Origin of the sequence: Citreimonas salinaria, assembly GCF_900107235.1 — a bacterium.
In the GTDB taxonomy this organism is placed as follows: domain Bacteria; phylum Pseudomonadota; class Alphaproteobacteria; order Rhodobacterales; family Rhodobacteraceae; genus Citreimonas; species Citreimonas salinaria.
Genome location: NZ_FNPF01000010.1, coordinates 1 through 109,441 on the forward strand (window position 1 = coordinate 1; position 109,441 = coordinate 109,441).

Annotated in this window: 123 protein-coding genes, 4 tRNA genes and 1 pseudogene (1 of these 128 cut by a window edge); 86 read left to right on the top strand and 42 right to left on the bottom strand. The window is 66.7% G+C overall.

Features of this window, described 5'->3' with window-relative positions:
- The 3 genes from BLW27_RS12730 to BLW27_RS12740 form a co-directional block, all read left to right on the top strand.
- The coding region (locus BLW27_RS12730; protein ID WP_143042256.1) for a transposase at positions 1–344 on the top strand (344 nt) is incomplete at its 5' end.
- 106 nt (positions 345–450) lie between these two features.
- Positions 451–747 carry a hypothetical protein gene (locus BLW27_RS12735; RefSeq protein ID WP_089883778.1) on the top strand — a complete coding sequence of 99 codons (297 nt, stop codon included), beginning with the start codon at positions 451–453 and terminating at the stop codon, positions 745–747.
- A gap of 163 nt (positions 748–910) precedes the next feature.
- Positions 911–1,465 carry an iron transporter gene (locus BLW27_RS12740; RefSeq protein WP_177177894.1) on the top strand — a complete coding sequence of 185 codons (555 nt, stop codon included), beginning with the start codon at positions 911–913 and terminating at the stop codon, positions 1,463–1,465.
- 325 nt (positions 1,466–1,790) lie between these two features.
- Here BLW27_RS12740 and sciP read toward each other — a convergent pair whose 3' ends face one another.
- The 5 genes and pseudogenes from sciP to BLW27_RS12765 all read right to left on the bottom strand — a co-directional run bounded on the left by sciP (position 1,791) and on the right by BLW27_RS12765 (position 8,166).
- Positions 1,791–2,063: a CtrA inhibitor SciP gene (sciP, locus tag BLW27_RS12745; RefSeq protein WP_089883780.1), complete on the bottom strand. Its 273-nt coding sequence runs from the start codon at positions 2,061–2,063 to the stop codon at positions 1,791–1,793.
- 234 nt (positions 2,064–2,297) lie between these two features.
- Positions 2,298–3,536 carry an AI-2E family transporter gene (locus tag BLW27_RS12750; protein WP_089883781.1) on the bottom strand — a complete coding sequence of 413 codons (1,239 nt, stop codon included), beginning with the start codon at positions 3,534–3,536 and terminating at the stop codon, positions 2,298–2,300.
- Positions 3,537–4,013: 477 nt separating this feature from the next.
- Positions 4,014–4,835 (bottom strand): alpha/beta fold hydrolase, encoded by an 822-nt coding sequence (locus BLW27_RS12755; protein ID WP_089883782.1) that lies wholly within the window; start codon positions 4,833–4,835, stop codon positions 4,014–4,016.
- Positions 4,836–5,252: 417 nt separating this feature from the next.
- The gene (locus tag BLW27_RS12760; protein WP_089883783.1) at positions 5,253–6,719 is read right to left on the bottom strand and encodes a Do family serine endopeptidase; all 1,467 of its coding nucleotides are present in this window, start codon (positions 6,717–6,719) and stop codon (positions 5,253–5,255) included.
- A gap of 574 nt (positions 6,720–7,293) precedes the next feature.
- Positions 7,294–8,166, bottom strand: a pseudogene (locus BLW27_RS12765) (manganese catalase).
- A 14-nt stretch (positions 8,167–8,180) separates the two neighbouring features.
- Between BLW27_RS12765 and BLW27_RS12770 the strand changes: the two are divergent.
- A protein-coding gene (locus BLW27_RS12770) for an IS3 family transposase (RefSeq protein ID WP_089883784.1) occupies positions 8,181–9,406 on the top strand; the annotation gives its coding sequence in 2 pieces (ribosomal slippage) (positions 8,181–9,000 and positions 9,000–9,406; 1,227 coding nt in all).
- Between the two features lie 336 nt (positions 9,407–9,742).
- Entirely contained in the window at positions 9,743–11,293 is a 1,551-nt protein-coding gene (locus tag BLW27_RS12775) for a phospholipase D-like domain-containing protein (protein ID WP_089883785.1), read from the top strand.
- Between the two features lie 80 nt (positions 11,294–11,373).
- On the opposite strand, the gene BLW27_RS12780 is transcribed toward BLW27_RS12775, so the two are convergent.
- Positions 11,374–11,955: a DUF421 domain-containing protein gene (locus BLW27_RS12780; RefSeq protein WP_089883786.1), complete on the bottom strand. Its 582-nt coding sequence runs from the start codon at positions 11,953–11,955 to the stop codon at positions 11,374–11,376.
- Positions 11,956–12,670: 715 nt separating this feature from the next.
- On the opposite strand from BLW27_RS12780, the gene BLW27_RS12785 reads away from it, so the two are divergent.
- The 6 genes from BLW27_RS12785 (at position 12,671) to BLW27_RS12805 (ending at position 16,344) form a co-directional block, all read left to right on the top strand.
- On the top strand, positions 12,671–13,909 hold the full coding sequence (locus BLW27_RS12785; RefSeq protein ID WP_245710869.1) for a tyrosine-type recombinase/integrase: 1,239 nt from the start codon (positions 12,671–12,673) through the stop codon (positions 13,907–13,909).
- 198 nt (positions 13,910–14,107) lie between these two features.
- Positions 14,108–14,902 (top strand): hypothetical protein, encoded by a 795-nt coding sequence (locus BLW27_RS20735; RefSeq protein WP_143042257.1) that lies wholly within the window; start codon positions 14,108–14,110, stop codon positions 14,900–14,902.
- Positions 14,903–15,034: 132 nt separating this feature from the next.
- Positions 15,035–15,220, top strand: a complete 186-nt coding sequence (locus BLW27_RS12790; RefSeq protein ID WP_089883788.1) for a helix-turn-helix transcriptional regulator — start codon at positions 15,035–15,037, stop codon at positions 15,218–15,220.
- Between the two features lie 105 nt (positions 15,221–15,325).
- Positions 15,326–15,613, top strand: coding sequence for a hypothetical protein (locus BLW27_RS12795; RefSeq protein WP_089883789.1), 288 nt, complete (start codon positions 15,326–15,328; stop codon positions 15,611–15,613).
- A 90-nt stretch (positions 15,614–15,703) separates the two neighbouring features.
- Positions 15,704–15,877, top strand: a complete 174-nt coding sequence (locus BLW27_RS21195) for a hypothetical protein (protein WP_177177896.1) — start codon at positions 15,704–15,706, stop codon at positions 15,875–15,877.
- Positions 15,874–16,344, top strand: a complete 471-nt coding sequence (locus BLW27_RS12805) for a helix-turn-helix domain-containing protein (RefSeq protein ID WP_177177897.1) — start codon at positions 15,874–15,876, stop codon at positions 16,342–16,344. The genes BLW27_RS21195 and BLW27_RS12805 overlap by 4 nt, the downstream gene beginning before the upstream one ends.
- Positions 16,345–16,563: 219 nt before the next feature.
- Here BLW27_RS12805 and BLW27_RS20740 read toward each other — a convergent pair whose 3' ends face one another.
- The gene (locus BLW27_RS20740) at positions 16,564–17,166 is read right to left on the bottom strand and encodes a hypothetical protein (RefSeq protein WP_143042258.1); all 603 of its coding nucleotides are present in this window, start codon (positions 17,164–17,166) and stop codon (positions 16,564–16,566) included.
- Between the two features lie 273 nt (positions 17,167–17,439).
- Here BLW27_RS20740 and BLW27_RS12810 point away from each other — a divergent pair, with 273 nt between their 5' ends.
- Positions 17,440–17,865, top strand: coding sequence for a hypothetical protein (locus tag BLW27_RS12810; protein WP_218141115.1), 426 nt, complete (start codon positions 17,440–17,442; stop codon positions 17,863–17,865).
- 98 nt (positions 17,866–17,963) lie between these two features.
- On the opposite strand, the gene BLW27_RS12815 is transcribed toward BLW27_RS12810, so the two are convergent.
- Positions 17,964–18,053 (bottom strand) — tRNA-Ser (locus tag BLW27_RS12815).
- Between the two features lie 117 nt (positions 18,054–18,170).
- On the opposite strand from BLW27_RS12815, the gene BLW27_RS12820 reads away from it, so the two are divergent.
- Positions 18,171–18,244 (top strand) — tRNA-Gly (locus BLW27_RS12820).
- 51 nt (positions 18,245–18,295) lie between these two features.
- On the opposite strand, the gene BLW27_RS12825 is transcribed toward BLW27_RS12820, so the two are convergent.
- On the bottom strand, positions 18,296–19,402 hold the full coding sequence (locus BLW27_RS12825) for an acetoin utilization protein AcuC (RefSeq protein ID WP_089883791.1): 1,107 nt from the start codon (positions 19,400–19,402) through the stop codon (positions 18,296–18,298).
- 125 nt (positions 19,403–19,527) lie between these two features.
- Between BLW27_RS12825 and BLW27_RS12830 the strand changes: the two genes are divergently transcribed.
- Entirely contained in the window at positions 19,528–20,589 is a 1,062-nt protein-coding gene (locus BLW27_RS12830) for an AbrB family transcriptional regulator (RefSeq protein WP_089883792.1), read from the top strand.
- A 24-nt stretch (positions 20,590–20,613) separates the two neighbouring features.
- On the opposite strand, the gene BLW27_RS12835 is transcribed toward BLW27_RS12830, so the two are convergent.
- From BLW27_RS12835 to BLW27_RS12845, 3 genes are all read right to left on the bottom strand, one after another.
- On the bottom strand, positions 20,614–22,449 hold the full coding sequence (locus BLW27_RS12835; RefSeq protein ID WP_089883793.1) for an ABC-F family ATP-binding cassette domain-containing protein: 1,836 nt from the start codon (positions 22,447–22,449) through the stop codon (positions 20,614–20,616).
- 95 nt (positions 22,450–22,544) lie between these two features.
- Entirely contained in the window at positions 22,545–23,321 is a 777-nt protein-coding gene (locus BLW27_RS12840) for a GNAT family N-acetyltransferase (RefSeq protein WP_089883794.1), read from the bottom strand.
- 123 nt (positions 23,322–23,444) lie between these two features.
- The gene (locus BLW27_RS12845; protein ID WP_245710870.1) at positions 23,445–23,825 is read right to left on the bottom strand and encodes an outer membrane protein assembly factor BamE; all 381 of its coding nucleotides are present in this window, start codon (positions 23,823–23,825) and stop codon (positions 23,445–23,447) included.
- Between the two features lie 206 nt (positions 23,826–24,031).
- Here BLW27_RS12845 and BLW27_RS12850 point away from each other — a divergent pair, with 206 nt between their 5' ends.
- The 8 genes from BLW27_RS12850 to BLW27_RS12885 all read left to right on the top strand — a co-directional run bounded on the left by BLW27_RS12850 (position 24,032) and on the right by BLW27_RS12885 (position 29,904).
- Positions 24,032–24,652 carry a YceD family protein gene (locus BLW27_RS12850; protein ID WP_089883796.1) on the top strand — a complete coding sequence of 207 codons (621 nt, stop codon included), beginning with the start codon at positions 24,032–24,034 and terminating at the stop codon, positions 24,650–24,652.
- Positions 24,653–24,810: 158 nt separating this feature from the next.
- Complete coding sequence (rpmF, locus tag BLW27_RS12855; protein ID WP_089883797.1) at positions 24,811–25,017, top strand: 50S ribosomal protein L32; 207 nt, start codon at positions 24,811–24,813, stop codon at positions 25,015–25,017.
- Between the two features lie 22 nt (positions 25,018–25,039).
- The gene (gene plsX, locus BLW27_RS12860) at positions 25,040–26,149 is read left to right on the top strand and encodes a phosphate acyltransferase PlsX (protein ID WP_089883798.1); all 1,110 of its coding nucleotides are present in this window, start codon (positions 25,040–25,042) and stop codon (positions 26,147–26,149) included.
- Entirely contained in the window at positions 26,146–27,117 is a 972-nt protein-coding gene (locus BLW27_RS12865) for a beta-ketoacyl-ACP synthase III (RefSeq protein ID WP_089883799.1), read from the top strand. Before plsX ends, BLW27_RS12865 begins: the two co-directional genes overlap by 4 nt.
- A gap of 97 nt (positions 27,118–27,214) precedes the next feature.
- Complete coding sequence (gene ihfA / locus BLW27_RS12870) at positions 27,215–27,523, top strand: integration host factor subunit alpha (protein ID WP_089883800.1); 309 nt, start codon at positions 27,215–27,217, stop codon at positions 27,521–27,523.
- 2 nt (positions 27,524–27,525) lie between these two features.
- Positions 27,526–28,623 carry a MerR family transcriptional regulator gene (locus BLW27_RS21700; RefSeq protein WP_245710871.1) on the top strand — a complete coding sequence of 366 codons (1,098 nt, stop codon included), beginning with the start codon at positions 27,526–27,528 and terminating at the stop codon, positions 28,621–28,623.
- Positions 28,624–28,683: 60 nt separating this feature from the next.
- Positions 28,684–28,760 (top strand) — tRNA-Pro (locus tag BLW27_RS12880).
- Positions 28,761–28,812: 52 nt separating this feature from the next.
- Positions 28,813–29,904, top strand: a complete 1,092-nt coding sequence (locus BLW27_RS12885) for a 2'-deoxycytidine 5'-triphosphate deaminase (RefSeq protein WP_089883801.1) — start codon at positions 28,813–28,815, stop codon at positions 29,902–29,904.
- 8 nt (positions 29,905–29,912) lie between these two features.
- Here BLW27_RS12885 and scpB read toward each other — a convergent pair whose 3' ends face one another.
- The 6 genes from scpB to BLW27_RS12910 form a co-directional block, all read right to left on the bottom strand.
- Positions 29,913–30,572, bottom strand: coding sequence for an SMC-Scp complex subunit ScpB (scpB, locus tag BLW27_RS12890; protein WP_089883802.1), 660 nt, complete (start codon positions 30,570–30,572; stop codon positions 29,913–29,915).
- Complete coding sequence (locus tag BLW27_RS12895; protein WP_089883803.1) at positions 30,565–31,362, bottom strand: segregation and condensation protein A; 798 nt, start codon at positions 31,360–31,362, stop codon at positions 30,565–30,567. Before BLW27_RS12895 ends, scpB begins: the two co-directional genes overlap by 8 nt.
- Complete coding sequence (locus BLW27_RS12900) at positions 31,359–32,360, bottom strand: glycoside hydrolase family 3 N-terminal domain-containing protein (RefSeq protein WP_245710872.1); 1,002 nt, start codon at positions 32,358–32,360, stop codon at positions 31,359–31,361. Before BLW27_RS12900 ends, BLW27_RS12895 begins: the two co-directional genes overlap by 4 nt.
- On the bottom strand, positions 32,357–33,487 hold the full coding sequence (locus BLW27_RS21705; protein WP_245710873.1) for an SPOR domain-containing protein: 1,131 nt from the start codon (positions 33,485–33,487) through the stop codon (positions 32,357–32,359). Before BLW27_RS21705 ends, BLW27_RS12900 begins: the two co-directional genes overlap by 4 nt.
- A gap of 102 nt (positions 33,488–33,589) precedes the next feature.
- Complete coding sequence (gene argS, locus BLW27_RS12905; RefSeq protein WP_089883805.1) at positions 33,590–35,323, bottom strand: arginine--tRNA ligase; 1,734 nt, start codon at positions 35,321–35,323, stop codon at positions 33,590–33,592.
- An 81-nt stretch (positions 35,324–35,404) separates the two neighbouring features.
- Entirely contained in the window at positions 35,405–36,583 is a 1,179-nt protein-coding gene (locus BLW27_RS12910) for a deoxyguanosinetriphosphate triphosphohydrolase (RefSeq protein WP_089883806.1), read from the bottom strand.
- 77 nt (positions 36,584–36,660) lie between these two features.
- On the opposite strand from BLW27_RS12910, the gene BLW27_RS12915 reads away from it, so the two are divergent.
- Positions 36,661–36,984: a HesB/IscA family protein gene (locus BLW27_RS12915; RefSeq protein WP_089883807.1), complete on the top strand. Its 324-nt coding sequence runs from the start codon at positions 36,661–36,663 to the stop codon at positions 36,982–36,984.
- Positions 36,985–37,055: 71 nt separating this feature from the next.
- Here the strand turns inward: BLW27_RS12915 and BLW27_RS12920 are convergent, their stop codons facing one another.
- The 3 genes from BLW27_RS12920 to BLW27_RS12930 form a co-directional block, all read right to left on the bottom strand.
- Positions 37,056–37,955, bottom strand: a complete 900-nt coding sequence (locus BLW27_RS12920) for a DMT family transporter (protein WP_089883808.1) — start codon at positions 37,953–37,955, stop codon at positions 37,056–37,058.
- A complete protein-coding gene (locus BLW27_RS12925; protein WP_089883809.1) occupies positions 37,952–39,010 on the bottom strand; it encodes a DUF6902 family protein in 1,059 nt (352 codons plus the stop codon). The genes BLW27_RS12920 and BLW27_RS12925 overlap by 4 nt, the downstream gene beginning before the upstream one ends.
- Before the next feature lie 104 nt (positions 39,011–39,114).
- Positions 39,115–40,077 (bottom strand): DUF6749 family protein, encoded by a 963-nt coding sequence (locus tag BLW27_RS12930; RefSeq protein WP_089883810.1) that lies wholly within the window; start codon positions 40,075–40,077, stop codon positions 39,115–39,117.
- Between the two features lie 310 nt (positions 40,078–40,387).
- Here BLW27_RS12930 and xth point away from each other — a divergent pair, with 310 nt between their 5' ends.
- A complete protein-coding gene (gene xth, locus BLW27_RS12935) occupies positions 40,388–41,170 on the top strand; it encodes an exodeoxyribonuclease III (protein ID WP_089883811.1) in 783 nt (260 codons plus the stop codon).
- A 4-nt stretch (positions 41,171–41,174) separates the two neighbouring features.
- Here the strand turns inward: xth and rnd are convergent, their stop codons facing one another.
- The 3 genes from rnd to purM all read right to left on the bottom strand — a co-directional run bounded on the left by rnd (position 41,175) and on the right by purM (position 44,043).
- Positions 41,175–42,332: a ribonuclease D gene (rnd, locus tag BLW27_RS12940; protein ID WP_089883812.1), complete on the bottom strand. Its 1,158-nt coding sequence runs from the start codon at positions 42,330–42,332 to the stop codon at positions 41,175–41,177.
- Between the two features lie 77 nt (positions 42,333–42,409).
- Positions 42,410–43,000, bottom strand: a complete 591-nt coding sequence (gene purN, locus BLW27_RS12945; protein ID WP_089883813.1) for a phosphoribosylglycinamide formyltransferase — start codon at positions 42,998–43,000, stop codon at positions 42,410–42,412.
- A complete protein-coding gene (gene purM, locus BLW27_RS12950) occupies positions 42,997–44,043 on the bottom strand; it encodes a phosphoribosylformylglycinamidine cyclo-ligase (protein ID WP_089883814.1) in 1,047 nt (348 codons plus the stop codon). The genes purN and purM overlap by 4 nt, the downstream gene beginning before the upstream one ends.
- 101 nt (positions 44,044–44,144) lie before the next feature.
- Between purM and BLW27_RS12955 the strand changes: the two genes are divergently transcribed.
- Positions 44,145–44,221 (top strand) — tRNA-Ile (locus BLW27_RS12955).
- Between the two features lie 188 nt (positions 44,222–44,409).
- Here BLW27_RS12955 and BLW27_RS12960 read toward each other — a convergent pair.
- A complete protein-coding gene (locus BLW27_RS12960; protein ID WP_089883815.1) occupies positions 44,410–45,333 on the bottom strand; it encodes a lysozyme inhibitor LprI family protein in 924 nt (307 codons plus the stop codon).
- 410 nt (positions 45,334–45,743) lie between these two features.
- Between BLW27_RS12960 and BLW27_RS12965 the strand changes: the two genes are divergently transcribed.
- Positions 45,744–46,226: a hypothetical protein gene (locus BLW27_RS12965; protein ID WP_089883816.1), complete on the top strand. Its 483-nt coding sequence runs from the start codon at positions 45,744–45,746 to the stop codon at positions 46,224–46,226.
- Between the two features lie 646 nt (positions 46,227–46,872).
- Here BLW27_RS12965 and BLW27_RS12970 read toward each other — a convergent pair.
- From BLW27_RS12970 to BLW27_RS13000, 7 genes are all read right to left on the bottom strand, one after another.
- The gene (locus BLW27_RS12970) at positions 46,873–47,733 is read right to left on the bottom strand and encodes a DNA adenine methylase (protein WP_089883817.1); all 861 of its coding nucleotides are present in this window, start codon (positions 47,731–47,733) and stop codon (positions 46,873–46,875) included.
- Between the two features lie 41 nt (positions 47,734–47,774).
- Positions 47,775–48,521: a hypothetical protein gene (locus BLW27_RS12975; RefSeq protein WP_143042260.1), complete on the bottom strand. Its 747-nt coding sequence runs from the start codon at positions 48,519–48,521 to the stop codon at positions 47,775–47,777.
- An 18-nt stretch (positions 48,522–48,539) separates the two neighbouring features.
- On the bottom strand, positions 48,540–49,106 hold the full coding sequence (locus tag BLW27_RS12980; RefSeq protein WP_143042261.1) for a hypothetical protein: 567 nt from the start codon (positions 49,104–49,106) through the stop codon (positions 48,540–48,542).
- Positions 49,107–49,323: 217 nt separating this feature from the next.
- The gene (locus BLW27_RS12985; protein WP_143042262.1) at positions 49,324–50,166 is read right to left on the bottom strand and encodes a hypothetical protein; all 843 of its coding nucleotides are present in this window, start codon (positions 50,164–50,166) and stop codon (positions 49,324–49,326) included.
- Between the two features lie 47 nt (positions 50,167–50,213).
- On the bottom strand, positions 50,214–50,399 hold the full coding sequence (locus BLW27_RS12990) for a hypothetical protein (RefSeq protein WP_089883821.1): 186 nt from the start codon (positions 50,397–50,399) through the stop codon (positions 50,214–50,216).
- Positions 50,400–50,477: 78 nt separating this feature from the next.
- Positions 50,478–50,882, bottom strand: coding sequence for a hypothetical protein (locus BLW27_RS12995; RefSeq protein WP_089883822.1), 405 nt, complete (start codon positions 50,880–50,882; stop codon positions 50,478–50,480).
- 81 nt (positions 50,883–50,963) lie between these two features.
- Positions 50,964–51,761: an XRE family transcriptional regulator gene (locus BLW27_RS13000; RefSeq protein WP_089883823.1), complete on the bottom strand. Its 798-nt coding sequence runs from the start codon at positions 51,759–51,761 to the stop codon at positions 50,964–50,966.
- 96 nt (positions 51,762–51,857) lie between these two features.
- Between BLW27_RS13000 and BLW27_RS13005 the strand changes: the two genes are divergently transcribed.
- From BLW27_RS13005 to BLW27_RS13235, 51 genes are all read left to right on the top strand, one after another.
- Complete coding sequence (locus BLW27_RS13005; protein WP_089883824.1) at positions 51,858–52,115, top strand: hypothetical protein; 258 nt, start codon at positions 51,858–51,860, stop codon at positions 52,113–52,115.
- A 62-nt stretch (positions 52,116–52,177) separates the two neighbouring features.
- Positions 52,178–52,414, top strand: coding sequence for a hypothetical protein (locus BLW27_RS20745; RefSeq protein WP_143042263.1), 237 nt, complete (start codon positions 52,178–52,180; stop codon positions 52,412–52,414).
- A gap of 38 nt (positions 52,415–52,452) precedes the next feature.
- Positions 52,453–52,668 (top strand): hypothetical protein, encoded by a 216-nt coding sequence (locus BLW27_RS20750; RefSeq protein ID WP_143042264.1) that lies wholly within the window; start codon positions 52,453–52,455, stop codon positions 52,666–52,668.
- 274 nt (positions 52,669–52,942) lie between these two features.
- Positions 52,943–53,182: a helix-turn-helix domain-containing protein gene (locus BLW27_RS13015; RefSeq protein WP_089883826.1), complete on the top strand. Its 240-nt coding sequence runs from the start codon at positions 52,943–52,945 to the stop codon at positions 53,180–53,182.
- Positions 53,175–53,384: a hypothetical protein gene (locus BLW27_RS20755; protein ID WP_143042265.1), complete on the top strand. Its 210-nt coding sequence runs from the start codon at positions 53,175–53,177 to the stop codon at positions 53,382–53,384. The genes BLW27_RS13015 and BLW27_RS20755 overlap by 8 nt, the downstream gene beginning before the upstream one ends.
- Positions 53,377–53,634, top strand: a complete 258-nt coding sequence (locus BLW27_RS13020) for a hypothetical protein (protein WP_089883827.1) — start codon at positions 53,377–53,379, stop codon at positions 53,632–53,634. The genes BLW27_RS20755 and BLW27_RS13020 overlap by 8 nt, the downstream gene beginning before the upstream one ends.
- Entirely contained in the window at positions 53,627–54,463 is an 837-nt protein-coding gene (locus BLW27_RS13025) for a ParB/RepB/Spo0J family partition protein (RefSeq protein WP_089883828.1), read from the top strand. Before BLW27_RS13020 ends, BLW27_RS13025 begins: the two co-directional genes overlap by 8 nt.
- On the top strand, positions 54,460–56,565 hold the full coding sequence (locus BLW27_RS13030; protein ID WP_089883829.1) for a transposase domain-containing protein: 2,106 nt from the start codon (positions 54,460–54,462) through the stop codon (positions 56,563–56,565). The genes BLW27_RS13025 and BLW27_RS13030 overlap by 4 nt, the downstream gene beginning before the upstream one ends.
- A 19-nt stretch (positions 56,566–56,584) precedes the next feature.
- The gene (locus BLW27_RS13035) at positions 56,585–57,364 is read left to right on the top strand and encodes an AAA family ATPase (RefSeq protein ID WP_089883830.1); all 780 of its coding nucleotides are present in this window, start codon (positions 56,585–56,587) and stop codon (positions 57,362–57,364) included.
- On the top strand, positions 57,361–57,915 hold the full coding sequence (locus tag BLW27_RS13040) for a helix-turn-helix domain-containing protein (protein WP_089883831.1): 555 nt from the start codon (positions 57,361–57,363) through the stop codon (positions 57,913–57,915). Before BLW27_RS13035 ends, BLW27_RS13040 begins: the two co-directional genes overlap by 4 nt.
- Positions 57,912–58,274 (top strand): hypothetical protein, encoded by a 363-nt coding sequence (locus tag BLW27_RS13045; RefSeq protein WP_089883832.1) that lies wholly within the window; start codon positions 57,912–57,914, stop codon positions 58,272–58,274. The genes BLW27_RS13040 and BLW27_RS13045 overlap by 4 nt, the downstream gene beginning before the upstream one ends.
- A complete protein-coding gene (locus BLW27_RS13050) occupies positions 58,274–58,663 on the top strand; it encodes a hypothetical protein (RefSeq protein WP_089883833.1) in 390 nt (129 codons plus the stop codon). Before BLW27_RS13045 ends, BLW27_RS13050 begins: the two co-directional genes overlap by 1 nt.
- Entirely contained in the window at positions 58,663–58,902 is a 240-nt protein-coding gene (locus BLW27_RS13055) for a hypothetical protein (RefSeq protein WP_089883834.1), read from the top strand. The genes BLW27_RS13050 and BLW27_RS13055 overlap by 1 nt, the downstream gene beginning before the upstream one ends.
- Entirely contained in the window at positions 58,899–59,558 is a 660-nt protein-coding gene (locus BLW27_RS13060) for a DUF3164 family protein (RefSeq protein WP_089883835.1), read from the top strand. Before BLW27_RS13055 ends, BLW27_RS13060 begins: the two co-directional genes overlap by 4 nt.
- A 10-nt stretch (positions 59,559–59,568) precedes the next feature.
- Positions 59,569–59,823: a DUF2312 domain-containing protein gene (locus BLW27_RS13065; RefSeq protein WP_089883836.1), complete on the top strand. Its 255-nt coding sequence runs from the start codon at positions 59,569–59,571 to the stop codon at positions 59,821–59,823.
- Complete coding sequence (locus BLW27_RS13070) at positions 59,823–60,266, top strand: gp16 family protein (protein WP_089883837.1); 444 nt, start codon at positions 59,823–59,825, stop codon at positions 60,264–60,266. Before BLW27_RS13065 ends, BLW27_RS13070 begins: the two co-directional genes overlap by 1 nt.
- Positions 60,263–60,526, top strand: coding sequence for a hypothetical protein (locus tag BLW27_RS13075; protein WP_089883838.1), 264 nt, complete (start codon positions 60,263–60,265; stop codon positions 60,524–60,526). Before BLW27_RS13070 ends, BLW27_RS13075 begins: the two co-directional genes overlap by 4 nt.
- The gene (locus BLW27_RS13080; RefSeq protein WP_089883839.1) at positions 60,523–60,924 is read left to right on the top strand and encodes a hypothetical protein; all 402 of its coding nucleotides are present in this window, start codon (positions 60,523–60,525) and stop codon (positions 60,922–60,924) included. The genes BLW27_RS13075 and BLW27_RS13080 overlap by 4 nt, the downstream gene beginning before the upstream one ends.
- 73 nt (positions 60,925–60,997) lie before the next feature.
- A complete protein-coding gene (locus BLW27_RS13085; protein WP_089883840.1) occupies positions 60,998–61,618 on the top strand; it encodes a holin-associated N-acetylmuramidase in 621 nt (206 codons plus the stop codon).
- Positions 61,609–62,172, top strand: a complete 564-nt coding sequence (locus BLW27_RS13090; protein ID WP_089883841.1) for a holin family protein — start codon at positions 61,609–61,611, stop codon at positions 62,170–62,172. Before BLW27_RS13085 ends, BLW27_RS13090 begins: the two co-directional genes overlap by 10 nt.
- Positions 62,169–62,459: a hypothetical protein gene (locus BLW27_RS13095; protein ID WP_089883842.1), complete on the top strand. Its 291-nt coding sequence runs from the start codon at positions 62,169–62,171 to the stop codon at positions 62,457–62,459. Before BLW27_RS13090 ends, BLW27_RS13095 begins: the two co-directional genes overlap by 4 nt.
- Positions 62,456–62,800, top strand: a complete 345-nt coding sequence (locus BLW27_RS13100; protein WP_089883843.1) for a DUF2730 family protein — start codon at positions 62,456–62,458, stop codon at positions 62,798–62,800. The genes BLW27_RS13095 and BLW27_RS13100 overlap by 4 nt, the downstream gene beginning before the upstream one ends.
- Before the next feature lie 4 nt (positions 62,801–62,804).
- Positions 62,805–63,101, top strand: coding sequence for a VpaChn25_0724 family phage protein (locus BLW27_RS13105; protein WP_089883844.1), 297 nt, complete (start codon positions 62,805–62,807; stop codon positions 63,099–63,101).
- 2 nt (positions 63,102–63,103) lie between these two features.
- Positions 63,104–63,670: a phage protein Gp27 family protein gene (locus BLW27_RS13110; protein ID WP_089883845.1), complete on the top strand. Its 567-nt coding sequence runs from the start codon at positions 63,104–63,106 to the stop codon at positions 63,668–63,670.
- Between the two features lie 68 nt (positions 63,671–63,738).
- The gene (locus tag BLW27_RS13115; protein WP_218141117.1) at positions 63,739–64,116 is read left to right on the top strand and encodes a ubiquitination-like system serine protease family protein; all 378 of its coding nucleotides are present in this window, start codon (positions 63,739–63,741) and stop codon (positions 64,114–64,116) included.
- Positions 64,116–64,679 (top strand): MT-A70 family methyltransferase, encoded by a 564-nt coding sequence (locus BLW27_RS13120; RefSeq protein ID WP_089883846.1) that lies wholly within the window; start codon positions 64,116–64,118, stop codon positions 64,677–64,679. The genes BLW27_RS13115 and BLW27_RS13120 overlap by 1 nt, the downstream gene beginning before the upstream one ends.
- Positions 64,676–66,319: a hypothetical protein gene (locus BLW27_RS13125; RefSeq protein WP_089883847.1), complete on the top strand. Its 1,644-nt coding sequence runs from the start codon at positions 64,676–64,678 to the stop codon at positions 66,317–66,319. The genes BLW27_RS13120 and BLW27_RS13125 overlap by 4 nt, the downstream gene beginning before the upstream one ends.
- 12 nt (positions 66,320–66,331) lie before the next feature.
- Positions 66,332–66,640 (top strand): Acb2/Tad1 domain-containing protein, encoded by a 309-nt coding sequence (locus tag BLW27_RS13130; protein WP_143042266.1) that lies wholly within the window; start codon positions 66,332–66,334, stop codon positions 66,638–66,640.
- A 4-nt stretch (positions 66,641–66,644) separates the two neighbouring features.
- A complete protein-coding gene (locus BLW27_RS13135) occupies positions 66,645–68,282 on the top strand; it encodes a DUF935 domain-containing protein (RefSeq protein WP_089883849.1) in 1,638 nt (545 codons plus the stop codon).
- Entirely contained in the window at positions 68,275–69,078 is an 804-nt protein-coding gene (locus BLW27_RS13140; RefSeq protein WP_089883850.1) for a phage head morphogenesis protein, read from the top strand. Before BLW27_RS13135 ends, BLW27_RS13140 begins: the two co-directional genes overlap by 8 nt.
- Positions 69,075–69,566: a phage virion morphogenesis protein gene (locus tag BLW27_RS13145; RefSeq protein WP_089883851.1), complete on the top strand. Its 492-nt coding sequence runs from the start codon at positions 69,075–69,077 to the stop codon at positions 69,564–69,566. The genes BLW27_RS13140 and BLW27_RS13145 overlap by 4 nt, the downstream gene beginning before the upstream one ends.
- A gap of 56 nt (positions 69,567–69,622) precedes the next feature.
- Entirely contained in the window at positions 69,623–70,681 is a 1,059-nt protein-coding gene (locus tag BLW27_RS13150) for a phage protease (RefSeq protein WP_089883852.1), read from the top strand.
- Complete coding sequence (locus BLW27_RS13155) at positions 70,681–71,121, top strand: hypothetical protein (RefSeq protein ID WP_089883853.1); 441 nt, start codon at positions 70,681–70,683, stop codon at positions 71,119–71,121. The genes BLW27_RS13150 and BLW27_RS13155 overlap by 1 nt, the downstream gene beginning before the upstream one ends.
- Positions 71,122–71,136: 15 nt before the next feature.
- The gene (locus BLW27_RS13160) at positions 71,137–72,030 is read left to right on the top strand and encodes a Mu-like prophage major head subunit gpT family protein (protein WP_089883854.1); all 894 of its coding nucleotides are present in this window, start codon (positions 71,137–71,139) and stop codon (positions 72,028–72,030) included.
- 9 nt (positions 72,031–72,039) lie between these two features.
- Positions 72,040–72,534 carry a hypothetical protein gene (locus tag BLW27_RS13165; RefSeq protein ID WP_089883855.1) on the top strand — a complete coding sequence of 165 codons (495 nt, stop codon included), beginning with the start codon at positions 72,040–72,042 and terminating at the stop codon, positions 72,532–72,534.
- Positions 72,535–72,620: 86 nt separating this feature from the next.
- A complete protein-coding gene (locus tag BLW27_RS13170) occupies positions 72,621–73,052 on the top strand; it encodes a gp436 family protein (RefSeq protein ID WP_089883856.1) in 432 nt (143 codons plus the stop codon).
- Positions 73,052–73,498 (top strand): phage tail terminator protein, encoded by a 447-nt coding sequence (locus BLW27_RS13175; protein WP_089883857.1) that lies wholly within the window; start codon positions 73,052–73,054, stop codon positions 73,496–73,498. Before BLW27_RS13170 ends, BLW27_RS13175 begins: the two co-directional genes overlap by 1 nt.
- Positions 73,495–73,623, top strand: a complete 129-nt coding sequence (locus tag BLW27_RS21955) for a hypothetical protein (protein WP_281242757.1) — start codon at positions 73,495–73,497, stop codon at positions 73,621–73,623. Before BLW27_RS13175 ends, BLW27_RS21955 begins: the two co-directional genes overlap by 4 nt.
- Before the next feature lie 3 nt (positions 73,624–73,626).
- The gene (locus BLW27_RS13180) at positions 73,627–74,559 is read left to right on the top strand and encodes a phage tail tube protein (RefSeq protein WP_089883858.1); all 933 of its coding nucleotides are present in this window, start codon (positions 73,627–73,629) and stop codon (positions 74,557–74,559) included.
- A gap of 23 nt (positions 74,560–74,582) precedes the next feature.
- Positions 74,583–74,909 (top strand): hypothetical protein, encoded by a 327-nt coding sequence (locus BLW27_RS13185; protein ID WP_089883859.1) that lies wholly within the window; start codon positions 74,583–74,585, stop codon positions 74,907–74,909.
- Between the two features lie 104 nt (positions 74,910–75,013).
- Positions 75,014–75,265, top strand: a complete 252-nt coding sequence (locus tag BLW27_RS13190; protein WP_089883860.1) for a DUF1799 domain-containing protein — start codon at positions 75,014–75,016, stop codon at positions 75,263–75,265.
- A 1-nt stretch (position 75,266) separates the two neighbouring features.
- A complete protein-coding gene (locus BLW27_RS13195) occupies positions 75,267–77,630 on the top strand; it encodes a phage tail length tape measure family protein (protein ID WP_089883861.1) in 2,364 nt (787 codons plus the stop codon).
- Positions 77,627–78,049: a hypothetical protein gene (locus BLW27_RS13200; RefSeq protein WP_089883862.1), complete on the top strand. Its 423-nt coding sequence runs from the start codon at positions 77,627–77,629 to the stop codon at positions 78,047–78,049. The genes BLW27_RS13195 and BLW27_RS13200 overlap by 4 nt, the downstream gene beginning before the upstream one ends.
- Positions 78,046–78,570: a hypothetical protein gene (locus BLW27_RS21200; RefSeq protein WP_177177898.1), complete on the top strand. Its 525-nt coding sequence runs from the start codon at positions 78,046–78,048 to the stop codon at positions 78,568–78,570. The genes BLW27_RS13200 and BLW27_RS21200 overlap by 4 nt, the downstream gene beginning before the upstream one ends.
- Positions 78,567–78,974, top strand: coding sequence for a C40 family peptidase (locus BLW27_RS21205; RefSeq protein ID WP_177177899.1), 408 nt, complete (start codon positions 78,567–78,569; stop codon positions 78,972–78,974). The genes BLW27_RS21200 and BLW27_RS21205 overlap by 4 nt, the downstream gene beginning before the upstream one ends.
- Entirely contained in the window at positions 78,971–82,216 is a 3,246-nt protein-coding gene (gpJ, locus tag BLW27_RS13210; RefSeq protein WP_089883863.1) for a TipJ family phage tail tip protein, read from the top strand. Before BLW27_RS21205 ends, gpJ begins: the two co-directional genes overlap by 4 nt.
- Positions 82,217–82,227: 11 nt before the next feature.
- Positions 82,228–84,882, top strand: coding sequence for a hypothetical protein (locus BLW27_RS13215; RefSeq protein ID WP_089883864.1), 2,655 nt, complete (start codon positions 82,228–82,230; stop codon positions 84,880–84,882).
- 277 nt (positions 84,883–85,159) lie between these two features.
- Positions 85,160–86,500: an NAD(P)-dependent oxidoreductase gene (locus BLW27_RS13220; protein ID WP_089883865.1), complete on the top strand. Its 1,341-nt coding sequence runs from the start codon at positions 85,160–85,162 to the stop codon at positions 86,498–86,500.
- Positions 86,501–86,528: 28 nt separating this feature from the next.
- Positions 86,529–86,741, top strand: coding sequence for a hypothetical protein (locus BLW27_RS13225; protein WP_143042267.1), 213 nt, complete (start codon positions 86,529–86,531; stop codon positions 86,739–86,741).
- A 13-nt stretch (positions 86,742–86,754) separates the two neighbouring features.
- Positions 86,755–88,062 (top strand): NAD-dependent dihydropyrimidine dehydrogenase subunit PreA, encoded by a 1,308-nt coding sequence (gene preA / locus BLW27_RS13230; RefSeq protein ID WP_089883867.1) that lies wholly within the window; start codon positions 86,755–86,757, stop codon positions 88,060–88,062.
- Positions 88,063–88,197: 135 nt separating this feature from the next.
- Positions 88,198–88,635, top strand: coding sequence for an ion channel (locus BLW27_RS13235; RefSeq protein ID WP_089883868.1), 438 nt, complete (start codon positions 88,198–88,200; stop codon positions 88,633–88,635).
- A gap of 8 nt (positions 88,636–88,643) precedes the next feature.
- Here the strand turns inward: BLW27_RS13235 and BLW27_RS13240 are convergent, their stop codons facing one another.
- Complete coding sequence (locus BLW27_RS13240) at positions 88,644–89,285, bottom strand: TetR family transcriptional regulator C-terminal domain-containing protein (protein WP_089883869.1); 642 nt, start codon at positions 89,283–89,285, stop codon at positions 88,644–88,646.
- A 155-nt stretch (positions 89,286–89,440) separates the two neighbouring features.
- On the opposite strand from BLW27_RS13240, the gene BLW27_RS13245 reads away from it, so the two are divergent.
- The 7 genes from BLW27_RS13245 (at position 89,441) to BLW27_RS13275 (ending at position 96,181) form a co-directional block, all read left to right on the top strand.
- Entirely contained in the window at positions 89,441–90,691 is a 1,251-nt protein-coding gene (locus BLW27_RS13245; RefSeq protein ID WP_089883870.1) for a Zn-dependent hydrolase, read from the top strand.
- Positions 90,688–90,912: a hypothetical protein gene (locus BLW27_RS13250; RefSeq protein ID WP_089883871.1), complete on the top strand. Its 225-nt coding sequence runs from the start codon at positions 90,688–90,690 to the stop codon at positions 90,910–90,912. The genes BLW27_RS13245 and BLW27_RS13250 overlap by 4 nt, the downstream gene beginning before the upstream one ends.
- 97 nt (positions 90,913–91,009) lie before the next feature.
- A complete protein-coding gene (hydA, locus tag BLW27_RS13255; RefSeq protein WP_089883872.1) occupies positions 91,010–92,467 on the top strand; it encodes a dihydropyrimidinase in 1,458 nt (485 codons plus the stop codon).
- 7 nt (positions 92,468–92,474) lie between these two features.
- Entirely contained in the window at positions 92,475–93,281 is an 807-nt protein-coding gene (locus BLW27_RS13260; protein ID WP_245710874.1) for an ABC transporter ATP-binding protein, read from the top strand.
- A 29-nt stretch (positions 93,282–93,310) separates the two neighbouring features.
- Positions 93,311–94,276 carry an ABC transporter permease gene (locus tag BLW27_RS13265; RefSeq protein ID WP_089883902.1) on the top strand — a complete coding sequence of 322 codons (966 nt, stop codon included), beginning with the start codon at positions 93,311–93,313 and terminating at the stop codon, positions 94,274–94,276.
- On the top strand, positions 94,273–95,118 hold the full coding sequence (locus BLW27_RS13270) for an ABC transporter permease (RefSeq protein ID WP_089883874.1): 846 nt from the start codon (positions 94,273–94,275) through the stop codon (positions 95,116–95,118). Before BLW27_RS13265 ends, BLW27_RS13270 begins: the two co-directional genes overlap by 4 nt.
- 70 nt (positions 95,119–95,188) lie before the next feature.
- Positions 95,189–96,181 (top strand): ABC transporter substrate-binding protein, encoded by a 993-nt coding sequence (locus BLW27_RS13275; protein WP_089883875.1) that lies wholly within the window; start codon positions 95,189–95,191, stop codon positions 96,179–96,181.
- Between the two features lie 128 nt (positions 96,182–96,309).
- On the opposite strand, the gene BLW27_RS13280 is transcribed toward BLW27_RS13275, so the two are convergent.
- A complete protein-coding gene (locus BLW27_RS13280) occupies positions 96,310–96,882 on the bottom strand; it encodes a hypothetical protein (RefSeq protein ID WP_089883876.1) in 573 nt (190 codons plus the stop codon).
- Between the two features lie 286 nt (positions 96,883–97,168).
- Here BLW27_RS13280 and typA point away from each other — a divergent pair, with 286 nt between their 5' ends.
- Positions 97,169–98,986: a translational GTPase TypA gene (gene typA, locus BLW27_RS13285; RefSeq protein WP_089883877.1), complete on the top strand. Its 1,818-nt coding sequence runs from the start codon at positions 97,169–97,171 to the stop codon at positions 98,984–98,986.
- Between the two features lie 164 nt (positions 98,987–99,150).
- Here typA and BLW27_RS13290 read toward each other — a convergent pair whose 3' ends face one another.
- The 4 genes from BLW27_RS13290 to recA form a co-directional block, all read right to left on the bottom strand.
- The gene (locus tag BLW27_RS13290; protein ID WP_342708069.1) at positions 99,151–99,711 is read right to left on the bottom strand and encodes an MOSC domain-containing protein; all 561 of its coding nucleotides are present in this window, start codon (positions 99,709–99,711) and stop codon (positions 99,151–99,153) included.
- The gene (locus tag BLW27_RS13295; RefSeq protein ID WP_089883878.1) at positions 99,711–99,998 is read right to left on the bottom strand and encodes a DUF1330 domain-containing protein; all 288 of its coding nucleotides are present in this window, start codon (positions 99,996–99,998) and stop codon (positions 99,711–99,713) included. Before BLW27_RS13295 ends, BLW27_RS13290 begins: the two co-directional genes overlap by 1 nt.
- Before the next feature lie 3 nt (positions 99,999–100,001).
- A complete protein-coding gene (gene alaS / locus BLW27_RS13300) occupies positions 100,002–102,677 on the bottom strand; it encodes an alanine--tRNA ligase (RefSeq protein ID WP_089883879.1) in 2,676 nt (891 codons plus the stop codon).
- Between the two features lie 342 nt (positions 102,678–103,019).
- The gene (recA, locus tag BLW27_RS13305) at positions 103,020–104,093 is read right to left on the bottom strand and encodes a recombinase RecA (protein WP_089883880.1); all 1,074 of its coding nucleotides are present in this window, start codon (positions 104,091–104,093) and stop codon (positions 103,020–103,022) included.
- A 174-nt stretch (positions 104,094–104,267) separates the two neighbouring features.
- Here recA and BLW27_RS13310 point away from each other — a divergent pair, with 174 nt between their 5' ends.
- Complete coding sequence (locus BLW27_RS13310; RefSeq protein ID WP_089883881.1) at positions 104,268–104,867, top strand: gamma-glutamyl kinase; 600 nt, start codon at positions 104,268–104,270, stop codon at positions 104,865–104,867.
- A gap of 6 nt (positions 104,868–104,873) precedes the next feature.
- Here BLW27_RS13310 and BLW27_RS13315 read toward each other — a convergent pair whose 3' ends face one another.
- From BLW27_RS13315 to BLW27_RS13325, 4 genes are all read right to left on the bottom strand, one after another.
- Positions 104,874–107,141, bottom strand: coding sequence for a hybrid sensor histidine kinase/response regulator (locus BLW27_RS13315; protein WP_089883903.1), 2,268 nt, complete (start codon positions 107,139–107,141; stop codon positions 104,874–104,876).
- 116 nt (positions 107,142–107,257) lie between these two features.
- Complete coding sequence (locus BLW27_RS13320; RefSeq protein WP_089883882.1) at positions 107,258–108,415, bottom strand: RsmB/NOP family class I SAM-dependent RNA methyltransferase; 1,158 nt, start codon at positions 108,413–108,415, stop codon at positions 107,258–107,260.
- Positions 108,412–108,558: a hypothetical protein gene (locus tag BLW27_RS21210; RefSeq protein ID WP_177177900.1), complete on the bottom strand. Its 147-nt coding sequence runs from the start codon at positions 108,556–108,558 to the stop codon at positions 108,412–108,414. Before BLW27_RS21210 ends, BLW27_RS13320 begins: the two co-directional genes overlap by 4 nt.
- A gap of 142 nt (positions 108,559–108,700) precedes the next feature.
- Positions 108,701–109,441 carry the 3' portion of an ABC transporter substrate-binding protein gene (locus tag BLW27_RS13325; protein WP_089883883.1) on the bottom strand. 168 nt of this gene lie beyond the right edge of the window, so only the last 741 of its 909 coding nucleotides appear in the window; its start codon lies beyond the right edge, outside the window; its stop codon occupies positions 108,701–108,703.

Consider the following 109,441-nt stretch of genomic DNA (forward strand, 5'->3'; position numbering starts at 1 on the left):
CTTACGACACCCGCCGCTGCCATGCCTCCATCATCGACCGGCAAGCCACGCCGATCATTCCGATCCGGAAGAACGGGCGCCCCTGGAAGGAAGACAGCCCGGCAGCGAAGGCTCGGAACGAGACGCTACGCGCCACGAAACACTACGGCCGGGCGTTCTGGAAGCACTGGACCGGATACCACGCCAGGAGCCGCGTGGAGGCGAAGATGCGATGCCTCAAGGCATTCGGCGAGCGCATCGCCGCAAGAGATCCCGACCGCCAAACCGCCGAAATCCACATCCGCGTCGCACTCATGAACCGCTTCTCAGCCCTCGGCACCGCCGAGATCGTTCGCGTGGCATGACATCAGCGGGGAAAGGGGAAGTCACGCCTTAGGCGTGAGTTACGCAACAATACCCATCCACAGCGAAGACCTGGATTCCGCCAAAGCTGCGACGAACGAGGGGCCAATGGCGTCGGGCGACTACTTCGACGCCGGCAGCTTCGAAGATTTGCTGACACGCATCGAGATGCATGGGAACAATCAGGTTGAACCAAAGACAATCGAGCGCCTCACACTGACGGTGGTAGCCCAGACCGGGTATTCGGCCACGACCTCGGCCGGGTCGAAAGCCTACAGCGTGATACGCGAGGGCGACGAAGCGGTGTTTCAACCAGAGAAGATGTCGACCAAGCAGCTGCGCGGGTGGTTCGCACGCCGCAGGCTCCAGAAGCGCCTCGAGTCCGAGATGAAAGATGCCCTCTGATCCAGAGAAACCGTCCAGCGACAAGGCCACTACTGCGACGCGCCGGAACGTTCGGGTGAGGCCGCGCCACTGTACAGGCCAGGCTGCTGGAGTCCGCGTACCCCACTGACTGGAACTGCTGCTGAATCCCGCCGTTGTCCGGGAAATGGAAGGAGTTGCAGCTATGACTAAGCAAGACGGAACCAACCCTCTCGTGCCCAGCGACGAAGGTGACAAGAAGGGGCTCGAGCTTGGCCGAGCTCAGGGCGAGGCGCTGACACGCACGCTGCGCCACATGACCGACGAGATCGCCCATGACGGGCGCGAGGTGCAATCGGGAGAGTATCTTGTCGCGTACGCCGTCGAGGAAGCCGAAGGCATGTGGGTTCCCAAGGGCGGGGACTTGGAATGGACCGAGCCCGATGACGAGAACGCGCATATCGAGGTCGCCGTTCGGGATGCAGCCGACGGGCGCCTGATCCCCGGCCTCAAGGTCGAGGCGACGGTGATCGACGGCGACGGGAAGGAGATCGGCACGCATGAACTGCCGTTCCTGTGGCACCCCTACCTGTATCACTACGGCCGGAACTGGACGCTGCCGGCGGATGGATCCTACACCCTGAAGGTGCGCTTCGAGGCGCCAACGTTCTCGCGCCACGACGAGAAGAACGGACGGCGCTTCCTGAAGGGGGCAGAGGTCACCTTCGACAATGTCAAGGTCGAACGCGGGCAGGACTGAACGGTGCCCGCTTCGAGCAGCGCTTGGTCGGGGGCGGGGATCTACCGCCACCACCGCTTGGGCTTGCCTTGGTGCGGTTGATCCTTCAGGGGCCTGTGGCTGCCAGTCGAACAGTCGCGGGGAAAAGGCTACCCGGCTCGCGAATGGCAGCCATCCGCATCCATCGCCGCCGTCGGCCATACGGCTTAGTCACGGACTCACTGCGGTCGTGACAGGTGCGATCGCCGTGCAAGACCCCGGCGCCGACGTTCTGGAACGGGTGTAAGGCCGCGCCGAGCTTCACCGAACCGCCATTGGTCCGCGGCGCGACCTCGGCACGGCTCGTTCAGCGCCTGCGGAAATGCTGTATGCGCGTCGCCTTCAGAGCATTTTCACCATGGATTTCCCAGGCTTCCATCCAATGCGCCAGTTCTTCATCGCTGTAGCGTTCAGCCGCTTCCTCGGCGTGGATGAGCCCATGTCGAACCGCATTCACCACCGCTGCTTTACGCGACGCTACCCACCGCTGTGTATCCGTATCAGGCAGATCGTCTCTCGTCATCACGGAGCCGTCCAGCAACTTCACCAATCGAGGCCCTGCAGTCTTCTTCAGGCACATACCGATCCCACCACGGCAGACGCACCCAATTGGTCATGGTGACATTAAGGTAGGCCTAAGCGCGGGCTGGGATAAAACACGCACTTTCTGAAAATGCACCAGACGCAGTCCTCGGAGCGTAAGCGATCAGCCGGCGTCCTCTGCTACGGAGCTTGAGGCGGGAGAGATTTTGCGCGGCCGCACGGTCTTTCGTGCCGCATGCGCCAACCTGCCTCCGGGGCACCGAGCGGCGGATCATTGGCTGTCAGGAGTGGCCACGCGATCGATACCCTCGGGCTCGGTTTTGTTGCTGAGGATGAGCGCCAGGGGCCGGAGCGGCTCGAAGTGCGCCGATATGATCGCAATGGCGATCGTCATCGGTACGGCGAGTACGGCTCCGGCGATCCCCCACATCCAGCCCCATAGCAGAAGGGCGATCAGGACCACCAGTGGCGACAGCGAGACCTTTCGGCCCTGAACGCGCGGATCGACATAGTTGCCCATGATCTGCTCGATCACGAGCAGTCCTATTCCGACGAAGACCGCGGTGCCGAGATCCTTCTGCGCGAGGGCGTAGAGTACCGGCAGAATGCCCGCGATAAGAGACCCCAGCGTCGGGATGAAACTGAGGAAGAAGGTCAGCAACGCCCAGACGATCAGAAGGTCGATGCCGAAGATCCAGAGCCACACGACGTAGAGGAACGCGGTCATCACCCCCATGATGGTGCGCGCCCAGAGGAAGCCCCGGAGTCGTTGGGCGATCGTGCGAGCCGTCTCCACCACGCCCTGTTTGGAGGAGCCGTGGGATTCATAGGCGAACTTCTTGGGCCATCGCGGTCCTTCGATCAGCATCATGAGCGTCAGAAAGAAAACCAGGACAGCGGCACCCAACGTCGTGCCGGCGGCGCTCAAAACGGTCGTGGCGTAGCTGGAGGCCCATTCAGCAAGACGCGTGGAAAGCGAACCGCCCGCCACGCCGAAGAGTTCGCCGAAGCGCGAAAGGATTTCGTCAGAACCGGTACCTGTCGTATCGTCCGCCGGAGCGTCGGCAGCCGTGTCATCCTGGGGTGATGAACCGGTCTCAGGCTGCGGCGCACCGGCGGCCGGCGCCAACTCTGCGTCATCATCCTCTTCACCGAGTGACGGCAGCAGCTCAGTCGTTTCCCCGGAGCCCAAGGGAAACCGCTCGACGACCTGCTGAGACGCGAACCAGACGCTGCCCAGGAATACAAGCAGTGCCAAGAGAATCGTTCCCATCGCAGCGACATGCCCAAGCCAGGGAAATCTGTCCGGCGCCCGCTTGGTCCCCCAGCGATCTACGGGCGCGACGAGAAGCGCGAGAAAGATCGAGAAGACGACCGGCACGAAGAAGATTGCAGCCGCCCGCAGCATCCATCCGAGCAGAATGACGGTCATCACCGCCACGCATCCAAGCAGCATACTTCTCCAACGGGCCTTCTCATCGGGCTGAGAGGGAATGCCTGTCTTGTCCATGATACCTCACAAATGATGTCGGCTGCAGAGCGCAGCCGGTACAGCTGTCGCGCGAAGAGGCTTCGGCCGGTACCGGGTCAACAGCCGTTCCGTGTCCGATGTTCCGTCGAAACAATCGACCATGCGTGATGGCTCGCTCCGACTGCGGCTTTGCTGTCCCGCTCTTGGAAGGCGCCCAGCGTTCGGCAGATCGCAGAATTAGGACCTGAGGTTGATCAGCGTGAAGGCAGCAGCTCAATCCTGCCTCACAACGGAAGTTTGTCAGCCCGGGTAAGGTATCCGCTGCGAGTCGCACGAGTTCATTAAGCGCGTAGCTTAGGGATCCAAAGCAACCAGCAGGTCGTCGGACGCGATGTCGCGACAGCGATCCGGCAACGGGGGCAGATCGCAGCGCACATAGTCGCCTATCCGGTCGCCGTTGCGGGTACCGGCGCATCCGCCGATCCGGCAACGCATTTCGCCGCATTCCCGGAGAGGTCAGACTGCTGGCTGGCCCAAGCGTGGCTTGTCCGCCGCGCCTTCCTCCAGGAACGGACGGACGGCATCCGCCAGCTCGCGCGGCCAGAAATGACTCATGGTGTGGGCGATGCCGCTCAGGATCTTCAGCTGGCCTTTCGGCAGTAGATCCGCGACTGTCCGGGCCCACTCCTGCGATACCATCTGGTCATGCTCGCCACTGACAACCAGAGTGGGCATCCTGACCTCCTTGAGCTTCTGCGAGATGGGATAAAGCCGATAGGCGTTGAACGTGTCGTAGACGCGTCGAAACCCGGCCCTGCGATAGTCGTCGAGGAGAAGGAGCGCATCCGATTTGCTTGACGGCTCCATCCGCGAGTTCCGGATCCAGAGCTGCACCATTCGGCTTGCACCGCGATCGCCCGGTGCCGACGGGGGCCCCTGCAGCACGAGACGCTCGACGATATCCGGATGCCTGACGGCGCAGGCGACCGCCACCTGACACCCGTAGGATGTCGCTACCAGCGCGACCGGAGAGCTGCAGTAGGCCCTGACATAGGCGGCGGTGAAATCCCCCAACTCGTCGACACCGAGGGCTTGCGGGGGGCCTTCGCTGCGGCCGAAGCCTGGCTGGTCCGGCACGTGCACCTCGAAATCCTCGGCCAGTTCCCGGGCGCTCGGTGATTCAAAGCGACTGGACACACCTTGGCCGTGAATCATCACGACCGGCGTGCCGTCTCGCTTGTCTGAAGTCCGTGTGAAGGTCTTGAAGCCATTGACGTCGATGATGTGCTCGCTCAGCGGCGGGGCCGACCGGCGCGGCTCGCTCTTTGGTTTGATCATGAGTTTCCCTGATGGTGTCCGGTCTCGTTCTTTAACCGCCGTCGGCCCCACGAATGGTGTTCTGCCGTGCCGCGTCGGCGTCCGCGACTCTTCCGAGGTCGCTTGGTCCTCAAGACCTTGTGCATCCGTCGGTCCCGGCGACCTCCCTAACGGTGCTGTTGAGACGACGGATCGCTGTTCCGGCGGCAGGCTGGGCGGCGCCGGCACCGTCCGCCCGGAGCCGCGCCGGGTTGCCCGTACGGGCGGCGTGGTATCAGGGCCGAAGCTGCAGCTTATGCATGTTCATCTATCAGGTGGGCCGGCCGACGCGTCTCATCGGCGTAAGGGTGCTCTGCAGAAACGCAACGCGAACCGGCAGAAAAGTGGCGCCCCGGCCCGAATCCGGGGCGCCTCGGGGATGAACTCCGCCGGAGCGGATCAGTCCGCGGCGTTCTCCGGGAAGGTCACCGCCCGGAAGGCGTAGCCGCCATCGCGGTAGATGCGCAGCAGCAGGGGTTCGCCCTCTTCTTCCGCGGCCGCGGCCGCTTCGCGCAGCGCAGCGACGTCCGGCACCGGCTGGCCCGCGGCCTGCACGATCACGTCGCCCTGGCGCAGACCGGCCTCGGCGGCGGGGCTTTCGGGATCGACAGACGCCACCGCCAGACCTTCGAGGTCGGAGGGAAGCCCCATCTCGCTGCGCAACTGCGGCGTCACCGGCTGGATCGCCACGCCGATCGTCGGACCGTCGGGCAGTGCGTCCTGTTCGGGTGCGGCCGGATCGGTTGACATTCCCATGTCGGGACGCTCGCCCAGCGTGACCTCGGCCTCCTGCCGCTCACCGTCGCGCAGGTAGGTCACGGCCACCGGCTCGCCCACGGGCAGATCGGCCACCGCGAAGGTCAGCCCGCGCGGGTCCGAAACGTCCTCTCCGGCGACGGAAACGATGACGTCGCCCGCCTGCAGGCCGGCCTCGGCCGCCGGCCCGCCGGCGGTGGCGTCCGAGACAAGCACCCCGGTGGTGTCGGCCAGATCCAGCGCCTCGGCCAGTGCGTCGTCGATGCTCTGGATCTGGACGCCCAGCCAGCCGCGCTCGACGCTGCCGTCCTCGCGCAGGTCCTCGACGATACGCTGCGCGACCGCCGACGGCACGGCAAAGCCGATGCCCACGTTGCCGCCCGAGGGCGAGAAGATCGCGGTGTTCACGCCGACCACCTCGCCCGGCGCGTTGAACAGCGGCCCGCCCGAGTTGCCCGAGTTGATCGCCGCGTCGGTCTGGATGAAGTCGTCGTAGGGGCCCGAGTTGATGTCGCGCGACCGCGCCGACACGATGCCCGCGGTGACGGTGCCGCCCAGGCCGAACGGGTTGCCGATGGCGACCACCCACTGGCCGATTTTGAGATCGTCCGAGGACCCCCATTCGACCGTGGGCAGGTCCTCCTCGGCGTCGATCTTCAGCAGCGCAATGTCCGTCGCCGGGTCGGTGCCGATCACCTCGGCGTCGTATTCACGCTCGTCGTCGAGCACGACCTGGACCTGCTCGGCGTCGGCGACCACGTGGTTGTTGGTCACGACGTAGCCGTCGGCCGAGATGATGAAGCCCGACCCCTGGCTGCGCATGGGCCCCTGCGGCTGCCGGGGCATCTGGTCGCCGAAGAAGTCATCGAAGCCCGGCGGCATTCCGGGCATCCCCGGAGGCATCCCCGGCATGCCACCCGCGCTGGTCTGCGGCGACGGGCCGGTGGACCGGATGCCGACGACGGCGGGCAGCTTTTCCTCGACCATGGCGGTGAAATCGGCGGGCGCGGATCGCGTCGCCTCCTGCGCGGGCGCCTCGATCGCAGTCAGGGACAGGGCAAGCGCGACCGCGGCCGCGCTCATGCGGCCGGACTTGGGCATTGGCGACATCGGATGATCTCCGTTGGCTTGGGATGGTCGGTGCGTGGGGGTAACGCCGCGTCTCCTCTGCCGGTTCCTCGCGCCTGCGCCAGCCTGAACAAGGGACGACCGTGCCGGCGAAGGAAGGCGATCAACATCGGCAAAGACACCCCCGATTACCGCAGCCCAAGCCACAAACGGCGCGAGGAGATCACCAAAAACGAGTGGCGTGCTTTATCTCGCGGCACCGGTGCGGCCGGATGGCCGGCTCCACTGCCGGGGGACAAGGTGCGCCACCATTGAAGAAGCTGGAGGAAATTGACCGGAGGTTTGGCTCCGAGGTATCGCTGGTTGCAGCGCGGTCGAAGGGTAGAACGCCGCTGCACTCCGCCGCCGACCTGAGTGCTCTCGGCCGCCGGTTGTCATCATTTTGCCGGCGAAGCCGCCCTCGCCCTGCAGTAGCAGGCGAAGGATGCCGGTGATCTGGCATGCCGCTCTGATGGTAGGTAGGATCGGGTCGCCGGCGCGGCAGCTACAGCCTGTTGGCGGTGCTCTCGCACCGGCGGCTGCAAACGGGGGCGCTGACTGCGCCCCCGGCGCCGGATCAGCTCGACGACTCTGGCGGCAACGGCTTCTTCGGCGTGCTGTGGAGCCGCGGGTCGGTCTGGCCCAGCTCCGTGACGGTTTCGCCCAGCGGCTTCGGGTTGGCGAGGTATTCGAACTCACCTTTGCCGTCCGGCGCCGGACCTTTGGCCCAGCGGCCCTCGGCGCTTTCGGTTCCTTCAGAGCAGTTCCAGAACTGGTATGCGACCTCCGACATCTCGCGGTCCTGCGGGAACGTGTCCGACGCGGGGGTGGCGCCGAGGCCGTCCGCCTCGAGTTCCTCAATGGCAGCAAGCCACTGGTTCTGGTGCATCGTGTCCCGCGCGATCAGGAACGATAGCATGTCGCGCACGCCAGGGTCGTCGGTCATCTCATAGAGGCGAGTGACCTGCAGGCGGCCCTGGCTTTCGGCCGTTACGTTGAAGCGGAAGTCGGCGAGCAGATTGCCCGACGCGATCGTGTAGCGCGAGGTCTAAGGATAGCCGACGCTGTCGGTCGGCGTGGCGCCCGAACCCGAGACGATCGCGTGCTGCGGGTTCATGCCCGCGACCAGCACGTCTTCCAGCCGCGAACCACCCATGATCGCACCGACTGCCGAATTCTTGGCGGCCTCTTCGCGGGCCTCGACGGGCGAGCTTTCGAGAAGACGTGCGATCATTGTCGCAAGCATTTCGACGTGCGCGATCTCTTCGGTGCCGATGTCCAAGATCATGTCACGGTATTTCTGCGGCGCACGGAAGTTCCAGCCTTGGAAGAGATAGGTCATCATGACGCTGATCTCGCCCCACTGGCCGCCGAGCACCTCCTGCAGCTTTTTGGCATAGACCGGATCTGAACTGGCCCCCGTTTCGACCGGACACTTGGGCATAACCATGGAGGCTTAGGCATATGCCTAAGCACGTGCTTATGTCTGACTACGAGATCATCACCGATGGCGACCGTCGGCGCCGCTGGTCTGCTGCCGAGAAGCTGCGGATCGTCGAGGAGACCCTGGAGGACGGCGCCAGCATTTCGGTCGTCGCTCGCCGGAATGGCGTTGCTCCGAACCTGCTGTATCGTTGGCGTCGCCTGATGCTGGATGGGGGAGCCGTAGCCGTGTCCGAAGATGACGATGTGACCAGCAATCGGGCCGTTCGCCAGATGGAAGATCGCATCCGAGAACTGGAGCGGCAGCTCGGGCGGAAGACGCTCGAGGTCGAGATCCTCAAGGAGGCTCTGGACAAAACGCGCTCAAAAAAAACGCACGTGGCTTGCGAAGTCGCAGCCGAAGGACGGTTTCCGGTGAAGGTCGTGGCCGAGACTTTGGGCGTCTCCCGATCCAACCTCCATGCTCGCCTGACCGGGAGCGCAAAGCCGCGTCGGCGCTATCATAAAGCGCAAGACGCGGCCGTCCTGCCGCTGATCACAGCGCTGGTCGCGGCGCGCCCGACCTACGGCTACCGCCGCATCACGGCGCTCCTGAACCGCCAGCTCCGGGCGGAGGGCGGCGCGCCCATCAACCATAAGCGCGTCTACCGCATCATGCAGGCGCACAACCTTCTGCTGGCTCGCAGATATACCGAGCGGCCGGAACTGACCCATGAGGGCAAGGTCGTGACTATGCGCTCGAATATCCGCTGGTGCTCGGATGGGTTCGAGTTCACCTGCTGGAGCGGCGAGATCATCAGGGGCGCGTTCATCATCGACGCGCACGACAGGGAAATCATCTCTGGCGAGCCGTGGTGAATGCCGGCATCAGTGGCTCGGACATCCGCGACATGATGTTGGAGGCGGTCGAGCAGCGGTTCAGAGCCTACAGGACACATCATCCAGTCAAAATGCTGAGCGACAATGGCTCGCCTTACATCGCGAAGGAGACACGCATCTTCGCCCGCCAGATCGGCCTGAAGCCCTGCTTTACGCCCGTGAAGAGCCCGCAGAGCAACGGCATCTCGGAAGCTTTCGTGAAGACGCTGAAGCGGGACTACGTCCATGTGACGCCGCTACCGGATGCCGCCACAGTCCTCGAATTGATCGCCGGATGGTTCGAGGACTACAACGACAACCACCCGCACTCAGGGCTGAAGGTGCGCTCGCCACGCGACTTCATCGCAGCTCAAACCGCAACTGCCTGAGTGTCCGGCGAAACGGGGGCAAGACTAGGATCCGGCTTCTCCGGCTTCGCATTGTACTGGAACTGGTTGGCACGGAAAAACATGCTCTTTCTCCCTTGATGAACATGCGGATGAACGTGGTGCGAACGAGAGTGCAGAAGAGATTTTCCCCCAACCGCACCACGGAAATTGGGTGCGGACGCGGCCGGCCCGTCTAATGCGCGCCGCATAAGCTTATAGACCGGTTGCGTCCGCAAGGTCTTCGGCCCCCGCTGCCAATCCCATCGGAACAAGCCGCACTGGCTTTTCTTGTCTCCGCGAGAACCGATCCAGCAATGCAAAGGAAGCAGACCGATCATGACGACGGAGCAGATGCAGAACGACAGCGGTGGATACAGCGGCAACGGGTTCATCATGCAGCCGGGCCGCAACTGCTGGCGGATTGAAACGGCCGGTCGCGCCTCCTGCCTTGTCGATGGCGAAGCATATTTCACCGCCGCCAAACAGGCTCTGCTGAAGGCCCGGCACTCGATCCAGATCCTGGGCTGGAACTTCGCCGAGCAGGCGCGACTGCAGCCCGGGCAGTCCGACCCGCACTGGCCAGACGAGATCGGGGCCCTTCTCGAGACGCTGGCCGACGAGCGAGAGGGCCTGAGCGTCCACGTTCTGGCTTGGGACAAGACGCCGGCACTGGCGCTGGGTCGACGGGAACTGCCTGGCGCGCAGGCAGCTGACATGAATTCCGGCCGCGTGCGCTATAGGTTGGATGCGGCGCACCCTGCCCTTGCATCCCACCACCAGAAGGTCCTGGTGGTCGATGACGCGGTTGCTTTCTGTGGGGGCTTCGACCTTGCCGCGAACCGGTGGGATACGCGCGATCACCTTCCAGAGGAACCGCGCCGCCGGATGCCCACTGGACAACCGTACGAGGCACATCACGACGTGATGCTGGCCGTCGATGGCGATGCAGCACGCGCGCTCGGCGATCTTGCGCGGGAAAGGTGGCGGCTGGCGACCGGCGAGCCGCTCGCTCCGACCCCGCCTAACCCGGATGCATGGCCAGAGGACACCATTCCGGATTTCCACGATGTGCCGGTGGGAATTGTCAGGACTGCCCCTGCCTGGCGCGATCGTCCCGAAATCCGCGAGGCGGAAGCTTTGTTCCTTGACTCGATTGCCGCCGCCCGAGACAGCATCTACGTCGAAAGCCAATATTTTGCTGCGCCCCGGATTGCCGATGCGATGGCAGCACGCCTGAAAGAGGCGGATGGCCCCGACATCGTTGTCGTGAACCCCAAGCGCGCTCCCAGCGCCACCGAACAGGTCGCCATGGACACCGCACGCACCCGGATGCTGCACGATCTTCAGAAAGCGGACAAACATGGCCGTTTCAGGCTGTTCGCCGCCGTGAACGGCGATGAGGAGATCGTGGTGCATTCGAAGGTCATGGTGGTGGACGATGCCCTGCTGCGGATCGGGTCGGCGAACATGAACAACCGCTCGATGGGCGTGGACACGGAATGCGATCTTGCGATCGAGGCCGCCCGGGCGCCTGACGCGTCGCGGGTCCGCGGGCAGATCGTCGACGTCCGGAACGATCTGCTGGCAGAGCACCTTGGCGTTAGCGCGGACGTCTTCTCCGCGACGCTCACCGAGGAAGGATCGCTTGTCAGCGCCATCGACGCCTTGAATGGGACCAGCCGGCGCCGTCTGGCACATTTCGATGAGCCGCGCCCGAACCGTCTCGTGCCGGTGGAGCACAACGCGCTTCTGGACCCTTACAAGCCGCTCGGCCGGTGGTGGAAACCCAGTCGGCCTGGGATCTTCCTGGCGTCCGCTGCGATCGCGTCGCTTGCCGGACTGGCGTTGATAGCTCGCATCAGGAAGTCGTCACGCTACCGAACGTAGACCATTCCAGCGCCACGTGCCGCGCCGATCGTCGCCAGTAAAGTCGGCTCAGGCTCCCCGTTATGTCGTGTCGGAAGCGCTCATACACCAGGCCGGCGCGTGTAATCGGCGGGCATCGTCGACTGCGTCTTCTTCTGGTTTTCATTGTCGGCCTGAAAGATGCTGAACTTACCGTTCGGCTCGAAGAAGGCTTTCTCGACCTCTCCCACGTCGCCGATGCCTTGTTGACGAAGTTGCGACATCAACTCCCGTTTCGAGATCGTGCCGCGGCCGATGGCTTGATCGATCAAGTTCCCTTCCTCTATGACGAGGATCGGCTCGCCTTCGAGCAGATCCTCGCCGCGCTCGCTTTTGTCGGTAAGCGCGCTCATGCCGCGGTGGAGGAGCATGACAACGGTCAGCACCACTACTCCGTAGAGAAGAGGCACGTGGGCATAGAACATCGGGTCGCCAGCGGCAGAACTTATGACGATGATCATGATGAACTCGAACGGGCTAACCTGGCCGACCGATCGTTTCCCCACGAAACGCGCGAATATCAACGCGTAGAGATACATGACAGCAGTTCGGAACGCGATCTCAAGCAAGAAGAGGACGCTTGTCCCCTCACCGATGAACACGCGATACCAGTCGAACGGCTGGATGTTCTGAAGGCCTTCCACCCTTTCCCTTTCCGGCTGGTGCGCCGCCGCCCGCCGAGCAGTCTTGTCAGCTCTTCGCCTACGTGATGTGCGACCAAGCTCCGGCCGCCGACAAAGTTCCCGACCGCCACGATGAACAGCGACCAGATAAAGCCCTCGAAGCCAACGGCGGCTCCGAAGAAGATGCCGAAGAGAGCATGCAAAGACGTGATGATCACTGGTCGAACGGCCCGAGGGCAGGAACGAAGTGCATCACGTAGGCGACGAAGATCCGGCTGCTCACGCTGTTCACGACCTGCAAGTGGCGGACAACAGCGTCACCAGAGCGGCCCCCGCGGGCTTGGGCAGGCAGCCGGTCGTTTGACGCATCGCGCGCGATGTCCTCGGATCCTGATTATGGAGAATACCTTTCTGCGTCATCCTCAAGCGGCGGCGACGGTCCATCGGCGGGGGAGGTCTTTCCTGACGACACGATGTGGCTGCGTCAGGACCGGAGCGGGGAGCTTCGCGACGAGACAGCGCCAGCGTTACCTCTTGGCAGTTTCGCCAGAAGCGCCTGCGGCAGCCACAGCGGCGCCGTGCAACGCTCTTGATGTCCAGTTCGAATGCGGCTGTGTCTGCCAATACACATTCCGACTTGTTCCCGTAGCCATTTAAATACAGGCATTTAGGGTCAGCTTTGGTCTTGTGCGTTCCAGCGCCGTCCCCCATATTCCTATAAGGAATGGGGGACGAAATGGCGGACGGAAAATCGCAACCTCTCGCGCGCAAGAGTGGGCAGCATCCCGAGAAGGCGCTATCAGCCGCATTCGTGCGCACGGTCAAAGACCCTGGCAAATACTTCGACGGGCACGGCCTCTTTTTGAAGGTTGAACCCAGCGGCGCTAAGCGATGGGTGCAGCGCATCGTCATTCGCGGCAAGCGGCGGGAAATCGGCCTTGGTCCGGTTTCGCTGCTATCGCTCGCAGAAGCGCGGGAAGCCGCCTTGGAGAACCGCAAGCAAGCGCGCAGCGGCGGCGACCCGCTGAGCGACAAGCGCGCTGCCAACGCCGTTCCAAGCTTCGAGGAAGCCGCGCGGAAGGTGCACGAGATACACCGTCCCTCTTGGCGCAACCCGAAACACGCGGCGCAATTCCTCGCGACGCTGGAAACCTACGTCTTTCCTCGAATGGGTCGCGTCAGGGTTTCCGAAGTCTCGACGGGTGACGTGCTGGCGGTGCTGACGCCGATCTGGCTGACCAAGCCGGAAACCGCGCGTCGCGTCCGCCAGCGTATCGGCACTGTCTTGAAGTGGGCGGTTGCGCAAGGTTGGCGGCAGGACAATCCCGCCGACGCGATTTCGGCCGCCCTACCGCGTCAAGAGAAGGGACAGGAACCGCGCAAGTCCCTGCCCTATCCCGACCTTCCGCGCTTCATGGCTGACCTACGCGCGACCAAGGCAAGCGACCTGACAAAACTTGCCTTAGAACTGGTGATTCTGACGGCCTGCCGATCCGGCGAGGTGCGCTTGGCTCGATGGGATGAAATCGACCTCGACCGCGCCGAATGGACCATTCCGGCCGAACGCATGAAGGCGAAGAAGCCGCACCGCGTGCCCCTGCCCGAGCGCGCGGTTGCGTTGCTCTTGGAAGCCAAGGCGCTGGGCGAGCGCATGGGCGACACAAGCGGCTTGGTCTTTCCGGGCACCAAGGCAGGCAAGCCGATTTCCGACATGACGCTGACGAAGCTGGTCAAGGTTATGGGCTACGATGTGCACGTTCACGGCTTCCGCTCGACGTTCAAGGTCTGGGCACAGGAGCGGACCAACATGCCGCGCGAAGTCACGGAAGCTGCGTTAGCTCATACCATCCAAAACAAGGCGGAAGCGGCTTACGCGCGTTCGGACCTTTTTGAGAAGCGGCGAAAACTGATGTGCTCTTGGTCCAGGCTTTCTGCCCGCCAAGACGCGAAGGTGGTTAACTTATTAGCGGCATAACGGCATATAAGCCGGTTGTCCTCTCTGATGTTTGCTACATTTCCGAAGCGGCCGAATGGCTTTTCTTGGGCAGGCTACCCGAATTTGAGCCGAACGAACGCCGGGATGAAGCGCGGGCCGACCCATCTGAACATGACGAGTATATGGTGCCAATATTCGACGCCACCCTCTCGTTGTCTCCAACTGAGGCTTCACTTCTTGCCAAACGTCAGCGTTCACGATTACGAGAATGCCCTCGCCGCAACCTATGGGCGCTCAGCCGAAGATATCCGCCGTGACTCTATTGAATTTGAAAAGCGGTTCTCCGGCTCTGAGGACGATGAACTCAGACAAATGCTCAGAAAGAAATCTGCGGAAGATGAGGCTAACGCACTTCTTGCGGAGTTGCTTGAGACAATACACGAACCGATCCGGCGGTTTGAAGATCTAGCTAGGGCGAAACTCTTCATCGAACTTTCAAATGGAGCGCTTCCTGCGAAAGCATTTGAACCCCTGCTCGACGAAGAACAGGAAGTCCAATTTGTAAGGCTGGTTGACGTTCCAGCCTCTGCGTGGAGGCTAGCAAAGATCGACTGGGACAGGTCTGGCCTGGACTTTCAGGGGAAGGAATTTTTCGGCGCTCAAATATCGACCGCGATGCTTCTGGAAATTTTTCCAGAGCCTATGTTCCAAGGATTACCGGTAACTGGAACGAGATTTGGCGACACACTTCTACCGGCAGAAAAAATCCCGTCAGAAGGCGTGGTATCGACGCGCAGAAAATCGAGAGGCCGGCCCAAGGCTGGAGACGGCTTGCTCCATGTTGCCGTCCGAAATGAGTATAAGCGGCGTGAGGCTGCTGGTTTGCTGTCTGACAAGAAAGAAGCAAACCTTCAATCAACGATTGATTGGGTTGCTGAGACCTTTGAAGAAAAGGTAAGTCGATCTTCAGTGCAAAGGTGGACAGTCGGCAGCACCTCCGCCCAAAATTCTGCCCAGAAAAACGGCCCATAAGGAAAGCATTTCTTAAGCCCGAAAGCGTTGCATATCTGGGCTAAGTCACCCAATTTTTGGGCCAACTTCGGCGTGAACGCAACGGAATTAAACGGCAGTCTCCCGGCATCAATAGTAGCCGATGGAGCAAAAATGCCTGAGAAACACTACAGACGAGCCGCAGTCCAAGACATTACCGGCCTAAGCCGCAGCACGATCTACGCGCTCATGGATCGGGGCGAATTTCCGCGCCCGGTCAAGTTGAGCGCCCGCATCGTCGCATGGCCCGAAAGCCGCATAGACGCGTGGCTTGCCAAGCGCACCAAGGCCGAAACCTGAAACCCGCACCCCGGATGGGGCGCGGGCGGTATGATTTCGACGCGGCGTAAGACACCGCAGGACATATCTCATCGCGCACCGTCCGCCAAGACAGGACGTGCACAAATGACAAAAACGGACCGCTGGTTTTCCAGTCCGACCCAAGTTTACTGGTGCTGCAAGGCGCTCATCGAAGGCCGCTCGATCAGCCACAAAACCGAGATACGCGAGGTTCGCGGCTGGCGGCTTGCAGCGATCTGCGAACGGCTGCGGAAGCAATATCACTGGCCCATTCTGACGGAATACCGGGGGCCGGAAAATACGGCCTACTACCGGCTCGCACCGGGGACCGATCTGACCAAGCTGCGCTACCCAGCTTCCGCGCGCGCGCTGGCGGATGAGGTGGCGCGATGAGCAACCTTCAGATTGCCCGCTTGCGCCGCCGCTATGGCGTATCCGAAACGCTGGCACGCTCGCTCGCCGCCCTTGCCTATGGAGGCGAGCATGACTGTTAGAGGATACCGCCTCGACGCGGTAGGGCTGGAATACCAGCTCTACCTCGTGAGGCTCGCGGACGGCTGCCAAGAGGCCGCTACGCTGGCGCTGGGCACCTGTCGCAGCCCCAGCATCGCCTTGGCCTTGCTTGCCGCCCTGACGGCGCAGGAGGGCCGCCGATGAGCAGGCGCGACCCAAGGCGCGGCAAGGGATCGAAGCACGTTCAACTCGCAGAGTGGTTTCAGGCGCTTCCCGCCTGGGCCACGCTGAAGCCGGGGCCGCGTGCACTCTACATCGAACTCAAGCGCCGATATAACGGCGGGAACAACGGCAACATCCGCATGGCTATTCGCGAAGCTGCCGACCTGCTGAATATGCACCGCAACACGGTCGGCGGATACTTCGACGAGCTGCAAGAACGGCGGCTGATACGCGAGACTAGGCGCGGGCACCTTGGCGCGGAAGGACATGGCATCGCCTCAACCTGGGCGCTTAGCGAGTTGCCGACCGCAGAAGGCAAGCCACCCGATCTGTCGTTTCGCTCTTGGCAGCCAAATCAGAACCCCGTCACAAAATCCGGGCGCTCCTGTCACAGTAGTTGTGCACCGGCCGCCGATTTATCCGCAGTCAGTGAGGGGCCGTCACAGTGATTGTGCCATGCTCGATACCGACCCCGGCACGGTTTCTGTGTCATTCTATACATCTAGCCATAGGCACGGACCGCAGGGGGTGGGTCAAATCTCTACGGCCCGACCGGCCGGAACCGGCGGCAACGGCAGATTCGCGCGTCCGCAATTCAGGGATTTCGCACTTGCTAGGTCAGACTGGCCACTACGGAAACATCTGACCCATGCCTACCCCACGCGCAATCACTCTAAGCGGAGAGGCGCATCAGAGAACATAGGATAGCTTTCAAAGAAGCCCTTAATCTCCGAAGACCGACGTGCAGAGATAACCCTGGAAGCAAAATCCGAAGCTTGAGCAGTATAATAGTCCGCAAGTTGAGCATTGACGTCTCGCCCGTTCGTGAAGATGGCCGAGCTTTCAAACAAGGTTACGCCGGCGGAAAAGTAGTATCTTGGCGCCGTGGTTCCGCCATACCCAACGTAGCCTGGGTAGCTAACCTTGAACGTTGCGCTTACTGCGCAGACTGCGCCGGCTCGAAATCCATTAGCGTTTAATTCTACGGTTGGAGCAAACAGTGTGGTGAAGTATCCCCCTTCCACCACGGCTATGTCGCTCTGCTCTAACAGGAGGCGGACACGGGCAGACGTGTTTGAAGAGTTTGTCCAACATCCATCATTCACTTGGTCAAGCACAGCAATATTTGAATAGTTTACAGCGCCGAGGGTCAGGTCAGCTCCTAGAACGTGCGGAGTTTCCTCAGCATCGGCGGCACTAAAGCTGACCGCCAGGACGGCTGCAGCAAGCAGTGAGCGCAAATCCGTTCCTCTCATCCTCTTATCGTTCATGGCGAACCTTCCAGGTTGTCAGTCTTGCATACAGGACGAGGAAGAACGAAAATTCAAATGATTTCGGAGAAATTGGGGAGGCGTATGGGCGGCTTAGGAAGCGGGAACCATCACCGATGGGGCACACGGCCGACCACGGAGGGCTACCGTCGGATTGATGTTCGGCGGTGGTCCCGCGACGGCCTCTTGCGCCCCGGCTCGCGGTTCGCTTGGCAATGGTCGTGCCAAGGGGAAAAAATTGGCTCGATCAATGCGGCGGCTGGCGATGGCGTCGTGACGCTCGACTATCGGACGCGAGACAGCGGAGGCGAGTGGCAACCTATGCGCTACGCGGTGACCCTCGACACCACACGTTGCAACCTGGGCGGCGCGCGAAGGTGGTTTCTCTGCCCAGCGCGCGGCTGCGGACGCCGTGTGGCGGTGCTGTATGGCGGAAAGGTCTTTGCCTGCCGTCACTGCTATGGCCTCGCATATCCATCCCAGAGCGAAAGCGCCTCTGACCGGGCGGCACGTCGCGCCGACCGCATCCGCGAGCGGCTCGGATGGGAACCGGGGATATTGAACGGCTACGGCGGAAAACCGAAGGGGATGCACTGGCGCACCTTTGAACGGCTGGTAACCGAGCACGACAAGTGGTCCGACCTGTCATGCGCCTTGATGTTCGGCCGACTTGCATGGCTGTCGGGCGCTGGGCGGTGACACCCCCCATACCTTGACGGAATGGGGGCCATTATGGGGGACGAACTGCCAACTAATCTCTTATTTCAAAGCCAAAACAGTATCTTAAGTAGCTGTATTGGCGGAGGCTGTGGGATTCGAACCCACGGGACGCTTTCACGCCCAACGGTTTTCAAGACCGCCGCATTCGACCGCTCTGCCAAGCCTCCGTCACGGGAAGCAGGTAGCCTGCAACACGCGATTCTGGAAGCCGTTCGGACGCGGGGTTCGGGAGTGCAGATTGGTGTTGCGGGCCGGGTTGGCGCGGTGGTAACGAAATGCCAGCGGCGGGTATGATGTAATGGTAGCCTGTCAGCTTCCCAAGCTGAACGCGCGGGTTCGATTCCCGCTACCCGCTCCAGCCATCCACAACCTCGGCTTGTGCGTCTCTTGCGCCGGCGACGGCCCATCGTCACGCCGCCGCCCGCATCCGCTGCCGCAACGTCGCCACGCCGGTCCGCACCGAGTGCGAGATCGGCCCCAGTCGCGGCGCGTCGCGCAGCGTCGCCAGCAATGCGGCCCCCGGCCGTCCGCTGCGCGCCCAGTGCTGGCGCGCCAGCACGGCGCGCGCCGCGGGTGGCAGCATGCCGGGCACGTCCTGGCCCGATATCTCGCCCCAGATGCGGGTCCAGCAGCGCGCCACGCTCCACGGGTTGTAGCCACCGCCACCGCCCACGATCAGACGCGGCGAAAGCAGGCGCAGCGCGTGCAGGGCCGCGACGTGGCTTTCGTTCGACAGCGCCAGCCGGGACAACGGGTCCTCGGCCAGTGCGTCGGCGCCGCATTGCAGGTAGATCGCGCCGGGGCGGAAGGACTCGACGGCCGGCACGATCGCTTCGTGCAGGACCATCGCGAACTCGATATCGTTGAACCCGCGCGGCACCGGCAGGTTGAACGCGGCGCCGCCGGCGGTGTCGTCCAGCAGGCCCGTCATGGGCCACCGCCCCGCCTCGTGAACCGAGAACATCCGCACGCGGTCCGAGCCGTCGAAGGCGGCCTCGACCCCATCGCCGTGATGCGCGTCGATGTCCACGTAGGCGACGCGGTCGATGCCCATCTCGAGCAGGCGCCGGATCGTGATGACCGGCTCGTTGAGATAGCAGAAGCCGGAGGCGCGGTCGGGCATGCCGTGATGGGTGCCGCCGCCGGGATTGAGGACCACGCCACCGCGCGCGACCAGCTCGGCGGCCAGAAGCCCGCCGCCGACGGCGGTGGCGGGGCGGCGAAACATCTCGGCGAAGACCGGGTTCGACATGGTGCCCAGCCCGTGCCGCGCGCGGATTTCGGGATCGACCGCGCCTTCGGCCTCGGCCCGGTGCAGGGCCGCGACGTAGGCAGGCGTATGAAAACCGGTCAGCGCAGCGGGCTTGGCGCGGGGCGAGGTGCGGTAGCGCTCGGGCGGAAGCCAGCCCAGCGCGCGCGACAGGTCGATCACCGCCGGCACACGCTCGATCGACAGCGGGTGCAGGCGGCCGTAGCGCGAGCCGCGATAGATGGTCGATCCGATGAACCACGCCATCCGGGGCAGTCTAGTCCGAAGCGGCGACCGGCCAAGGCGCGCCGTGCAGGAAGGCGACTTGCGCGCGCGGGCAGTTTACACTCTCCTGCGGAGCGGCATAGAACCGCGTCATGCCGAGAATGCGTATGATCCTGACCACCGCGGCGCTGCTGGCGCTGGGCCTCGCGGGGGGCGAGATCGCCGTGCTTCTGGGCCTGCCGATGCCATGGATGCTGGGCAGCCTCGCGGCCTGTGCCGGGCTGGTGCTGCTGGTCAAGCCCGCCGCGCTGGATGGCTATTCCTTTCCGATGCGGTTCCGCAGCGGCTTCGTCGCGCTGATCGGCGTGATGATCGGCACCCAGGTGACGCCGGAATTGCTGCGCCTGGCCGGAGAGCTGCCATGGACCTTGGGCGGCCTAGTGCTGTTCGTGTTCCTGGCGCACATGGGCAACATGGCGGTGTTCCGGCGGCTGGGCGGCTACGACCGCGCCACCGCCTTCTACGCGGGCACGCCCGGCGGGCTGATGGAGAGCATCCTGCTGGGCGAAGGCGCCGGGGCCGACACGCGCATCCTGACCGCGCAGCAATTCCTGCGCATCATCGTCACCATCACGGTGCTGCCGCTTGGCCTGTCGTTGTGGATGGGAGAGCCGGTGGGCAGCGCCGCCGGGCTGAACCTGGCCGCGGGCGATGCCGAACCCGCCGATGCGCTGGCGATCGCGCTGATCGCGACCGCGGCGTTCGTCGGCATGACGGGCGCGCACCTGCTGCGCCTGCCGGCGGCGCAGCTGACCGGGCCGATGTTCCTTGCTGCCGCCGCGACGCTGACCGGCGCCATCGACCTGCACCTGCCGGTCTGGATGATCGCGGCGGCGCAGATGGTGATCGGCGTCAGCCTCGGTCTGCGCTTCAAGGGCATGGGGGCGGCACTGCTGCGCCGCTCGGCGGGATTGGCGGTGATATCGGTCGGCTACATGCTGGTGCTGGGCGCGGCGTTCGCCGCGATCCTGACCGCGATCACCGGGATCGAATGGCTGCACCTGCTGATCAGCTTCGCCCCCGGCGGCGTGGCCGAGATGTCGGTGATCGCGCTGAGCCTCGCGGCCAACCCGGCGCTGGTCAGCCTGCACCACATCCTGCGCATCCTGCTGACGGTCGTGGAACTGTCGGTGCTGGCGAAGGTCCTGGGCCTGAAAGGCGCCGGCTGAGGCCGTCCGCTGTCGGCGCGCGCCTCAGCCCTCGTTGCGCTCGGCGAGCGCCAGCCAGTCTTCCTCGGCGTCCTGCAGCGCGCTGTGCCGCGCGGTCAGCGCCTCGGTCGCCTTCTGGAACTTGACCGGCTCGCGCGTGAACAGGTCGGGATCGGCCATCAGCTGTTCCAGCTTGGCGATCTCGGCCTCGAGCCGCTCGATCTCGGCGGGCAGTTTCTTGAGGCGGTCGCGCTCGGCAAAGGTCAGCCCGCCGGTCTTGGCCTGCAACGCGACGGGCTTGCCGCCGGACTGCTTCGGCTTCGCGCCGCCCTTCGCGGACCTGGTCTCGGCCGGGGCGCCGCCGCCCTGCCCCTCGGCGCGCTGCGCCTGGTAGTCGGACCAGCCGCCGGCATAGACCGTGGCGCGGCTGTCGCCCTCCATCGCCACCGTGGCCGTGGCCACGCGGTCGAGGAAATCGCGGTCGTGGCTGACCAGCAGCACCGTTCCGTCGTAGTCGCCCAGCAGGTCCTGCAGCAGGTCCAGCGTCTCCACGTCGAGGTCGTTGGTCGGTTCGTCCAGCACCAGAAGGTTGCTTTCGCGCGCCATGATCTTGGCCAGCAGCAGGCGCGCCTTCTCGCCCCCCGAAAGCGACCGCACCGGTGCGCGGGCACGGCCCTCGTCGAACAGGAATTCCTTGAGGTAGCCCACCACGTGCTTGGGCTGGCCGCGCACCATCAACTGGTCGGCCTTGCCCGAGACGCGCATCTCGGGATCGCCGGTCAGGCTGTCCCACAGGCTCATCTCCGGATCGAGCCGCGCCCGCGCCTGGTCGAAGACCGCCGGCAACAGGTTCGTGCCCAGCGTGACGCGGCCTTTGTCCGGCGTGATTTCGCCCATCAGGATGCGGATCAGCGTCGTCTTGCCGACGCCGTTGGGCCCGACGAAGGCGATGCGGTCGCCCCGCGCCACCCGGATCGAGAAATCCTGCACGATGGTCTTGTCGCCGAAGCCGTGGCCGATGTGCTCGGCCTCGATCACGAGCTTGCCCGATTTCGGCCCCGCGGCAAGATCCATCGCTGCGGTGCCGGTGCGCGCGGTCTGGGAGGCGCGTTCGGCGCGCATCGCGTGCAGCGCCCGCAGCCGGCCCTGGTTGCGCTTGCGGCGGGCGCTGATCCCCTCGACGGCCCAGCGGGCCTCGGCCTTGATCTTGCGGTCGAGCTTGTGGCGCTGGGTGTCCTCTTCCTCCCAGATCGTGTCGCGCCAGTCCTCGAAGCCGGCGAAGCCGGATTCGCGCCGCCGTACAGCACCCCGGTCGATCCACAGCGTCGCGCGGGTCAGCGTCGACAGGAATCGCCGGTCGTGGCTGATCAGCACGAAGGCCGCGCGGGTCGCGCGCAGCTGGTCCTCGAGCCACTGGATCGCCTCGATGTCCAGGTGGTTGGTCGGCTCGTCCAGCAGCATCAGGTCGGGCGCCTCGGCCATCAGTTTCGCCAGGGCGGCGCGGCGGCGTTCCCCGCCCGAGGCGGTGGCGATGGGGCGGTCGGGATCGAATTTCAGGCCTTCCGAGGCCGCCTCGACACGATACATTTCGTCCGGGCCCAGGTTCGCGGCGGCGAACTCGCCCAATGTTTCGAAGCCGGACATGTCCGGGTCCTGCTCCATGTAGCCGACGGTGGTGCCGCCGGGCACGGTGACCGCGCCGCTGTCGGGCTCGACGAGGCCGGCCATGACCTTCATCAGAGTCGACTTGCCCGAGCCATTGCGGCCGACCAGCGCGACGCGATCGCCCTGCTGGACGGTCAGCGAGAGATCCTCGAACACCGGGTCGCCGCCGAAGGTCAACGAGATGTCGGAGAGTTGCAGAAGGGGTGCCTGTGCCATGCGCGGTGGCTAGGGCCGCGCGCGGGCGGCGTCAAGCGGGCGCGGCGCGCGGCATCACGCTGGCGTGGCGTGCAGGGCCGGCGCCGCGCGGGCGGTCAGGCGGGCGCGGTGCGCGCCGCGACCGCCCGGATGCTGCGCGCCCGGGCTGGCGGGATCGCGGCGACCTCGACGGCGGTGAAGACGTGCAGCGTGTCCATGTCGTGGTCGATCACCGCGTGATCGCCGACCCAGCCACCCATCGCGAGGTAGGTGCGCAGCAGCGGCGGCATGGCGCGCAGGCCCTCTGTCGAAGGGCGGCCCGGCGCGGCGGGCGGGGCCGCTTCCGCATCCAACGTCACGCGATCGGGCGCGCGCGGGCCAGGGCGCAGTGCCGGCGGGCCAAGGTGCTGACGCGCCAGAAGCGCCAGTGCCGGGCGGTGGCGCGCCGGATCTGCCCCCGCGAAGGACGCGCAGCCGAACATCAGCCCGGTGCCGGCGGCATCCACATGCATCGCAAGCGCGCCCCACGCCAGGCGCAGGATGTCGGGATCGCCCCGGCCAGGGCGCAGGCAGAAGCGCCCGAGTTCCAGCAGCCGACCGCCGCGGGCCGCCAGCTGCGACAGGTCGTAGAACCCCGCGGCATAGCTGGTCTCGATGGCATCCGCGTCCAGATCGGCCATACGGAAGCAGGCCACTGTCTCCTCGCGGTCGATGTCCTCGACCAGCACATGGGTGCAACGCGCGTCGTGCGGGTCGTCATCATGGCCGGCGGCGCGGGCGAAGGCGATGGCGCGCAGCGCGCGGGCGGCGGCAAGGTCGTCGACGCCCTGCCCCGCGCGCACCCGGTAGCGGCCCAGCACAAGGCCGCGGTCGAGACCCTCAAGGCCCGTCACGACGCGCGGGTCCGGACGATCCGGAGGCCTGCGCGGCACACCGTCACCGGAGCACGCGTTCCGTCGCCGATCGCGGGCCGGCCACGGCCCGGGCTCGCGTCACGGACGACCCCGCAGGTCGGATCATTGGCCGATGTCGGGCAGCGACAGCCCGCCGATATTGCCGAACAGACGCCGGATGAAGCCGATATTGCTGTCCGTGCTCTGCGTCACGCGGCGGCTGATCGGAACGATGCGGCCGTCCTCAAGCCCGTATTCGGCGATGTTCGACACGACGCCGGTCTCGTCGAAGGTGATCGCGACGACGCGGCGGTCGGTGATCTCGGGGGCGCGCCAGCCGATCCGGCGCATGTCGGTCTCGATGTAGTAGAAGCCGCCGTCGTTCAGCACGCCCGAGGCGGTCGGCGGGCCGACCACGTCCTCGACCGTGGCGCGGCTGTCGATGCCGGGCACGATCTGCTGGAGCAGTTCGTCGGGCGGGGTCCAGCCGTGCGTCCGCTCCATGGCCGAGCATCCGCCGAGGGCCAGAGCCAACGCGAATACCACCCCTGCCGTCGCTCCGCGTCGCTGCATCCCCTGCCCCTTGTCATCGACCCTTCGGGTCTTTACCTCGGCTTACACATTGCCGCGGCGCCGTTCAAGCCGGCCCCGCACGTCCCCGTCCGTCGGTGGCGCGGAGCACACGGCGCCCCGCATCGAAAGGACCGCGCATGAGACAGACAGACCGCAATCCCGCAGACGGCGCGCCGACGCGCCTCGTGGTGAGCGCGCTGAACCCGCGCGCGGGGCACGAATTCGACCTGCGTCCCGATGCCGATACCTGCGCTGCGCTGGCCGAGCACCTGGGCGCCACCGCGATCCGCAAGCTGCGCTTCGCGGGCGAGGTGACGGCCTTGGGCGGGCGCGGCTGGCGGCTGGACGCGGATCTGGGTGCGACCGTGGTGCAGCCCTGCGCCGTGACGCTGCAGCCGGTGACCACGCGCATCGACACGGACGTCACGCGCCGCTTCCTGCCCGCGCAGGAAATCGAGCCCGCAGCCGAGCCCGGCGCCGAGATCGAGATGCCCGAGGACGACACGCTGGAGCCGCTGGGCGCCGAGATCGACCTGCAGGCGGTGATGGCCGAGGCGCTGGCGCTGGCGATGCCCGCCTATCCGCGGGCCGCGGGCGCCGAGCTGGGCGAGGCGGTCTATGCCGACCCGGGCGTGACGCCGCTGCGCGACGAGGACACGCGCCCCTTCGCAGGGCTGAAGGGCCTGCGTGACGCGCTGGGCGGGGGCGACGAGGACGAGAACGGTAACGGCGGCGCGAACGGCGACGGGACACGCTGAGAATCCCCTTGCGCTTTGGCGGCTTGTCCGTATTTTTCGCGCGCTCATGACAGATGAAGGGTTGTGCCGTCCCGGCCCTAGGGACTAAGAGGCGCATCACAATTCCCACAACGCCGGCCGGCCAGACCATCCGGCCCGAAACACGAGAAGGTTGAGACATGGCCGTCCAACAGAACAAGGTGTCCAAGTCGCGCCGCAACAACCGCCGCGCCCACGACGCCCTGTCGGGTGCCAACCCGAACGAATGCGACAACTGCGGTGAGCTGAAGCGCCCGCATCACGTCTGCCCCGCCTGCGGCCACTACGCCGAGCGCGAGGTCGTCGCCATGGCCGACGAGATCGACCTGGACGACGACGCGGCATAAACGGTCAGGCCCGGACGCCGCGATGGTTTCCCTCAAGGATCACAGCACGCCGACCGGACCCGACCGCATCGTGATTTCCGTCGACGCGATGGGCGGCGACAACGGTCCGGCGACCGTCGTCGCCGGCATCGCCGATTCGGCGGCCAAGAATCCCGGATTGGATTTCATCCTGCACGGCCCCGAGGCCGAGTTGCAGCGCCTCGTCGCGCGCAAGCGCATTCTCGAGGGGCGCGTCGCCATCCGCGGCGCGGCCGATGTCGTGAACATGCGCGACAAGCCCAGCCAGGTGATGCGCAACGGCAAGGGCACCTCGATGTGGTCGGCGCTCGATTCCGTGCGCGACCGCGAGGCCAAGGTCTGCGTCAGCTGCGGCAATACCGGAGCGCTCATGGCGCTGTCGATGATCCGCCTGCGCAAGCTGCCCGGCGTCAACCGCCCCGCCATCGCCGTGCTTTGGCCGTCGCGCAATCCGCAGCGCTTCAACGTGATGCTGGACGTGGGCGCCGATATCCGCGCCGATGCCGAGGACCTGCTGCAATACGCGATGATGGGCGCCTCGTATGCCCGCAACGGGCTTGACCTGACGCGGCCGCGCATCGGGTTGCTCAACGTCGGCACCGAGGAGCACAAGGGTCGGGCTGAGCTGCGCGCCGCCCATGACCTGATCGCCGCGCAGACCGAGACCGGCAATTTCGACTTCGTCGGCTTCGTCGAAGGCGGCGACATTCCGGGCGACCGCTGCGACGTGATCGTCACCGACGGCTTCACCGGCAACGTCGCGCTCAAGACCGGCGAGGGCACGGCGCAGCTGATCGGCGATCTGCTGAAAGAGGCCTTCGCCTACACGCCGCTTTCGCGGCTCGCATCGGTGTTGGCGCTGACCTCGCTCAAGCGGCTGAAGAAGCGCATTGACCCGCGGCGGGTGAACGGCGGCGTCTTCCTGGGCCTCAACGGCACGGTGGTGAAGTCGCACGGATCGGCCGATGCCACCGGCGTGTCGGCGGCGGTCAAGCTGGCGTTCGAACTGGCGCGGTCGGGTTTCGACGACCGGCTGGCAGCGCGGGTTGCCTCTGCCGCGGCACAGGCGCAGGATGCCGCCGAAGCGGGCGGGAAGGATACACAGGCTACATGACACAACGCGCCGTCGTCATCGGGGTCGGACACGACCTGCCCGAACGGGTGGTCGAAAACGCCGAGTTCGAAAAGACGCTCGACACATCCGACGAATGGATCCGCTCGCGCTCGGGGATCGAGCGGCGGCATTTCGCGGCCGAGAACGAAAACACGTCCGATCTCGCCACGCGCGCGGCCCAGAATGCGCTGCGCGACGCGGGCCTGCAGCCCGACGACGTCGACGCGATCATCGTGGCGACCTCGACCGCGGACCTGACCTTTCCGTCGGCCGCGACGATGGTGCAGGCCCGGCTGGGCATGAACCACGGCTTCGCCTTCGACGTCCAGGCGGTCTGCGCGGGCTTCATCTATGCGCTGTCGACCGCCAACGCGCTGATCCTGTCGGGACAGGCCAAGCGTGTCATGGTGATCGGCGCGGAAACCTTCAGCCGCATCATGGATTGGACCGACCGGTCGACCTGCGTGCTGTTCGGCGACGGCGCCGGCGCGCTGATCCTCGAGGCGCAGGAGGGCGACGGCACCACCGCCGATCGGGGCATCCTGGCCACGGACCTCAATTCCGACGGGCGCTTCCGCGACATCCTGTACGTGGATGGCGGCGTTTCGACCAACACCACCGGCTACCTGCGGATGGAGGGCAAGGAAGTTTTCCGCCACGCGGTCGAGAAACTGGCCGCGACGGCGCAGGCCTCGCTGGCGAAGGCCGGGATGGGCCCGGAAGACATCGACTGGATCGTGCCGCACCAGGCCAATATCCGTATCATCGCCGGCACCGCCAAGAAGCTGGGCCTGTCGATGGACAGGGTGGTGGTGACCGTGCAGGATCATGGCAACACGTCCGCGGCATCGATCCCGCTGGCGCTGTCGGTCGGCCGCGCGCGAGGGCAGATCAAGCAGGGCGACGTGGTCGTCACCGAGGCGATCGGCGGCGGGCTGGCCTGGGGCTCGATCGTGCTGCGCTGGTAGGCGCGTTCCCGCGATTCAAATGCCCTTCCGCAAGACGCGGAATTGACTTGGCAAATCGTCGAAGCCACAGTTGCCCCGGTAAACGGGAGGGTTGACGATGAGTGACAAGACCTTGACGCGGATGGATCTGAGCGAAGCCGTGTTCCGCGAGGTCGGGCTGTCGCGCAACGAAAGCGCCGACCTGGTCGAATCGGTCCTGCAGCACATGTCCGACGCGCTGGTCCAGGGCGAGCAGGTCAAGATCTCGTCCTTCGGCACGTTCTCCGTGCGCGACAAGGCGGCGCGCATGGGCCGCAACCCCAAGACCGGCGAAGAAGTGCCGATCCAGCCGCGCCGCGTGCTGACCTTCCGGCCGTCGCACCTGATGAAGGACCGTGTGGCCGACGGCAACCGGCGGCAGGGCTGATCGTGGACAAGTCACCCGACGCCTTCCGCACGATCTCGGAAGTGGCCGACTGGCTGCAGACGCCGGCGCACGTATTGCGCTTCTGGGAAAGCAAGTTCGCACAGGTCAAGCCGGTCAAGCGCGCCGGCGGCCGACGGTATTACCGCCCTGCCGACATGATGTTGCTGGGCGGCATCAAGAAGCTGCTGCACGACGACGGGATGACCATCAAGGGCGTCCAGAAGATCCTGCGCGAACAGGGGGTTCGGCACGTGGCACGGCTGTCCGCGCGGCAGCTTGACGCTGAGGGCGCCGAATTCGAAGAGGCGGCCGAGATCGCGGACGCTCCCTTCGTCGAGGTCGAGGCGGCCGAGCCCGAAGAGCGGCTGATCGCCTTCCCCAACAGCGCCGCACGCCCGCCCACGCCCAAGCCGGACCTGCCACCCGACCCGCCGCCCACGCCCGAGCCGGACCTGCCGGACGGGCCCGGCGACATCGACGCGGCGGCCGATTTCGACGATGCCGCCGTCTCCGACGAGACCGCGGCCGAGGTTTCTTGGGACGCGGAGACAGGTCTGGGCCTGGAGGATTCGGCGGACGTCGAGCCGCCCGCCGAATCCGTGGATCTCGCGTCCGACCCGGTGCGCACGCCGGGCGACACGGCGAAGGTGGACGTTGCAGACGCGGACGCGCAGGACGAACCAGGTGTCGATTCTCCGGCGCCGGACTTTGATTCGGCGGGAAGCCGACATGTAGCGGCGCAGGACGAAGACCGGGCGTCGGTTATCTTCGCGGACGAGGACACGGACGAGTCGCCTGAAGATGCCGGCGCACCAGGCGAGACGCAGCTTTCCGACGCAGACACAGAGGACATGCACGACACGCTCGAACTCGCGGCGAGGCAAGGAACCTCGGAAACCTCCGCGACGCGCGAACGCGCCAACGCGCTCGAGGCGACGCTGCCTCAGCCCGTGCCGCAGGCCACGAAGCCCGGCCCGATCGGCCGGCTCGCCTGGCTCGAGACGCTCAGCGACGAGCAGTCCGAGGCCGTGCGCGCGGCGCTTCCCGCGCTGCGCGCCCTGCACGAGCGCCTGGCCGCGACCACGGTCGGCGAGCGATGAAAATTTCCCCCGCAAAGGGGTTGCGACGGGGCACAAAAGCAGTATGACAGCGGAACAAGTCGGGCTATGGCGCAGCCTGGTAGCGCGTCCGTCTGGGGGACGGAAGGTCGCAGGTTCGAGTCCTGCTAGCCCGACCAGAATACCCCCGAACCACCGTCACGCTGCGCTCCGGTCGTATCGGAGCGCGCGATGACGGGTGTTCTACCCTCTCAACAGATCGCCGAGCTGATCGCCTCGGGCGCGGTCGCGGCCGAACGGCCCTTCGTGGACGGGCAGATCCAGCCCGCGAGCCTGGATTTGCGGCTCGGCAGCATTGCCTACCGCGTGCGGGCCTCGTTCCTGGCGGGCGACGGGCGCAGTGTGGCCGACCGCATCGCCGAGTTCGAGATGCACCGCATCGACCTCACCGCCGGCGCGGTGCTGGAAAAGGGGTGCGTCTACGTCGTCCCGCTGATGGAGCGGCTGGCCCTGCCCCGCGACCTGCAGGCGATCGCCAACGCGAAAAGCTCCACCGGCAGGCTGGACCTACTGACGCGGGTGATCACCGACGGCGGGGCCGAGTTCGACCGTATCGCACCGGGCCACGAGGGACAGCTTTACGCCGAGATCTGCCCGCGCTCGTTCTCGGTGCTGGTGCGGCCGGGGATGCGCCTGAACCAGATCCGCTTTCGCCGCGGACGCGCGGTGCTGAACGACGACGCACTGGCGCGGCTGCACGCCGACACGACGCTGGTGTCGGGCGGACCGGCCACGATCGACGAGGGACTGGGCTTTTCGGTTGACTTGACTCCGGGACGCGACGGGCTGGTCGGCTGGCGCGCGCGGCCGCATACCGGCGTGATCGACCTGGACCGGATCGGGCACTACGATCCGGCCGGCTTCTGGGACCGGATCGAGGGCGACACCGGCGTTGACGGGCGCGGGCGCATCGTGCTGGACCCGGGCGCGTTCTACATCCTCGTCAGCCGCGAGGCGGTGCACATACCGCCCGACTACGCCGCCGAGATGGCGCCCTACCTGGCCATGGTGGGCGAGTTCCGCGTGCACTATGCCGGCTTCTTTGATCCCGGTTTCGGCCACGGACCGGCCGGCGGGCACGGCGCGCGCGGCGTGCTCGAGGTGCGCTGCCACGAGGCGCCCTTCGTGCTGGAGCATGGCCAGGTCGTTGGGCGACTGGTTTACGAGCGCATGGCCGAGCGGCCTGCGCAGCTATATGGAGAGGGGATCGCGTCGAACTACCAGGGCCAGGGGCTGAAACTGTCCAAGCACTTCCGCAGCTGACGCGGCGGTCAGTCCTCGAACAGCTCGCTTTGGCCGGTATCGGGGCTTTCTTCCGCGTCCTCGTCCTCGCGGGCCGGGGCGCCGGTCGGCAGCGCGCGGGCTTCCAACAGGCCTGCGGCGCGAAGCTCGGCCAAACCCGGCAGGTCCCGCGCGGATTCCAGCCCGAAGTGATCGAGAAACGCCTCGGTCACCACGAAGGTCACCGGGCGGCCCGGTGTCATCCGGCGGCGACCGAAGCGCACCCATTCCAGTTCCAGCAACAGGTCCACTGTCCCGCGGGACACCGATACGCCGCGGATCTCCTCGATCTCCGCGCGCGTCACCGGCTGGTGATAGGCGATGATCGCCAGCGTCTCCATCGCGGCGCGCGACAGCTTGCGGTGCTCGACGGTCTCGCGGCTCATCAGGAACCCGAGGTCGGGCGCGGTGCGCATCGCCCAGGCGTCACCGACGCGCACCAGCCGCACGCCGCGCCCTTCGTAGCGCTTGCGCAGATGGGCCAGCGCCTCGGCCGGGTCGCAGCCATGCGGCATCCTTGCGGCCAGTTCGGCCACGGTGACAGGCTCGGCGCTGGCGAACAGCACCGCCTCGACCATGCGCTCCTGCTCGCCCATGGACGGGGCGGCGAACAGACTTTCCCGCGGGCCTGTGTCGTCGCGCTCAGCCATCGCGACGCTCGCGGCGGCGCATCTGGATCGGCGCGAACATCCCCTGCTGGCGCAGTTCCGCGCGGCCCTCTTTCACCAGTTCCAGCGAGGCGGCGAAGGTCGCCGCGGTGGCGCTGCGCCACTTGACCGGGTCGTCGTCCCAGCCCTCGGGCAGATAGCTTTGCAGTTCCGTCCATTGGCCGGCGAACCCGATCATGCCGCGCAGCCGCTCCAGCGCCTCTTCCATGGTGAAGACCTTGTCGCGGTCCATCACGAAGGGGCGGAATTCGTCGCGGGTGCGGATGCGGGAATAGGCCTGCATCAGGTCGACCAGCGTGGCGGTGTATTCGACGCGGCGGTGGCGGGTGACGTCTTCGGGGATGCCACGGGCGAAGATGTCGCGCCCCAGCCGGTCTCGCGCCCAGAGCTGCGCCGAAGCCTCGCGCATCGCCTGAAGGCGTTCCAGCTGGAAGGCCAGGTGCGCGGCCAGATCCTCGCCCAACGGCCCCTCGTCCTGCGGGTCGGGCGGCAGCAGCAGGCGCGATTTCAGGAAGGCCAGCCATGCCGCCATCACCAGGTAGTCGGCCGCCAGTTCGATCCGAAGCGCGCGGGCCTTTTCCACGAAGACCAGGTATTGCCGCGCCAGCGCCAGGATCGAGATCTGGCGCAGATCGACCTTCTGCGTGCGCGCCATGTTCAGCAGCAGGTCGAGCGGACCTTCGAAGCCGTCGACGTCGACCACCAGCGCCTCGGCCGCGAGGCGGGCGGCGACGGATATGGGAACGATCTCCGGTTCGGAATCTTCGGTCATGGCACCGATGCGGGCAATAGCGTCTCGAGCGTGGCGCGCAGGGCGGCGATGTCAACCGCGGGGGCGGGACGCCGCGCGGCCAGCGCGGCCTCGGCGCGGGCCTGCGCCGCGTCGGTCATCGCGCCGGTGGCGTCGCGCAGCGCCCGCATCTCGTCCAGCTCTCCGTTGCAGTGCAACACCGCGTCGCAGCCGGCATCCAGCGCCGCCCTGCCCCGCGAGGCCACGTCGCCGGACAGCGCTTGCATCGAGATGTCGTCCGTCATCAGCAGGCCGTCGAAGCCGATGCGGTCGCGGATCAGGCCGATCATCGTTTCCGAGACGGTGGCCGCGCGCTCGTCCAGAGCCTCGAACACCATGTGCGCGGTCATCCCGAGCGGCAGGTCCGACAGCGCCGCGAATGTCGCGAAGTCTGATTGCAGTGCGTCCATGTCGGCATCAGTGCGCGGCAGATGCAGGTGGCTGTCGGCGGTGCCGCGACCGTGGCCGGGCATGTGCTTGATCACCGGCAGGACGCCGCCGGCAAGATGGGCATTGGCCACCGCGCGCCCCAGGCGGGCGACCGTGTCGGCATCGGAGCCCAGCAGACGGTTGCGCAGGAACGGGTGGGTTTCCGCGCGCGCCACGTCCAGCGCGGGGACGCAGTTGCCGTCGATGCCCAGCGCGCGCAGCTCGGCGGCGATGATGGCGTAACGCAGCGCCAGCGCATCGGAGGCGCGGTCGCCGGCCGCGATCGCGTCGTCCAGCGGCGGGCGCCAGTCCGTGGCCAGCGGCGGGCGAAGGCGCTGCACGCGGCCGCCTTCCTGATCGATGAAAATCGGCGCGTCGCGGCTCACCGCGTCGCGCAGGTCGGCCGTCAGCGCGCGGACCTGGTCGGCCGTCTCGCAGTTGCGCGCGAAAAGAATGAAGCCGAAAGGGTTCGCGTGGGCGAAGAAGCGGCGCTCGTTCTCGGTCAGGCGCAATCCGGCACAGCCGAGGATCACGGCTGAAAAGCGGCTCACCGGCTGACGACCGGGATGCAGTCGACGCCCTCGGCGACGAAGGCGGCGCAGAAGCGGCGCGCATCCGACAGGTCGGCGAAGCCATGCGCGCGCAGGCGATAGAAGGTCCGACCGCCGGATTGCGCCTGCTGGATCACGCGCCCCTTGTCGCCGAGATAGGCGTCGAAGCGGCCCATCAGGCGATCCCATTCGGCGCGCGCGATCTCGGCGCTGTCGAAGGCGCCGATCTGCACCAGCCGGGTTCCGGCGGGCAGATCATCGGCGTCGATCTCGGCTGCGGCCGGCCCTCCCATGCCCAGCGCCTCGGCGATGACCGAGCCGGGCACCACCGTCGCGCCCGAGGCAGCGTTCAGGATCTCCACGGGCTCGGTGCGCGCGGCGACAAGCACCGGACGGCCCTGCGGCCGCACCCCGGCGAAGGCGCGCAGGCCTGCCGGCGCGGCCTTCGCGTCGGAGAACATGCCGGAATCATTGTCCTGACCCGCCATATCCGGCGCGGCCGGGGTTTCAGTCTCGTCGCGCGCGGCGGTGCCGAGGGGCATGGCCCCGTCGGTCAGTTGCGTCACCAGCGCCTGGATTTCCGCATCGCCGGACTTTGCCAGCGGACTGTCATGCGGGATGACCGCGTCGTCGCGGGTGAAGGTCGCCGGCAGCGGCTTCACCGCGTCGCCGGGCGCGCCGAAGCGCGGGGCACGGCCGGGCATCTCGGTTCTTGCGTCCGCGGCGCGACGCGTTTCCGCGGCGGCGGCGGCCTCGGCCGACTGGCGTTCGTAGCTTTGCAGCGCGCCTTGGGCCACGTCATCTTCGGCAAGGCCCGCGGGGCGTGACGCGATCACCAGACGCTCGGCCGGACCTTCTGCCACGCCATGGCCCGCGACCGTGTTGACCGACAGGCCCTGATGATCGGCCAGACGGCCGCCCGGGTCCTCGGGGGCGATGCGCATCGGGCCTTCGGCCGCGAGGACGACAGGCACGCCGCTGACATCGCGCGCCACCAGCTTGAAGCCCCAGATCCCGATACCAGCGATCAGCGACAGCGACACGGCGGCGCCGGCCCAGTGCGCCATCGTTGCCACGTCGCGGGATACCGGGGCCGCCTGCCCCGAGTCTTGGAAGTATTCGGTCATGTCCGCCTCGTTCCGCGCGGGATCACGCCACGCGCCTGTGCTCGATTTGGGCGCGGGAGCGACCCGCGCTTGCCTGCAGTGACCGATGCGGCGCGCCTTGTCTCAGCGCATTTCCTCCATCGGCTTGACGCCCAAGATACCGAGACCGGCCGAAATAACAACAGATACGGCCCGCGCAAGCGCGATTTTGGACTGGCTTGTGGCCGGATCGTCCTGAATGAACCGCAGGCCGGTCTCGTCGTTGCCGCGGTTCCACAGGGCGTGCAACTCGGCGGCCAGCTCCGACAGGTAGGTGGCCACGCGGTGCGGCTCGGTGTTGCGGGCGGCGATCTCGACCAGGCGCGGCCATTCGGCGAGTTTTCCGGCAAGCGCCAGTTCCGCCGGGTGTGTCATCAATGCCATGTCGGCGCGCGCCAGCGCATCGTCGGACACGTCGATGCCGGCCTCGGGCGCCTTGCGCAGCACCGAGGCGATGCGCGCATGGGCGTATTGCACGTAGAAGACCGGGTTTTCCTTCGACTGCTCGACCACCTTGTCGAAGTCGAAATCCAGCGGCGCGTCGTTCTTGCGCGTCAGCATGTGGAACCGGGCCACGTCCGCGCCCACCATGTCGACCACGTCGCGCAGTGTGACGAAGGTGCCCGCGCGCTTGGACATCTTGAACGGCTCGCCGTTGCGGTAGAGCTTGACCAGCTGGATCAGCTTGATGTCGAGCGGCACGCGGCCGTCGGACAGCGCCGCCACGGCCGCCTTCATCCGCTTTACGTAACCGCCGTGATCGGCGCCGAAGACGTCGATCAGCCAGTCGTAGCCGCGCGTCACCTTGTCGTAGTGATAGGCGATGTCGGGCGCGAAATAGGTCCAGCCGCCGTCGGACTTCATGATCGGGCGGTCGACGTCGTCACCGTGCGCGGTCGACTTGAACAGCGTCTGCTCGCGCGGCTCCCAGTCCTCGGGCGTCTTGCCCTTCGGCGGTTCGAGCGTGCCGCGATAGATCAGGCCCCTGGCGCGCAGGCTGTCGATCGCCGCTTCGATCCGGCCGGTGCCGTAGAGGCTCTTCTCGCTGAAGAAGTGGTCCATCCGCACGCCCAGCGCGGCCAGATCCTCGCGGATCAGGTCCATCATCGCTTCTGTGGCGAACGTGCGCGCTTCCTCCAGCCAGACGTCCTCGGGCTGGTCGATCCATGCGTCGCCCACCTTGGCCTTCAGCGCCTCGCCGACATCGATGAGGTAGTCGCCGGGATAGCTGCCCTCGGGCCAGTCGACCGACAGGTCGTGCGCCTCGAGGTAGCGCAGATAGACCGACCGCGCGAGCACGTCGACCTGCGCTCCGCCGTCGTTGATGTAGTATTCGCGCGTCACGTCGTAGCCCGCATAGGCCAGAAGCGAGGCCAGCGCGTCGCCCACCACCGCACCGCGGGCATGGCCGACGTGCATCGGGCCCGTGGGGTTGGCACTGACATATTCGACGTTGACGCGCTTGCCCTGCCCCAGCGTCGAGCGCCCGTAATCCACGCCCTGCGCCAGGATCGCCGCCGGAAGCGCCTGCCACACCGACTGCGCGAGCCGCAGGTTGATGAAGCCCGGGCCCGCGACCTCGGCCGTGGCGATGCGCTCGTCCTGCGCCAGCCGGGCCGTCAGCGCCTCGGCCACGTCGCGCGGCTTGCGGCCCAGAGGCTTGGCCAGCACCATCGCGGCGTTGGTGGCCATGTCCCCATGCGAGGGGTCGCGCGGCGGCTCGACGGTGATGGCGTCGCGGTTGGCGCCTTCGGGGATCAGCCCCTCGGCGTCCAGCGCGGTCAGGACAAGCTCTCGGATCTCGGCAAACAGGTTCATGAAACGGCTCCTTCGCGCCGTCCATTACCATGTGGGAAGGCGGCGTCAAACGGCGCCGGTCCGGTGCCCGCGGCCCTGCCCCTAGTGCCCGTCCATAAGGATATCGGTGCCGGTCATCTCCGCGTGCAGTTGCAGCGCGAAGCGGTCGGTCATGCCGGCGACGTAATCGGCCACCAGCCGCGCCAGCGCGGACTCGTCGCGCAGGCCGGCGATCTCGTCCTGCCAGCGCGCGGGCAGCAGCGACGGGTCGGCCATGAAGCGGGGGAACAGGTCCTCGACCACCTTCGTGACGCGGGCGCGCTGCTCCATCACGCGCGGGGCGCGGTACATGTTCTCGAACAGGAAGGCGCGGATCTGGCGCAACTCGGCCCACAGACCGCCCGAAAAGGCGATGACCGGCCGGCCGCATTCGCGGATCGCCTGCGCGTTCGGGAACTCTCCCCCCTCCAGCAGCGCGCGCGACGTGTCGATCAAGTCGGACACCATTGCGCCGAAGACGCGGCGCAGCGCCTCGTGCCGGCGGCGGTATGGGTCGAGGCCGGGATAAAGCCGGTCCACCTCGTCATAGGCCGGTCCGACGATGGGCAGCTCGGCGATGTCGCTTTCGGAGAAGAGCCCCGCGCGCAGCCCGTCGTGCAGGTCGTGGTTGTTGTAGGCGATGTCGTCGGACAACGCGGCCACCTGCGCCTCGGCGCTGGCATGGGTGTGCAGTTCGAGGTCGTGGACCGCGTCGTACTCGGCCAGCGCGTAGGGAACGCCTTCGGTGTTGCCGCGGGCGGTCACGACCGGGCCGTTGTGCTTGGCGATGCCCTCGAGAGTGTCCCAAGTCAGGTTCAACCCGTCGAATTCCGCGTAGTGCCGTTCCAGCCGGGTGACGATCCGCAGCGTCTGCGCGTTGTGGTCGAACCCGCCGAAGGGCCGCATCAGCGCGTCCAGCGCGTCCTCGCCCGTGTGGCCGAAGGGCGTGTGGCCGAGATCGTGCGCCAGCGCCACGGCCTCGGTCAGATCGACGTTCAGGCCCAGCGCATTCGAGATCGTGCGCGCCACCTGCGCCACCTCGATCGAGTGCGTCAGCCGCGTGCGGTAGAAATCGCCCTCGTGCTCGACGAAGACCTGCGTCTTGTGCTTCAGCCGGCGGAAGGCGCTGGAATGGATGATCCGGTCGCGGTCGCGCTGGAAGCACGAGCGGAAGGCGCTCTCCTCCTCGGGGAAAAGCCGGCCGCGGGCGGTTTCGGGCTCGCAGGCATAGGGGGCGCGCATCGCGGGTCACCTTGTTGTCGTGTCCTTGCCCGCATATATTGACGTTCGTCGCAAAGATAAACCTGACGGGGGTTCCCATGCATCTGCCGCCGAAAGTCACCGACCGCGCCTTTACCCGGCTGGAAGAGATCGGCGCCGGCGCCGAGGGCAAGGCCCTGCGCGTCGCCGTCGAGGGTGGCGGCTGCTCGGGCTTCCAGTATGAGATCAAGCTTGATGCCGCCGAGGACGAGGACCTGGTGCTGGAAGGCCACGGCCAGCGCGTCGTGGTCGACCCGGTCTCCCTGCCCTTCCTCGAAGGCGCGGTGATCGACTTCACCGAAGAGTTGATCGGCGCACGCTTCGTGATCGAGAACCCGAACGCGACCAGCTCCTGCGGCTGCGGCACGTCGTTCTCGATGTAACGGCCTTTGACGGTCCCGCAGGCAAAACGGCGCCCACGGGGCGCCGTTCGTATTTTGGGCAGGTGGGCCCTTCAGGCATTGCGGCGGCCACGGGCCATCTGCTCCTCGGCGATCAGCCACAGCCCCGATGCGACGACCAGCGTCACGCCCAGCACCGTACCCGGCGCGGGGATCTCGCCGAAGGCCGCCATCCCGATCGCCACCATCCAGACGAATTGCAGGTTCATCAGCGGCATCGCCACGTGCGCCGGCAGGAGCCGCAGCGCCTCGGCCGAGACGTAACGGGCGCCGAAGAGCATGGCCGCGTAGGCACCGACCCACGCCAGGTCGGAGAGGCCCATCGGCTTCCAGACGAAGGGCAGCGCCGCGCCCATGGCGGCCATCAGCGCAAGGTTCGGCCAGAAGACCTGCGCCAGCGGAACGCGCTCGACCTTGGCGATGCGACGCGCCGCCAGCATCGAGCCGCAGCCCGTCAGCGACGCGGTCAGCGCCCAGGCATGGCCCGCCTGCAGGCCCGACAGCCCGCCCGGCATCAGCAGCAGCATCCCGCCCGCCCCCAGCAGCAGCGCGGCCCAGGCCGTCGGGCGCGGGCTTTCGCCCAGGACCGGGCCGGAGAGCGCGGCGGCAAAGAGAGGAATCAGCCCGATGAACAGGAACACGTCGGCGAAGGGCAGCAGCCGGAAGGCCTGGAAAAAGGCGATGGAGGCGACAACCGTCAGGCCCGCGCGCACGGCCATCGTGCCGCGGCTCGTCACCCCCAGACCGACCTCGCCGCCGCGCCGCGCCGACAGCAGGCAGAACGCGGCGACCAGCGCCGCCGAGATCGCGAAAAGCTGCGGCGCCTCGTAGCCGCCGGCGATCAGCTTGGTGATACCGTCCGCCCCGGCCATCATGCCGGTATAGATAACGACCAACGCGGCGCCGGTCAGCGCCCCGCCGGCGGCGAGTCCTTGGATCGCCCGCGCGCTCATGGCTGTCCGGCCCGTGCGAAGCCCTCGAAGAAGGCGTCGAAATGCGTGCTCGACCGGGCGGCGGCCTCCATCAGGTCGCAGGTGGCGGGCGACAGGCTGGGCTGCATGCGGTCGCGCATCACGCTCCAGTCGCCGCTGCGGCCCGCGTCCATCGTCATCATCGCGCGGCTGATCTCGGACAGCGGCGCCATGCGCGGCGCGCGGTCGAAGCGCGTGCGCTCGGCCGCGATCGGCTTGCGGAACACCGGCCGGCCGGTGACGGCCGCATGCCAGTTGCAGACCAGGAATTCGTGGTAATCATCCGCGACCGACACGTCCGACGCACAGGTCAGCGCAAAGCTTGCGGTCTGCTCCTCGAGCCAGTCGGCCCAGAGCAAGGGCGCCGCGTCGCCCGCCCAGTCGAGAGCGATGCAGATCTCGGCCAGCAGGTCGGCGTTCTGTTCGAGGAACGCCGTCAAGCCCGCGAAATGAAGCGAGCGGATCGCCTCGGGCGGCAGGTCGGCGGCCTTGCGGCCGTATTCGGTCAGATAGAAGACGATATGCGTCAGTTCATAGGCGGCCTTCTTGTTGGGCAGCGCGAAGGTCGCGTTGCGCGACGCGAAGGCACGCAGCCGGTCGTCCAGACCCGGCTCGCGGATCGGGTCGACGCCGCGGCGGCGCATCAGGCGGCGGGCCTCGGCGCGCTGCAGGTCCGACAGTTCGGCCCCCGGCAGGCCCTGCCTTTCGGCGAAGGCGACCATCCGCGCACCGGTCTCTCCGCCCATGCCCAGGTCCTCGATGTCCAGGACCATCGACAGGAAGAAGCGGTAGTATTGCGGAAAGAAGCGCAGCCGCTCGGCGGCTTCGCGGTAGAAGGCCTCATGCACCGACAGCGCCTCCGGGGGGACGCTTTGTCCGGTGCATTCCAGCACGTTGAGTAGCTCTGCGTTCTCCTTGAGCCAGAACACGTCGTCCCCGCCGCGCCTGCCCTGGGCGAACAGCGCCAGAAGCGAAGACAGGCGCATTTCGCGCGGCGGAATGCGGTGCGGCGCGTTCAACTGGATCACGGTGCTCATGGGCGTCTCCTCGTCTCGTAGCGGCCCGGCCGTCGCCGGCATGGCCGATGTCCAAGTGGGCCGGGACGGGGCGCAGAGGCGCCCCGTCCGGGCAGGCCTGCGCCTCAGGCGCGGACCGGGCCCGACCACGAGGTGAAGGCTTCGGTCGCGTCGCCTGCGTCGCGCTCGGAGCGGACCGGACCCGACCACGACGTGAAGGCCTCGACGGCGTCGCCGGCGTCACGCTCGGAGCGGACGGGGCCAGACCACGAGGTGAAGGCTTCGACGGCGTCGCCTGCGTCGCGCTCGGAGCGGACGGGGCCAGACCACGAGGTGAAGGCTTCGACGGCGTCGCCTGCGTCGCGCTCGGAGCGGACGGGGCCAGACCACGAGGTGAAGGCTTCGACGGCGTCGCCTGCGTCGCGCTCGGAGCGGACGGGGCCGGACCACGAGGTGAAGGCTTCGACGGCATCGCCTGCGTCACGCTCGGAGCGGACGGGGCCGGACCACGAGGTGAAGGCTTCGACGGCGTCGCCGGCGTGACGTTCGGAGCGGACGGGGCCGGACCACGAGGTGAAGGCTTCGACGGCGTCGCCGGCGTGACGTTCGGAGCGGACGGGGCCGGACCACGAGGTGAAGGCTTCGACGGCATCGCCGGCGTGACGTTCGGAGCGAGTCGGGCCCGACCACGAGGTGAAGGCTTCGACGGCGTCGCCGGCGTGACGTTCGGAGCGGACGGGGCCGGACCACGAGGTGAAGGCTTCGACGGCGTCGCCGGCGTGACGTTCGGAGCGGACGGGGCCGGACCACGAGGTGAAGGCTTCGACGGCATCGCCGGCGTGACGTTCGGAGCGAGTCGGGCCCGACCACGAGGTGAATGCTTCGACGGCGTCGCCGGCGTGACGTTCGGAGCGAGTCGGGCCCGACCACGAGGTGAATGCCTCGACTGCATTTCCACTAAAGATTGCCGTCTCGGCCGGGCCCGACCACGATGTGAACATCTCGAGGCCTTCTCCGGAGAAGCCGCAGACCTGCGGTTCCACGGCAAGAATTTCTTCAGAGATCAGGTGCTTCACTTGGGTCGACATCGATTGATCCTCGCTTGATTTGCTGAGTTGACGATGTCCAAACGCTCCCCCGAAAAGCGCATTTCAAAAAGTTAATTCTTGTTAAAGTTGATTAACGCGCGCATTATCCACATGAAGGTCGATCGGCAACTTTCCGCCGCTTTGACTTGAACGTCTCGTGTCCACAGACGCATATTTTCTGTGGATAAATTTCGCGTGACCGCCGCAACCCCCGGTTTTGACGCGGAAAGGCCGCGAATCATCCACGCGGCGGCGCTTGCACGCACTCGGCCGACGGGCCAAAAGGAGGCTCCCGGCAGGAGGGCTTCTGGTGAAGATCGCCACGTTCAACATCAACGGCATCAAGGCGCGAGTGACCGCGCTGACCGACTGGCTGGACGAGGCCCAGCCGGACGTCGTGCTATGCCAGGAGATCAAGTCCGTCGACGAAGCCTTCCCGCGCGAGCCTTTCGACGAGCGCGGCTACAATGTCGAGACGCATGGACAGAAAGGCTTCAACGGTGTGGCGATCCTGTCCAAGCACCCGCTCGAGGACGTGATGCGCGGCCTGCCGGGTGACGAGACCGACGAACAGGCCCGCTGGATCGAGGCGACCGTGGTGGGCGAACACGACGCCTTGCGCTTGTGCGGGCTGTACCTTCCCAACGGAAACCCCGCGCCGGGGCCGAAATACGACTACAAGCTTGCCTGGATGGAGCGGCTGGAGGCGCGCGCGCGCGCGCTGCTGGCCGCGGAAATGCCGGCGATGATGGCCGGCGACTACAACGTCATCCCGCAGCCCGAGGACGTGCATGACCCGAAGGCCTGGGAGGACGACGCGCTGTACCTGCCGCAGACCCGCGCCGCGTTCCACCGCGTGGTGAACCTGGGCTTCACCGACGCGTTCCGCGTGCGCAACGCCGCACCGGCGCAATATACGTTCTGGGATTACCAGGCCAATGCCTGGCCACGGAACAAGGGCATCCGGATCGATCACATGCTGCTGAGCCCGCAGGCAGCCGACATGCTCGTCGACTGCCGGATCGACAAGGAGATCCGCGACCGCGACAAGCCGTCGGATCACGTGCCGGTCTGGGTCGAGCTGGACCTGTAGCGGTCTAGAGTTCGATCACCTTCACCCGCTCGCCCTCGGCCGCCAGCGCGATACGCCCCTCGCAAAGGCGCAGCGCATCGTCGCCGAACACCTCGCGCCGCCAACCCTTCAACGCAGCCACGTCGCGCGCGCCACCGGCGATCCGGTCGAGTTCGGCCGCCTGCGCGATCAGCTTCGACGCGACGCCGTAGGTTTCCGTCTTGGCCTTCAGCAACACGCGCAGCAGGTCGGCCAGCGCCTGGTTCACCTGGTCGTTCTCGCGACCGCGCTCGGCTTCGGGCAGGTCCTCTTTCGGGCAGTTCTGCCCCGCCGCGACGGCTGCCAGGATACCGTCAGCGATGTCGCCCTTGCGGGCCTCGCGCAGCAGCAGGCGCGACCGGCCCAGGTCCTGCAGGTTCGCGGGCTTGGTCGAGGCAAGCTCGACCAGCGCGTCGTCCTTGAACACGCGGTTGCGCGGGATGTTGCGCGACTGGGCGTACGACTCGCGAAAGGCGGCAAGCTCGCGCACGATGGCCATGAAGCGCGGGCTGTTCGAGCGGGTCTTGATCCGCTTCCAGGCGTCGCGCGGCCGGGTGATGTAGGTCTCGGGGTCGGTCAGCACGGCGACCTCCTCGGCGACCCAGCGTTCGCGTCCCGTCTCTTCCAGCTTGGCTGACAGGAACTCATAGATGTCGCGCAAATGCGTCACGTCGGCCAGCGCGTAAGTCTTCTGCGCATCGGTCAGCGGGCGGCGCGACCAGTCGGTGAAGCGCGAGGTCTTGTCGACGGTGCCCTTGGCGATGCGCTTGACCAGCGTCTCGTAGCCGACCTGCTCGCCGAAGCCGCAGACCATCGCCGCCACCTGCGTGTCGAACAGCGGCGCGGGGATCACGCCGTGGTCGATCTGGAATATCTCGAGGTCCTGCCGGGCGGCGTGGAACACCTTGACCACCGAATCGTCGCGGAACACGTCCATCAACGGTTCCAGCGACAACCCTTCGACCAGTGGATCGACCAGAACGGCGTCATCCTCGCCGCGGCCGGGCAGCGCCAGTTGCACGAGGCACAGCTTGGAATAATAGGTCCGCTCGCGCAGGAATTCGGTGTCGACGGTGACGTAGGGGGCCTGATGGGCGCGCGCGCAGAACGCCGAAAGTGCCGCGGTATCCGTGATCGTCTGCATCGGTTCGGTCTTCCTGTCTGTCGGCGTCGTCGGCACCCCTTGATAGGCGAAGGACACGCGGATTGGAACGTGTCCCGTCAGTCCAGCATGACGGGGTCGGTCTCGCCCTCGGCGAAGCGGCGCAGGACCAGCGGGTAGAGCCGGTGCTCGAGCAGCTGGACCCGCGCGGCCAGCGTCGCGGGCGTGTCGTCGGGCGCGATGCGCAGCCGCGCCTGGCCCAGGATCGGGCCGTCGTCCAGCGCGGGCGTGACCGCATGCACGGTGCAGCCATGTTCGGCCTCTCCCGCCGCCAGCGCGCGGGCATGGGTGTCGAGCCCGCGGTATTTCGGCAACAGCGAGGGGTGGATGTTCAGCATCCGGCCTGCCCAACGGGACACGAAATCCGCTGTCAGGACACGCATGAAGCCAGCGAGGCACAGGATGTCCGGCGCGTGCGGCGCAAGGGCCGCGTCCAGCGCGGTCTCGAACGCGGCACGGTCGCGGCCGAAGGCGCGGTGGTCGACCGTCTCGATGGCCACGCCGCGCGCAGCGGCCCTTGCCAGCCCGCCGGCGCCGGGCACGTTCGACAGCACCACGCAAGCGCGCGCAGGATGATCGCCGGTCATGCTGTCGACCAGCGCCTCCATGTTCGAACCGCTGCCCGAGATCAGGATGCCGACGCGCGTCACGCCAGCCGGCCGTCGTAGGTGACCCCCTGCCCCTCGGTGACGCGGCCGAGCGTGAATACCGTCTCGCCCGAAGTGCGAAGCCGATCCAACAGCGCCTCGGCGCGGTCCGCTGCCGCGATTACGACCATGCCGATGCCGCAGTTGAAGGCGCGCAGCATCTCGGCCTGATCCACTCCGCCGACCTCGCGCAGCCAACTGAAGACCGGTGGTGCCGCGATGGCGTTCAGGTCGATCGTCGCGCCCAGCCCGTCGGGCAAAACGCGCGGCAGGTTCTCGGTCAGGCCGCCGCCGGTGATGTGCGCCAGCGCGTTCACGCCGCCCGCGCGGATCACGTCCAGCGCCGGGCGCACGTAAAGCCGCGTGGGCGTCAGAAGCGCCGCACCCAGTGCGCCGTCCCCGAAGGGCGCGGGATCGTCCCAGTCCAGGCCCGCGCGCTCGACGATGCGTCGCACGAGGCTGTAACCGTTCGAATGCACCCCGTCGGACGCCAGCCCAAGCAGCACGTCGCCCGCAGCCACGCCGGCCGGCAGTGCCGTGCCGCGCTGCATCGCGCCGACGGCAAAGCCCGCCAAGTCGAAGTCGCCCGCGGGATACATGCCCGGCATCTCTGCCGTCTCGCCGCCGATCAGCGCGCAGCCGGCCTGCGCGCAGCCCTCGGCAATTCCTTCGATGACTTGCGCGGCCGTATCGGTGTCCAGCTTTCCGGTAGCGAAATAGTCGAGGAAGAACAGCGGTTCGGCCCCTTGGCACACTAGGTCGTTGACGCACATGGCCACGAGGTCGATGCCGACGCCCGCGACGTGCCCGGTGTCGATGGCGATGCGCAGCTTGGTGCCGACGCCGTCGGTCGCAGCGACCAGAACCGGGTCGTCGTAGCCTGCCGCCTTCAGGTCGAACAGCGCGCCGAAACCGCCGAGGCCGGCCATCGTGCCGGGCCGATCGGTGCGCTTCGCCGCCGGCTTGATGCGTTCGACCAGTGCGTTGCCGGCATCGATGTCGACGCCCGCCGCGCTGTAGGTCTGCCCGCTGCCCTTTTCGCTCATAGCCTGTCACTCCGCTTTGGCAGGCGCTTAGCCGATCGCGCGGGGTGCTGCAATCTCTCGGCTTGACCAGCAGGGCGGCTCTGCTAGGGAAACGTCACGGTGGGCCTGTAGCTCAATTGGTTAGAGCAGGGCGCTCATAACGCCTTGGTTGGGGGTTCAAGTCCCTCCGGGCCTACCAGACAAACAACTGCAAATCACCCGATTTTGCGTGGCGTGGGACACCTGCGCACCCGCGCAATCCGTCATGCCCGCCCTGTGAGGCGGGCACGCCCCTCGGAGCTTACGCGGAAGTGGCAATCAGGTGGGGGACTACGGAATCCAAGCTGCGTGTCAATTTTGACCACCGCTTGACACCCGGGGCGGCGCCTATCCCTCGATCAACACGGCGCCCGGGGGAACCGGAATGCCGCAGTCCGTCGGTGGCGGCTGCTGCCCCGGCGGACGATCAGGATACCAGACTTGGCACAGCCCCGGCGGCGGCAGATGGCCAGCTGGTACATGCACGTCATGGCGCCGTTCCACTTCGCGCTCGAACGGCTCGTTCAATTCCTTGATCCGATCGGCATAGGTCATCGCGATGCAGTCGAGATCTCTGCCGCAGGAATCCCGCTCAGAACGCAACCATTGCAACTGCGCGCGGTCCTCGTCGCTCGCCTTGGCTCGCCCGTAGACAAGCTCGAGCATTGCGTCGAGCCGCGAGAGGTCGCGGTTGTCGCAGATCGTCCGCTCTGTTGGGTTTAGGCGCGTGGCGTCGCACCAGGGCCGCGGTATCATCGCGTCAAGCTTCAGCCAGACCGCCGATGCCGGGTCGAAGCTGCCGTCGGCCCGATCGGCGGCGCCTTCATCCGGCGGCAGGTTGGAATCGCCTAGCCAGGACCGAAGGCCATATTCTGCCATCGGGTTGTCTGCCGGTGGACGCCTGAGGATCGGGGAGATCCCTGTCTCACGTCCATCGCTGTCAGCGTCGTATCCGCGGTTCGTTTCGCCGGCGGGCTGGGCGATAGCGCGCAGCTCGGCGATGCGATCCCTGTAGGTGTACTCGAGGCAAGCGATGTCCCGCCCGCATTCGTTGCGGCTCGCAAGCCACCGACCTTGATCAAGATCGCCGTCGATCCGCCTCGCCTGTTGGTATGCCGTGTTCAGCTTTTGGTCGAGCAGGCTCAGAACCGCGTTCGAACATATCGTTCTTTCGCTCGTGTTCAGGTCGGGAGATCTGCACCAGGAGGGGGTTTCGGCGCTCGCACTCTCCGCGCCGACAGAGAACGCGATGGCGAAAAGCGCGTGTCTCATCTTCACCTGATCACCTCGACATTGCACCAGCTGCGAACACAACGGCGCCAAGCCGGAGTAGTTGCACGGCGAAGCGCAGCCTCGTCGCGATGCCATCTCGGCTTCCACTGCCGCCTGCCCAAGCCTCTCATCAGCGGTCACCGGTCCCGGTCAGCGCGCCGCCGCATTTGCGCCACTCCCTGGCGCTCGCGACAGGACCGCCCGCTGCGCTGAAGTCGCTGCAAACTCGGGCGAAAGTGGAAAACCAGAGGTGCGACGGGCCGTCAGGGGTTTACGTGCAGAGGGGCTACCATCATCGGCCTCAGGATCATGAAGTCCTACAGCATCGAGATCTGACCGGACGGCAGCCGTGCGTTCGCCGACGAGGCAGGTGCCCTTGGCACTTCGCCGTGACCCGCTGGCATGCGGTGATGTGGCTCGCGAAGTTCGCCGAACAGCGACCGGTAAGAGATGCGCCTCCGGCCGCGCCGCCAAGGGAATACATCTCGGACGGGTGGCGCGGGACGCGGAGCATCCTGGACTCCGACGACGTAAGGATCAGCGGGTCCAACCGTAGCGCGACCAGGCCATTCAGTGGCGCGGCCGACATCTTCACCCTGACCGGTGCCAACGGCCGGATCGCCTATGAGGTAGACTACCATGGCGTTCTCGGCGGAGCCGCCCCGAAGCGGAATGGCGAAGAACTCGATCGGCAGATTGGCGGCGGTATCAGTGGTCACATCGCCGAAAGTGACGGCCACGGGGGCGGTAGCCGCCCAGACCCTGTCCGCATTCGCGACATGCAGGCCGCGCTCTTTTCCGAGACGGAGGTCGGTGATCGTCCCGGTGTTGTCGACGATCTCGGAGCCTCTCTTGAAGCTTCCATCGATCGACAGACTCCTCGGGCGAAGTGACGTTCTTCGGAGCGTGGTGGAATCGCTCGCAGCGCTGTTCAAACGACCCTGAAACCCATTGAAGGGCCCGTTTCAGGAAATCGCGTTGCTGTAAAAGACTGCGTAATTCACTGCAAAGATCTTCGTCACGCTACAACAATGTGGGGTGACACAGTCTTTTACAGTGGTGCCCGGAAGAGGCTCGAAGACGTCGGAAGACGTGGGATCGGCGCAGCATCAATGGGTTAGCTGGAGCCCCCTGCCCTGCGGCGAACCTCTCTGGTGTTTTTCAGTCGGACGCGAAAACGCCCCGTAAGGGCCGTTATGTAAAGCTGGCGCGGCAACGGGCCGTCGCGCCCGAGGCACCGTTGGAACCCCATATAAACAAGCGTTCAAACGGTCGTGGAAGGGCGCGTGAACGAGCGGTTCAAAGGCCGATCGCGGCGCCGGAACTAGGAAGTAGCGCGACAAGTTCGCCTGTGACTTCCTAGATAGAGAGTTTGGCTGTGATCGCATACACTTAGCCATTTCAGTGCAGCGACGAAGCTCCGGCAAACCAGGAAGCGATTTCTTTCGCACCATGTCGGGTGAGGGGCGAGTGCCGCCGGCTTTGCCAGATCCATTTGGGCGACAGCGGCATCCGGCTGTCGCGACGGACCTCAGCTCGTCACGCTGCTTGGCCTTGGCGGAACCAACTGGGCAACCTCAGCCCCTTTGATGGAATCAGGAGCTCGCTGCCCATCCTCTTCGACTGCACGGAATACTGGATTGCCAAGTCGAACTGCCTCCGTTGCTTGTATAGATCCGCGATCTCGGGGCAGTTGTCATAGGTCGTGATCCAAGGGATGTTCACGGACAAGATGCGTTGAGCGAGGTCTTCGTGGTCTCTCGCTTCGTAGAAGCTCGTGTAGAGATCTGATCCTTTCGCAAAGTACGGCGGATCGAAGCAGATCAACGACCGAGGCGGCAGCGCGCCCTCCAACTGGTCCACGAAATCGTGCGCATCAGACAACGAGAAGTGTATTTGCGAGCGGTATTTTTCGATCCGACGCACGCGAGCAACGATGTCCTCCTTGTTGAACCGACAGTCCAGCTTGTAGTTGCCCTCTTGCTTCAGCCCGCCAATAACGCCGGCGCCCTTGATGATCCCCGACCGGTTTGTCCGGTTAAGGAAGAGCGCGGCGAAGCCGTACTGTAGTCTGGATCCTTTGTAGCCTGCCCGATACACGGATCTCTGCCGGTGCCACTCGTCTATGGTGACCGGGGTCGAAACGATCAAATCGACAAGGTCATCTGTCTGCTCCAGCATCGCATGCCACAGAGAGCCGATGGCATGATCGACGTCATTCAGGTGTAGTTCGCTGACGTGCCCGTTGAAGAGCAATGCCAATGCGAGCCCGCCCCCACCAGCGAAAGGTTCTGCATAGTGCCCGCCCTCGAGCCGATTCAGGCGAAGGATGTCGACCACTAGCGGGATTAGCGAACTCTTCCCGCCCGGATAGCGGAGTGGCGATGCGGTTCGAGTCATAGATGGCCGGCCGAGCAAGCGTTGTGCACTGGTATCATTCCCTAGGGCCTGGTGGAGATTTCATCACATACCGCCTTCAGAAAGGGCGCTATGACGTCCACATCGTTCGCCAACTGAGATCCATCAAAATGTGCTGCTCGCGGGCTGTGCTTCGTGGCGTTCCCTTTGCGTGAGATATTCTGCAAGGCTTCCCAGACGTCATCCCGCTCTCTTTTGTCGGTGAACCCGAGTGATCGCAGGCGGTCCTTGCCAAAGTAATCTTGGAATTTCGCATCGCCACGGGCGTGCAGGGAAGCTAGTGCCTCGAGGATCGACCAGAACCCGACCGTGATGAGTGGTGTGTGTCGGCTTAGCGAAAGGTCGCAGCAGGATGCGTAAAGCGCTTCTAGCTTCTGATTTTTGACCTGCACCAGGGCGTGCTCGACATCGGCGTTCCTGCCAATCATCGTGCGCGGACGGATGCGCTCGTTATCGTCGGATTCTTCATCCTCGTCGCTCTCTTCTTCCTCCGATACGTCTTCCTCAACTTCATCGAAAGCGTCGGCAAGATCATACTTGTCGCAGAAATCGTCGCCCACCCCGACGCTTGCAACCAAGTCCTTCGCATACTCGATGACATCGTCAGTATAGGCGCGTGAGGAGATCTTTCCATCCCTCACGTCCTTGAGGAACTGAGTGAAAAGCGCCTTGAAGTCTTCCTTCGATCGCTGGACCAAGAAGCGCCCATCCTCACCACGAGATAATCCGAGGAAGTTCCTCATTGCGGGATTGCCGATGTATCGCTGCACGGTCGTCAGTTTTCTCTCTCAATCGTCCGCGCTTATGAGGCCGTTCCTCTCTGCCAGATCAAGGATTGCCATGGCGTCCTTGTTGCGGCCGCCGCCCATGGCACGTTCTTGTTGATCCGCAGTCCATCTCTTCCGCGAGCGACCATGAGCCTCACCGAGGTGCATGCGGTCGATCCAAGGTTTCGCAGCCTTCTTGTTCGCGAATACGACACAATCCACCTTTTGGGGAAGGTCTGCCTTACGTGCAGCACGTTCCAGACGCTTCACGACATTCGTTCGATTGGGATGCGACGAAGGGATTTTCTCAGGGGTGTAGAGCAGCAGTAACGCGCACACCCGCCGATTCCCTTCGACAGCGACGTAAGATTTTGAGGCACCGGGCCCCTTCATCTCGACGACTCCAAGCCTGTCCAATGGGTTCAAGCCTTCTTCTGCGATGTCCAGCGCAAGCTCCAGTACCTTCTCTTTCTGTAGAAGGAAGGCGATCGCGTCCTCCTCGCGCTTCACAGGTTCATGCCTGTAGTTCTTTAAGTCCAGACGTAGACGCGCGGCCGGAATCTGCGCAGGCTTTCCTTGGTTCGCCATTTAGTTCTCCCCGTTTCCGGCGAACTTCGCCTACCGCGAAGCGGCTGTCTAGGTTAGTGCCCGTCCCTTACAGCCGGCCGCTGCGGATCCTCGGGCAACCGCTCCGGCGCCTCGACCGCGTGCTCGATCAGCCATTCGCGGATCTCGGAGCAGCCGAACGTCGCATCCGTCTACTCATCTGGCCACCCGGCGGCTAGCACACGCTGCTGAACTACAGCTACCGAACTGTTGCGTCACTGTCCTGTGTAGGCCGCCTTTCCTCGTCGGTTTCTGGAGGAGTTTGACCGGCCACGAGAATATCCCTGATCTCGCGAAGTACCGCCGCACGTTCAGGACTATCACTAGCCTCCTCGATTACCTCGACCAGACGTTGCGCCGCTGCATCCTGGTCTTGCCTCAGACCAACGAGTTCCGACTGCAGTGCCTCCATGCGAGCATTCAGTGCCGGTAGCGGATCGGGGGGTCGGGTCAGCTCCGCGTAGATGATCGGAGCCGATGCGCCGATTGCGGCAGTGACTACAGCAGCGAGGCCCACCCAGATCGCGATCTTCGCCGATCGGTCGTTCGATGCAGCAGCGGATTCAAACTTGCCCAGGAACTCGAACGCGGCCGTCTGCAGGTTCACGCCGGTCTCGGCAGCTTGGGTGCCGAGTTCCTGGAACTGCTCGAAGCGCTTCTCTATCCGTTCGAGGCGCTCATTCGTCTCGACCGCTGGGTTCGGCGGAAACTTGAAATCGAGATGTGGGTGCCCGTTAGGTCTCGCTCGATCGGCCTCCCTCATCATGTCGATGATCTCTTGCTGCTTTCGTAGCGGCTCCGTGTATTTTGCGAAGTCGAGCCTCGGAGTGTTCAACCCAGCAATCGCTTTTCGAGCCTGTTCAACGGATTGAGAAATGTTCTTTGCCACCTGCGGATCAACGTTCCGCGACGCCGTCTCGGTCCCGTGCCTTCCTGCGAGGTTGTCCAGGTCGAGCGTAACTCTGCGTGGACCTCCGCTACCGCTGCGATGGCTGTCGTCATTGGCAATTGCATCCGTTTTCGGCTTCTCGCTGTCTGCCATTCCTGAACCTACCCCGCCGTACTTGACCCGTCTGGGACCCTGCCCGCTCAGTGCCCGTCCCGCACCGCCGGCCGCTGCGGGTCCTCGGGCAACCGCTCCGGCGCCTCGACCCCATGCTCGGCAAGCCATTCGCGGATCTCGCCCCACAGCTCCGGGGCGCCTCTATCGCGCCGGGAGAGGACGTTCTCGAGGCGATGCCGGAGATCCGGCGGGATGCTGTTTGGCCAGGGCATGCAGGGAGTCCTTCGAGGTGTGACGGGAAAGGCGAGCTTGGTCGGTAGGTGATCGGCCGACATTTGCCTGCTTAAGCTCTACAGATCAGCCAGCAACCCGGCTGATCTTCGGATCCGTGGCGTATCAATGCCATCGTCGATGCACATCTTGGCAATGACCTCCGGAGAGTCGCTTGCTAGGACAACCGCGCCTGGCTCACCGCCAGACAACCATGTCATGAACAGCGTCTCGCCCACGTAACCACCTAGCGAGTTGCGGGCGTTCACCCAGCCGCAGACGTCGATCTTCTGCCCGTCGCGCTTCGCATGGATCTCCCCGAACTGCGCGCTGTCGGGATCCTTCAGCTTGTTTCGCACGGCCGCCTTCACAGTTCGGGCCTCGAAAAAGCCGAGGTCATCACCCTGGCTTTGCTTGGCGATACCTGCGCCGAGCGCGAAGACGCCGACGATCGCCGCGACCACCGCTCCATAAGACCAAGTCATCTCACCCACCCCTTTGCCGAGCGTCGGAGCCTGTCGCTTCGGGCCCGCCTAACGATCAGAACGCTTGCCACAGATATTACCTCATAGAATATTTGAAACGACACGCCTAACGCGGCCAACGATCGACACCCCCTCAAGTTCGGAATCACGAATGACATCGATGGGATAGTTCGGATTATCCGAAATGACTGCTAAGGCGGCTGCCAGCGGTGAGGTGCCGACATCCAGGGAAGCCAGCCTTCTTACAAAAGACTTCCCCCCCCGACTGAAGGCAAAGACTCCGTCCGCTGAGAAGACTCTGTCCATACAGTCGATTAGTATCAGAGCGCCGTTCGGGATCGTTGGCGCCATACTGTCACCGTTCATCTCGACCAAAACCGACAGATCGGGGTGAACCTGGTTTTCCAAGAGCCAGCTTCGGGACACCGCCAGCGCATCACGCTGCCCACCGTCAGCCGCAATCAGACCCGTCGGCTCCGAGGCGCAAAGATCCATGCGGTTGATCATCACGAAGTCCTGCCCTTCGTAGTGGAAATCGCCCCGCATCGGCCTTCCGAATTCGGATGGCTCGATTCTTGAACCGGTGCGGCGGGCCTGGAAACCGAGCCTTAGTTCGCGCTCTTCCTCTGGGTTCGGCGCGCGCCACTCCTCCCCAACGCGATGCAGCAGCTTGTGGTCTTCGCCGTACAGGAGCCAGTCGGCACTGACACCGAACCGTTCAGACAGTTTCCGCAGGAAATTGCGGGACGGCTCGCTTCGTCCAGCTTCGATATCGCTTATGTATCCTTGGCTTACGCCAAGCTCGGAACCCAGCCTGCGCTGAGACAGCTTTTGCTGTCCCCTCCATGCCTTGAGTCGTTGACCGTAATCCGCGTTCATCTGCGCAGCTTCTCGTTGACACGACCGTTAATAACGTTCAAAACTGAGAATGAACGCAAATCACGGTCGAGCATACACAATTTATGGTTCAAGCATATGGCTGAAAAAAAGAGCTACATCCAGCCGGGGCCCATCTTCTATGACGTGTTCCTGGGATACCTGAGAGTGATGGGCACCAATCTTAAAGAATGGTGCGTGCCGCACGGCGTGGCGGGAACGAACGCGAAGGCCGCCGCCACAGGCGCCTGGAATGGCCCCAAAGCCAAGGAACTTCGTGAGCGCATGATCGAAACGGTCGGGCGCGACACGTTCGAAAAGCTCTATGCGGAGCGCATCCGGCAAGAGGTCGCGTGATGTCGGCCCCGTCCCCCCAACGATCTGAGCGAAATCGAGGGCGGTGCGAAGCAGGTGACAACATGATCCGGCTGACGCGCAAGGCGAAGCTACGTCCCGAACTGCAGCGCGAACTAACGCTCCTGCGCGCCTCGATCGCGTCGCTGCGCCGGAGCGTCGGGCGCACCCCGCAGCTCCGCCCAGTCGAAATACCAAAAGAAGGAAGTCGTCCGATGCCACACGGATGGTGGATCGTGCCCGGCACCCTGGTGTCCCTGCTGCTTTGGGTCGCCCTCTTCAAGCTGGTGGGGGTGCTGTGATGCAGCGCCTTCCACTCCGCTCTGTATCGCACACTTGCATGCCGAAGCAGGTACGCCCGTCCCCTGACTCCGCAGGGGCACCAGGGGAGCCCGGGCCGCCCACAACTCACATCCTGCGCGCGGTCTGGAACCGTCTCTGCGAGATCGAGCGCCGCGTCTCGGACAGCCTGCTTGGCGACAGCATCGCCGGCATTTGCATCGTGGTCCTGGCCTGCGCCGCGACCGTGCTGGTGCCTCTGATCTTCGGGCATTGAAGGGGGCTTTGATGGACGTTCAAAGCGAGTTCCGCGTGGGCAAGGCCGGGCAATATTGGGCGGTCTTCCGCGGCGCGCACCGGGTCAGTCCGACATACGTGAGGCACGAGGAAGCCGAGGATCGCCGGCAGCGCCTGGCGCGCCGCGCCGCCAGCAAGATGCGTCCCTGCATCAGCTGCAGCGCCCTCTTTCGGTCGGAAGGACCGCACCACCGCATGTGCCCTGGCTGCCGGACGAAGTCCGCGTCAGCTGACTGGATGTCGAGGGAAGTCCTGTGAAGCACGCCTCGATCAAGTCCGCCCGCCTGGCGCGCCTGACCAAGATGTTGAGCGACCGCCGCGAGCATTCGACGCTCGAGATTATGGAGCGCGCCAAGATCGCAGCCGTGTCCGCCTGCATCTCGGAGCTTCGCTGCCTGGGCGCGGAGATCGCCTGCAGCAAGCGGCACGACGGGCCGAACGGCGAGCCGCGCTGGTACTACCGCATGACGAAAGGGCCGCGAAAGAATGGCTAAGAATTCCCCTCCCACTAGCGAACTGCAGGGAGCCCCGGTCTTCACGCCGAGGGCGGTTGTGGAGGCGCTGACGCGCGAGCCGGTGCGCTCTCGAGTCGAAGATGCCCGCGTGTTCGATCCGGCCAGCGGCTTGCACCCGTTTTGGGGCGTGCCCTGCACAACGCTGCCCGCCACGGTCGAGGAGGATCGCAGCGATGTCTGATCGGGCAGGCGTGAAAAGGACCGGGCTTTACGGCGAGATCGACCGCGTGGCCGGTCTGCTGGCCGAGGTCGAGGCGGAACGGGACGCGTTGCGGGTTGCCGCTGCCGACGCCGACGCCGAAAAAGTCATGGGGCGGCACATATACCCGAAGCCAGACGTGCCGCCAGACCACCCATTCGCGGTCCTCTGCCGTCTGCGCGCCGCCCTCGCCCGCCCCGCCGCTGAAAAGGAGGCGCGCGCCAATGGCTAAGGACATCGACACTTTCAAGGAAATTCCGGTCGCCGAGATCGCGATCCTGTCGCGCATCCGGGCGGTTTCGACGGACGCCGTCGCCGCGCTAAGGCAGTCTTACGAGGATCACGGCGGCTTCACCACGCCAATCCACGTCCGCAAGGCGAAGTCCGGCTACGAGCTCATCGACGGCGCGCACCGCCTGACGCTGGCGAACGAGCTGGGGCTGGAGACTATCCTCGCCCGTGTCTGGCACTGCAGCCAGGCCGAAGCGCGCTTCTTCGAGACGGATGCCAATCTCGCTATGGCGCACCTGACGCCGATCGGTCTGGCCCGCAGCCTCGCCGCCCGGCACGACGCGTATGTCAAGCTGCACCCGGAGACGGCTGGCGGCGTGGCAGGTGGTCTGGCCCGACATGGCCAGCAACGGACAGAAATGTCCTTTGCTGATTTCGTGGGTGCGGTGCTGGGTGTCACGCCTCGGCAGGTCCGCCGCATCGTGAGCGCCGGGCGAACGCTCGCTCCTGACCAGGCGAAGGCTCTGGAAGCCGCGCCGCGCCGCGTTTCGATGAACGACCTCTACCAGCTGTCCAAGATCAACAACACGCCCGAGCGTTATGCGGTGGTCGAAGCCCTCGCCACCGGGACTGCGAAGAATGCCGCCACGGCCCGCAGGGCGTATCGGGCCGATCGAGGCGAAGGGCCCGCCCCGCGCGATGCAACGGAGGCAGGATACTTGCGTCTCGCCGACGCCTGGTGCCGCGCCAACAAGGCCGCGCGCCGTCGTTTTCTCGAGGAGCATGGCGACGACGTCGCCGCGGCCCTGGCCGAACTGGGTGACGCATGAGCGAACCCGACGTCCCGCAGAAGACCTGGTGGAGCGCCGCCGAGATCGCCGCGGCGGATTTGCCCGACATGCCGGCGACCACGCGCGGCGTGAACGAGCATGCGCGGCGCAACGGCTGGGCGAACCAGCCCGGCAAGGTGCGGCGCCGGGCCGGACGGGGTGGCGGGCTCGAGTATCACCATAGCCTGTTCCCGACGCGCGCAGCGATTGCGCTCATCTCGGCAAAGGACCGGCCGAGCGAGCGGCTTGATCGAGCCGAGGCATGGGCCCAGTTCGACGCGGCGAAGGACAGCGCGAAGCGCAAGGCCGAGGGTCGGCTGGCGGCGCTGGACGAGATCGATGCGCTCGAATGCGCGGGCCTCACCCGGTCTGAGGCGGTTCGAACCGCATCGGCGAAGCACGGCAAGAGCGAAAAGACGCTTTGGAACTGGATCGGATTGGTGAACGGGATCGCGCATGCGGATCGGCTCGCCTACCTGGTGCCCGGCGCCGGCGGCTCCGCTCAGCCAAAGACCGAGGTTCCGGAACGCTTCCTTGAGCTAGTAAAATCGGCTTGGCTGACGCAGTCGGCTCCGGATCTTTCCGCCGCCTACAGCTGGGCGACCGACATTGCCCGGTCGGAAGCCGTGCAAACGGCACCGCTCTGGAAGATCCGGCGCGTCATCAACGCCACAGTTCCCGACCACATTCGCATCTTTCACCGTGAAGGCGTGCACGGCCTGCGCCGGTACTTCCCCCACCAGACGCGTTCGAAGATGTCCATGCACGCGATGGAAGCCGTTCAGGGCGACTATCATAAGTTCGACGTCTTCGTGCTCTGGCCGGGCGAGCAAAAGCCGGTGCGAGTCCAGATGATCGCGTTCAGTGACATCTACTCCGGCAAGTTCCTTGCCTGGCGGCTGTCGATCACCGCGAACAGCCACACTGTGCAGCTGTGCTTCGGCGATCTTGTGAAGCGCTACGGCATCCCTTTTCATGCCCTGCTGGACAACGGCCGCGAGTTCGCAGCGAAGGCGATGACAGGGGGCACTCCGACGCGGTTCCGCTTCAAGATCCGCGACGACGATGTGCCCGGGCTTCTGACCATGCTGGGCGTCCACGTTCACTGGGCGCAACCCGCGTGGGGTCAGGCCAAGCCGATCGAGCGGGCATTCAAGGACTTCTGCGCCCGTGTCGCCAAGCACCCCGCCTTCGTCGGCGCCTACACCGGCAACCGTCCCGACGCGAAGCCCGAGAACTACGGCGACCGGGCGATCCCATTGTCCGAGTTCAAGGCAGTCCTCGAGCGCGAGATCGCCGCGCACAACGCACGGCGCGATCGCCGGTCCGACGTGGCCTTCAAACGCTCCTTCGACGATGTGTTCAACGAGAGCTACAAGACCTCGCCGGTCCGCAAGGCGACCGAGGAACAGCAGCTCCTGTGGCTGCTGCGCGCTGAGGGCGTGCGAGGCGACAGCAAGAACGGCGAGCTCAAGCTCTACGGCCACCGATATTGGGCTCCGTGGATGTACCAGGTCGCCGGCCAGAAAGTCGTCGCGCGCTTCGATCCCGATGCCTTGCTCGATGGCTTGCGGATCTACGATCTGGAGGGTCGCTATCTTGGCGACGCCGACGTCCTCGCGCCGGGAGACTTCCTGTCGGTCGACGACGCACGCGATCACGCGCGCAAGCTCTCGGCCTTCGCGAAGGCTACGAAAGCGGAGGCAGCCGCCCACAAGGCTCTGACGGACACTGAGATTGCCGCGAGACTGCGCGCTGCCGGCCAAACGGTTCAGGCCGACGATCTGCCGGAGGCCGAGGTGGTGCGCCTGGTACCCAACCACCGTCAAGCGCCGAAGTCTGCCGTGCGCCGTCCGACCACCGACGAGGTCGAGGCCGAGGCGCGCCTGGAAGCCCAGGTCACGCGGCTTTCCGAGCACCGCCCGGCGCAACCCGAGGACGACCCGCAGACCCGCTTCGACCGGGCGCTGGAGCTGGAGGCCATAGAGGCCGACGGCCACCCCCTGACCGAGCAGCAGCGGCTCTGGCTCACCGAGTACAGCCAGTCCGCTGAATACCGGGCCTGGACGCGCATGCGCGCCAGCGCCGCCAAAGACGAATAACGAGGGAGAGGAGCAGAGAATGATCCCCGCAAGCATCGCCCCGCTGCGCAACGTCGGCGTCCTGATGGCGCTGGTCGAGCAGGTGCAGAACCGGACCTTCGGCCTGCCCGGCATGGCCACATATTACGGCCCCTCGGGCTGGGGCAAGACCACCGGCGTGACCTTCGTCGCGAACGAGTTCAACGCCTACGTCATACAGGTCAAGGATTGCTGGACGCCGACCTACCTCGCCGAGGCCATCATGCGCGAGATGGGTCTGCCCGCGGTGCGCGGCGTCGCCCGCATGGTCGACACGATCGGCGCGCAACTGGCCCGCACCGATCGGCCGTTGATCATAGACGACGCACAGTACCTGCTGCGCAAGCGCATGATCGAGCTCACCCGCGATCTCTACGAGAGCTGTCAGGCCCCGGTCATCCTCGTTGGCGAGGAAAAGCTGCCGCAGGACCTGACGCGCTGGGAGAACATCCACAACCGGATGCTGGCGTGGGAGCCCGCCCTGCCGTGCAACCAGGCCGATGCCGAGCAGCTCGCCCTGATCTACGCCAGCGGTCTCGATGTCGACACGGACCTGCTGCGCGCGATCGTCGATGCCTCTGGCGGATCCATCCGCCGCGTCGCCGTCAACCTCGGCCGCGTCCGCGAGCTGGCGCGCACGCGGGGCGCCAAGCGCGCCGATCTGTCGATGTGGGGCGACCGCGCCTTCCACACCGGACAGCCGCCCGCCGTCCGCCAGGTCGAGGACTTCCGCAGCAGCCGTGGATCGGCCGCGGTCACGCGCAAGAAGGGTGCCGCATGACCGACGCCCGCCGTACCGCCGAAGCCCGCCGCACCGCCGCGCTGGAGAGGGTCCGCTCGATGGGCGAGTTTTGCGTCGAGGATCTGATGAAGCGCGTAGGCCTCCCGGTCGCCACTGCTCGATCGTACATCCGCCGCTGGCAAGACGACGGCGCGATCGTGCTCTCCCGCAAGGATGATCGCATCCGCTACTACATCGCTGCCGAGCAGCGCGTCGATCTGGTGACCGTCGCCCAGGACGTGAAAACGCCCGAGGGCAACATGTGGCGCGCGATGCGCCAATACCGCCAGTTCAGCCCGCTCGACATCACGCTCGTGTCGAACGCGGGCGGCGTCGAGGTCAGCATCGAGAAGGCCCGGTCCTACTGCCGTGCCCTTCTGGAGGCCGGATACCTGAAGGTCATCGACCGGGCCGTCCCGGGGCGTCGCGAGGCGATGTACCGCCTGATCGCGAACACCGGTCCGGACGCGCCTGTCGTCCGGCGTGTCTCGGTGCTGCACGATCCCAACACCGACGAGTTCCTGCCGCAGGGCCGGAGGGCACGGGCATGAGCGCGCTGGACACCGCCCGCGACGCACATGGCGTCGACCTGCCCGACTGGATCGAGGCGCTTGCGCGCGAGTGCGACCGCACCAGCCAAAACCGGGCCGCACAGACCATCGGCTACACGGCCGGCGCTGTCAGCGCGGTCCTGCGCGGAAAGTACGCAGCCGGCACCAAGTCGATCGAGACCAGCGTTCGCGGCACCCTGATGGCCGAGACGGTCGAATGCCCGGTCTTGGGCGAGATCGGCAAGCAGGTCTGCCTGAAATGGCGCCGGCGGTCGCGGGATTTCCGGAACGGGAATTCGATGGACGTGACCATGTTCCGCGCCTGCGCCCGCTGCCCCCGCAACTCGGAGGACGGCTGATGGCCCATACGAACGCCGAGATCCTGCGGTTGGCCCGCGAGAGGGTTCGCCCGATCGAGATCGCGGAGCAGCTCGATGTCAGCCCGGACACTGTTTACTCCTGCATCACCACCGCGCGCCGGCGCGGCGAGGACATTCCACGCTTCGTGGGAGGCCCTCGCCCAGGCACCACGCGGACTCTGTGCCAGACCCGGATCAAGCTGACCCCCTTCATGCGGGTTTGCTTTGAGAAACCCGCCGTACGGCGGGGCCTGTCGATCGCGGACCTCGCCGAGCGCCTGCTCGACCAGCTGGCCGAGGAGCCGTCGCTGATCGACGCGGTGCTGGACGATAGCCCCGCCGCGCCCCCCGCCACCGTCACTGAACCCACGAACACAGGAGAGCACTGATGCGTATCCGACCCCTCACCGAAGGCGAGATGCTGAGCCTTGCCGGCTCCGCGATCGCCAAGATCGACGGCAAGGGCCGTCGCGGCACGTCCATGGTCACCTATGACGAGATCGAGGCCATGGCCGCGCTGATCGAGTGCACCGGCGCGGGCCCGGCCTGTCAGCAGGCGCACCACGCTGTGCTGGCGGGCGTCGCCGACGCCGCCCGCGCCACTTCCAGCCAGGAGACGATCCAATGAATGAGCATTCTACCCCCACGCCGGCCCCGGTCCCCGATGGCCGGATCACCGTCAACGGCGACATCTGCCTCGGCGACGGCCGTGGCGGCTACACGCCGGTCCGGTTCATCAAGCCGCAGCACCTGCTCGAGGACGAAACGGTCCGGAAGATCATGGGCTTCGCGCTGGCGCTGAGCGCGCAGGTCTCGCGGTTCAAGCAGCACACCTACGAGGACCTCGGTGCCTTCGACGCCATCCTCGACCAGGAATACGGCCTGACCAAGGGCGGCAAGAAGGGCAACCGGACCTACCAGACCCACGACGGCCTGATGAAGATCGAGGTCCGCGTCGCCGACCTGCTCGACTTCGGCCCGGAGCTCCAGGTCGCCAAGCAGCTGCTCGACGAGTGCCTGAACGAATGGTCGGCCGACAGCCGGCCCGAGGTGCGTGCGCTGATCACGAACACCTTCAACACCGACAAGGAGGGCCAGGTGAACCGCGCCCTGCTGTTCACGCTGCTGCGGCTCGATGTCGAGGACAAGCGCTGGAACCGCGCGATGGACGCGATCCGCGAGGCGATCCGCGTGGTGGGCTCGAAGACCTACTACCGGATCCAGATGCGCGAGAGCTTCGACGCGCCCTGGCAGACGGTCACCATCGACCTGGCGAAGGCGTGAGGGCGGCACCATGGATGACACCACCGAATCCTACGGCGTCGCCGCCGGCGAGCTGAAGCAGTTCATCGAGCGGTACGAGCGGCTCGAGGTCGAGAAGAAGGAGATCGCCGACCAGCAGAAGGAGGTCATGGCCGAGGCCAAGGGGCGCGGCTACGACACCAAGGTTCTGCGCAAGGTCATCGCTCTTCGCAAGCGCGAGCCCGACGACATCGCCGAGGAAGAAGCGGTGCTCGAGATGTACAAGTCCGCGATGGGCATGGCCTGATGACCGCCTCGATCCGCCTCATCCACGTCGCCTGCCGCGAGCTGAGCATCGACGCGGACACGCGTCGCACCATGCAGGAGCGCCTGACGGGCAAGGCGTCCCTCAAGGACATGTCCCAGCCCGAGCTGGAGGTGATCCTGGGCGCACTGAAGGGCCGCGGGTTCAAGCCCAAGGGCGGACGGCGCGCCAAAGCACCGCGAGGCGACCTGCGCCTGGTGCACGTCCTGTGGCGCGCGCTGGGCGATGCCGGCCAGCTGGAACGCCCCGACCGCGCCGGCCTGAACGCCTTCGTCCGCAGCCGGTTCGAGAAGGCGTGGGGCAGCGTTCCGGCCGACATCGACATGCTGCGCGACGCGGACAAGATCGATGCCGTCATCCAGGCGCTGCGCGCGTGGATCGACCGCGCCGGCATCGAGTTCGACTGGAGCGGGGTGCGCCGGTGAAAAAGCCCCGTTTCCATGTCACCGATCATGCCCTGCTCCGCTACTTCGAGCGCGCGCAGGGCATAGACGTGGAAGCCCTGCGATGTTCCCTCGGGCGGCGGATCGACGCGGCCTGCGAAGGCCATAAAGGCATGAACGGTGTTGTCATCGAGGGAATGCGATTCCACCTCGAAGGCGAGACCGTTGTGACGGCGTGGGAGCATAACCAGCCCCTACGCGGCCGGGGCCGTCGAATGCCCCGCGTCGAGGTGGACGAATGACCAGCACCCCCGCCATCCGCTACCCGCGCCACCCCGCCAACCTCGACCCGTTCGTCGAGATGCTCGGCCCTGCGCTGACGGTGGAGTTCCTGCTCAAGTTCGGCGGCTCCACCATCTACTTTCCGAACGACCCGAAGGGCAAATCGGAGGCCGAAGCGCTCGTCGGACCGCTTCGGCTCAAGGCCCTGGGCAAGCGGCTGCCGCATGACCGGGCGCGCGTTCCGACCGCGCGCGGCTGGGTCGCCCACGCGTTGAGAGCGGAAGGCCGCTCGGTCGCGGAGATTGCTCGGCTCTGTGGGCGTTCGGATGTCCAGGTCCGCTCCTACCTCAAGAGTTCGCCGCACGGCGCGAGCCATCCGGCCGAAGCGCCTGAGAGTCGGCAGCTGCGGCTGTTCTGACCGGGCAAACCCTTGCGTCCGTAACACCCCCGTTCAAACCGGCATTCTGGCTCCATCCAAAGGAGCTTCTACAATGTCCGATCGACCCACCGTCCGACAGATCGCCGACGAGATCGTCGCCCGCGAAGGCGGGTTCGTGAACGATCGTGACGATCCCGGCGGCGCCACCAACCACGGCGTCACGATCCATACGATGCGCCGGCTGGGGCTGGACCTCGATCGCGACGGCGACGTCGACGTGGCCGACGTGAAGCGCCTCAGTCGCGACCAGGCGATCGACATCTTCATCGAGCACTACTTCCGGAAGCCGCGCATCGCGGCCCTGCCCGAGGCTCTGCACGCGACCCTCTTCGACATGCAGGTCAACGCCGGCTCCAACGCCGTGAAGATCCTGCAGCAGCTGCTGGCGGATCTCGGTTACGACATCGCCGTCGATGGCGCGATCGGGCCGCAGACCATCCGGATCGCGCAGGCGGCTTATGACGAAGCCGACGGCGACCTGGTGGACGCTTACGGCATCGCTCGGCGTAACTACTACCTCAGCCTCGCGGATCGCCGGCCGGCCTCGCGCAAGTACGCCCGCACCCGCGCAGGCGGCAAGGGCGGCTGGATTAAGCGGGCCGAGGAGTTCATCTCGCCCGAGTTCCACATGACGGGGGCCGAGTTCGCCGCCCGGGTGTCGGCATGGGGCTGAACTGGCTGGCTGCGCTGTTCGGCGGCGGGCGCAACGTCGTCGCCGAGACGGCCGAGGTCTTCCGCGTCAACGCCGAAAAGCAGTCCGGCCGCGTCCATGAAGCCGGCAATGCGGCCCTGGCGCAGTTCGCGGCCGAATTCGGCGGCACCAGGACCACCTGGTTCGACGGGTTCGTCGACGGTCTGAACCGTCTGCCGCGCCCGCTGATGGCGTTCGGCACCATCGGCCTGTTCGCGGCCGCGATGGCCGACCCCGTCTGGTTCGCCGCCCGCATGGTGGCGCTTCAGCAGGTGCCAGAGCCGCTCTGGTATCTCCTCGGCGCGATCGTCGGCTTCTTCTTCGGGGCCCGCGAATTGCACAAGTCGCGCTCGATTCAGGCGCCGCGCCCCGAGGCTGTACGCAATGCGGTCGAGACCATCCGCGAGATCGAGGGCCTGGGCGCCGAGCCGGCGCCCGTTACCGAGCAACCCGAGCCTCGGGCCAGGCGCCCGCCCGGGAGCAATCCGGCCCTCGACGCCATCATCGCCCGCCGCCAGGAAAGGAAGGCCCCATGAAGAGTCTGATCGCGGCGTTCGTCGTCACGCTGTTTGCCACCAGCGCCATCGCGCAATCCGGCTGCGTCCCTCACGCCGACGCGATGGAGGTCCGTGCTGGAACTCACAGCGAGGAGCGGATCGGCATGGGTCTGTCGGCCAACGGCACACTCATGGAAATCTGGGCCAACCACGACACGGGCACCTGGACGATCCTGCGCGTGCTGCCTAGCGGCATTGCCTGCATCGCGGAGCTGGGCTCGCATTTCATGCTGTACGAAGTCACGCCCGGGGGCGCGCCGACGTGACACTCGATTTCGACCTGACGTTGAAGGCTGCGTCATTCTTCATTTCGATCGCCGCGATGGTGTTCGCCGTGATCCGCACGCGACGGACCGCTGTCGACGATCGGTTCAAGATCGGCAGCGATCGCATGGACCGTCACGAGAACCGGATTGCACGCCTCGAGCAGACCGTAGACTCGCTGCCAGGCCGCGAGGAACTGCACAAAGTCCAGCTCGGGCTGACCGAGGTGAAAGGGCAGCTCAGCAGCATCGAGCGCGCGATGAGCGCCAACCGCGACTCGATGAACGCGCTGTCCGAGACGTCGCGGCGCATCGAAGACTACCTGCTCAACAAGAAGGCCTGAGACAATGAGCTATGCAGAACAGCTGCGCGAGCATGCCCGGATCGCCATCCTGCGGCTGCTTGCCGATGCGCCGGGCTATACGTCGAACGTGTCGATGATGACCGGCCTGCTGCAGAGCTGCGGCATCGCCTACACGCGCGACCAGGTGGCAGGCGAGGTCCATTGGCTCAAAGAGCAGGGTCTGCTGACGATCGAGACGCCGCTTGGCTTCATCGTCGCCACCGCGACCGGCCGCGGCGTCGAGGTGGCCGAGGGCGTTGTCACTTATCCGGGCATCCATCGCCCGCGCCCCGGGAGCTGAGCATGCCGGCGCCCGCAAAACTCGACCTGATCCCGCCCGAACTGCGCCAGTGGCTTGCCGAGGAACTTGCCCAGCGGGGCTTCGGCGACATCGTGGATGTGACCGAGGCCCTGAACTTCCGCCTGGAGGAGGCCGGCCTGGAAGTCTCGGTCGGTAAGTCTGCTGTCGGGCGGTTCTCCAAGGCGCTGAAGGACCAGCGCGAAGCCTTCGCCATGGCCGAGACGCTGCTGTCGGATCTCGACATCGAGGCCGAGGGCGAGCTGCACCGCGTCCTGATGCAGATGATCGCGACGTCGGCCGTGCACATGATGCAGTCCGTGCGCGAGGAAGACGGCCACTTGGAGCCCAAGGACCTGATGGCGCTGGGGCGCATGCTGAAAGACCTGATGGCAAGCTCGGGCATGCGGGAGAAGCTGCTCGAGGACGAGCGTCGCCGCGTGGCGCGCGAGGCGCGCGAGGCTGCACAGGCCGAGATGGCCGAGAACCTCGAGAAGCTGGAGGGCGAACAAGGTCTCAGCCCGGAGATGTTCGCGGCAATCCGCTCGAAGGTGCTGGGGCTGAAGAAGTGACCGGCACCGTATCCCGCGACGACGTTTGGCGTCATGTCGTCGCAGAGCTGCTGGCAAAGGGGTTCACCGTGACAGAGATCAGCGACGCGATCGGTATCCACTCCGAGGCGATCGAGGCGGCCCGGCAGGATCTGCCGACCGGCGCCAGCCCTTTGCGCGCCCTGCCCTACGTCGACCGTGCCGCTCACCGCGCCAGCGGCCAGCCAGGCGCGGTCTGGTTCTCCGACCCCGGCTCCAGCCGAGTGTCGGCCCTATGGTTCGTCTGCCCCTGCGGGTGCGGCGCAGTTTCGAGGATCACGGTCGGCATGGAGCACAAGCCACACATGGCGGGCCCGAGCTGGCGCTGGAACGGGTCCACCAATGAACCCACGCTGCACCCGTCCGTGCATCAGCGCGACTGCGGCTGGCACGGCTGGCTTCGTGACGGCTATTGGGAGCGCTGCTGATGGCCACCTTCAACAGCATCGAGGCCGCGCCGCTATTCCGATACGGGCTGATCATGGCGGATCCGCCCTGGGCGTATCAGCTGCGCTCCGATGCGGGCCAGGCGAAGGCTGCGCAGGCGCAGTACGACTGCATGGACCTCGACGCGATCAAGCGCATGCGCGTCGGCGATCTCGCTGGCCGGGACTGCGTTCTGTGGCTGTGGGCGACGAACCCGATGCTGCCGCAAGCCTTCGAAGTCATGGCCGCGTGGGGCTTCACCTTTAAGACCGCGGGCCACTGGTCGAAGAAGACCGCCAGCGGAAGGCAGGCGTTCGGGACAGGCTACATCCTGCGCTGCGCCGGTGAGCCCTTCCTGATCGGCACCGTGGGCGAGCCGTGCTGCTCCCGCTCCGTCCGATCGGTCATCGAGGGCCCTATTCGGGAACACTCGCGCAAGCCCGACGAGGCCTTCGCCGCGGCCGAGGCGCTCTGCCCCGACGTTCAGCGCCTGGAGTTGTTCTCGCGCCAGGCCCGCCCGGGCTGGGACGCGATGGGCGACGAGGTCGGAAGGTTCGCGGCATGAACACGCCCGTCCTGTCGCGCGATTCCGAGCAGCTTCCCGATGCACTGCCCCGCGGCGCGCAGATCCCGGAGGACCTCGACCCGCTCGCCGACGGCATCCTGATGGAGCACCAGAAGGCGTGGCTCGAGGACCTGTCCGACCTGAAGGTCTGCGAAAAGGGCCGCCGCACCGGGATCACCTTCGCGGAGATGCTGGGCTGCACCCTGACGGCCGCAGCCGGCAAGTCCGCCGGCGGGCAGAACTGCTTCTACATCGGCGACACGAAAGACAAGGGCCGCGAGGCGATCGGCTACGTGGCGCACTTCGCCAAGGTCATCGCCGGCGAAGTCGCCGAGATCGAGGAGTTCCTGTTCGAGGACCAGCAGCCCGACGGCTCGACCAAGCACATCAGCGCCTACCGCGTCCGGTTCGCGTCCGGATTCCGCGTCGAGGCGCTGAGTTCCAACCCGGCAAACATCCGGGGTCTGCAGGGCACGGTGGTGATCGACGAGGCCGCCTTCCACAAGGACGTGCGCAACGTGATCGACGCGGTGAACGCCATGCTGATCTGGGGCGGCAAGGTCCGGATCATCTCGACCCACAACGGCCACCTCAACCCGTTCAACGAGCTGATCCGCGAGGCGAAGGCGGGCAAGAACGGTTACAAGGTGCACCGCTACACCTTCGGCGACGCGGTAAGGAACGGGCTGTTCCGCAGGGTCTGCCTGATGCGAGGCCAGACATGGAGCCAAGAGGCGCAAGACGCTTGGGAGAGCACGATCCGGACGTCCTATGGCGCCCGCGAGGCGGCGATGAGCCAAGAGCTCGACGCGGTCCCGGCCGAGATGCAGGGCGCGGCCCTGACCCGCGTCCAGATCGAGAACTGCATGGAGAGCGGCATCCCGTTCCAGCGCTGGATGATGCCCGACAGCTTCAAGAACGCGCCCGCCGAGCACCGCAAGGCAGCCGCCGAAGCGTGGTGTGAACAGCACCTTAAGCAGGTCCTTCAAACCCTCGATCCGCGCCGCCAGCACTTCATGGGCGAGGACTTCGCGCGCTCCGGCGACGCGACCGACATCGTCATCCTGGAACAGGGCGTCGACCTGGTCCGCCGCACGAAGCTGATCGTCGAGTTGCGCAACATCCCGTTCGACCAGCAGCGCGACGTGCTGTTCTGGCTGCTAGACCGGATCCCGAACTTCCAGAAGGGCGCGATGGATCGGACCGGAAACGGCGCCTATCTCGCCGAGGTCGCGGCCCAGCGTTACGGGGCGCGCATCGTCGAGGTGAGCTTCAGCCGCTCCTGGTACGAGATGGAGATGCCTCCCTACATCGAGGCGTTCGGCGATCGGACCATCATCCTGCCACAACACGAGGACGTCCTGCGCGACCACCAGGCGCTGCAGTTCGTGGGCGGCATCATCCGCGTGCCGGAGAATTTTCGTTTCAAAGGGTCGGACGGCCTTGATCGGCACGGCGACAGCGCGATCGCCTGCGCGCTGGCCTTCCACGCCTCCCGCTCCGAGGTGACCGAGTACGGCTACGAGTCGGTGCGCACCGGCCCGAACAGCGCCGACGGGCTCGGCGACGACCTGGACAACGATTCCCGCGACTGGTGGCGCCCGCCGCTGGGCGCCGGAATGCGCGGCGGGACCTACTGAATGGGGAATGGGATGGGCTTGGATCTTCGCGAAGACGTCAGCCGGCGCATCGACGCGGCGCTGGAGGGGATGGCGATCGAACGGGGCATGACGTTGGCGGATCTCAAGGCGGCGGCCCGGATCGTCGCCATGGCGCCAACCGAACTGGGGCAGGCACAGGCGCAGGCTCTCGCCGAGATCCAGGCGATGTTCCTCGCCGTGCTCCACGAGATGGGCGGGACAGACCCCGACGGCGACCGCTTTGCGACGCGGGATCTCGCCCTCGCCGCAACCAACATGCAGCAGGCGGTCATGTGGGCCGTCGAACACATCACGAGGTGACACCATGGCTCGCACACCGCAGCTGCTCGACGCCTGGGGGCGCCCGGTCCGCAAGGCCGAGCTGACGCAGGAGGTCTCCGCCGCCTCCGTATCGGGCGTGCGTTCCCCCATCACCGGCTACCCTGGCGATGGGCTGACGCCCGCCCGCCTGGGCACCGTCCTGCGCGAGGCGGATGCCGGCGATCCGTTGCGCTATCTCGAGCTGGCCGAGGCGATCGAGGAGAAGGACGGGCACTACCTGGGTGTGCTCGGGACCCGCCGCCGCTCCGTCACGCAGCTCGAGATCACGGTGAAGGATGCGAGCGCGGATCCTCTCGACGTGGAGATCGGCGCGATGGTCCGCGACTGGCTCGACCGGGACGAGCTGGCCGATGAGCTCTTCGACATCCTCGACGCGATCGGCAAGGGCTACAGCTTCACCGAGATCATCTGGGACACGTCCGAGGGCCAATGGATGCCCGATCGGCTGGAGTACCGGGATCCGCGCTGGTTCGGCTTTGACCGGGTCGACCTTAAGACGCCCTTCCTGCGCGGCGACAACGGCGAGGAGCTTCCGCTGCCGGCGTTCAAGTTCATCGAGGCGCGGATCAAGGCCAAGTCCGGCCTGCCCGCCCGCTCCGGTCTCGCCCGGGTGGTGCTCTGGCCGTACCTGTTCAAGAAGTACGGCGAGCGGGACTGGTCGATCTTCAGCCAGACCTACGGCCAGCCGGTGCGCGTCGGCAAGTTCGGACCCGGCGCCACGAAGGAGGATCGCGCGACGCTGATGCGCGCCGTGGCGAACATCGCCGGCGACATGGCGGCGATCATCCCGGAGAGCATGCAGCTCGAGTTCGTCGAGACCGGCAACCTCTCGGCCTCCTCCAGCCTCTACAAGGATCGGGCGGAGTTCTACGACAAGCAGGTCAGCAAGGCCGTGCTGGGCCAGACCGCGACCACGGACGCCGAGACCGGGGGCTTGGGTTCCGGCAAGGAACACCGGCTCGTTCAGGAGGACATCGAGCGGGCGGACGCCAAGGCGCTGGCGGCGATCCTGAACCGGGACCTGGTCCGGCCCTGGGTGGAACTGAACTATGGCCCGCGCCCGCGCTACCCGCGCATCGTCATCGTTCGGCCGGAGGCGGAGGACCTGAAGGCCTTTACCGACGCTGTGACGCCCTGGGTCGATCGCGGACTCGAGGTCGCTGAGGAGGATCTGCGCGAGAAATTCGGGCTCCGGCAGCCGAAGAAGAACGCTAGAATCCTCTCTCCGAAGGCCTCCGCACCCGCGAAAGCGGCACCCGCTTCCCCGGGTTCGGGTGGGAATGCCCCTGAGAGCGAATTTGAACGGGGGTTTGAATACCCTGAGGCTCTTTCGCAGGGCGTGGACCCCGAGACGCGAGAAAGCGCCTCAGCGGGCCGCTCAGAGCCTCTCGCAGAAGCGGCCGTCAGGCTGGCCGAGGAAGCCGCGCCCGCGATCGAGGGCATGCTCGGCCAGATCGAGGTGATGCTGGACGCCGCCGGCAGCCTCGACGAACTGCGCGAGATGCTGCTCGCCGCGTTCCCGGAGGTGTCATCGGATCGCCTGGCCACGGTCATGGGGCGGGCCTTCGCCTCGGCGCACCTGGGGGGCATGGCGGCCGTGGTGGAAGAGGCCGATGGCTGAGCCCACTGTCGCCACTGCCTTCCGGCGCCCCTTCGCTGAGCAGGTCGCGGCTTTCCGGCTGCGCCTTGGCAACCTGCTGCCGACATCCACCTGGCGCGACGTGTGGAAGGCCCAGCACGACCGCGCTTTCATGGTGGCCGGCGCGACGAAGGCCGATCTGCTGGCCGATCTCGCGAGGGCGGTCGACAAGGCAATCTCGGAAGGCACGACCCTGGAGGAGTTCCGGCGCGACTTCCGCGAGATCGTCGAGCGCCGCGGCTGGCATGGCTGGACGGGAGAGGGCACCGTCAAGGGCGAGGCGTGGCGGACCAAGGTCATCTACGAGACCAACATGCGCACCAGCTACATGGCCGGCCGCTGGGCGCAGCTGCAGCTCTTCCCGATCTGGATCTACCGCCATGGCGGGTCGGTCGAGCCCCGCCTCCACCACCTGGCATGGGACGGGCTGATCCTGCCGCGCGAGCACCCCTTCTGGCAGACGCACTTCCCGCCGAACGGCTGGGGCTGCAGCTGCTTTGTCATCGGCGCGCGCAATCCGACCGCGGCGGTCCGGCGGGGCGGCAAGCCCGAGGTGGAGCTGCAGGACGGCTGGGACGTCCTCGATCGGAAAACCGGCGAGCCGCCGGGAATCGGCAAGGGCTGGGGCTACGCGCCAGGCGCGACGGTCGCCGAGGATGTGCAGCGCCTGGCGGACGTGAAGCGCGAAGCGCTACCCGAGGCACTGGGCGAGGCGCTCGGCCGCTGGGGGGCCGAAGTGCTCGACGGCGACGGGCCGAAGGTTCCGGAGGCGCCATGATCCGCATCGACGCCAGCACCGATCCGATCATTGCGGCGCTGTCGCGTGCAGCGGCCGAGTTGGACGATCTCACGCCGCTGATGGTAGACATCGGCGAGGAGATGCTGTCGCGCACGGACCAGAACTTCCTGACCGCGACCGCACCCGACGGCACGCCATGGGCGCCGCGCAGCCAGACCACTCTGGACGCCTACGCCCGGCGCAATCCGCCGGTCACCGGAATCGGGACGCTTCGGCTGACCGACACGATGCGCAAGACGATCAACTATGAGGCCGGCCCCGGCCATGTCGACTGGGGCAGCAACGCCATCCAGGCGGCCGTGATGCAGTTCGGCGCCGCCAAGGGAGCGTTCGGCACGACTGCACGAGGATCCTCGATCCCCTGGGGCGCGATTCCGGCGCGTCCTTTCGTTGGGGTCGGTCCCGACGACGAGACAGCCATCCTCGCCGTGATCGGAGACTGGCTGGAAAGTCTCCTGAAGAAGTAGGTCCGGGCAAACCCTTGCGTCCGTAACGGACGGCGCTCTGCGGGCAATGTGCCGGCATGAGCAGATCCGCAACCCTCATCGCCCTCTCGGCCATCACGCAGCCCGATCCGCAACCCGGCGTCGCGCCGGAATGGCTGCGCCTGTTTCCGAAGGGCAAGCAGGCCGCCGCCGATGGCCGCGGACCTTGGTTCTACGAGAACGCGACGGCGCTGACCGAAGCGTCGTTCGCCGCGCCCGGCCGCATCCATGTCGACGTCGATCACGGCACGATGCCCGGAGCCAAGGGCGGTGACACCCGCGCCTACGGCTACATCGGCGAGATGGAAGAGCGCGAGGACGGCCTCTGGGGCCGGGTCGAGTGGACCGCCGCGGGTCAGGCTCTCATGGAGGATCGCGCCTATTGGGGCGTCTCGCCCGTCTTTCTGAACGCGAAGGACGGACGCATCACCCGGATCGTGTCGGTGGCCATCACCAACCGTCCGGCCCTGCGCCAGCTCACGGCGCTCACTTTCACCGACGAAGGGGAAGACGGAATGGATTTCCGGGCAATGGTCGCCGAAATGGTCGGCCTGACCGCCGACGCGTCCGACGAGGACATCGCGGCGGCTCTCAAGAAGAAGATGGGCGCCGACGCGGCCGAGACGACCGAGGCGCTGACGGCGCTTTCGGAGGTCCGCGACGCCCTGGGCGTCGAGGACGGCGCCACGCGCACGGAGCTGGTGGCCACGGTCAAGGCTCTGCGTGCCGGTGCCGGCGAGGCGGGTGAACAGCTCGCGGCGCTCTCTGCCCAGGTCAAGGCGATGCAGGACGGCGACAAGAAGCGCACCGCCGAGGCATTCGTCGACAAGGCCATCGCCGACAAGCGCGCCGGCGTGAAGCCCGCGCGCGAGCATTACGTGGCGCTCCACATGGAGAACCCCGCCCGCGCCGAGGCGATGGTCGCGGGCCTGCCTCAGCTCGGCGAGTCCGCTCTTTCCGCGCTGCCTCCCGGCGGCGGCGAGCAGCTGACCGCGCTCAGCGCCGATCAGCGCCAGGTGGCCGACATGCTCGGCCTCGAACCCGAAACCTACCTCGCGCAGCTCAAGGCTGACGCGAAAGCCAAGGAGACCGTCTGATGGCCGCTCTGACCGCAGGTCGCCTCACGCCGCGGCGTGAGGGCGACGTCATCGCCGGGGCGGTCGCCGCCACGGTCCTGCTCCACGTGGGCGCGCTCGTGATGCGCAACGCCGCCGGCTACGTCACGCCGGGCGCCACGGCCACCGGCCTGGTCGGCGTGGGCATCGCCGAGGCCGAGGCCGACAACGCGGCCGGCGCCGCGGGCGACGTGACGGCGCGGATCCGCACCGGCGTGTTTCGCTTCGACAACAGCGCCGCCACCGACGCCATCACGTCCGCCGAGATCGGCGACGTCTGCTTCGCGGTCGATGACCAGACCGTCGCGAAGACGGATGGCACGGCGACGCGCTCGCCCGCGGGCATCGTCACGGATGTGGACGCCCAGGGCGTCTGGGTCCGTCTCGACGAAGCCCTCACCCTCGCCCGCACCGGCGCCTGACAGGAGCACTGATCCATGATCGTCAACAACGCCAACCTCCAGAGCCTGCGCGTCGGGTTCGACACCACTTTCCGCAATGCGGTCAGCCAGGCCCCAACCCTGCGCGACCGCGTCGCCACCGTCGTCCGGTCCAGCACGTCCGAGACCACGTACGGCTGGCTCCGGCAGATGTCCGGCATGCGCGAGTGGATCGGACAGCGCCAGCTCGATGGCATCGCGGAAGCCGGCTACACGATCCGCAACAAGCACTTCGAGAAGACCGTCGAGGTCAGCCGCGACGACATCGAGGACGACAATCTCGGCCAGTACGCGATGATGTTCTCGCATCTCGGCGACGCCGCGGCCGCGCATCCCGAGATGCTGGTCTGGAACCTGCTCGCCGCCGGCTTCGACACCGAATGCTGGGACGGCCAGAACTTCTTCGACACCGATCACCCGATCACCGACGAGAATGGGGTTACGACCACGTTCTCGAACACCGGTGGCGGGACGGGCACGCCGTGGTTCCTGCTCTGCACGAACCGGACGCCGAAGCCGATCATCCTCCAGGAACGCAAGCCGATCACCTTCGACTACAAGGACCGGCCGACAGACGACAACGTGTTCTTCACGAACACCTTCGTCTACGGCGCGGACTGGCGGGGGAACGTGGGCTTCGGCATCCCGCAGATGGCTTACGGCTCGAAGCAGGCTCTGAGCGCCACGAGCTATGCGAGCGCCCGTGCGGCGCTGCAGGGCATGACGGGCGACGGTGGCCGCCCGCTGGGCCTGATCCCGAACCTGCTGGTCGTGCCGCCCTCGCTCGAAAGCGCCGGCCGCAAGATCCTGAACTCCGAACTGGGGTCGGGCGGCGAGACCAACGAGTGGAAAGGCACGGCCGAGCTGCTCACCGTGCCCTGGCTGACCTGAGGCTGACCCATGGCACGTAAAGCATCCCCGAAGAAGGCCGGCGCCAAGGCCCCGGCCGCAACCGACCAGGCGGACGCGAAGGCGACCGGGATCGAAGTGCCGGTCGCTTCCGCCCACCCGGACGGGCGGGCGACCGCCGCTGAGGCTGAGATCGCAGCCGGCCAGACTGTCGCGCCGGGGCCGGCCAGGGAGCCGGCCGCCACCGAACAGGCAGGCGCGACAGCGCCCGCCGCCGAGGCCGAACCCGCAGCAGTCGTGCAGGGAACTGCTGCGGGCGGTGCGGGGGAGACCGGGGGCGGCGCTGCCGCCTCCCGGACCCCGATCCCGACGAAGGCCAAGCCGCTCGTCGTCGTGGTGAAAGGTCCGAAGCGCGGCCGATGGCGCGCGGGCCGTCACTTCGGCGCGCAGCCGGTGACGATCCCGCTCGAGGAACTCACCGAGGGCGAGAAGGCGGCGCTGATCGCCGATCCGCGCCTCTCGGTCGAGACCCGCGAGGCGGACTGATCTCTGCTCCGCCCGGCCGCTTTGCCGGACGGTGACACCTCCCGGCGGCCGCGCGCCGCCGGGCCTTTTGACCCCCGGAGCCGCCCATGCCCGCCTACACCACGCAAGCCCAGCTGGAAGACCGCTACGGCACCGCGCTCCTGGTGAGCCTGACGGACCGGGGCGAGACGGCGACGGGCGCGATCGACGCCGGCGTGGTGACCTCCGCGATCGAAGAGGCCGAGGGACTGATCAACGGCTACGTGAAGGGTCGCTACGCCCTGCCCTTTGCCACCGTGCCGGACCCGATCCCGACGCTGGCGCGCCAGATCGCGATCTACATCCTTCATCCGTTCGATCCCGACGCCAAGATCACCCGCGACTACGAGGCTGCAATGCGCCAGCTGCGCGAGATCGCCCAGGGCGTGATCGAGCTCGACGCCGAGGGCGTGACACCCGCACAGACCGGCGGTTCGGGGGTCGAGGTGACCGACCGGGAGCGGCCCTTCACCGAAGGCAACCTGAAGGGCTTCATCTGATGCTCGTCGCGCCCCTGAAAACCCGCCTTGAAGGCCGGGTTCAAGAGCTGCAGGGCCGCCTTTTCACGGCGTCCGACTTCATGGCCGTGATGGAGTCCAACGTGGTACCCGCGGGCGGCGTCAACGGCTACCTGATCCCAGCCGGCGTCACGGGTGTGCCGACGCGGGGTACTGGCGCGATCTCGGGCTTCTTCACGCAGGAAGTCCGGCACGGAGTCTCGCTCGTCGTGCTGCTGCGCAACGTGGACCGCCACGGCAAGCGCGCCCTCGACGAACTCGACACCTTCTCAGCCGACATCACGGCAGCCGTCTGCGGCTGGGCGCCCGACGGAGTCGTCGGCGTCTTTGAGCTGCAGCGCGCCGGCGTCATCGAGACCCGCCACCGCGGCGTGCTCGCCTACCAGTTCCAGTTCTTCATCACCGACCAGCTGAGGATCACTCCATGAAGCTTCCGCAATCGGGCGGCTCCTACACCCGCGACGACAAGGGCGGCCTCAAGAAGGTCGCCGGAACGGCCCCGGCCGGCACACCGAAACCCGCGGCCAAGCCCGCCGCGAAGAAGGAGGCCTGATCCATGGCTCTGCGCTACCGCGAGAAGGTCCTGCTCGCCGGGATCGAGACCACGTACGGCATCGACCCGACCCTTACCGGTGTTGCCAACGCGATCTATGCCCACGACATCTCGATCCAGCCCATGCAGGGTCAGGACGTCGACCGGGGGCACGAGACGCCCTGGCTGGGCAACGCGGCGATGATTCCGGCCGACCTGCACATGGTCATGACGTTCAAGGTCGAACTCGTACCATCCGGCACCGCCGGCACCGTGCCTGGCTGGGGCCCTCTGATGCGCGCCTGCGGGGTGGCCGAGACCATCGTGGTGGGCACATCGGTCACCTACAATCCGGTCACAGACGGGCACGAGAGCGCGACGATTACGCTCAACATCGCCGGGATCCTCTACAAGCTCATCGGCGCGCGCGGGAACTGCGAGGTCGTGAAGAACGCGTCGGGCATCCCGCAGCTCGAGTTCACCTTCACCGGCCTCTGGACGAAGCCGGTCGACCAGGCCAAGCCGACGCCCGATTACAGTGCCTTCCAGGCGCCGCTGGTGGTGTCGAAGGTCAACACGCCGACGCTCACCATCGATGGCGCAAGCTTCGTCGGCCGGAACTTCAAGCTCGCCATGGGCAACCAGGTTGAGGGCCGGTTCCTGATCGGTGCCGAGGAGATCGTGATCGTCGATCGGGCGGAGACGCTGGAGATGCAGATCGAGGCGACGCCGATCGCCACCTTCGACCCCTACGCCGCGGCCCGCGACGGCACCGCCCTGGCCGTCCAGATCGTGCACGGCACCCAAGCCGGCGCCATCGCCACCCTGGCCGTGCCTCAGGCGCAGATGCAGCGGCCCGACAGCCCGACCGAGGCGCAGGGCATCGTGGAGTGGCCCCTGCGCATGCTGCCGCTGCCCGACACCGGCAACGACCAGTGGACCCTCACCCTGACCTGATCCAACCCTGACGGAGACATCACATGCCCCTGCGCTTCACGACAGACCGCAAGTTCGAGGCCCGCTGCACCGCCGCCGGCGGCGAGACCTTCAAGGCAACGTTTCGCGTCCTTTCTGACGACGAGACCAACGGCTACTTCAGCCCCGACAGCAACACGCCGTCGCTCGACCAGGAGAAAGCCTTCCTGCGCGCTGTCGTCGTCGATCTGGGCGACCTGATCGGCGAGGACGGTCATCCCATCCGGTTCGACAGCGGCGTCCTGGATCAGGCCTTGGGCATGGCCGACATGCGGATCGGGCTGCTCAAGGGTTACCGCCTCGGGCTGCAGGGCGCTCGGGCGGGAAACTGAAATGGGCCGGGCGCGCGTGGGCTCTGAACCGGCTCTTCGAACGCGATGCCCCGGCCCGGGACGATATCGCCGAGGACCTCGCCTTCTGGGGGATCCCCGAGGACGTGCTCCAGGCACCGCCCGAGGAGGACGGCGTCTGGCCGGAGAACGCCGAAGCCATCCAGGCCTTTCTCGCCGTCGCGCAGCAATGGCGGTGCATCCCGCGCATGGATGCCGCGCCGCTCTGGCTGGGGCTGGATTACACGGCGGCCGAGGCGGGCCTGCGGATGGCCGGCGTCGACGTCACGCCGCCACTCTGGGAGCAGGTTCGGCTGATCGAGGCGGGCGCGGCCGGTGCGCTGAACGAGGAACGGTGACATGGCGCTGAACTTCCACGCCCGCCTGACCGCCGACGGCAGGCAGGCCCAGGGCGAGATCAAGAGCACCGCGGACGAGCTGCGCAGGCTCGACACGGCGCTCCAGGGCGTGGAATCCGAAGGCCGCGACGCCGCAACCGCACTGGCGTCGGTCGAGGCCAAGGCCGCGACCACGGCCGCGCGCCTGACCGACACGGGCAGCGCGGCACGTGGGGTGCAGCAGACCCACACGCTGGCCGCCGGATCCGTCGGCAACCTCACCGCGCAGTTCAACGACCTCGGCGTCATGATGGCGGCCGGCCAGAATCCGCTGCAGCTGGCCCTCCAGCAGGGCACGCAGATCACCCAGGTGATCGGCCCGATGGGCGCCGCCGGTGCGGTCAAGGCGCTGGGCACTGCCTTCATGGGCCTGCTGAGCCCGGTCAACCTGGTGACGATCGGCGCGATCGCGGCAGGCGCGGCGATCGTGCAATGGCTCACGAGCAGCGAAGACCAGGCCAACGAGCTGACCGATGCGCTGGAGGCTGCGCGCGCAAAGACCGCCGAACTGGAGCGCGACAACACCCGGATGCTTCGCGGCTTCGCCTCAACGGAAGAGTTGGCACTCGCCGATCAGGTTGAAGCAGCGGCCGCAGAACTTGCGCGCGTTCAGGCTCAGCTGACTGAAGAGGAGGCCGCGCGCGGCCGGAGGCTCGGGCTCGACATCGTCGCGGAATACGATGCGCAAGTCGCTGCGGCACGCGCAGAGCTGCAGGACGCCGAGAAGAAGCTGGCGAACCTCCGGGAACAGGCCGCACTCAACCAGGAACTGAAGGCAGCACAGGAAGGAATAAAGTTAGCCATCAAGGACGGCCTCTCCGCGCTGATCCAGACCGGCGTTCAGTGGCAAGAAAACCGTGCGACTGCCCAATCCCTCCTGCTGGATTTGCAGGAACAGAACGAGCTGAAGCGCATCGCGCTGCAGCATGGCGAGGACAGCGTCGAGTATGCAGATGCCCACGCTGCGGCCGAACGGCGGGCGTTCGAGGCGATCCTGGACACGGTCAACGTCTCCGAGGCGCTGAAGGACGAGTTGCGCGCGGCGTTCGAGCAGGGACTGGCGCTGTCTCAGCTCGATGTCTCGTCGCGGATCTGGGACGGCGCCAACGCCGCATCGGCCATGGCGGCAAATCTTGCCGGGGCAGTGGCACAGATGGGTGCCCTGGCGCAGCAGTCGATCGCCAGTTCCGGCGCTCGCGCCCGCCGGTCGCAGATCCTGCTCGATACGGTCGGCAACCCGGTGGATCGCGCGGGGTCCCTGGCGGTCCAGGACTACCGCGAGCAGCTGGACGACGGCGGATACGGGCTGATCTCCAGCGGACGCGCGGAGCAGCTCGCCACCAACGAGAGCGCGATCCGGCAGGAAGCGGAACACGCCGAGGCTCTGGCCCAGGCCGCGCAGTCGGCCGAGGCCGAGTACCGCAAGCTGCAGACGGCGGTGAACGGCAGCGGACGTGGCGGCGGCGGGCGGCGCGGCGGTGGTGGCACGTCCGAGCTCGAACGTCAGAAGAAGGCGGTCGAAGATCTGATCAGCAGCCAGCACGACGAGCTGGCGATCCTCCGCGAAACCGACCCCGTCCAGCAGGAGATGATCCGCCTGCGCGAGACGCTCGCCGGGGCCACGGCCGAGCAGCGCGCCGCGATCGAAGCGAACATCGCCACCATCTCGGCCGAGAAGGCCGCGCAGGAAGAGATCGGGCAGATCCGCGACCAGGTTGGCGGCGCCGTCTCGGACCTCGTCCCGTCGCTCGTGCAGGGCGGCAACGAGGCGGCGGAGGCGTGGGAACGCTTCGGCCAGACGCTGCGCGACATCGCGATCCAGGCGCTGATCGTGGAACCGCTGCTCCGGGCGCTGGGGCTCTCCACCGGCAGCTCGGGTGGCGGCATCCTGAAGCTGCTCGGTCTGGCAGAGGGCGGCGATCCGTTCCGCCCCGCGGGCATGATCCATGGGCGAGGCGGACCGAAACAGGACGGCCGCGTGATCGCCGTCAGCCCGGGCGAGTTCATCGTCAAGGCCGAGGCCGCGAACCGCAACCGCGCCATCCTCGAGGCCATCAACGCCAGCGCACCCATTCCCGGCTTCGCACAAGGCGGGTTTGTTTCTGGCGGCGCCGCCGGCGGCATGATGGTCCTGCAGACCCAGATCATCGACCAGTCCTCGCGCGGCCTCGACATCCGCGAGGAGAGCGAGCCGATGCCGGGCGGCGGGCGCCTGCAGCGCTTCGTCGTCAGCGAGGCGGTCGACGATTCCGCGAACTCTCCTGGCACCGCCTTCGCGCGCACTCTGGCACGTCGCGGCCTTCCGCCCAAAAGGACGCGCCGATGATCGCCGAATGGCCCACCGAGCTGCCCCGGCCGCTGCGTCGCAACTATGGTGCGCAGACACAGGACGGCCGTCGGCGCCGCGCCACCGAGGCGGGGCCCCCGCGGTTCGCCCGGCGCTATTCCAGCGTGGCGCGCCGGCTGGACCTCGCGGTCGTGCTGGACCGCGAACGCTGGGGCATCCTGAACCACTTCTTCACCGAAACCCTGGCCGGCGGCTCGCTGCCCTTCTGGATGCCCGATCCTTGGCTGGACGGCACGCCGCTGCTGGACGAGTCCGGCGCGCCGTTGCTGGACGATGCCGGGACGCCACTGCTGATCGCCGCGCAGCTGCTGTGTCTGTGGGGCGATGAACCCCCGCTTGAAGGCCCCGTTCAAGGGGTCTCCATCACGGTCGCCTTCAGCGTCTGGGACATGCCATGAGCCGGCTAGTTTCCATCACCGCCCGCACCCACGCCGAGGCGCAGTACAGCGACGAGGTCGAGGTGCTGCTGATCCACATCGATCACCCGGAGCTCGACGCGCCGATCCGGCTGTCCAGCGACCCGACCGAGCGGCTGACAACGGATCCGCTGACCTACGGCACGCGGTCGGCGTGGAAGGACAGCGATCCCGCGACGGAGCCTTTCCGCTTCATCATGGCCAGCTTCGAGATGCCCGGCGACCAGGAAGACGCGCCGGCCGCCTTCGGGATCACGATCGACCTGTTCGACGCGACCCTGGTCAAGGCGGTCCGCTCGTTCTCGACCCGGGCGACGGCCGCGCTGGCGGTTGTGTACGCCTCGGCCCCCGACGCGGTCGAGGTCGAGTACCACGGCCTCGAGGTCATCGCGGCCGACTACGGCACGCAGGTCGTGATCGGTGCCTCGCGCAAGCCGATCGAAGAAGAGGAAGCCGTCGCACACCGCATCACGAAGGCCCGGTTCCCGGGGATGTTCCGATGACGATCGACTGGAGCGCCTATGTCGGCCTGCCGCACCGCGACCACGGCCGCGATCGGAACGGCGTCGATTGCTGGGGCCTGCTGCGCCTGGTCTACGCCGAGCAGCTGGGCATCGATCTGCCCTCCTATGCCGACCGCTACGCCGACACGGCCGAGCGTGCCGCGCTGGACGCCCTGCTGAGCGATCCGGATTGCCGCGCACCCTGGGCGCCTGTCGCGGCCGCGCGCCCCTTCGACGCGCTGCTGTTCCGTGCCGGCCGCTACGCCCAGCACGTCGCCGTCGCGGTCGATGCCCGGCACATGCTGCACGTCCACGCGCGCACCGCGTCGGTAATCGTGCCCGTTGCCGACCAGCCCTGGGGCAACCGCCTGCTGGGCACCTTCCGCCACGAGGCCATGGCATGAGCATCCGGGTCATCCGCACCCGCGCCTTGCCCGACCAGGCGCGCCACGGCTTCGAGATCGAGGCGACGGTGACCGTGGCCGAGATCATCGACCGGGCTTTGCCGAACGCTCCGGAGACCGTGCTGGACCGGCTGCGCGTGACGCTGGTCGCCGGCGATGGTCAGACGGCCATGATCCCGCGGCTCTGGTGGGGTCGCGTCCGGCCGCATTCCGGCACCACGGTGGTGATCCGGGTCGTGCCGGGTGAACTGGTCACGATGGCGGCCGCGTACCTGACACACCTTGCCGGGACGGCGTATTTCGCAGCCACGGGCGCGTTCCTGAGCGCCGCTGCCGTCAACGCCATCTACTTCGGAAGCATGGCGGCGATCGTCGCGATCGGCGGGGCTCTGATCAACGCGCTGACCCCGCGCCCCGAACTGCCCGGCGGTGGGCGCGACCCCGAGGCCGAGTACAAGATCGACGGCTGGAAAAATCGCGCTGCGCCCGGCGACCCGGTGCCGCTGCCCTTCGGCCATATCCGCGTGGCGCCGGTCTTCGCCGCCCGGCCCTACACCGAGATCGTCGGCGACGACCAGTATGTCCGCACGCTGTTCCTGCTGGGCTACGGCCGGCTCGACGTGTCGGACATCCGCATTGGCGACACCCCGATCGAGAATTTCCAGAACGTGGACTACGAGGTCCGCGAGGGCGCGCCTGACGATGAGCCGGTCACGCTGACGTCGCAGCAGGTAATCGAGGAGGTCGTCGGTGTCGAGCTGAACAAATCCGCTGGGCCCTGGGCCGGATCGACGGCACGCAGCAGTGTCCGCGCCAGCCTCGTGATCCATTTCCCCGCGGGCCTGATCCGGAACGGCGAGACCTCGGACAACACTTACAGCACTTCGGTCACGCTCAGGATCCGCCAGAGGCAAGACGGCGGCGAGTGGCAGCTCGTTCACGACCTGAGGTACAAGGCGAAGAAGCGGGATCCGTTCTTCAGGCAGTACACGTGGACGTTGCCGCATCGTGGCGCCTGGGACATCGACGTCGAGCTCGTCGATGGCAGAACCGACCGCTACACGCAGAACACGGTCGTCCTGTCCGCCCTCCAGAGCATCCGGCCGGAATACCCGATCGCCACCGACGTGCCTCTGGCGCTGCTGGCGGTGCGGATCCGCGCCAGCCACCAGCTCAGCGGGTCGCTCGATAGCGTCAACGCGCTGGTCAAGCGCCACGCGCTTGAATGGGACGGCGCGGCGTGGATCACGGGCCTGCCGCGCAACCCGGCCAGCGCCTTCATCCATGCGCTGCAGGGCGCCCATGCGGTCTTTCCGGTGGAGGATGCCGGGATCGACTTCGACGCGCTGGCGGAGTGGTTCGACTTCTGCGTCGCCAAGGGCCTGCACTACGACCACAACCGGGCGAAATGGGGATCGCTGCGCGAGCTGCTGATCGAGATCGCCAAGGCCGGCCGCGCCAGCCCGCGCCACGACGGCGTGAAGTGGTCGGTGGTGATCGACCGGCCGGCTGCACACGCGATCGACCACATCCACCCGCGCAACAGCCAGAAGCTGCGCGGCCGGCGCATCTACGCCGACTTCCCCGACGCGATCCGGGTGCGGTTCGCGGACGAGGAGAACGACTATCAGGAATCGGAGGTGGTCGTGCGCTGGCCCGGGCATGTCGGCTCGATCGACGTGATCGAGGAGTGGCAGGCGCCGGGCAAGACCAACGCGCAGGAGATCATGCGCGAGATCTATCGCGACATGCAGGTGGCGATCCATCGTCGCGATCGCTGGATGGTCGAGCAGGATGGCCTGGCGCGCGTGGCCACGCGCGGCGACACGATCCGCCTGTCGCACGACGTGCTGAGCGACGTGCAGGCCGCCGCCCGCGTGCTCGAGGTCCGCGACCGCCTGATCGTGCTGGACAGCGAGGTCCTGATGGAGGCCGGCACCGATTACGGCGTCCGCTACCTGGACTTCGACGAGTCCGACCCGGTCGGGCAGTCGGTCCTGACGGCGGTGCAGACCGTCGAAGGTGTCACGCGCGCGCTGCACGTCACGGGCGAAGGAGTGCCGGCGGTCGGGGCCTTGATCGTGTTCGGCGTGCTGGGCGAGGAAAGCGAGGAGGTCCTCGTGCTCGATGTCGAGCCGGGGAAGGACGGCATCGTGCCGATGACGCTCACGAACGCCGCGCCCGAGATCGACGCGCTGACGGATGCCTACGTGCCGCCTGAATGGGATCCGGTGGTCGGCGAGGTGATCGACGCCGGCGGCCTTCCCGTCGCGCCGGTCTTGGTGGACATCGAGACCGAGGGCGACGAGGGATCCTTCGGAACGACCTCGCGCGCGGTTCTTGTTGCCGCTTCCGGCGATCCGGCCGACACGGTGGCGATCGCCTCGATCACCTTGCGCCACCGTCTGGCCGGGGCCGGCACATGGGCCGAGGCCACGATCCCCGGCGCGTCGGGCACGGCCACGCTGACCTATGACCTAGGCGACGAGATCGAGCTGCAACTGGTTGCCGTCAATTTTGCGGACGGGGCCGGCGCGGCGTCGGATATCGCCGCCTACACCGTCGGCGACAGGGTGCCGTTGCCGGCCGCGCTGGACCTCGACAGCATCGAGGTCGCCGGCGCGATCGGCCACGCGGTCTTGTCGCTGGCGCATTCCGATCCGGCCACCACCGAGATCGCAGTCTTCCGGACGCCAAACGGGGGCACGCTGGACACAGCGACCGACGAGGTCCGGCGCGTCGAGGCCACGGCCGGATCGACCGTCGTCATCGTCGACGGCGACAGCACGCGCTCGCAGATGCTGGGTGCCGGCATGTCGTCCTGGACCGCCGGCGGCGGCTGGACGATCGCCGGCGGCGAGGCAACCCATACGCCCGGCTCCGAATCCACCCTGTCGCAGGCGGTCACGCTGGAGGCGGGCCAAACCTATCGTGGCTACATCACGGTTTCCGGCCGCACCGCCGGCAGCGTCACAGCCCGGCTGGCTGGCGGCACGGCCGTGGCCACGGATCCGATCACGGCCGATGGTCAGACGCTGATCGCGCTGGAGGCGGCGCCCGGCAACGACCGGATCGAGATCGTCGCGACATCGGATTTCGACGGCTCGATAGAGGCGGTGCTGCTCTACCGCGAGAGCGCCGGCACCGCGCCGCAGGGCGCGCAGGACTATCGCTTCGCCGCGATCAACGCTGAGGGCGTCGGCAGCGCGCCGAGCTCGGCTATCACCGTCACGATCATCTGAGGAGAACAGGCATGGCAGATGGCATTCGCGTCACGGACACGGGAACTCTAGCCGGGCTGGATCACGTGCTGACGATCTACCAGGGGTCGGTCGGGCGACTGTCGTCGACCGGGCTCGGCACGATCCTCGCCGCGTCGGGGCCTGTGGCCGAGGCGATCACCGCGGCCGCGAACGGGCTCAACAGGCTTGCACCAGCGAGGGTGGCATCGACCGCCAACCTGACCCTGAGCGGCGCGGCGACGATCGACGGCGTGGCGGTGGCGACCGGCGACCGCGTGCTGGTGTCCGGGCAGAACGACGCGACCGCCAACGGCGTCTATGTGGTGGACACGGCGGGGGCCTGGGCTCGCGCCACCGACGCCGACAGCGACGCCGAGATCGCGCTGGCGATCTGCCACGTGCTGGAGGGCGACACCTACACGGGCACGACCTGGCTCGTGATCGGGTCGCCGTCGATCGGGTCGGACGAGATCGAGTGGCGGCAGATGGCCGGCCTCAACAGCTCGGAGACACTGGCGGCGCGCGCCGCGGCAGCGGAATCGGCGGCAACAGCCGAAGGGGCAGCCGAGATCGCGCAGACGGCGGCGGGCACTGCCGGCACGGCCGCCACGACCGCCACCGGGCAGGCGGACCTCGCAAACGACCATCGGCTGGCCAGCGCGTCCAGCGCGGCCGACGCGAGCGTGGCGAAGTCGCAGGCCGAGCTTGCCGCGCTGTCGGCGGGTGCGCCTCTCTACACCGAAATGCCCGCGGACCTGAGCGGCGTACCGTCGCCTTTCTACGTGAATGACACGGTCGGCCTGAAGGTCTATACCCACGACGGATCAAGCGAGACGCACGAGGGATGGATCGGCCGGGTGAAGTTCGCAACTCCAGCTGAGCTGTTCGCTTACGGCGGCGTCCTGGGTAGCCCGGGCCTCGAGATCGAGGCCGGACCGTGGCGATACGAGATCGTCTCGTCCGGCGAGATGAAGACGACGGCGGGCGGCGACGGGATCAAGGCGCAGCCGAGCGCAGGCGGGATCTACGAGGTCGAGCAGCTGGGCGGCGCGCCGGACGGCGTGACGGACAACGCGCCGCTTGCGAACGCGCTGCTGGCGCAGATCGCGGCGGATGGCGTGGGCACCCTGCGCTTCGCTGGCGCCGGCACCTATCTCATGCGCGTGACGGGCGACCATCCCACTGCGGCCGGGCACAAGGTCTGCGCCCACATCACCGGGTCCAACACTACAATCGTCGTCGAGGAAGGCGCCACCGTGAAGCTGGCCGACGGCGAGCAGACCGACGCGACCGGATCGGTCGACCTGTTTGGCGGCGATCTTGCGCTCGGCGGCATCCGCTTCGTGATCCACGGCCGGCTGGACAACAACAAGGGCGGCCAGACCGGCTGGACCGGCGGCTACGGCCAGGCCGGCGCGGGCGGATGCAACATCCTGATGAAGGGGCTGACGCCCGGAGGTCACTATGCCGTGAGCGGCAGCGGCGAGCTGGGCGGCTGCTACGCCAATCCGATCGACATCGGTGCGTCCGCGGCTATCGCGGAGGATGCCCGGTTCCACCTCGGTGGTAATCTCCTGTTCCGCAACTGCGGCGAGGGGCCGGAGATCATCGGCTTCGGGCGTGTGGAGGTCACATCTGGCCGGTACGTGATCGACGACGGGTCGGCCACGGCCGGCGACTGCCTTGAGATCGCGCGGTGCGGTGAGGCCGTGGTTCACTACTTCGAGGCAGAGGCTACCAACGGCAGCAGCATCCCCGGCAGCCTGTTCGAGTTCTACGGCACGCGTGTCGCGACGGTGCACAGCTTCCGGGGCGTCGGCGTTGGCGACCTTTGGGGGGTCGGGTCTCCCACCGGCGGGCCGGGCGCGGGTCAGTTCCCGGTAACGACCGTGCGCAATGGCTACTTCGCAGACCAGAGCCTCGCCAACGTCCTGTGGGACAGCTACCAGAGCGCGGCCAACCCGAACACGCTGACACTGGAGAACGTGGAGATCCGCAACTGCGGCAACCTGTTCAACATCATCGGTGACGATACCGCCGGCCCGCTTGTCTTCCGCAACGTTCGCGCGATCGGCTGCAAGGCCGGCGTCGTGAGCGGGTCCCGGAAGCATATCTGGCACGGCGGGGGCAATGTCGATTCCACCGACCTCGGGTTCCGTTTCCAGGCTTCGGCGAACAACCAGACCCGGAACATCGACTGGCGCGATCTCGACTTCACCGGATCGGCGCTGCGCAACCAGGTAGGCGCGCTCACCTACACCGGCTTCAAGCTCAAGGGCAGGATGATCCGATGCGCGGTCAGCGCATTCAACAGGTGGCCCCTTGCGGATGCCAATGTCGATTACACCGAGTGCGAAATCACGGGCTGCACGCCCGACACCGAAACCGGCACCTCGGAAGCGATGGGAGCCTTCGCACGGCGCTACGTCCGGCAGGCTGGCGGCGGTGCGGTCATGGACGAGGTGCGCAACCCCTGCGCCAACGCCGTCCTCGAGGTCGTGAACAACCGGGGGGACGTGATGACGCTGGAGCACAACAGCCCGACGGACGGCGTGCCCTTGTTCAACAAGTCCGGGGTGAACGACACGCTCGCGGACCAGGTGTCGCGGACCTACCGCTACCGAACGGAGACCGAAGCCGCCACGGCTGGCTACTACGAGGTCTGAAGGTGAAGCCGCATATCAGCGGCCGTTCACATGGGGGCAAAGCGGCCGTTCGACGGCCCTTCAAACGGGGCTCGATCCCGCCGTTCTGAAAATCGCGTTGCTGTAAAAGACTGTGTAATTCACTGCAAAGATCTTCGTCACGCTACAAACAACAACAGAGTTGCCATCGACCGCTTAGGCAGCAGAACCGCCGAAATTTCGCATGGAGCGAAATTTTACCGTTTGATAAAAAAACGACTCGTGGCAGGCTTGCTGGAAAGAAACACAGGGAGACGCCATGACCAGCCGCCACGCAACCGGCCCCCATATCCCCGGCATCGCCGCGGGCCGGATCGACGCCGCCACGCTGCACGAGAACTTTGCCGACCTGCACGCGGCCTATGACCCGCACGAGGCCGCGGTCGCCGCGGATCGCTGCTATTTCTGCCATGATGCGCCGTGCATCACGGCGTGCCCGACCGCGATCGACATCCCGCTGTTCATCCGCCAGATCGCGACCGGCCAGCCCGAGGCCGCGGCCAAGACGATTTTCGAGCAGAACATCCTGGGCGGCATGTGCGCCCGCGTCTGCCCGACCGAGACGCTGTGCGAGGAAGCCTGCGTGCGCGAGGCCGCCGAGGGCAAGCCGGTCGAGATCGGACGCCTGCAGCGCCACGCCACCGACAGCCTGATGGCGCGGCAGGGCCACCCGTTCGCCCGCGCTGCCGCCACCGGCAAGCGCGTGGCGGTGGTGGGCGCCGGCCCCGCGGGCCTGTCCTGCGCACACCGGCTGGCGATGCACGGCCACGACGTCACGATCTACGAGGCGAAGCCCCGCGCGGGCGGCCTGAACGAGTACGGCATCGCCGCCTACAAGGCCACGAACGACTTCGCCGCGCGCGAGGTCGAGTGGCTGCTCGGCATCGGCGGCATCACGATCGAGAATGGCAAGGCGCTTGGGCGTGACATCACGCTTGAAAGCCTGCGCGCGGACTACGACGCCGTCTTCCTGGGCCACGGCCTGGGCGGCGTGAACGGCCTCGATGCCGAGGGCGCGGACCGTGCGGGCGTCGAGGATGCGGTCGATTTCATCGCGACGCTGCGCCAGTCAGACGACCTGACCTCGCTGCCGGTTGGCAGGCACGTCGTGGTGATCGGCGGTGGCATGACCGCCGTCGACGCGGCGGTGCAGTCCAAGCTGCTGGGCGCCGAAGAGGTCACGCTGGCCTACCGGCGCGGCCGCGACCGCATGGGAGCCAGCCGGTTCGAGCAGGACTTGGCCGCCTCCAAGGGCGTGCGGCTGCTGTTCAACGTTGCACCCCGTGCGGTGCACGGCAACGGCACGGTCCGCGAGATCGAGTTCGAGTACACCCACGAAGTCGACGGCCGCCTGCAGGGCACCGGAGAGACCGTGCGCCTGCCCGCCGACCAGGTGTTCCGCGCCATCGGACAAAACCTGTCCGAGGATGCGGGCCTCGACCGTGCCGGCGGCAAGATCGCCGTCACCGGGCCGGGCCGCACCTCGATGCAGGGCGTCTGGGCCGGCGGCGACTGCACGCCCGGAGAGGACCTCACCGTGGTCGCCGTGGCCGAGGGCCGCGACGCGGCCGAGGACATCAACGATGCCTTGGTGGGGTAACACCCTTGCTGCCCTCACGATTTTGGACTTGAGCGCGATCCTCCTGGTGGACACGGGCTTAGCGGTGAGAGTGGCAACAGGAAAGAAGGAAGACCTGGTACAGGTGGCTGTTTTGAACTGCCGATACGTTTGGCGTTTTCGGGTGGTCGACGTTCAGTTCCCCTTTGACAAGCACGGAACCAACGGTCGTTCGGACTGCCCGTTCATTTTCACCGGCCTGCAAGCCGCAGTGCCCTCATGAGAGGAAAAACAACATGGCCGATCTGACGACAGATTTTCTGGGCATCACGTCGCCCAACCCGTTCTGGCTGGCTTCGGCGCCGCCCACCGACAAGGAATACAACGTCCGCCGCGCCTTCGAGGCCGGCTGGGGCGGCGTGGTCTGGAAGACGCTGGGCGCCGAAGGCCCGCCTGTGGTGAACGTGAACGGCCCGCGCTACGGCGTGATCCACGGCGCCGACCGCCGCGTGCTGGGCATCAACAACATCGAGCTGATCACCGACCGCCCGCTCGAGGTGAACCTCGAGGAAATGGCGCGCGTCAAGGCCGACTACCCCGACCGCGCGCTGATCGCCTCGATCATGGTCCCGTGCGAGGAAGCCGCCTGGAAGGCGATCCTGCCCCGCGTGATGGAGACCGGCGCCGACGGGATCGAGCTCAACTTCGGCTGCCCGCACGGCATGGCCGAACGCGGCATGGGCAGCGCCGTGGGCCAGGTGCCGGAATACATCGAGATGGTCACCCGCTGGTGCAAGACCTACTACGACCGGCCCGTGATCGTGAAGCTGACGCCCAACATCACCGACATCCGGAAACCCGCGCTGGCGGCCAAGAACGGCGGCGCCGACGCGGTGAGCCTGATCAACACGATCAACTCGATCACCTCCGTGAACCTCGACGCGATGGCGCCCGAGCCGATGATCGACGGCAAGGGCACGCATGGCGGCTATTGCGGCCCGGCGGTGAAACCCATCGCGATGAACATGGTGGCCGAGATCGCGCGCGATCCCGAGACGCGCGGCCTGCCGATCAGCGGCATCGGCGGCATCACCACCTGGCGCGACGCGGCCGAATTCATGGCGCTGGGGGCCGGCAACGTGCAGGTCTGCACCGCGGCGATGACCTACGGCTTCAAGATCGTCGAGGAGATGAAGCGCGGGCTGTCGGCCTGGATGGACGAGAAGGGCTACCGCTCGACCCACGATTTCATCGGCCGCGCGGTGCCGAACGTGACCGACTGGCAGTACCTAAACCTCAACTACGTGACCAAGGCGCAGATCGACCAGGAGGCGTGCATCAAGTGCGGGCGCTGCTACGCTGCCTGCGAAGACACCAGCCATCAGGCGATTGCGATGTCGGCCGACCGGACCTTCACCGTGAAGGACGACGAATGCGTGGCTTGTAACTTGTGCGTCGACGTCTGCCCGGTCGAGAACTGCATCACGATGCAGGAAATGGCCGCAGGCGCCGTGGACCCGCGTACCGGCAAGGTGGTGCAGGACCAGTACGCGAACTGGACGAGCCACCCCAACAACCCGGCCGCAGTCCAGGCCGCCGAGTGACGATCGGGCGCGGCACCCCCGGGGTGCCGCGCCGCCCTGCATGGAACCCCGCTACCGCCCGCCCGGTTGAACCGGTCGAAAGCGGAGGAATTTCATGCTTCTCGATCTCCATCGCCATGACCTTCACGGCCCGCGATGCTGACCGCTCTATTGATCGCCGCGGTGTTCGTGCTCGCCACGATCGCGCAGTACTACGCGCTGCGACACACCTCCCGGATCGTCCATCCGGTGCAGGGATCGGCGCGGGCGGTGACGATATCCGTCACGACGCTAAGCCTGGGGCACCTGCTGCAGGGCGGGATCTATGCCAGCGGGGCCTGGATCGGAGACCAATGGCTGGACCTGGGCGGGCTCAAGTTCTCCGACCCCGACAAGACGGCAACCTTCCTCGATCACTACTACTATTCACTGGTCAATCTCAGCACGCTGGGCCGCGGGTCAACGACGCCCACAGGCGGGCTGCGCCTGATGACGGCCGTCGAGGCGTTTCATGGCTTCCTGCTGATCACCTCGTCGGGCACATACATGTTCCAGGTTTCCGCCGGAAAGGCACCCTTCGCGCGCGACGGCTAGGCCGGGGATCAAGCGGGCGACAGCATCCGGCGGAACAGCGTGTCGAGATGCGCGGCGGCACCGGGAAACGGGTCATGGTCCTCGCCCATCACCGCACGCACCTGCACCTCGAAATCCGCATAATGCTGCGTGAGCGCCCAGATCGAGAAAATCAGGTGCACCGGGTCGACCGGCGCGATGCGCCCCGCGTCGATCCAGCCGCGGATGATGGCGGCATGGTCTTCGACCATCTGTCGCAGGTGGGTCTGCAGCATCGGCTTCATGTTCGGCGCGCCGCGCAGGATCTCGTTGGCGAACAGCCGGCTTTCGCGCGGGTAGTCGCGCGACAGGGCAAGCTTGCCCTGCACGTAGGACAGGATCTCGGTCAGCGGGTCGCCGTCGGGGTCCATCGCGCCCAGAGGGGCAAGCCACGTGTCGAGCAACCCGCGCAGAAGCGCCTCGTGGATGGCGTCCTTGGAGGGGTAGTAATACAGCAGGTTCGGCTTCGACAGGCCGGCGGCCTTGGCAATCCGGTCCAGCGTGGCGCCGCGGAATCCTTCCTGCGAAAAGACGTCGAGCCCCGCCTCCAGGATCGCCTCGCGCTTGGCGCGCTGGATGCGGGTTCGGGGTTTCACCGCGGCGCCTTTCGGCTTTGCCGGAATTTTCGTCATCGCCGCCCGCCCTCGCCCGCCAATCGTGCAATCGCCCGGAAATCGAGCCTGCCGCTTGACCGAATCCGGTCCCGTGGTAGCGTCCGTTTTACCGAATGGTCAAATAAGACGAAAGGCTCGGCGAGCAACGACCGGGCGAGCGACAGGAGAGATGCATGGCAGCGCCAGCGGCGAACATGACGGTCAACGGCGACCGTCTCTGGGACAGCCTGATGGAAATGGCGAAGATCGGCCCCGGCGTGGCGGGCGGCAACAACCGCCAGACCCTGACAGACGCCGACGCCGAGGGCCGCGCGCTGTTCCAGCGCTGGTGCGAGGCGGCCGGCTGCACGATGGGGTTGGACCAGATGGGCAACATGTTCGCCCGCCGCGAAGGCACGGACCCGGATGCCCTGCCCGTCTACGTGGGCAGCCATCTGGACACCCAGCCCACGGGCGGCAAGTATGACGGCGTGCTGGGCGTGCTGGGCGGACTCGAAGTGGTGCGGTCTCTGAACGATCTGGGCGTGAAGACGAAGCATCCGATCGTGGTGACGAACTTCACCAACGAGGAAGGCACGCGTTTCGCCCCGGCGATGCTGTCCTCCGGCGTGTTCGCGGGCATCCACAGCCAAGATTGGGCCTACGACCGGGCCGACTCGCAAGGCAGGCGCTTCGGCGACGAGTTGGAGCGTATCGGCTGGAAGGGCGAGGAAGAGGTCGGCGCGCGCAAGATGCGCGCCTTCTTCGAGCTGCATATCGAACAGGGCCCGATCCTCGAGGCCGAGGACAAGCAGGTGGGTGTCGTCACCCACGGCCAGGGCCTCAGCTGGACGCAGGTCACCGTCACCGGCCGCGATGCGCATACCGGAAGCACGCCGATGCCGATGCGGAAGAACGCGGGCCTTGGCATGGCGCGGATCCTCGACAAGGTCGACCAGATCGCGTGGAGCCACAAGCCGCACGCCGTCGGCGCGGCGGGCCATATCGAGGTCTTCCCGAATTCGCGCAACGTGATCCCCGGCAAGGCGGTGTTCACCGTCGACTTCCGCTCGCCCGACCTGTCGGTGATCGAGGACATGGAGCAGCGCCTGCGGACCGAGGCGCAGGCGATCTGCGACGAGATGGGGCTCGAGGTCGAATTCGAGAAGGTCGGCGGGTTCGACCCGGTCGCCTTCGACGAGACCTGCGTCGCTGCCGTGCGCGACGCCGCCGAGCGTCTCGGCTACAGCCACATGAACATCATCTCGGGCGCGGGGCACGACGCCTGCTGGATCAACCGCGTTGCCCCCACCGCGATGATCATGTGCCCCTGCGTCGACGGGCTGAGCCACAACGAGGCGGAGGAGATCAGCAAGGACTGGGCGAAGGCCGGCGCCGACGTGCTGTTCCATGCGGTTGTCGAAACTGCGGAGATCGTGGAATGAGGGCGCCGCTGTCCTGCCTGCTCGCCGCGGTCGCTCTGGCCGCCTGCGACGCACCATATACTGCATCGAACGAGGTTCCCGCGCAGGTGCTTGCGGCGCTTCCCGACGATCTGTCGCCACGCGCGGTGGGGCAGCAAGCCGACGGCTGCTGGTTTTATGTCGTGGGAGGCGATGCGATCGTGCCGCTCGAAGACGCCGACGGAAACCGGGTCTGCACGTGAGCGGACCGCGCAAACACACTGCTCTGCGGGCTGCTGTCCCCGCCGGCCGATCGGGCCTTCTGGACGGCCAAGGAAATTGTATCAGGGGAGGAATTCAATGAGCACCGTCATCAAGAGCGGAACCATCGTCACGGCCGACATGAGCTGGAAGGCCGACGTGCTGATCGAGGGGGACGTGATCGTCGAGATCGGCGAGGGCCTGAAGGGCGAAACCGAACTCGACGCCACCGGCTGCTACGTGATGCCGGGCGGGATCGACCCACACGTGCACCTGGAAATGCCCTTCATGGGCACCTATTCCAGCGACGATTTCGAAAGCGGCACCCGCGCGGGTCTGGCCGGCGGCACGACCATGGTGGTCGATTTCTGCCTTCCCAACCCCGACGGCCAGGGCCTGCTCGACGCGCTGCAGATGTGGGACAACAAGTCGACACGCGCCAATTGCGACTACAGCTTCCACATGGCCGTGACGTGGTGGGGCGAACAGATCTTCGACGAGATGCAGACCGTCGTGCGCGACCGCGGCATCAACACGTTCAAGCACTTCATGGCCTACAAGGGCGCGCTGATGGTGCAGGACGACGAGATGTTCGCCAGCTTCCAGCGCGTGGGCGAACTGGGCGGCATCGCCATGGTCCATGCCGAGAACGGCGACGTCGTGGCCGACCTGTCGGCGCGCCTGCTGGCCGAGGGCAACAACGGCCCCGAGGGGCACGCCTACTCCCGCCCTCCGCAGGTCGAGGGCGAGGCAGCGAACCGCGCGATCATGATCGCGGACATGGCCGGCGTGCCGCTCTATATCGTGCATGTCAGCTGCGAAGAGGCGCACGAGGCCATCCGCCGCGCCCGCCAGCAGGGCAAGCGCGTCTGGGGCGAGCCGCTGATCCAGCACCTGACGCTGGACGAGAGCGAGTACTTCAATCAGGATTGGGACCATGCAGCGCGCCGCGTGATGTCGCCGCCTTTCCGCAACGCCAAGCACCAGGAAAGCCTGTGGCACGGGCTGATGTCCGGCTCGCTGTCGGTGGTGGCGACGGACCACTGCGCCTTCACGACTGACCAGAAGCGCTATGGCGTGGGCGATTTTACCAAGATCCCGAACGGGACCGGCGGACTCGAGGATCGGATGCCGATGCTGTGGACGAACGGCGTGGGCACCGGCCGTTTGACGCCCGAGGAGTTCGTGGCACTCACCTCGACCAACATAGCGAAGATCCTGAACTGTTACCCGCGCAAGGGCACGATCCGCGTGGGCAGCGATGCCGACATCGTCGTCTGGGACCCGGAGAAGGAAAAGACCATCACCGCTTCCAGCCAGCAGAGCGCGATCGACTACAACGTGTTCGAGGGCCAGCACGTGAAGGGCCTGCCGCGCTTCACGCTGACCCGCGGCAAGGTCGCCGTGCACGACGGCGAGATCCGGACCGAGGAAGGTCACGGCAAGTTCGTCAAGCGCGCGCCGAACACGCCAGTGAACAAGGCGCTGTCCACATGGAAGGAACTGACCGCGCCGCGGCCGGTCAAGCGGTCGGGCATCCCGGCAAGCGGGGTCTGATCGCACCATGTCCGCAGCACCCGCCATGGCCCAAGCGCCAGAGCCAGCCGTCATCCGGGCCGATCACCTAGACCTTACCTTCCAGACCGACGACGGGCCGGTGCATGCGCTGCGCGACGTCACGCTCGACATCCCCAACGGCGCCTTCGTCAGCTTCATCGGGCCATCGGGCTGCGGCAAGACCACGCTTCTGCGCTGCATCGCGGCGCTGGAGACGCCGACCGGCGGCAGCCTGACCGTCAACGGCATGACCGCCGACGAGGCCCGCCGCGCCCGCGCCTACGGCTACGTCTTCCAAGCCGCAGGGCTGTATCCCTGGCGCACGATCGGCGGAAACATCCGCCTGCCGCTCGAGATCATGGGGTTCTCGAAGGCCGAACAGCGCGAGCGGGTGGCTCGCGTGCTGGACCTGGTCGAACTGTCGCAGTTCGAGAAGAAGTTCCCCTGGCAGCTGTCGGGCGGGATGCAGCAGCGGGCATCCATCGCCCGCGCGCTGGCCTTCGACGCCGACATCCTGCTGATGGACGAACCCTTCGGCGCACTGGACGAGATCGTCCGGGACAGGCTCAACGAGGAACTGCTGCGCCTCTGGGACAAGACGAACAAGACCATCGCCTTCGTCACCCATTCGATCCCCGAGGCGGTATACCTGTCGACACATATCGTGGTGATGTCGCCGCGGCCGGGGCGGATCACCGACGTGATTGAAAGCCCCCTGCCCAAGGAGCGCCCGCTGGACATCCGCGACACGCCCCAGTTCATCGAGATTGCCCACCGCGTGCGCGAGGGCCTGCGCGCGGGGTACGAGGAATGACCGACGCGACCGTCGCCACACAGGGCGCCATGCGCCGCTGGCCGCGCTGGCTGAGCCTGCCGCCGGTCCTGGCCATGGTGCTGGCGCTTATCGCGATCTGGTACGTGGCGGCGGTGCCGATGAACGTGCACGAGGTCCTGACCCGCGCGGAACGCGCCGGCATCGCCGTCTCGCCGGATTCGGCCGTGCTGCGGCGCGACATGTCCGCCCTCGCCCTCGTGGCGCGCAACCCCGGGACCTTGGGCGAAAGCTGGAGCCTCGACCGCCCGCGCCTACCCGCCCCGCACCAGGTGCTGGTCGAGCTCTACGACTCGACCATCGTCGAAGAGGTGACCGGCCGGCGCGGCATCGTGCGGACCGGAAGCCTGTCGAACCGAAGCCTAGTCTACCACGGCTGGGTGACGCTGAACGCGACCTTCGTGGGCTTCCTGATCGGCACCGCGCTGGGTGTGGTGCTGGCGGTGGGCATCGTGCACAGCCGCGTCATGGACCTGAGCGTCATGCCCTGGGCGATCGTGTCCCAGACCATTCCGATCGTAGCCTTGGCGCCGATGATCATCGTGGTGCTCTATTCCATCGGCATCCAAGGCCTGCTGCCCAAGGCGGTGATCTCGGCCTACCTGTCGTTCTTCCCGGTGGTCGTGGGTATGGTGAAGGGGCTGCGCAGTCCCGGCGCGATGCAGATGGACCTTATGCGCACCTACAACGCGCCGGCGTCCACCGTGCTGTGGAAACTGCGTCTGCCGGCCTCGGTGCCCTACCTTTTCGCCTCGCTCAAGATCGGCATCGCCGCCTCGCTTGTCGGCGCCATCGTGGGCGAATTGCCGGTGCAGCAGGGCGGGCTCGGCGCGCGGATGCTGGCGGGCAGCTACTACGGCCAGACGGCGCAGATCTGGGCGGCCCTGATACTGGCGGCGGCGCTTGCGGCGCTGCTGGTCTGGGCGGTCGGCTGGCTGGAACGGCGCACGCTGGCGCGGATGGGGATGGCGGCATGAGCTACGTGGTCTTCGCCTTCGTCCTCTGGGCCATCGGCTTCGCGATCAACCTTCAGCTTGCCGGCGGCCCGGCGCAACGCAGCGCCGCCGCGCGGCTGGCGATCCCGCTGATCTTCGGCGCCACCCTGCTGGCCATGTGGGAGCTTCTGGTTCGCGGACTCGAGGTGCCGACCGTGATCCTGCCGCCGCCGTCGCAGATCGGCGCGACCTTCGCCGCCAACACGAGCATCCTTTGGGGGGACTTCGTGCAGACGATCCTCAAGGGCGCGCTGAGCGGCTACTTGATGGGTTGCGCCGCGGCCGTGCTGGTGGCGCTCCTGGTCGACCGCTACGACTACCTGCGCCGCGGATTGCTGCCGCTGGGCAACTTCATGGCTGCGCTGCCGATCGTCGGCACCGCGCCGATCCTTGTGATGTGGTTCGGCTTCGGCTGGCAGTCCAAGGCGGCGGTGGTCGTGCTGATGGTCTTCTTCCCGATGCTGGTGAACACGGTGGCGGGGCTGTCGGATACCTCGGCCATGCAGCGCGACCTGATGCGCACCTATGCCGCGTCGTGGCCGCAGACCCTGCTGAAACTGCGCCTGCCGGCAGCGCTTCCCTTCATCTTCAACGGGCTCAAGATCTGTTCGACGCTGGCGCTGATCGGCGCCATCGTGGCAGAGTTCTTCGGCAGCCCCACGCAGGGCTTGGGCTTTCGGATCTCGACCAGCATAGGCCAGCTGAACCTCGGGATGGTCTGGTCGGCGATCGTGGTCTCGGCACTGGCCGGCACCGCGTTTTACGGGCTGGTGGCCCTGCTGGAACGGCGCGCGACCTTCTGGCACGCGTCGCAGCGCAAATGAAGCAGAACCCCGGCGCGAACCGGGGCAGGAACGACAAGCAAAAACACGAGTCCAACGAGAGGGAACTACAATGAAAAAGACGCTCTACGCCGCGGCAGCGAGCCTTGGCCTGGCCGCCACTCCGGCGCTGGCCCAGGACGACGAGGTCACGCTGCAGCTGAAATGGGTGACGCAGGCACAGTTCGCCGGCTACTACGTCGCGCTCGAGAACGGCTATTACGAGGATGCGGGGCTGGACGTCACGATCCTGCCCGGCGGCCCCGACATCGCACCCACCCAGGTCATCGCCGGGGGCGGCGCCGACGTGGTGGTGGAATGGATGCCCGCGGCGCTGGCCGCCCGCGAGAACGGATTGCCGCTGGTCAACATCGCGCAGCCCTTCGCCTCGTCGGGCATGATGCTGACCTGCTGGGGCGACGTCGGCATCGAGGAACCGGCCGACCTGGCTAACCGCACGCTGGGCGTGTGGTTCTTCGGGAACGAATACCCCTTCCTGTCTTGGATGAGTCAGCTCGGTATCGAGACCGACGGCGCGTCCGAGGGATCGGTCGAGGTGCTCAAGCAGGGCTTCAACGTCGATCCGCTGCTGCAGCGCCAGGCCGACTGCATCTCGACCATGACCTACAACGAGTACGGCCAGGTGATCGACGCGGGCGTCTCGCCCGAGGAGCTGGTGACCTTCAAGTACGAGGACCAAGGCGTCGCGACGCTGGAAGACGGTCTCTACGTGCTCGAGGAGAACCTCGAGGACCCGGCCTTCGTCGACAAGATGGCGCGCTTCGTCGCCGCCTCGATGAAGGGCTGGAAGTGGGCCGAGGAGAACCCCGAGGAAGCGGCGATGATCGTGCTCGACTACGACGAGACGGGCGCCCAGAGCGAGCATCACCAGATCCGCATGATGGGCGAGATCGCCAAGCTGACCGCCGGTTCCGACGGCACTCTTGATCCGGAAGCATACCAGCGCACGGTCGAGACGCTGCTAGGCGGCGGTTCAGACCCAGTCATCGCGCAGGAGCCCGAAGGCGCCTGGACGCACGTGATCACCGACCAGGCGCTGAACTGAGCCACGGAAGCATCTTCTGCATCAGGCCCCGGTCACACCGGGGCCTTTTATTTTGCGCCTTTGGTTGGCCGGACGGAATTCGCGCAGGAGCCTGCTCGCGTCGCAAGGCAAAGCGGCCCACAGACCGCCTACATCAGCGCCTCGGCGTCGATGCCCACGGTCATCGCGCCGATAGGCGCGCCGCTTTCCGGGTCGGTCAGGGTGAACGAAATCTGCGCCTGGTAGGTCTGGCTGCTTTCGTCGAATTCGATTTCCGAGAAGTGCATCGCGCCCGCGCCTTCGCCGAAGGTCTGGCTGAACTTCTCCTCGTCGCCCTGCCAGTAGTCCGATGTCATGCCGCTGGACGCCACGTTGAGGCCGACGGAATCCATCACGAAGATCTCGGTCACCGTGCCGCCGGACGCGGCCACGCGCGCGCGCAGGAAATCCGAGGCCGGGTGCGTCAGAACCGGGTCTATCGTGGGCGATGCGGGGGCGCCCAGTTCGTCGCGCCAGGCCTTGTCCATCGCTTCGATCGTCGGGCCATCATAGCGGGCGGTGGTCTCGTTCTGCAGCACGATGGCATCGATCAGCACCGGCTCGTCGATCCAGCCGGAGATATTCGCATCGAAGAAAGCCTGCATCGCGCTGCTCGCGCCGACGGCCCAAGCGGCGGGGCTGGTCGCCAGTACGAGGCCAGCGGCAAATAGTAGGCGGGTCATCGAATATCTCCTCTGGAAGATTGTTGCCGCGTCACGCTAGGCGCAGCGGGTTACGACGGATTTAAGGACCGCCCCTCGATACCGACAATTCGATACGACACGAGTCCCGAAAGCGCCCCGGTCCGTCTGCGGCGGCACGGTTCGAAGCGACGCATTGTCTCTGGCCTTTTGCGGGCCATGACGCTAGGCGGTGCGGGACCGCCCCGATACGCCATTCAGGCCACGGGGCCCGGCGCGGCCGCCACCGGGCGGACCGGCGCCTCAGCCAGACACACGAGGATACGGCATGGACCTGCGCAACATCGCGATCATCGCGCACGTGGACCACGGCAAGACGACGCTGGTGGACGAACTGCTCAAGCAATCGGGCGCCTTCCGCGCCAACCAGGCCGTGGCCGAACGGGCCATGGACAGCAACGACCTGGAACGCGAGCGAGGCATCACGATCCTCGCCAAGGCGACCTCGGTCGAATGGAAGGGTACCCGGATCAACATCGTCGACACGCCCGGCCACGCCGATTTCGGCGGCGAGGTCGAGCGCATCCTGTCTATGGTCGACGGCGTCGTGCTGCTGGTCGACGCGGCCGAAGGGCCGATGCCGCAGACCAAGTTCGTGACCTCGAAGGCGCTGGCGCTGGGGCTGCGGCCGATCGTCGTCCTCAACAAGGTCGACAAGCCCGACGCCGAGCCCGACCGCGCGCTCGACGAATGCTTCGACCTGTTCGCCGCGCTCGACGCGGACGAGGACCAGCTGGATTTCCCGCATCTCTACGCGTCGGGGCGTTCGGGCTGGGCGGATACCGAGCTTGACGGCCCGCGCAAGGACCTGTCGGCGCTGTTCCGGCTCATCGTCGACCACGTCCCTGCCCCGCGCCAGATCAAGCATCAGGACGAGGATTTCCGCATGCTGGCCACCACGCTCGGCTCCGACCCATTCGTCGGTCGCCTGCTGACGGGCCGCGTCGAATCCGGACGCCTCAAGGTCGGCGCGACCGTGCAGGCGCTGACTCGCCACGGCCAGAAGATCGAGCAGTTCCGCGTCTCGCGCATCCAGGCGTTCCGCGGCCTTGGCCCGCAGGAGATCGACGAGGCGGTGGCCGGCGACATCGTCAGCCTTGCCGGCATGTCCAAGGCCACAGTCGCCGACACGATCTGCGCGCTGGCGGTGGACGAGCCGCTCGAGGCGCAGCCGATCGACCCGCCGACCATCACCGTGACCTTCGGCATCAACGACAGCCCGCTGGCCGGCCGCGACGGCAAGAAGGTGCAGTCCCGCGTGATCCGCGATCGGCTGTACAAGGAAGCCGAGAGCAACGTCGCCATCAAGATCAAGGACACTCCCGGCGGCGAGGCCTTCGAGGTGTCGGGCCGCGGCGAACTCCAGATGGGCGTGCTGATCGAGAACATGCGTCGCGAAGGCTTCGAGCTGTCGATCTCGCGCCCGCAGGTCATCATGCGCGAGCAGGACGGCAAGATGATGGAGCCGATCGAGGAAGTCACGATCGACGTGGACGACGAGTATTCCGGTGCGGTCATCGAGAAGCTGACGGGCCCTCGCAAGGGCGAGATGACCGAGATGAAGCCCGGCGGCGCCGGCAAGACGCGGATCATCGCGCATGTGCCGTCGCGCGGTCTGATCGGCTATCACGGCGAATTCCTGACCGACACGCGCGGCACCGGCGTGCTGAACCGCGTGTTCCACGGCTGGGCGCCGCACAAGGGCGCGATCCCGGGGCGCCGCGCGGGCGTGCTGATCTCGATGGAGAACGGCGAGGCCGTGGCCTACGCGCTGTGGAACCTCGAAGAGCGCGGCAAGATGTTCATCGGCGCGCAGGAGAAGATCTACCAGGGCATGATCATCGGCGAGCACAGCCGCGAGAACGATCTGGAAGTGAACCCGCTGAAGGGCAAGAAGCTGACCAACGTCCGCGCCTCGGGCACCGACGAGGCGGTCCGGCTGACGACGCCGGTCACGCTGACGCTGGAACAGGCGATCGCCTACATCAACGACGACGAGTTGGTCGAGGTGACGCCGAACGCCATCCGCCTGCGCAAGCGGCACCTGGACCCGCACGAGCGCAAACGCGCCGCGCGCGCGGGCTAAGCTTAAGGCATCCGGATCGGCAGGTGGACGTTCAAGCTCGCCTGCCGATCCGGTATTTCTTCACGCTGTAGCGTGTGTGCACGTGCTGCAGGTGCTTTCGCACGCTCCTGAATGCGGATCCTATCACCCCACCCAGCTGGATCGATGCGTACAGCTGGCGGCGCTTAGCGCCGCGCTTCGGGCGTGCGAAAAACCGTTACGGGCGCGTCACGTCGCTCACGGCCGGTGCGGTCTTCGTGATCTGACGCCCGCTCTGCAGCGGCGGGCACAAGCTGGTCGTCGACCGCGGCGATACCCGGCGCCATCACCCGGGCGCACCAGCCCCCGTGACCGCGCATGGCAGCGTACCCGCCCATCCCGAGCGCCGCCTCCATCCGCGAGCAGGGCGCACAGGGGCCTGTGATCTCCAGCAGCGCCGTGCCCAGCCAGAACGGCCGGCCGCGCAAGGCCACGAGGTTGATCCCGGCCACCACCACGTTGCGGCGCAGCAACTCGGGCACCACCGTTTGCGTCTCGCAAAGCGCCTCGATCACGCGCAGATGCTCGGCCTGGATCAGCGTCACGGCGCGCTTCTCCGAGCGTCCGTGATCGCCCACCAGCCCCGTCTCTTCGATCTCGGCGTGCTGGACGCCGTGCATCGGCGCCTTGCGCGCCGGCCGCACCCCGATCCATGCGATCCGGCCCGGCCGCGAGAAGCGGCTTTGCAGGTCGGCGATCGTCTGCATCAATCCTCGATCTCGACGACCATCAATTCGCGTTCCGACGCATTGCGCGCGTGGCTCAGCGCCTCCTGGTAGGCGTCGGAGTTGTAGCACGCCACGGCGTCGTCCACGCTGTCGAACCGGGCGACAACGTTGCGCGGACGTTCCCGTCCCTCAAGCTGGACGAAGCGCCCGCCCCGCGCCAGGAACCGCCCGCCATGCGCGGCGATGGCCGGCCCGGCGAGCTTGGCGTATTTCCCGTAGGCCTCGTCGTCGGTGACGGTGACGTGGGCGATCCAGAGTGCGGGCATGTCCTATCCTTCGATCACGGCTTCGGCGGCGGAAATCGCTGCGTCGGCCTGGCTTGCATCCTTGGCGCCGCCTTGCGCCATGTCGGCGCGGCCGCCGCCGCCCTTGCCGCCAAGCGCCCCGACGGCGGCCTTGACCAGGTCCACGGCAGACACCCGGCCGGTCAGGTCGTTGGTCACGCCGGCGGCGACGGCGACCTTGCCCCCGGCCTCGGCGATCAGCAGCACGGCGCCCGATCCCAACCGTGCCTTGTGCTCGTCGATCAGCGCCGGCAGGTCCTTGCCGGATACGCCCGACAGCACCTGCGCCAGGAACCGCACGCCGGCAACTTCCCGCGCCTCGACCCCACCGCCCTGCCCGGCCCCGCCCGACATGGCCACTTCGCGCCGCAGCTGCGCGACCTCGTTGGCCAGCGCGCGACGCTCGTCCAGCAGCGCGCGGACCCGCTCGGGCACGTCAGCCGGGGCGGATTTAAGCACGGCAGCCGCCTGCGCGAGGCGTTCCGTCTGCTCCGCCAAGTGACGCATCGCCGACGCTCCGGTCAAAGCCTCGATCCGTCGCACCCCGGCCGAGGACGCGCTGTCCGCCGTGACCACGAAGGCGCCGATGTCGCCGGTGCGCGTCACATGCGTGCCGCCGCAAAGCTCGATCGAATAGGTGTTGCCGTCCGCGCCCTTGCCCGAGCCGTCCCGTGCGCCCATTGACACCACGCGAACCTCGTCACCGTATTTTTCTCCGAACAGCGCCTGCGCGCCGATCGCGCGGGCGTCGTCGGGCGTCATGATCCGCGTCGCCACCGGCGCATTCTGGCGAATGTAGTCATTCACCTCGGCCTCGACGCGGGCCCGCTCGTCCGGCGCCAGAGGCTTGGAATGGCTGAAGTCGAAGCGCAGCCGGTCGGGCGCGTTCAGGCTGCCCCGCTGGGCCACGTGATCGCCGAGCGCGCGGCGCAGCGCCTCGTGCATCAGGTGCGTAGCCGAGTGGTTCGCGCGGATCGCGCCACGGCGCGCGTGGTCGACCTCCATCTGCACGGCGTCGCCCTTGCGGATCGTGCCCCGGCCGACCGTGACCTGGTGCGCCGACAGCTTGCCGCCGCCCATCCTCTGCGTGTCGGTGACCTCGGCGCATTCGTCCTCGTTCTCGAGCCGGCGCAGCCAGCCCGTGTCGCCGATCTGGCCGCCGGCCTCGCCGTAGAAAGGTGTCTGGTTCAGGACGACCCAGCCGGTCTCTCCCTCGGCGAGCGCATCGACCTCCGCGCCGTCGCGCACCAGCGCCAGCACCTGGCCCTCGGCGATCTCGGTGTCGTAGCCTAGGAAATCGCTGGCGCCCACGCGCTCGGCGATGTCGAACCACACGGTCGCATCCGCCGCCTCTCCCGACCCCGACCAGGCAGCACGCGCCTTGGCCTTCTGCTCGGCCATGGCCGCGTCGAAACCGCCGATATCGACCTGCCGGCCACGCTCTCGCAGCGCGTCCTGCGTCAGGTCCAGCGGAAAGCCGAACGTGTCGTACAGCTTGAATGCCGTCTCGCCCGGCAGCGCCGCACTTTCGGGCAGATGCGCCAGTTCGTCGTCCAGCAGCTTCAGGCCCCGGTCCAGCGTCTGCTTGAAACGCGTCTCTTCCAGCCGCAGCGTCTCCTCGATCAGCGCCTGCGCGCGCACGAGTTCGCCGTACTGACCGCCCATCTTGCGCACCAGTGCCGGCACCAACCGGTGCATGACCGGGTCCTTCGAACCCAGCATGTGCGCGTGGCGCATGGCGCGGCGCATGATCCGGCGCAGCACATAGCCGCGCCCGTCATTGCTCGGCATCACCCCATCCGCGATCAGGAACGAGGTCGAGCGCAGATGGTCCGCGATCACCCGGTGGTGCGTCTTGCCCGGCCCGTCCGGGTCGGTGCTGGTGGCGTCCGCGCTGGCCTCGATCAGGCTGCGGATGAGGTCGGTCGCGTAGTTGTCGTTCGTGCCCTGCAGCAGGGCCGCAACGCGCTCGATCCCCATGCCGGTGTCGATCGACTGCGCCGCAAGCTCACGGCGCGTGCCGTCCTCGAACTGCTCGTACTGCATGAAGACGAGGTTCCAGATCTCGACGAACCGGTCGCCATCCTCCTCGGGGCTTCCCGGCGGGCCGCCCCAGTACTTGTCGCCGTGGTCGAAGAAGATCTCGGTGCAGGGGCCGCAAGGGCCGGTTGGGCCCATCTGCCAGAAGTTGTCGTCCGTCGCGATGCGGATGATCCGGTCGTCCGGCACGCCGACCTTCTTCCAGATGTCGGCGGCCTCGTCGTCGGTGTGGAAGACGGTAACCAGCAAGCGGTCCTTCGGGATTCCGTATTCGCGCGTCACCAGGTCCCAGGCGAAGGGGATCGCGTCGGATTTGAAGTAATCGCCGAAGCTGAAGTTCCCCAGCATCTCGAAGAACGTGTGATGCCGCGCGGTGTAGCCCACGTTGTCCAGATCGTTGTGCTTGCCGCCTGCCCGCACGCACTTCTGCGCAGAGGTTGCGCGCTTGTAGTCGCGGGTCTCGACGCCGGTGAACAGGTTCTTGAACTGCACCATGCCGGAATTTGCGAACATCAGCGTCGGGTCGTTGCGCGGCACCAGCGGGCTCGACGGCACGACGCGGTGGCCCTGCTTCTCGAAATAGTTCAGAAAGGTCGAACGGATGTCGTTCAGCGTGGGCATGGGCGGCGGGCCTCTTGCGGGTTTTGGCGCATCGGCGACGGTGTAGCCGCGCAGCCCCACCGTGTCCATAAGCTGCAACCTCCACGGCCCGCGCCGCCGCCGGAGGTACATCGAAGGAGCCGTAGCCGAACCAATCGCCAGTCCAGCCATTCCGCTGCTCCGGAAATATCCCGTGGGGTCGCACGACGCGCGAGCGAGGCAGCGCCCCACCGCGATTTCACGCTGCGCGGATCGGATCGCGCAAGTGATCCGGAACCCCACATGATATTCGCCGGGTCCCGGAACGGGAAACGGGGCGCCCCGACGCCCCGTCCCGAAGTCACTCCACACGGCCCAGGTCGATCACCCCTCGACGATATCCTCGTCCTCGTCGGTCGACGGCATGTCGAATTCCAGCCCGTGCGCGGCGCGTATCTTGTCCTCGATCTCGTAGGCGACGCGCTTGTTCTCGCGCAGGAAGGTCTTGGCGTTCTCACGCCCCTGCCCGATGCGCTCGTCGCCGTAAGAATACCAGGCGCCGGACTTCTCGACCACGCCGGCCTTGACGCCCAGATCGATCAACTCGCCGGTCTTGGAGATCCCCTCGCCATACATGATGTCGAATTCGACCTGCTTGAACGGCGGCGCGACCTTGTTCTTGACCACCTTCACGCGCGTCTGGTTGCCGACCACCTCGTCGCGATCCTTGATCGCGCCGATGCGGCGGATGTCCAGCCGGACCGAGCTGTAGAACTTCAGCGCGTTGCCGCCGGTCGTCGTCTCGGGGCTGCCGAACATGACCCCGATCTTCATGCGGATCTGGTTAATGAAGATCACCATGCAGCCCGAACGGTTGATCGAGCCGGTCAGCTTGCGCATGGCCTGGCTCATCAGGCGTGCATGGACGCCGACCGAGCTGTCGCCCATGTCGCCCTCGAGTTCGGACTTCGGCGTCAGCGCGGCGACCGAGTCGACCACCACCATGCTCACCGCGCCCGAACGCACCAGCGTGTCCGTGATCTCGAGCGCCTGCTCGCCGGTGTCGGGCTGCGAGATCAGCAGCTCGTCAAGGTTCACGCCCAGCTTCTTGGCATATTGCGGGTCGAGCGCGTGTTCGGCATCGACGAAGGCGCAGACGCCGCCCTTCTTCTGCTCCTCGGCGATGGCGTGCAGCGTCAGCGTCGTCTTGCCCGAGGATTCGGGGCCGTAGACCTCAATGATCCGTCCCTTGGGCAGGCCGCCGATGCCCAGCGCAATGTCCAGCGACAGCGAACCCGTCGAGGTCGCCTCGATGTCGCGCATGGCGTTGTCGCCGCCCATCTTCATGATCGAGCCCTTGCCGAACTGCCGTTCGATCTGGGCAAGCGCGCTGTCGAGCGCCTTCTGCTTGTCCGCGGTGCGCTTGTTGTCCATGCTCAGAAGATCTGCCGTTGCCATTGCGTGTCCCGCCCTTATTCCATAGCCACCCTCGGGCAGCAATCGCCGAAACCGTTCGCCTCTTGTTCCACTCCGGAACATGAGACCAAAAAGAGAACATTTCAAGTCAATTCTGGTGTTTCGATTAGTGACCAGAGATGGTTACCGAAAGGTTTAGGGTAGGCATAAATCGCGATGCTCGTTTTCTGGAAACAGCGCCTTGTGCTTCTGTCGGTCCCCAAGACCGGGTCTTCCGCGCTCGAGGCGGCGCTGGCGGCATCGGCGTCGATGGCGGTGCTCGATCCGCCCGAGCTCAAGCACGCGCCGATCTACCGCTACAATCGTTTCTTCCGCCCTATGTTCGAGCGCCTGGGCGCCGAGCGAATGGATATCATCGCCCTGGTGCGCGAGCCGATCGACTGGCTGGGATCGTGGTATCGCTATCGCCAGCGCGACTTCCTGGCCGGCCGACCGGAATCGACGCGCGGGATGGATTTCGACACCTACTGCCGCGCCTATGCGTCAGGGGAGCGGCCGGCATTCGCCGACGTGGGCAGCCTGGCCAAGTTCGTCGAGCCGCGCCCCAACGGCGTCGCGGTGACGCATCTGTTCCGCTACGAGGCGATGGATGCCGTCACGGCCTACCTGGCCGAGCGGCTGGAGCGACCGGTATCGCTCCCACGCGCCAACGTCTCGCCTCGCGCGCCGATTACCCTGTCCGCCGAGACCGAGGCCTTGCTTCGGCGGCACTGTGCGGCCGACTTCGCCGTATGGGAAAGTGCGCGAACCGGGTAGGCGGCGTCAGACAAGCTGCGCGTGCACAGTCTCGGTCAGATCCGAAAGCGAGAACGGCTTGGGCAGGAATACCGAGTTCGGGATCGCGTCCTGACCGTCGCCGAACGCGTCCTCGGCATAGCCCGAAACAAAGACCACACCCACGTCCGGCCGCGTCTCGCGCGCCTTGCGCACCCAGGTCGGGCCGTCCATGCCGGGCATCACCACGTCGGTTACGAAGATGTCCACCGCCATCGTGTCGTCGCTCAGCAGGTCCAGCGCCTCCTCGGCGGTCTCGGCCTCGATCACGGTGTAACCGCGCAGCCGCAGCGCGCGGGCGGCGAAGGCACGCACCGGCGCCTCGTCCTCGACCAGCAGCACCACCCCCGATCCCGTCTCGGGCAGTTTCTGCACCTTTTCCTCGACCTGCGGCGCGGGCGCCTCGGCGGCGCGCTCATGGGCGGGGAACAGCAGCGTGAAGGTCGTCCCCTGCCCCGGAACGCTGTCGACGAAGATGTAGCCGCCCGACTGCTTGACGATGCCGTAGACCGTGGACAGGCCGAGGCCGGTGCCCTCTCCGGTTCGTTTGGTCGTGAAGAAGGGCTCGAACACCTTCTGGAGCTTGTCCTTCGGGATGCCGACGCCCTCGTCGCTGATGGCGACCGAGACGTAGGCGCCGGGCGGCACCACCGCGCGGTCGCGTTCCAGACGGTCGTGCAGCACGCGGCGCTCGGTCGTGATCGAGACCTCGCCGCCGTCGGGCATGGCGTCGCGAGCGTTGACCACGAGGTTCATCATCACCTGTTCCAGTTGCCGCCGGTCGCCGCGGATCGTCGGCAGGGCCGGGTCGTGGTTGAGCACCAGGCGCACCTTTTCACCCACCAGCCGGTTGAGCAGATGCGTCAGGTCGGCCAGCGTGTCCCGCAGGTCCAGCACCTCGGGGCGCATCGTCTGCTTGCGCGAGAAGGCCAGAAGCTGACCCACCAGCGCCGCGGCCCGGTTGGCGTTCTGGTTGATCTGCACCAGGTCGCCGTAGTCGGGGTCGCCCTGGTCGTGGCGCAGCAGCAGCAGGTCGCAATGCCCCGAAATCGCGGTCAGCAGGTTGTTGAAATCATGCGCCACGCCACCCGCAAGTTGCCCGATCGCCTGCATCTTCTGGCTTTGCACGAACTGCGCTTCCAGCGTCTTGAGTTCAGTCGCGTCGTTGAGCACGGCTATCAGCGACGGCATGCCATGCTCGATCACCCGATTCAGCGTCACCTGCACGAAAACCTCGCGGTCGGGTCGGGTCAGGCGCAGGAATTCCGAGCGGTGCAGCCCGCGCCCGTCGGCGGCCTCGTGCAGCCAGTCGGTGAGGGCGCGGCCCAGCCCTTCCATGTATTCCGACAGGTTGCTCGCACCCTCGATCGGCAGGTCCAGCAGGCGCCGGGCTTCGGGGTTGGCGCGGATCAGCGTGCCGTCGGGCGTAACCTTCAGCAGCGGCACCGGCAGCGTGTCGAAGCCGCGCTCGCCCTCGATGTTGTCGCAGGTGTCCTCGATCGGGGCCAGCAACAGCTCTTGGCGGCCGGTGCCGATATCGGCGCTTTGCACCAGCACCCGCGCAACGCCGTCGGCGGACTTGATGCGGTGCACTCCGCCCGAGCGCAGCGGCAGGTCCTCGACGAAGTCCGACAGCGACTTGGCGCGCTGGCCGATCAGCGACCGCGCGGCGGGGTTCATGAACAGGATCGCGCCGTTGCGTCCGGTGGTCAGCATCGGCGTATCGGCCCGTCGCGGCCCGACCGAGCGCGTGGCCTCCGATTCCAGCCGCCAGACGGTGATGCCGTCCTCGAGCCGGCGGACATGCAGGCGGAATCCCTCGGCGTGGCTGGTCACGTCCTCCAGCACCGCACCGGCGGCCTCGGCCTTCTGCTGCAGGCGAAAGACGATGCCCTCGGCACCGGCGAATACGTCGCGCAGCGCCTCGACCAGGGGCGTTCCGGGCTCGCGCGCAAAGCGTTCGCGCGCCGCCGCATTGGCCGAGGCGATCGAACCGTCGGTGCCGGTGACGAAGCAATAGGCGGGATCGAACTCCATCGCCTGCGCCAGCAGCGTGCGGCGCCGGTCCATCTGAACGATGCGAATCGCGCGTATGACGATCCAGCCCACGGCCAGCGCCGCGAAGACGCCGGTGGCGGTCAGGGAAACGAGGCCGGCAAGCTCGTGGGTGGTCGCCAGCGCGACGGCGTAGGTCGAGGACGCCAGCAGCGCGAAGATCGCGGCGACCCTAAGGTTGAGTTCCCCCGCCGGTAACATGCCCGCCAAATCGCGTCCCCCCTTCGTCAAGCCCCGTGCGCGCCGCATCGAATCGCGCGCCTCACCATTCACCGGGCAACGTTAACCATCAGTTAACCACCACCGCGAACGGCGCGTCACCCCGTGTGTGCCAGCACCGCGAGGAAAAGCCCGTCGCCCTCTGGGCCGGGCAGGAACGACCGGCTGTCGCGCAAGGTCCAGCCGGGATGGCCGGCGATGAAGCGTTCGACCGCCTGCATGTTCTCGCACGCCAGAACCGAGCAGGTGGCGTAGGCCAGCACGCCGCCCGGCGCGACCAGCGGCGCCGCGCGGTCGAGAATGTCGGCCTGCGTCCGGCACAGCGCGTCGAGCGCGCCCTGCGTCAGGCGCCACTTGCCTTCCGGCGCGCGACGCCAAGCGCCGCTGCCGGAACAGGGCACGTCGCACAGCACAAGATCCCAGTCCCGGCGGGGATGATCCACGATCCGCAGGTCGGCCCCTGCGCGGGTGGCGCGTGCCGGCACATCGCGCATGCGGGCCGGATCGGCATCGTGCACCGCGACCGGACCGCCGCCCAGTCGTGCGGCCATCGCCAGCGCCTTGCCGCCGCCGCCGGCGCAGTAGTCCAGCACCCGCATGCCCGGCACCAGCGGCAGCGCGTCGACCACTGCTTGGCTCGCGGCGTCCTGCATCTCGACCAGGCCGCCGGCGAAGGCCGCGCCGCGCGCGATGCTGCGGGCGCCCGCGATGATCTCCAGCGCGTCGGGCGACAACGAGGCGGGACGCGCCTCGATGCCCTCCTCGGCCAGCGCGGCGCGCGCGCCCTCGACATCCGCGCGAAGCGTGTTGACGCGGACGAAGACTGGCGCGCGATGGCGCAGCGCCTGCGCGACTGGGTCGGCCCGCGGCCCCAGGTCCCGCGCAAACTGCGGCCACAGCCAGTCGGGCATGTCCCGCGCGGCGGCGCCATCCTGCGTACCGCCGGCGGCCCGCTCTGCTTCCGACAGCGGCGCGGGAGCGTGGCCCTGGCCGTCGAACAGGCTCTCGGGCGGCGGGCCGTCCTGCCGCAGCAGGCCGATCATCCGGCCGCGTCCTGTCTCGGCCGCGCCAGACGCGGCCGTGCTGCGCCAACGGCGCAGCACGTCGAACACGTGATCGCGCACCGCCGCGCGATCCTTCGACCCCGCGTAACGCGCTCCGCGCGCCCAATTGGTCAGCGCCTTCTCGGCCGGCTCTCCAGAGGCCACCCGGTCAATCACCGCGATCGCGGCAGAGATGCGCGCACCAGGAGTCACGTGATCACCCGTGCCGCGGCGCCACGGGCGCCGGAGGCAAGGTCGCGGATAGACCCGCACCGGTTTGCGGCCGCGCGTATTGCCATGCCTGCGTCGGGCATGAACGTCCGAGCCTCGTCGGGGAATATGTTGAAAAGTTTCATGGGCGGCTTCGTTCCGGGATGCGGCATCGGGTTCGATACCACCGTCCTTCCGGTAAATGCCGCCTGAGCCCGCCCGGCGCAAGCGAGCGGGCTCGTGTATCGCAAGATGACGCGACGGTCACCGGCGCGGCGTCATGCCCGCTCACTCGACGCCGTAGATCCGCGCGATGTCCTTCAGCATCAGTTCGGCTGCCAGTATGCCGCCCGCCGTGTTCCAGATCGCGTCGCTGACCGCGTGAACCTTGCCCGCCTGCACGGCCGAAAGAGACTGCCAGAGCGGATCGGACAGCACGTCCTGCGCCAGCGCGTCGCCCTCGCCGTCGCCGGTTTCGTAGGTGAAATGGAAGATCCGGTCGCCGTCCATGTCCGGGATGCTCTCCTTGCCGGTGTAGATGGCGAAGGCGCCCACGTCCTGGATCTCGGGACGTTGGAAACCGAGGTCCTTCAGCAGGACCCCGGAAAAGCTGTCCAGCTGGTAGATGCGGATCTGGCCGGGCAGGAAGCGGATGACCGAGACCTCTTCCTCCAGCGCCGGGCCCAGCTTCGCGCTCAGCGCATCCACGGCGGCGTCGAACTCCGCGATGGCGGCGTCGCCCTCGTCCGCCAGCCCCAGGGCCTCGGCGTAGAGACGGAAGTTGATTTTCCAGTCGCCGCGCAGTTCCTGCGACACCACCGTGGGCGCGATGGCGGAAAGCTGCGGATAGATTTCCTCGTGCCGCTGGGCATTGCCGATGATCAGGTCAGGCTCGAGCGCCGCGACCAGTTCGAGATTCACCCCGCTTTCCGTGCCAACGGGCACCGCGTCGCCCATCGCGTCCGAGATGTGATCCCACCACGGATCGCCATTCCACGAGTTCACCGCGCCCACCGGAACGACGCCCAG

Bases quoted from the DNA above. Each gene is read 5' to 3' on its own strand.
- BLW27_RS12735 (WP_089883778.1), top strand. From the start codon at position 451: ATGGCGTCGGGCGACTACTTCGACGCCGGCAGCTTCGAAGATTTGCTG.
- BLW27_RS12740 (WP_177177894.1), top strand. From the start codon at position 911: ATGACTAAGCAAGACGGAACCAACCCTCTCGTGCCCAGCGACGAAGGT.
- sciP (WP_089883780.1), bottom strand. From the start codon at position 2,063: ATGTGCCTGAAGAAGACTGCAGGGCCTCGATTGGTGAAGTTGCTGGAC.
- BLW27_RS12750 (WP_089883781.1), bottom strand. From the start codon at position 3,536: ATGGACAAGACAGGCATTCCCTCTCAGCCCGATGAGAAGGCCCGTTGG.
- BLW27_RS12755 (WP_089883782.1), bottom strand. From the start codon at position 4,835: ATGATCAAACCAAAGAGCGAGCCGCGCCGGTCGGCCCCGCCGCTGAGC.
- BLW27_RS12760 (WP_089883783.1), bottom strand. From the start codon at position 6,719: ATGTCGCCAATGCCCAAGTCCGGCCGCATGAGCGCGGCCGCGGTCGCG.
- BLW27_RS12775 (WP_089883785.1), top strand. From the start codon at position 9,743: ATGACGACGGAGCAGATGCAGAACGACAGCGGTGGATACAGCGGCAAC.
- BLW27_RS12785 (WP_245710869.1), top strand. From the start codon at position 12,671: ATGGCGGACGGAAAATCGCAACCTCTCGCGCGCAAGAGTGGGCAGCAT.
- BLW27_RS12790 (WP_089883788.1), top strand. From the start codon at position 15,035: ATGCCTGAGAAACACTACAGACGAGCCGCAGTCCAAGACATTACCGGC.
- BLW27_RS12795 (WP_089883789.1), top strand. From the start codon at position 15,326: ATGACAAAAACGGACCGCTGGTTTTCCAGTCCGACCCAAGTTTACTGG.
- BLW27_RS21195 (WP_177177896.1), top strand. From the start codon at position 15,704: ATGACTGTTAGAGGATACCGCCTCGACGCGGTAGGGCTGGAATACCAG.
- BLW27_RS12805 (WP_177177897.1), top strand. From the start codon at position 15,874: ATGAGCAGGCGCGACCCAAGGCGCGGCAAGGGATCGAAGCACGTTCAA.
- BLW27_RS20740 (WP_143042258.1), bottom strand. From the start codon at position 17,166: ATGAACGATAAGAGGATGAGAGGAACGGATTTGCGCTCACTGCTTGCT.
- BLW27_RS12825 (WP_089883791.1), bottom strand. From the start codon at position 19,402: ATGGCGTGGTTCATCGGATCGACCATCTATCGCGGCTCGCGCTACGGC.
- BLW27_RS12830 (WP_089883792.1), top strand. From the start codon at position 19,528: ATGATCCTGACCACCGCGGCGCTGCTGGCGCTGGGCCTCGCGGGGGGC.
- BLW27_RS12835 (WP_089883793.1), bottom strand. From the start codon at position 22,449: ATGGCACAGGCACCCCTTCTGCAACTCTCCGACATCTCGTTGACCTTC.
- BLW27_RS12845 (WP_245710870.1), bottom strand. From the start codon at position 23,825: ATGGAGCGGACGCACGGCTGGACCCCGCCCGACGAACTGCTCCAGCAG.
- BLW27_RS12850 (WP_089883796.1), top strand. From the start codon at position 24,032: ATGAGACAGACAGACCGCAATCCCGCAGACGGCGCGCCGACGCGCCTC.
- rpmF (WP_089883797.1), top strand. From the start codon at position 24,811: ATGGCCGTCCAACAGAACAAGGTGTCCAAGTCGCGCCGCAACAACCGC.
- plsX (WP_089883798.1), top strand. From the start codon at position 25,040: ATGGTTTCCCTCAAGGATCACAGCACGCCGACCGGACCCGACCGCATC.
- BLW27_RS12865 (WP_089883799.1), top strand. From the start codon at position 26,146: ATGACACAACGCGCCGTCGTCATCGGGGTCGGACACGACCTGCCCGAA.
- ihfA (WP_089883800.1), top strand. From the start codon at position 27,215: ATGAGTGACAAGACCTTGACGCGGATGGATCTGAGCGAAGCCGTGTTC.
- BLW27_RS12885 (WP_089883801.1), top strand. From the start codon at position 28,813: ATGACGGGTGTTCTACCCTCTCAACAGATCGCCGAGCTGATCGCCTCG.
- scpB (WP_089883802.1), bottom strand. From the start codon at position 30,572: ATGGCTGAGCGCGACGACACAGGCCCGCGGGAAAGTCTGTTCGCCGCC.
- BLW27_RS12895 (WP_089883803.1), bottom strand. From the start codon at position 31,362: ATGACCGAAGATTCCGAACCGGAGATCGTTCCCATATCCGTCGCCGCC.
- BLW27_RS21705 (WP_245710873.1), bottom strand. From the start codon at position 33,487: ATGACCGAATACTTCCAAGACTCGGGGCAGGCGGCCCCGGTATCCCGC.
- argS (WP_089883805.1), bottom strand. From the start codon at position 35,323: ATGAACCTGTTTGCCGAGATCCGAGAGCTTGTCCTGACCGCGCTGGAC.
- BLW27_RS12910 (WP_089883806.1), bottom strand. From the start codon at position 36,583: ATGCGCGCCCCCTATGCCTGCGAGCCCGAAACCGCCCGCGGCCGGCTT.
- BLW27_RS12915 (WP_089883807.1), top strand. From the start codon at position 36,661: ATGCATCTGCCGCCGAAAGTCACCGACCGCGCCTTTACCCGGCTGGAA.
- BLW27_RS12920 (WP_089883808.1), bottom strand. From the start codon at position 37,955: ATGAGCGCGCGGGCGATCCAAGGACTCGCCGCCGGCGGGGCGCTGACC.
- BLW27_RS12925 (WP_089883809.1), bottom strand. From the start codon at position 39,010: ATGAGCACCGTGATCCAGTTGAACGCGCCGCACCGCATTCCGCCGCGC.
- BLW27_RS12930 (WP_089883810.1), bottom strand. From the start codon at position 40,077: ATGTCGACCCAAGTGAAGCACCTGATCTCTGAAGAAATTCTTGCCGTG.
- rnd (WP_089883812.1), bottom strand. From the start codon at position 42,332: ATGCAGACGATCACGGATACCGCGGCACTTTCGGCGTTCTGCGCGCGC.
- purM (WP_089883814.1), bottom strand. From the start codon at position 44,043: ATGAGCGAAAAGGGCAGCGGGCAGACCTACAGCGCGGCGGGCGTCGAC.
- BLW27_RS12960 (WP_089883815.1), bottom strand. From the start codon at position 45,333: ATGAGACACGCGCTTTTCGCCATCGCGTTCTCTGTCGGCGCGGAGAGT.
- BLW27_RS12965 (WP_089883816.1), top strand. From the start codon at position 45,744: ATGTGGCTCGCGAAGTTCGCCGAACAGCGACCGGTAAGAGATGCGCCT.
- BLW27_RS12970 (WP_089883817.1), bottom strand. From the start codon at position 47,733: ATGACTCGAACCGCATCGCCACTCCGCTATCCGGGCGGGAAGAGTTCG.
- BLW27_RS12980 (WP_143042261.1), bottom strand. From the start codon at position 49,106: ATGGCGAACCAAGGAAAGCCTGCGCAGATTCCGGCCGCGCGTCTACGT.
- BLW27_RS12985 (WP_143042262.1), bottom strand. From the start codon at position 50,166: ATGGCAGACAGCGAGAAGCCGAAAACGGATGCAATTGCCAATGACGAC.
- BLW27_RS12990 (WP_089883821.1), bottom strand. From the start codon at position 50,399: ATGCCCTGGCCAAACAGCATCCCGCCGGATCTCCGGCATCGCCTCGAG.
- BLW27_RS12995 (WP_089883822.1), bottom strand. From the start codon at position 50,882: ATGACTTGGTCTTATGGAGCGGTGGTCGCGGCGATCGTCGGCGTCTTC.
- BLW27_RS13000 (WP_089883823.1), bottom strand. From the start codon at position 51,761: ATGAACGCGGATTACGGTCAACGACTCAAGGCATGGAGGGGACAGCAA.
- BLW27_RS13005 (WP_089883824.1), top strand. From the start codon at position 51,858: ATGGCTGAAAAAAAGAGCTACATCCAGCCGGGGCCCATCTTCTATGAC.
- BLW27_RS20745 (WP_143042263.1), top strand. From the start codon at position 52,178: ATGATCCGGCTGACGCGCAAGGCGAAGCTACGTCCCGAACTGCAGCGC.
- BLW27_RS20750 (WP_143042264.1), top strand. From the start codon at position 52,453: ATGCCGAAGCAGGTACGCCCGTCCCCTGACTCCGCAGGGGCACCAGGG.
- BLW27_RS20755 (WP_143042265.1), top strand. From the start codon at position 53,175: ATGGCTAAGAATTCCCCTCCCACTAGCGAACTGCAGGGAGCCCCGGTC.
- BLW27_RS13020 (WP_089883827.1), top strand. From the start codon at position 53,377: ATGTCTGATCGGGCAGGCGTGAAAAGGACCGGGCTTTACGGCGAGATC.
- BLW27_RS13025 (WP_089883828.1), top strand. From the start codon at position 53,627: ATGGCTAAGGACATCGACACTTTCAAGGAAATTCCGGTCGCCGAGATC.
- BLW27_RS13030 (WP_089883829.1), top strand. From the start codon at position 54,460: ATGAGCGAACCCGACGTCCCGCAGAAGACCTGGTGGAGCGCCGCCGAG.
- BLW27_RS13035 (WP_089883830.1), top strand. From the start codon at position 56,585: ATGATCCCCGCAAGCATCGCCCCGCTGCGCAACGTCGGCGTCCTGATG.
- BLW27_RS13040 (WP_089883831.1), top strand. From the start codon at position 57,361: ATGACCGACGCCCGCCGTACCGCCGAAGCCCGCCGCACCGCCGCGCTG.
- BLW27_RS13045 (WP_089883832.1), top strand. From the start codon at position 57,912: ATGAGCGCGCTGGACACCGCCCGCGACGCACATGGCGTCGACCTGCCC.
- BLW27_RS13050 (WP_089883833.1), top strand. From the start codon at position 58,274: ATGGCCCATACGAACGCCGAGATCCTGCGGTTGGCCCGCGAGAGGGTT.
- BLW27_RS13055 (WP_089883834.1), top strand. From the start codon at position 58,663: ATGCGTATCCGACCCCTCACCGAAGGCGAGATGCTGAGCCTTGCCGGC.
- BLW27_RS13060 (WP_089883835.1), top strand. From the start codon at position 58,899: ATGAATGAGCATTCTACCCCCACGCCGGCCCCGGTCCCCGATGGCCGG.
- BLW27_RS13065 (WP_089883836.1), top strand. From the start codon at position 59,569: ATGGATGACACCACCGAATCCTACGGCGTCGCCGCCGGCGAGCTGAAG.
- BLW27_RS13070 (WP_089883837.1), top strand. From the start codon at position 59,823: ATGACCGCCTCGATCCGCCTCATCCACGTCGCCTGCCGCGAGCTGAGC.
- BLW27_RS13080 (WP_089883839.1), top strand. From the start codon at position 60,523: ATGACCAGCACCCCCGCCATCCGCTACCCGCGCCACCCCGCCAACCTC.
- BLW27_RS13085 (WP_089883840.1), top strand. From the start codon at position 60,998: ATGTCCGATCGACCCACCGTCCGACAGATCGCCGACGAGATCGTCGCC.
- BLW27_RS13090 (WP_089883841.1), top strand. From the start codon at position 61,609: ATGGGGCTGAACTGGCTGGCTGCGCTGTTCGGCGGCGGGCGCAACGTC.
- BLW27_RS13095 (WP_089883842.1), top strand. From the start codon at position 62,169: ATGAAGAGTCTGATCGCGGCGTTCGTCGTCACGCTGTTTGCCACCAGC.
- BLW27_RS13105 (WP_089883844.1), top strand. From the start codon at position 62,805: ATGAGCTATGCAGAACAGCTGCGCGAGCATGCCCGGATCGCCATCCTG.
- BLW27_RS13110 (WP_089883845.1), top strand. From the start codon at position 63,104: ATGCCGGCGCCCGCAAAACTCGACCTGATCCCGCCCGAACTGCGCCAG.
- BLW27_RS13120 (WP_089883846.1), top strand. From the start codon at position 64,116: ATGGCCACCTTCAACAGCATCGAGGCCGCGCCGCTATTCCGATACGGG.
- BLW27_RS13125 (WP_089883847.1), top strand. From the start codon at position 64,676: ATGAACACGCCCGTCCTGTCGCGCGATTCCGAGCAGCTTCCCGATGCA.
- BLW27_RS13130 (WP_143042266.1), top strand. From the start codon at position 66,332: ATGGGCTTGGATCTTCGCGAAGACGTCAGCCGGCGCATCGACGCGGCG.
- BLW27_RS13135 (WP_089883849.1), top strand. From the start codon at position 66,645: ATGGCTCGCACACCGCAGCTGCTCGACGCCTGGGGGCGCCCGGTCCGC.
- BLW27_RS13140 (WP_089883850.1), top strand. From the start codon at position 68,275: ATGGCTGAGCCCACTGTCGCCACTGCCTTCCGGCGCCCCTTCGCTGAG.
- BLW27_RS13145 (WP_089883851.1), top strand. From the start codon at position 69,075: ATGATCCGCATCGACGCCAGCACCGATCCGATCATTGCGGCGCTGTCG.
- BLW27_RS13150 (WP_089883852.1), top strand. From the start codon at position 69,623: ATGAGCAGATCCGCAACCCTCATCGCCCTCTCGGCCATCACGCAGCCC.
- BLW27_RS13155 (WP_089883853.1), top strand. From the start codon at position 70,681: ATGGCCGCTCTGACCGCAGGTCGCCTCACGCCGCGGCGTGAGGGCGAC.
- BLW27_RS13160 (WP_089883854.1), top strand. From the start codon at position 71,137: ATGATCGTCAACAACGCCAACCTCCAGAGCCTGCGCGTCGGGTTCGAC.
- BLW27_RS13165 (WP_089883855.1), top strand. From the start codon at position 72,040: ATGGCACGTAAAGCATCCCCGAAGAAGGCCGGCGCCAAGGCCCCGGCC.
- BLW27_RS13170 (WP_089883856.1), top strand. From the start codon at position 72,621: ATGCCCGCCTACACCACGCAAGCCCAGCTGGAAGACCGCTACGGCACC.
- BLW27_RS13175 (WP_089883857.1), top strand. From the start codon at position 73,052: ATGCTCGTCGCGCCCCTGAAAACCCGCCTTGAAGGCCGGGTTCAAGAG.
- BLW27_RS21955 (WP_281242757.1), top strand. From the start codon at position 73,495: ATGAAGCTTCCGCAATCGGGCGGCTCCTACACCCGCGACGACAAGGGC.
- BLW27_RS13180 (WP_089883858.1), top strand. From the start codon at position 73,627: ATGGCTCTGCGCTACCGCGAGAAGGTCCTGCTCGCCGGGATCGAGACC.
- BLW27_RS13185 (WP_089883859.1), top strand. From the start codon at position 74,583: ATGCCCCTGCGCTTCACGACAGACCGCAAGTTCGAGGCCCGCTGCACC.
- BLW27_RS13195 (WP_089883861.1), top strand. From the start codon at position 75,267: ATGGCGCTGAACTTCCACGCCCGCCTGACCGCCGACGGCAGGCAGGCC.
- BLW27_RS13200 (WP_089883862.1), top strand. From the start codon at position 77,627: ATGATCGCCGAATGGCCCACCGAGCTGCCCCGGCCGCTGCGTCGCAAC.
- BLW27_RS21200 (WP_177177898.1), top strand. From the start codon at position 78,046: ATGAGCCGGCTAGTTTCCATCACCGCCCGCACCCACGCCGAGGCGCAG.
- BLW27_RS21205 (WP_177177899.1), top strand. From the start codon at position 78,567: ATGACGATCGACTGGAGCGCCTATGTCGGCCTGCCGCACCGCGACCAC.
- gpJ (WP_089883863.1), top strand. From the start codon at position 78,971: ATGAGCATCCGGGTCATCCGCACCCGCGCCTTGCCCGACCAGGCGCGC.
- BLW27_RS13215 (WP_089883864.1), top strand. From the start codon at position 82,228: ATGGCAGATGGCATTCGCGTCACGGACACGGGAACTCTAGCCGGGCTG.
- BLW27_RS13220 (WP_089883865.1), top strand. From the start codon at position 85,160: ATGACCAGCCGCCACGCAACCGGCCCCCATATCCCCGGCATCGCCGCG.
- preA (WP_089883867.1), top strand. From the start codon at position 86,755: ATGGCCGATCTGACGACAGATTTTCTGGGCATCACGTCGCCCAACCCG.
- BLW27_RS13235 (WP_089883868.1), top strand. From the start codon at position 88,198: ATGCTGACCGCTCTATTGATCGCCGCGGTGTTCGTGCTCGCCACGATC.
- BLW27_RS13240 (WP_089883869.1), bottom strand. From the start codon at position 89,285: ATGACGAAAATTCCGGCAAAGCCGAAAGGCGCCGCGGTGAAACCCCGA.
- BLW27_RS13245 (WP_089883870.1), top strand. From the start codon at position 89,441: ATGGCAGCGCCAGCGGCGAACATGACGGTCAACGGCGACCGTCTCTGG.
- BLW27_RS13250 (WP_089883871.1), top strand. From the start codon at position 90,688: ATGAGGGCGCCGCTGTCCTGCCTGCTCGCCGCGGTCGCTCTGGCCGCC.
- hydA (WP_089883872.1), top strand. From the start codon at position 91,010: ATGAGCACCGTCATCAAGAGCGGAACCATCGTCACGGCCGACATGAGC.
- BLW27_RS13260 (WP_245710874.1), top strand. From the start codon at position 92,475: ATGTCCGCAGCACCCGCCATGGCCCAAGCGCCAGAGCCAGCCGTCATC.
- BLW27_RS13265 (WP_089883902.1), top strand. From the start codon at position 93,311: ATGCGCCGCTGGCCGCGCTGGCTGAGCCTGCCGCCGGTCCTGGCCATG.
- BLW27_RS13270 (WP_089883874.1), top strand. From the start codon at position 94,273: ATGAGCTACGTGGTCTTCGCCTTCGTCCTCTGGGCCATCGGCTTCGCG.
- BLW27_RS13275 (WP_089883875.1), top strand. From the start codon at position 95,189: ATGAAAAAGACGCTCTACGCCGCGGCAGCGAGCCTTGGCCTGGCCGCC.
- BLW27_RS13280 (WP_089883876.1), bottom strand. From the start codon at position 96,882: ATGACCCGCCTACTATTTGCCGCTGGCCTCGTACTGGCGACCAGCCCC.
- typA (WP_089883877.1), top strand. From the start codon at position 97,169: ATGGACCTGCGCAACATCGCGATCATCGCGCACGTGGACCACGGCAAG.
- BLW27_RS13290 (WP_342708069.1), bottom strand. From the start codon at position 99,711: ATGCAGACGATCGCCGACCTGCAAAGCCGCTTCTCGCGGCCGGGCCGG.
- BLW27_RS13295 (WP_089883878.1), bottom strand. From the start codon at position 99,998: ATGCCCGCACTCTGGATCGCCCACGTCACCGTCACCGACGACGAGGCC.
- alaS (WP_089883879.1), bottom strand. From the start codon at position 102,677: ATGCCCACGCTGAACGACATCCGTTCGACCTTTCTGAACTATTTCGAG.
- recA (WP_089883880.1), bottom strand. From the start codon at position 104,093: ATGGCAACGGCAGATCTTCTGAGCATGGACAACAAGCGCACCGCGGAC.
- BLW27_RS13310 (WP_089883881.1), top strand. From the start codon at position 104,268: ATGCTCGTTTTCTGGAAACAGCGCCTTGTGCTTCTGTCGGTCCCCAAG.
- BLW27_RS13315 (WP_089883903.1), bottom strand. From the start codon at position 107,141: ATGTTACCGGCGGGGGAACTCAACCTTAGGGTCGCCGCGATCTTCGCG.
- BLW27_RS21210 (WP_177177900.1), bottom strand. From the start codon at position 108,558: ATGAAACTTTTCAACATATTCCCCGACGAGGCTCGGACGTTCATGCCC.